Here is a 113737-nt window from a genome sequence, read left to right as displayed (position 1 = left end):
CCGGATCAGTGAAGCCACTGACCTTGACCGTGATGACGTCGACCGTAACAACGGTCTGCTCCGTGTCCGGGGAAAGGGCGGCAAGGAACGTATCCTGCCCGTCGGTGCCCCGGCGTTGGACGCGCTCGACGCCTACCTCACGAGGGCACGTCCGGCGCTGGCCCAGCGCAGTCGTCACGGGAGGGACGCCGCGGCCCTGCTGCTCACGTCGCGGGGAGGACGGCTGTCCCGGCAGGCCGGGTACAAGATCGTCTCGTCTGCCGCCGAGCGTGCCGGGATCGGGGATATCTCGCCCCACAGCCTGCGACACAGTTTCGCCACCCATCTGCTCACCGGTGGAGCGGATGTCCGTGTCGTCCAGGAACTGCTCGGGCACTCCAGTGTGTCCACAACGCAGATCTACACCAAAGTCACCCCCGCCCTGCTTCGGGAAACCTGGGCGGAGTCACATCCCCGTGCGTGATAATCTGAACCATGTGATTTGTTCATCGCAGTGGCGTCACGCACCGTCTCCGGAAAAGCCGGGGAAGAACGCCAATGAATCAAGGAAGGGAGCTTGACGGAGATGGCTCGTTCATCGGAAGGCCTGTTCGACAAGCCCCAGCTGGGCCTCACCGGTCGCCCGCTGCGTGAGATCCCCCGTCCCGCTGCCCTTGACCGGCATGGACCGGCGACGGTGATCGCGATGTGCAATCAGAAGGGCGGTGTCGGGAAGACGACCTCGACCATCAACATGGGGGCCGCCCTGGCCTCCTACGGCCGCAGGGTCCTCCTGGTGGACCTGGACCCCCAGGGCGCACTGTCCGCCGGGCTCGGGATCGACCACGAAGAACTCGACGTGACGGTCTACAACCTGCTCGTCGACAACTCGGCGACGATCCACGAGGCGCTCCACCACAGCCCGGTCGAGGGGCTCGACGTCGTCCCCGCCAACATCGACCTGTCCGCCGCCGAGATCCAGCTCGTCAACGAAGTCGGGCGGGAGCAGGCGCTGGCCCGTGCGCTCCACCCGGTGATGAACGACTACGACTACGTCATCGTCGACTGCCAGCCGTCCCTCGGCCTGCTCACCGTCAACGCGCTGAGCTGTGCTGACAGCGTGATTATCCCGATGGAGTGCGAGTACTTCTCCCTCCGGGGGCTGGCGCTGCTCACCGACACCGTCGAGAAGGTGCGCGACCGGCTGAATTTCCGGCTGGAGGTCACCGGCATCCTGGTGACGATGTTCGACAGGCGTACCAACCATTCCCGCGAGGTGATGGAGCGGGTGGTCGAGGTATTCGGTGACAAGGTCTTCGACACCGTGATCACCCGTACCGTCCGGTTCCCGGAGACCTCGGTGGCCGGTGAACCGATCACCTCGTGGGCTCCGAGCTCAGACGGCGCCAAGCAGTATCTTGACCTCGCGGCCGAGGTCGTCGAGAGGACCTGACGGTGACCGCTGCCGTGGACGAGGCCGCTCCGGTACCGGTCGAGCAACCCGAACTGACCGGGTTCCGGGTCGCCCTCGCCAACTTCGACGGCCCTTTCGACCTGCTGCTGCAGCTGATCCATTCGCACAAGATGGATGTCACCGACGTCGCACTGGCGACCGTGACTGATGAGTTCATCTTGTACACGCGCACTCTCACCGGCAGCGTCGATGACCTCGATGAGGTGACCGAGTTCCTCGTCGTCGCGGCGACGCTGCTGGATCTCAAGGCTGCACGTCTCGTCCCGCGGGGAGAGGTGGAGAACGAGGAGGACCTCGCCCTGCTGGAGTCACGTGACCTCCTGTTCGCCCGTCTGCTGCAGTACCGGGCCTACAAGTCCGTGGCGGGACTCTTCGCCGAATGGCAGAGGGACGCCGACCGCAGTTACCCGGTCCAACTGTCCCCGGAGGAACAGTTCACCGAACTGATGCCGCCGGTGGAACTGGGGATGACCGCCGAACAGTTCGCCGAACGCGCGGCTGCAGTCTTCCGTCCGGCACCCTCGGAGGTGTCGACGACACATCTGCACGCCCAACAGGTGTCCGTTCCGGAGCAGGCGGGGCACATCCTGTCGACGTTACGTGTCGCCGGTGCGGAGACCTGGGTCAGTTTCAGCACACTGATCTCCGACTGCGACGTGTCGATGAAAGTCGTGGGACGTTTCCTGGCATTGTTGGAGCTCTACAAGGCCCGCGCGGTAGGAATCGAACAACCTGTCCCTCTGGAGGAGATGACCGTGGCGTGGACCGGCCTCGACGTCGACCCGGCCGTGGTCGCCGCAAGTAACTGGGACTGAAGACAACGAAGACAACACTGAATACAACACAGGGAGGGTGAACGCCGTGGAACCGGTCAGTATCCTGCGGAGCCGACTGGAGTCACTCCTGCTGGTCGCCGACGAACCAACCGCGCCCGCGGATTTCGCCCGCGTCCTGGAGGCATCCGAAACGCATGTTGCTGAGGCACTCGTGGAGATCGCCACCGAGTTCTCGGACCGCGGCATGGGTTTCGAACTGCGCGAACGGGACGGATTGTGGCGTCTGTACACACGGCGTGAGAACTCCGCCACCGTGGAGGCGAAGATCCTCGACGGTGCTCAGCAGCGGTTGTCGCGCGCCGCCCTGGAGACCCTCGCGGTGGTTGCCTACCGGCAGCCGGTCACCCGGTCCCAGGTGGCGGGGGTGCGAGGAGTGAACTGTGACGGTGTCATGCGCACACTCACCTTGCGCGGGCTGATCGCCGAGGTCGGGGTGACCGGCGAGGTCGGTGGAGCGCACCTGTACGCGACCACGGATCTTTTCCTCGAACAGCTCGGCATCGACTCGCTGGAGGCGTTGCCGAACCTGGCGCCGCTGCTGCCGGACGTCGACAGTATCGACGCCGCGGACCAGACCGACTAACTGTTGTCCGGCAGAGGGGTTACACTGGTCAACTGACATAACTGAACACCCTCGACTGATTGATGAGGACCTTCGTGAACACCCCCGCTCGCCGAGACGGCACACCGGAACAGGATCCAGGCAAGACCCCTGCCGACCGGTACGTGTCCAATGCACGACCTGCACGCCGGCAACACGTCCCCGACCGTAAGCCGCCGGAGTCCGGCTCCTCCGGAAAAATCCCCACGGGCGGTAAGAAAGACGGCGGCCAGGGCGACAAGTCCGTGAGACTGCAGAAAGTCCTCGCCGCCGCAGGCGTGGCCTCCCGTCGGATGAGCGAGAAGCTTATCGAGGCGGGCCGCGTCGACGTCAACGGTCAGACCGTGACCCAGCAGGGGATCCGTGTCGACCCTGACCAGGACGTGATCCGTGTCGACGGCACCCGGGTCATCGTCGACGAGAACCTCGTCACCTACGCGCTGAACAAACCGCGTGGATTCCAGTCCACGATGAGCGACGACATGGGTCGACCGTGTATCGGCGACCTCGTCGGTGAGCGCGTCGCCGCAGGACAGCGGCTCTTCCACGTCGGACGGCTCGACGCCGCCACCGAAGGACTCCTCCTGGTCACCAATGACGGTGAACTCGCCAACCGCCTGATGCACCCGCGATACGAGGTGTCGAAGACCTACCTGGCCACTGTTCTCGGGGAAGCGGACCGACGCCTGATCCACCAGCTGAAGAACGGCATCGACCTGGACGACGGCATCGCCCGCGCCGACTACGTGCAGATCATCGACGTCTGGCAGGGGAAGTCCCTGATCAAGCTGGAGATCCATGAAGGGCGCAAGCACATCGTGCGCCGCATGCTCAAAGAAGCCGGCTTCCCTGTCCAGGCCCTGGTGCGGACGAAGGTCCACACAGTGCAGCTCGGGGAGCAGAAGCCCGGTACATTGCGCGCTTTGAATCGTTCCGAGCTGACCAGTCTCTACAACGCGGTGCAGCTCTGATGACCAACGAAAGGAACGACGTGACTGACGTGACCGACCTCAGCAGGGTCGACAACATCGCCGGCGGTGGCTTCATCGTCGCCGTGGACGGGCCGTCCGGCACCGGAAAATCCACGGTCAGCCGCCTGCTCGCCCGTGCTGCGGACGCGAAGTACCTCGATACCGGGGCAATGTACCGGGTCGCGACCCTGCACGTCCTGCGTGCCGGGATTGACCCGGACAACACGGAGGCCGTGGCGGCGGCCACCGCCGACCTTCCGTTGCTCGTCAACGAGGATCCTGCGTCGACGGAGGTCCTGCTCGACGGCGAGGACGTGTCCGCCGAGATCCGGGGTCCGGAGGTGACCGCCCACGTCTCCGCGGTGTCGGCGATTCCGGAGGTCCGGGAGAACCTGGTGGCCTTGCAGCGGTCGCTGGCCCTGCGTGCGGGCCGGTGCGTCGTCGAGGGGCGCGACATCGGTACCGCCGTATTCCCCGAGGTCCCCTGCAAGGTGTTCATGACCGCCAGCGCCGAGGTCCGCGCCCGCCGCCGCTACGTCCAGGATGTAGCTGCAGGACGGGATGCTGACTTCGACGCGGTGCTGGCTGATGTCGAGCGACGTGACGCCGCCGATTCGTCCCGCGCCGTGTCCCCGCTGCGTCCGGCAGAGGACGCCACGGTGCTCGACACCGGCGACCTGGACGTCGACGAGGTACTTGCCGAGCTGACCCGCCTGGCGGCGGAGTCCGCGGCCCGTCCGGCCCAGCTCGATGATGCCGGCAACAGTACAGCGGGCGGGGAGACGCTGGTCTTCCGGACGAATGAGGGCGAGGTGCTCGACGACTCCGCGATCGACGACGGTCCGGAGTCGGAGGAGGACTTCTTCGAGGAGTATGACGAGAGCGACTTCAGTGATGTGAGTGGCCCGGCCACCGACCCCGAGTTCGCCGACTTCGACCTGTTGAGCGCGGACGCGGACGACACCGACTGGGATGCGGTGGAGGAGGCCTTCGGGGTTCTCGGCGACGACCGTGCTGAACAGGAGGCCCTGTGCACCGTCGCAGTCGTGGGACGGCCGAATGTCGGGAAGTCGACGCTGGTCAACCGGTTCATCGGCCGTCGCGAGGCCGTCGTCGAGGATTTCCCCGGCGTCACCCGTGACCGCATCTCCTACCTCGGGGACTGGAACGGCCGTCGTTACTGGGTCCAGGACACCGGTGGCTGGGACCCGGACGCCAAGGGGATCCACGGTGCCATCGCCCGTCAGGCGGAGACCGCGATGGCCACCGCCGACGTCATCGTCTTCGTCGTCGACACCAAGGTCGGTATCACCTCCACGGACGAGCTCATCGCCCGCCGGCTGCAGCGTTCCGAGATCCCGGTGGTGCTCGTGTCGAACAAGTTCGACTCCGACTCCCAGTACGGTGACATGGCGGAATTTTGGTCGCTCGGCCTGGGCAACCCGTTCCCGGTGTCGGCCCAGCACGGCCGTGGCGCAGCTGACGTGCTCGACGAGGTGCTGGCACAGTTCCCGGACACCCCGCGACAGACGTCGGTGATCTCCGGACCACGCCGCGTGGCGCTGGTGGGGCGTCCCAACGTCGGCAAGTCCTCGCTGCTGAACAAGATCACCGGTGAAGAGCGTTCCGTGGTGGACAACGTCGCCGGAACGACCGTCGACCCCGTGGATTCCGTGGTCGAGCTCAATGAGCGCAGCTGGCGCTTTGTCGACACGGCCGGTATCCGGAAGAAGACCAAGACTGCACGGGGTCATGAGTTCTACGCCTCCCTGCGGACCCGCGCGGCGATCGACTCCTCGGAGGTGGCGATCTTCCTCGTCGACGCATCCGAGCCGATCGCGGAACAGGATCAGCGGGTGCTGCGCATGATCCTGGATTCAGGCAGGGCCCTGGTCATCGCCTACAACAAGTGGGACATGGTCGATGAAGAGCGCCGTGACGAGCTTGAGCGTGAGATCGACCAACAGCTGGCACACGTGCCGTGGGCACGCCGGGTGAACATCTCAGCCAAGACCGGCCGGGCACTGCAGAAGCTGGAGCCGGCGATGATCGAGGCACTGGAGAGCTGGGACCTGCGTATCCCGACCGGTCAGTTGAACACCTGGCTGCGGGCGGTGATCGCGCAGACGCCGCCGCCGATGCGGGGTGGGCGACTGCCACGGGTACTCTTCGCCACCCAGGCGTCGTCGGAGCCGCCGGTGATCGTGCTGTTCACCACCGGTTTCCTGGAACACGGCTACCGACGCTTCCTGGAACGCCGTCTCCGCGAATCCTTCGGCTTCGAGGGCTCGCCGGTCCGTATCGCAGTACGGGTGAGAGAGAAGCGGGGCCGCAAGAAGTAGGCCGAGCAGGGCGCATCTCCCCGGGATTTGTTGCAGGGGTGAGCGGAACCATGGTGTTCGGCGGGCCGCGGGAGTAGCTTCGTGGAGTCATGGGCGACGATGCAGCAGGTACACCACCGGACCGGTTCAGCGAGCAGATCGCGGAGCTGGGACGGGAGCGCCCGGCCTTTGTCGCAGGGAAAGTCAGGCCGGTGCGGTCGGAGGTCCCGCCAACCGGCCCCAGCACCCTGTGGTGGTTTCCGCCGGTGGTGAACGACCGTGCCGCACGGGCCACCGCGATGCTGGTGGTGGCCCTGACTGTGGTCACGGTGGCGCTCTCGCGATCGGGACTCACCGTTGCAGCGATGGTGGCGGGAACACTCCTGGTCGTCGGCTTCCTTTCACGGGTCCTCGCGGGCCCCCGTTTCGATCCGTTCGGACAGCTGTCGGTCAGGTGGCTGGCTCAGCGGATGTTCGGGCCGCCGGTGCTCGTCGCGGGGGCACCGAAGCGTTTCGCCCAGATGATAGGGCTGTTGTTCTCCGGGACGGCACTGGGACTGCGGGTCGCGGGGCTGACCGGGGCATCGGACATCGTCCTGCTTCTGCTCGTCGCGGCGGCGTCGCTGGAGGGGTTCATGGGTGTCTGCCTGGGGTGCCTGCTCTTCGCCCGTCTGCAGCAGTGGGGAGTAGTTCCCGGCGACATACGCGCGGATTGCGCGGTCCGGCCCGCAACCCCCACCTCTGCGCCCCGGTCTACTGCCACGTGAGCCGTGCATACCGGCACATTGTGCGGCGGAGATGTCGAGGGCAGCAGATCAGGGGTCAGGCGGCCTCGAAGACGCCGCAGGCCTGGCGACCGCCCGCATCACCGGTGGAGAGTGTGTCCTCGTCCAGGCCGTCGGGGGCGTACCGCTCGGGTATGTTGCCGTAGTTGTCGGGGTCCTCATGGACGATGAGCGCTGAACCGTCGTCGTCGAGGAGGTCAGAATCCTCGATCCGGTCGGTGGTGACGGTCATGCGACCTTCCCCGTTCTCATTGACGAGGAGTGCGGGGAGATCGCCTCCATGATCGGGGTGGTCATGCCCGTCTGCGCCCAGGTGGCCTCCGGCGGAGAGGAAGTCACCCGTTTCAGGATCGTCGGAATCATCGTCGGGGGCGGTGCTGTCAGGTTCACAGACTCCGACGGCATGCACGTGCATGCCGTACATCCCTGGTTCCAGCCCGGAGAATGAGACGGACAGTTCGGTGGTTCCGGCGTCGTCCCCGTCCGGTGCGGAGATCTCCGCGGTCCCCACCTCGTCGCCGTCAGCGTTCGCGACCGCGGCAGTAGCAATGGCATCGGAGCCGTTGGAGTCATCGGAGCCAGCTGTCTCCGATGTGTCGGTACCGGTTGCGGCGGCAGCATCTGTCGATGAGTCGTCGTTGCCGTCGGTGGAGCAGGCGGACAGGACGAGGAGACTCGCCGCGCCGAGGGCGATGACACTCCGGCGGTGTTTTCCTGCCCGTGTGGGGGTGGTGGCGTCTGCTGCAGGTGAATCGGAACTGATGGTGAACACGGCGTCCTCTCGAACAGATAGGGAACGGTTGTGGTGTTCTCCCCGAGGGTACCGAATCCCGCTGCGTCGGACAGTCGACCGCGGGAGATTCATCGCATCTACCGCGAGGGACTCGGCATCACTATCCAGGCGACGAAGTAGAATATCGCCTGCGGCCCAGGGAAGACGAAGGACAGGATGAACAGGAGTCGGACGGTGTTCGGGGACCAGCCGAGCCAGTCGGCGATACCGCCGCAGACCCCTGCGAAGACCCGGTGGTTGGGGGAGCGTTCAAGTCTGGACATGTACTCCAGGCTACCCCTCAGAGACGTTGTTGACGCCGGGCCCAACCGGAAATCGAGCCCCGTTAACCCCCATCGAGCGTGAATGCAGAAAACCCACCCCCGGAGGGGTGGGTTGAACGTCGGACTGACAGGATTTGAACCTGCGACCCCTACACCCCCAGTGTAGTGCGCTGCCAAACTGCGCCACAGTCCGTCGGCCCATCGCTGGACCTCGCATAGATTACAACACCGATATTCATGTTCGCCAATCGCCTGCTCGGCGGTGGTTTGCGAACGGAGAACATCGGCTCCGGGGCTACGGGGAGGGGGATACGGGTGTCTCGGTCACGACAATCCCGTCTGCGTCGGCGTAGGCGATGTGACCGGGCACAAAGTCGACACCGCCGAAGCTCACGGTAGTGTCCCGCTCGCCGACACCGTCCTTGGCAGACTTGCGGGGATTGGTACCGAGCGCCTTACAACCGAACTCCATGCCACCGACAGCGGCGGAATCCCGGATCGCGCCGTTGATGATCACTCCTGCCCAGCCGTGGTCGACTCCGAACTCTGCGATCATGTCGCCCATCAGGGCGGTGTGGACGGACGCGTCCCCGTCGACGACGAGGACTCCACCGGGGTTGTCCTCCTGGAGGATCTTCTTGACCAGACCGTTGTCCTGGAAGCAGCGCACCGTGGTGATCGGTCCACAGAAATCGGTGTGCCCGCCGAGGTCGCGGAACTGTGTGTCGCAGCTCCGGACGTCCTGGCCGATGACGTCGACAAGATCAGCGGTGGGGATGAAGGTGATGTCGTTGCTCATGGTGAGTCAGCCTAGCGTGGTGCACCGTCACGGGTGACGGATGTACCGTTCCGCCCACGTCGCGATCATCTGCCCCGCGCGTTGGGCGGAACCCCGCCAGGTGAGCAGATGGTCGGCGTCGTCGAGGCTTATGATGTTCTTCGGCCAGTGGGCGGCCTCGAAGATCCGGGTGGCCTCGGACACGGGGACCGTCTGGTCGGTCGGGGAGTGCAGTACCAGTAGGGGCGTCCTGACTGCTGCAATATCGTCGGCGATCCCGTCGGGCTCCGAGACGACGGCGAGGTCGCTGAGGAACGAATGCGAGATCGGTATGTCGCGTTCGGCGAGGTGGACAGTGCGGACCTCGCCGGGACGGATGTCGGCGCAGGAGGCCTGCAGTGAGCGGGCGGCGGACGCGGGGCGGAACGGTGCTCCGATGGTCGCGACGGCATCGAGAGACGTAATATGTCGCGCCGCACGGAGTGCTACGGCACCGCCGAGAGAGTGCCCGGCGAGGAGGGAGGGAGCTGCGAGCCGTTCCTCCAGCCAGGCTGCCGCTGCCCGAAGGTCGGCGACGTTGCTGGAGAAGGTGGTCTCTGCGAAGTCGCCCTGCGAGTCACCGAGGCCGGGGAAGTCGAAGCGTAGGCAGGCGATACCGGCCCGGGCAAGGGCCTTCGAGACGCGGAACGCTGCGGGGACCTTCCGGTTGCATGTAAAGCAATGCACAAAGACGGCGACGGGCACACCGGACGCGCGGAACTCCTCGGGGGAGAGCTCCCGGGCATCACCGGGAAGGTCAACTGTTCCGGTGATCACCGGCGCGGTCCGGCCATCCGTCTCGCCTCCGTGGAACTGGACGTCGACGGAGGTCACGCTTCGGGAAGTCACCCACACCAGAGTAGTCCAGGTTGGCTGTCGGCCACGGGGTCGGGCGTGGCGGTGTCCGCTCGGCGCGACGACGACTATCCTTGCAACCGAAGCGTGTGAAAACACGACCCCAATTCACGAAGTGTGCGGAGGCGAGGATGGCCGGATTCGGCTGGTTCTGGAAGGCCATGGGTTCGTCGGCGACGGCGAACCAGAAGAAGTCGAAGACCATCGTGTCTGAGGCTGCCAAAGCCGTCGACCGGCTCGCTCAGGCCTCGGACACGGAAGTGGTCGACATCGCCCGTTCCTGTGTGACCGCCGGTGAAGTCCCGTCGATCGACGATGCACCGTTGCTGTTGGCCGCGGTGCGGGAGGCGGCCGAGCGGACCATCGGCATGCGCCCGTTCGACGTGCAGTTGCAGGGGACGTTGCGCATGTTGGTCGGCGACGTCGTCGAGATGGCCACCGGCGAGGGCAAGACGTTGACCGGTGCGATGACGGCCGTCGGCTACGGGCTCCAGGGGCGCAAGGTGCACCTGATCACGGTCAACTCCTTCCTCGCCGGTCGTGACGACCAGTGGATGGGGCCGCTGCTCGACTTCTTCGGGCTGACCCACGGGGCCATCGCCGAGGAGTACGGGTCCGACGAACGGCGTGAGATCTACTCCCGCGACGTGGTTTTCGGCGCGGTCAACGAAATGGGCTTCGACGTCCTGCGTGACCAGTTGATCACCCGTCGTGTCGACGCTGTGCGTGCGGCAGCGGATGTGGCGATCATCGATGAGGCGGATTCGGTGATGGTCGACGAGGCCCTGGTTCCTCTGGTCCTGGCGGGTTCGGAGCCGGGCCCGGCGCCGACGGGCAGGATCACTGACCTGGTGCGCAGGATGGAGGAGAACCGGCACTTCACGGTCTCCGGGGACCGCCGCAACGTCTTCCTCACGGACTCGGGCGCCCGGTTCGTGGAGAGGGGGTTGGAGATCGACTCTCTCTACGGCTCCCTGGAGCCGTCCGGGCCGTCCGGGCCGTCCGGGGCCACAGCTTCTGCCGATGCCTCGGACATTGCGGACACGCCCGGTCCGGCAGAACCTGGAGACTCGGCAGCCCCCGTGGTGGAGGAGTCGGACGCACTCGTCTCCGAGGACCCGGGCACGCTGCTGTCCCAGGTGAACGTGGCGCTGCACGCGCAGCACCTGCTGACCCGCGACGTGCATTACATCGTGCGGGACGGGAAGGTTGCACTCATCGACGGTTCGAGGGGCAGGGTAGCCGAACTGCAACGGTGGCCGGACGGGCTGCAGGCTGCGGTGGAGGCTAAGGAAGGCCTCCAGGTGACGGACGGGGGTCGCATCCTCGACCAGATCACTGTACAGGCACTGCTGGGCCTGTATCCCCGCAAGTGCGGCATGACCGGTACCGCCGTCGCCGCCAGTGACCAGCTCCGTCAGTTCTACGACCTGTCGGTCAGCGTGATTGACCCGAATGTGCCGACCCGGCGGTTCGATGAGGCCGACCGCGTCTACACCACCGAGGAGCAGCGGGACGATGCCGCTGTGGACCACATCGTCGAGGTGCACGGTAGCGGCCAGCCCGTGCTGGTCGGAACCCAGGACATCGCGGAGTCGGAGCGGGTGGCGGAGGCACTGGCCGGTCGGGGCGTGGAGTGCTCCGTGCTCAACGCGAAGAACCATGAGGCGGAGGCCGGTATCGTCGCCGAGGCGGGTCGGGCGGGGCATGTCACCGTGTCGACCCAGATGGCCGGCCGCGGAACGGACATCCGGCTGGGTGGACGTGACGAGGAGGACCACGACCACGTGGTCGAGCTCGGTGGCCTGCATGTCGTCGGTGTCGGACGCTTCCGGTCCCAACGTCTGGACAACCAGTTGCGCGGTCGTGCGGGGCGTCAGGGTGATCCGGGATCCTCGGTGTTCTTCGTCTCGCTGGAGGACGACGTGGTCAATACCGGGGGCGCAGGTGAAGAGCTCCGGGCGGAGCCGGGGGAGGACGGACGCCTGGAGCAGCGCAAGGTTCTCCAGTTCATCGACCACTGCCAGCGGGTCGCTGAGGGACAGATGCTGGATATCCACGCCACCACCTGGAAATACAACAAGCTCATCAACGACCAGCGGGAGATCGTGAACGCCCGCAGGAGCAAGGTGCTCGACACGGACACCGCCTGGCAGGACCTCAGCTACCACGACGTGGAGAAAGCCGGGCGACTGCAGGCTGAAGGCATCCCCCAGGACGTCCTCGAGCAGGCGGCCCGCGAGATCATGCTGTACCACCTGGACCACGAGTGGAGCGAGCATCTGGCGTATCTCGACGACATCCGTGAGTCGATTCACCTGCGTGCCATCGCCAGGGAAAGTCCGATCGACGAATTCCACCGGATGTCCATCGCTGCGTTCGGTGAGCTCGCCGAGCGTGCCGTGGCACGGGCACGGGAGACCTTCAGTGAAGCCGAGATCACCTTCGACGGGGTGGATCTGGCTGGTCAGGGACTACACAAGCCCAGCGCAACCTGGACCTACATGGTCAACGACAACCCGCTGTCGAGCTCCGGCGGCAGCGTCGTCGGGTCGATCGCCGCGATGTTCCGCTGACGTTTCGGCGAGGCTTTCCACCGAGCCTCAGGGCCGCCGGGTAGTATGGTGGAAACGGCTTGCGGACCTCATGTCCGCTTTCCTCATCGGCTCCTGCCGCGACCTGCGGTCGGGGCCCATGGTCACAACGCAACAGATTCCAGGAGGAACTGAAACATGAGCGACAACACCGGGATCCCGGAAGCATCGGTCGAGACGACCTCGGTCTTCCGTGCTGACCTCCTCAAGGAGATGGAGACCGGTGCGCAGTCCGAGTCCGCACCTGCTGGTGTGGAGGGTCTCCCGTCGGGTTCTGCGCTCCTCGTGGTCAAGCGTGGTCCGAACGCCGGTTCACGGTTCCTGCTCGACCAGGACACGACTGCGGCCGGCCGCCACCCTGACAGCGACATCTTCCTCGACGACGTGACGGTCTCGCGTCGCCACGCCGAGTTCCGTCGCAACGGTGAGGAGTACGAGGTGGTGGACGTGGGAAGTCTCAACGGCACCTACGTCAACCGGGAGCCGAAGAACTCCGCAGTGCTCAGCAACGGGGACGAGATTCAGATCGGCAAGTTCCGTCTGGTCTTCCTCAACGGCACCAAGGACGCCTGAGGTTCGACCTCCTGTAGTATCGCCTCTGTCAAGACCATGTCACCGGACCCGCATCCGATGTGAGGAGTACCGTGTCAGCGAATGCCGCCGCAGCAGGGCAGCCCCAGCCTGAGTCCCGACCCGCGACAGGGCGGGTTCTGCCCACCTCGTCCATCGGGGACGTTCTCAAGCAGCTTCAGGCTGACTTCCCTGATGTGTCGGTGTCGAAGATTCGCTTCCTTGAGGCGGAGGGCCTTGTCACCCCGCAGCGCAGCAAGTCGGGGTACCGGCGTTTCTCTCCTGAGGACATCTCCCGGCTGCGCTATATCCTGGCCAATCAGCGCGACAGCTTCCTGCCGCTGAAGGTGATCAAGGAACAGCTCGAGGCCATGGACTCGGGCAAGGTGACCCCGGTCGACGCGCGACGGTCCGTTGCGGGCACCGTCACCCCCGAACAGTTCCGACAGGCCACCGTCCGACGTCTGACCCGTGCCGACGTGGCGTCCCGGGCGGGAGTCGAGGATTCATTCATCGCCGCACTGGTGAAGATCTCCCTGATCACACCGGATGCTGCCGGTTTCTTCTCCGTGGACGACGTCGACGTTGTCCGTATCGCGGCGAAGATGGGGGAGCACGGGATCGACAACCGTCACCTCAAGACGTTGGCGACGCAGGCCCAGCGACAGGCGGACCTGGTGAACCAGGTTGCCGGTCCTGTGGCCCACGGCCGCGACGAGAACGCCCGGGAGCGGTCCGCCGAGCTCAGCCGCGAGGTCAGTGCACTGGTTGTCTCGCTGCACGCTGCACTGATCAAGGGGAAGCTCCCGCGTTGACGCCCCGTACCCGGGCCTGCTGAACTGCCCGTGGCCCCGACCATCTGTGACCGGTCGGGGCCCTGTCTTTTCTGATTCCCTTCTGAACGACACGCGTGTTGTTACAGCCCTGTCGTCTCATCCGTCGTGTTAGCATTACCCTCGACCTCAAGTTGAGGGTCAGGGATGAGAGCGTGGCCCGTGTGACCGTTTGCGGTTGCAGGTTGACTCCACGGTCATCCCGTCTAGTCTTGAGAGCAGTGAATCACAGGTGTGCAAGCAGACACGCCGAACAGAGGAGAATCAGCATGGAGCGGAGCGACTCCCGGGATGTTCCCGGTAAAGACACGGGCATGACCCCTGATGCTGTCGACGCTGCCCAGTCGCCGCAGCAGGACACCTTGTTCGACGTCGACGGTCCTGACCAGGAGGTCGGTTACCGGGTGACGATCGCCTGCCAGGTCGCCGGGATCACCTACCGGCAGCTCGACTACTGGGCCCGCACCAAACTGGTCCAGCCCTCGATCCGGACCGCCCACGGCTCCGGATCACAGCGGCTCTACTCGTTCCGTGACATCCTCGTCCTGAAGATCGTCAAGGGGTTGCTCGACACCGGGATCTCCCTGCAGAACATCCGTCGGGCAGTGGACAAGCTGGGTAACCTCGGAGTCGATGATCTCGCGGGGATTACCCTGGTCTCCGACGGCAAGACCGTCTACGAATGCCGGTCTGCTGAGGAGGTCATCGACCTTCTCGCCGGCGGCCAAGGCGTGTTCGGCATCGCCGTCCCGGGGCTGATGAAGGAACTCAGCGGTACGATCACGGCATTCCCCTCCGAACCCGCGGAACCGGTCGTGCAGCCGGATACGGCGTTCAACCCGTCCGACGAGCTCGCCGCCCGTCGCCGCCGGAAGTCGTCTTAGCCGTTCTCTCCGTCCGGTCCGCCCAGCGGGAGCCCCGCTAATACCCCCGCGGTCCGGGCCAGCCACGGTGAGGCAGGTTGAGGGGTGACCGTCTCTGAGCCGTCTGCCCAGGCAGCGAAGTCCGCCGCTGCGCGGGCTGACTCCTCGTCGACGGCAGGGGAAGATCCGAAGGCGACGAGCGGGAACACGACCTCACCCACGGTGTGAACCTCGCCTGTGTCCGCTGCCGCTCCGTCCAGCAGGTCCGCAGAGGTCAACATCGGAAGATTCTGCTCGCGCGCGCTCTGCAGCGAGGGGCCTGCCCCCGCAGCGTTCGCGTCGACCTCTCGCCCGACTGCCTCAGCGGCGAGCGCAGACACCATCGACTCCGGGCCGGTCGGCGACACGGCCGCTGAAGGATCCGGGTCCCCGCCCACAGGGACGTAGTGCACGAGATCATCGGTGCCCACGATGCCGACCGTGTCCGGCGCACCCGACAGTCCGGGGACGAATCCGGTTCCAGCGGGGATCCACACGGGTGCGACGCCCGGGTCCACGCGGCGGTAGGCCTCAGTCGCCTCCGCAGTCGACGTGATCTCCACGACGGCAGTCACACACCGGTCACGGACCACCGGCTCCTCAGCGTTGTACCGTTCGGCGAGCGACTGTGCGATGTCTGCTGCGGCCGGGTCGGCCCACACGGTGAGACGTTGCTCGCCGTCAATACAGGATGCGGCTGAGTTGTCGTCACCCTGCCGTCCGGCGAGGACGAACCACCCCACCACGACGGCAATCACCAGTATCAGGGCGACAAGGGCTGCCCAGACCCACCCCGCCACCCTGAGCCGGGACTCACCCGCGCTGTGCCGTGCCATTGCCGTTCTCCAAGTCGTTGTCGGATCCGTCGGTCGCGTCGACCGGCGGTACAGAGCGGAAGAAGTCGTCGATCAGGTCGACCAGGGACCGACGCAGTACCTGCCCCCGCGCCGCAAAATCCCGCTGTCGTCGAACATACTCCGCACGGCCCTCCGCGGTCTCCACGGCGACTGGCGCGAAGCCCCAGGCACTCAGGTCGTACGGGCTGGCCTCCATGTCGGTACGGCGGACGTCACATGCCAACCGGAACGTGTCGAGCCAGAGCTCCCCGGGGACCAGCGGTCCGAGTTTCGTCGCCCACTTGTACAGGTCCATGGTGGCGTGCAGGCAGCCCGGCTGTTCCATCTCGGCCTGGGTCGCCCTGGTCGGGTGCAGGGTGTTCCGGGGGACCGCCTCATCGGTGAAGAAGCGGAACGCGTCGATGTGGGTGCACCGCAGTGTGTTGTTCTCGACGACCCTGTCGGTGCCGTCAGCACCGAGTCTGAGCGGCTCCGGGTGGCGTGGTGTGTCACGGTAGACCATCGCCCACTCGTGCATACCGAAACAGCTGAAGCGAGGGGTGTGCTCCAACGTGGCGGCGAGCAGGCGTCGGATATAGCGGAAGCTGTGGCCCCGCTTCGCCATGAGGGAGCGGGCGTCGAGTTCCCACAGGGGTGTGCCCCGGTCGCCCTGAAACTCCCGGAGACTACCGGTGGTCCCCGGTCGGTCGCCGGTGTCGGCGACGAGCGAGACGCCGAAGCCGGGGTTCCACCGGCCCAGCTTCCCCGGCGTGACCGGATAATACGAAAACATGAAGTCCCAGACGGGGTGACGTTCGCCCCGGGAGCGGCGCTCGCGGTGACCGGCAGTGAGCTGGTCGACGTAACTGCGGTGGGTCGCTTCCCGGTGCCGCCACTGCGCCGGGGAGAGGACCGTGCCAGACGTGATGCCAGACGTGGTGTCAGTCGTCATGGGTCCAGTCCCTCACGGTTCCGACGAGTTCCTCGATGACGTCTTCCAGGGTGATCACCCCGACCACGGTACCGCCGTCGGAGATCTGCGCCATGTGTGAGCTCGTCCTGCGCAGTTCCTTCATCGCGTGGTCGAAGTTCACTCCACCTTCGACGGTGATCAGCGTGCGGATGTCATGGGCGTCGACGAGCTGGTCCGGGCCGGTCGCCGGGTCCAGGAGATTGTCGAGGACGTCCTTGACGTGGATGTACCCGAGGTAGTTCCCGGACGGTCCGGCGACCGGGAAGCGCGAGTACCCGGTGCCGGAGACGGCTTCCTCGACCTGTCCCACCGTGATCCGCCCGGTGTCGGCGTCGACCGGGATGGTGTGGACCTCCGACCGGGGGATCATCACCTCACTGAGGGTGCGCTTCGAGGAGTTCAGGGCCTTCGACAGGCGGGTGGCCTCCGAGGGCCCGATCAGTCCCTCGGACCGGGATTCCGCGATCATCTGCGAGAGCTCGGAGGGGGAGACGGTCGAGTCCAGCTCATCCTTCTGCTCCACCCCGAACAGCTTCAGGGTGATCCTGGCGATCCAGTTGAGGAACACCATGACCGGGTGCACCAGGCGGCAGAACAGCAGGTGCGGGGCGACCAGGACCGTCGCGACCGTCTCCGGGCCGGCGAGCGCGATGTTCTTCGGGACCATCTCGCCGAGAATGATGTGCAGGATGGTGACGATCAGCAGGGAGATCGCGAACGAGACCGGGTGGAGAAGATTCTCCGGGAGCCCGGCCGCGTGGAACGGGGCTTCGATGAGGTGTGCGATCGCGGGCTCGCCGACTTTACCGAGGAGCACCGAGGCGACGGTGATCCCGAACTGGGCACCGGCGAGCATGATCGTGAGGTGCTCGATCGCGTAGAGAACCTTGCCTGCACGGCGGTTCCCGGCGGCGATCATGTTCTCCAGCCGGTCACGACGTGACGAGATCAGGGAGAACTCCACCCCCACGAAGTAGGCGTTGAGTCCCAGGAGGAGAACAGCGAGGGCGATAGCCCAGAGGTCATTCATCATGAGTCACCGTCCTCGGTCACGACGTGGGTGTCTGGGACCGGTCGGAGCTGGACCCGGTCGATCCGGCGGTTGTCCATGGACACCACGGTGGCTTCCCACCGGACGGGGTTCCCGTCGGTGACGCGCTCCACGAGGTCGCGCTCGCTCCGGGGGAGCAGGACACGGTCGCCCTCGGCGGGAATGCGGCCGAGTGTCGACATCACCAGGCCGCCCAGCGTCTCATAGGGGCCGTCCGGGGCTGCGTAACCGCAGGCGTCCTCCAGTTCGTCGCAGCGCACCAGGCCGGAGAGGTCCCAGAACTGCCCGCTGCGCTGGACCTCGGAGTCCGTCCGGTCGTCGTGTTCGTCCCAGACCTCGCCGAGAATCTCCTCGACGACATCCTCGATGGACACGATGCCGGCTGTTCCGCCGTACTCGTCGACCACGAGGACGAGCTGGGAGCCGGCGGACCGGACGAGGTTGAGCACGGCGTCGCCGCCGAGGCTCGTGGGCACGGTGGGAACGCGGCGTGCGAGGTCCCGGACCGGGGTCGACGCCCGCTCAGCCGCAGGAATGGTGAGTGCATCCTTGACGTGGACGACCCCGATCGTCTCATCGAGGTCGCCGTTGACCACCGGGAAGCGGGAATGCCCGGACTCGTGCGCCTCACGGATGAGGTCGAGCGCGGTATCCGTGGTCTCCAGGGTGTCCACGGTGGACCGTGGTGTCATGAAGTCCTCTGCGCTGGCGTCACCGAACTTGAGGGAGCGGTCGAGGATGCGCACCTTGGACTGGTCGAATCCCTCGGCACCGGAGGAGTGGCGGACCAGGGCGGAGAGTTCCTGCGGTGAGCGCGCCGAGGCCAGTTCGTCGGCAGGTTCGATGCCGAACCGCCGTACGATCACGTTGGCGGTGTTGTTCATCAGCTGGATGAAGCGGTGGAATACGGTGTTGAAGATCCACACCGGCCGCGTCAGGAGGCGCGCCACCTGCAGGGGATTGGCGATGGCGAGGTTCTTCGGGACCAGTTCGCCGAAGACCATGGACAGGATCGTGGCGATGATCAGGCTGAGGATCAGGGCGACAGACGTCGACGCGGACGCCCCCAGCCCGACGAGTTCGAGCGCCGGGGTGAAGAACCTGGCGAGAATGGGTTCAGCGAGGTAACCGGTTGCCAGAGTGGTGACGGTGATGCCCAGCTGTGACCCCGACAGCATGAAGCTGAGGTCGCTGTGGGCACGCTTGACCATCTTCGACGCGGCGTCACCGCGTGCGGCGATGTCATCCTCGATGGTCGAACGCTCCAGGCTGGTCGTGGAGAACTCGACGGCGACGAAGAGGCCGGTACCGGCGGTCAACAACACGAAGCCCGCCAGGCCCAGGATGCTGAGCAGGATGTCCATCCCAGTCCTACCTGTCCAGCCCCAGCTCGCCGAGGTAAGCGGTGACGCCGTGACGGTCCAGCACCCATTCAGTGGGGCTGACCCCTGCCTTCCGCATCATCTGCTCGGTGTCCCGGCGGGTGTCGGCGGTGGTGAGAGTCAGGACGGTGCCTGCCTCGCCGGCCCGTGCGGTGCGGCCCGCACGGTGGACATACGCCTTGTGCTCTGCCGGCGGGTCGATGTGCACGACCAGGTCGACACCCTTGATGTCGATCCCACGGGCCGCGATGTCCGTGGCGACGAGGACGGTGGCACGGCCGTCGGAGAACTCCTCGATGGCCCGGGTACGTGCGCCCTGCCCCTTGTTGCCGTGGATTCCTACTGCAGGAACACCATCACGGACAAGCTTCTTCACTTGACGGTCGACCGTGTGTTTGGTGCGCATGAACATGATCGTGCGCGTCGAGGCTCGGCCGAGCTGCAGGACGACGTCGTTCCGGGCGGGTTTGTCGTCCACGACCCCGAGGAAGTGCGACATGGTGTCGACCTTGGCCCGGACCTCCCCGGTGGAGTGGGTGATCGGGTCATTCATGTACCGCTGGACGAGCACCTTGATGTCTCCGTCCAGAGTGGCGGAGAAGAACAGGTGCTGGGCGTCGGCGGGGATGTGGTCGACGAGACGGCGGACCTGGGGCAGGAACCCCATGTCCGCCATCTGGTCGGCCTCGTCGAGGGCGACGATCTCGACCTGGGTCAGATCGAGTGCCTTCTGACGGATGAGATCTTCTGCCCGTCCCGGGGTGGCGACCAGAATATCGACCGGCCGGGCCAGGGCGGTGAGGTTGCGCTTGATGTTCACACCACCGACGACCTCGATGATGCGTTGTCCGACGGACTCGGCCAGGGGGCGGAGACGTCCGGCGACCTGCTGGGCCAGTTCGCGCGTCGGAACCAGGATCAGGGCCCGCGGCTTACCGGGTCGGGATGCCCCGCCGGTGAGCCGGGCGATGACCGGGAGACCGAAGGTGAAGGTCTTCCCGGAGCCGGTCGGGCCGCGTCCCAGGACGTCCTTGCCCGCCAGTCCGTCCGGGATGGCCGCGGCCTGGATAGGGAACGGGTGTTTCAGGCCCTGGGCTGCAAGCTCCTTGACGACGGGATCAGGTAGCCCCATGTCGGCGAAGAGCACCGACGTGTCCACACCGGCGGCGGGTTCGGTGGGGACGGCAACCTCGGTCACCCGGGGTTGGCGCTTCTCCTGCTGGATGTGAGGTTCCTGGGGTCGACGCTGTGGGCGCTGACGGTTGTTCTTGTGCTGCGGACGGTTGCCCTGTTTCTGGGGTGCACGGCGCCCCTGGTTCGAGCGCTGGCCGGTGTCGGACGAACCGTTGGCGGACGAGCCCGCCGTGGGTTTGCCTGCACGGTTTCCCGCACGGCTGCCTCGGACGACCTTGCGGCGCCGGTTCTGACCACCGGCGTTGGTGCTGCGCCGTCCTTCTTGTTGACCTGACACGGGTTACGCTTCCACCTCGCTGCGGTCTGCGGACCAGAGGGTGTGGAAGTGCCCGGCGCGGTCGGTGCGCTCGTAGGTGTGTGCACCGAAGAAGTCGCGCTGTCCCTGGATAAGCGCGGCGGGCAGTCGCTCAGAGCGCAGGGAGTCGTAGTAGGACAGTGAGGAGGCGAACACCGGGATGGGCAGTCCGAGCTGGGTGGAGGCGACGACAACGCGCCGCCAGGAGTCCACCAGGGTGCCGACCTCGTTGTTGAAGTACGGGTCGAGGAGCAGGGACTGGACGTTCGCGTCGGTGTTGTAGGCGTCCACGATGCGGTTGAGGAACTTTGCACGGATGATGCATCCGCCACGCCAGATGGTCGCGAGGTCGCGGGGGTCCACGTCCCAGCCGTGCTCGTCGGAGCCTGCCTTGATCTCGTCGAAGCCCTGGGCGTAGGCGACCAGCTTGGAGGCGTACAGGGCGCGTCGGACGTCCTCGACGAAGTCGTCCTTCGAGACATCGAGGGTCTCCAGCGTGGTGAGCTCACCGGCGGGGAGGTTGCCGGTGGTTGCCGCACGCTGTTCGCGCGCACCGGACAGTGCCCGGGCGAAGACGGCTTCACCGATGCCGGTGGTGGGGATGCCCAGGTCGAGGGCCGCCTTGACGGTCCAGCGGCCGGTACCCTTCTGGCCGGCGGCGTCGACAATGACGTCGATCAGTGGCTTCCCGGTCTCGGCGTCGGTCTGGGAGAGGACCTCCGCGGTGATCTCGATGAGGTAGGAGTCGAGGTCGCCGTCGTTCCACGTGCGGAAGATCTGCGCGATCTCGGCGGGCTCGATACCCGCGCCGTAGCGCAGCAGGTGGTAGGCCTCGCCGATGACCTGCATATCGGCGTACTCGATGCCGTTGTGGACCATCTTGACGAAGTGACCGGCTCCGTCGGGGCCGATGTGGGTGCAGCACGGTGTGCCGTCGACCTTGGCGGAGATGTCTTCGAGCAGGGGGCCGAGGGACTTGTAGGACTCGGCCGGCCCGCCGGGCATGATGGCCGGACCGTTGAGCGCGCCTTCCTCGCCGCCGGAGATCCCGGCACCGACGAAGTGCAGGCCCCGCTCGGACATCTCTGCTTCGCGGCGGATGGTGTCCGTGTAGAGGGCGTTTCCACCGTCGATGATGATGTCGCCGGGCTCCATGGCGTCGGCGAGCTGGGAGATCACGGTGTCGGTGGCGGGGCCGGCCTGCACCATGATCAGGGCGCGACGCGGGCGTTCCAGGGAGGCGACGAACTCGTCGATGGAGGTGGAGGGCACGAAGCTGCCGGTGGTTCCGAACTCGGCCATGAACGCGTCCGTTTTTGCGGCGGTGCGGTTGTAGACGGCAACGCTGTGGCCGTGGTCGGCGAAGTTCCGGGCGATGTTGGAGCCCATCACTGCGAGGCCGACAACGCCGATCTGTGCGGGGGATTCTGTCATGGTGCACCATGATAGCCCCCTCCGGACCAACTCCGCCCGCTGCGGGCCGCCTGTCGCTAGACTCGCCGGAATACGTGACATACGTGCATTTCGTGCATTACAGACATGACGGACATGAGGAGTAACAGGCGATGACGCAGACTGAGGGACGGACAGGTATGGAAGACGGCGCCCTGGACCGGATGCTGGAACTGATGACGTCCGCGAGTACGGGGGAGCTCACCGAGGCACAGACAGCGGAGCTCTCGGGTATCTTCGAGTCGTCGATCCCGTCCCTGGATCGTACGCTGGGGCTGCGGTACGTCGAATTCGTTCCCGAGGTGGTCGTGGAGCTGACCGTCACCACCGACCACGTGCAGCCCTGGGGAATCACCAACGGTGGTGTCTACGCGACGATGGGGGAGTCCGCGGGGTCTTTCGCCGGATTCATCGCCGGTGGCGGGGGCATGGTGATGGGGACCACCAATGCGACGAACTTTCTGCGCCCCTCCACGCCGGGCGACGTCATCCGGTCCACCGCCCACGCCGTACACACCGGTCGGACCAGTCAGCTCTGGCGCATCGACCATGTCAACGCCGCCTCGGGGAAGTTGTGCGCCACCACTGAACTGCGCACCGTGGTGGTGCCGCGCCAGTAAGGTCAGCGCCCGCTCAGCGTCGGTGTGCCTGGTCGAAGAATTCGACCTCCCACCGGGCGGCGTCGAGGAACGCCCGTGCTGCCTCGGCGCGCTGCCGGGGGCCGGCGGTCTCGAAGGCGTCTTCGACGAGGGCGACAGCCTGCCGGACGCTGCCGGTGAAGTCGTCGCCGGAGTAGGTGTCCAGCCAGGCGGCGTAGGGGTTGTCAGGGGTGGACTGAGCAGCGAGTTCCAGGCCGACTTCCGCGTAGAGCCAGTAGCACGGAAGTACGGCGGCGGCACCGACGACATGGTCGCGGGACTGCACACAGCGCATCAGGTGTGAGGTGTAGGACGACGTGACGTGGGACGGTGCTGCGGGGGTCGCGTCCCCCAGCCAGGTGCGGTGCAGTGACGCCTCTTCCTCGAGGCATTCGACGGCGCCGCGGACCCAGAAGAGGGCGGAGACGGGATCGGGGGCGGTGGCTCCCAGCGCGGCGAGGGCGGGGGAGTACTGCGACAGGTAGACCGCGTCCTGGGCGAGGTAGAAGTTGAAGTCGTCGGTGGCCAGGGTGCCGGTCCCCAGATCCGTGATGAACGGCAGTGTGGTGACGGTCCGGAGAAGGGGTGCCTGTGCCTGCCACAGGGCGGCCGTCCATGGCCCGGCGGCCGGGATCCGGGCGTCCACCTGGGTATCGTCTCCTACGGCGCCTACCGCGGCGAGGTCGGCCGGGGTAGCGAGGAGGTGGGGTACGGATGCGGTCAGGTGCCACGGCGTGGTGTCGGCGGCCTGGGACAGTCGCCGGGCACGGTGGGTGTGGTCCACCGGTCCGTTGCCGGTCCCGACATGCAGGTCGTCGGCGTGGCGGATGGCCTCGGACAGCCACCTGCTGGACCACCGGAGTGCGGCGGCGGGGTCGGCTCCACCGGCGATCCGCGTGGCCAGTGCCGAGGACAGGGAGCACCCGGTGCCGTGGGTGTTGTGGGTGACGACGCGGGGAACCGGGACTGTGGTGACCTGTCCGTCCGGTGAGACGACCGCATTGTCGGCGGTGGGGCCGGAGAGGTGACCGCCCTTGACGATGACGGTCGTCTGCAGGTCCGCGGCGAGCGTGCGCCCCTGCTCCAGTGCCTCGTCCAGCGTGGTGGCGGTCGCCGTGCCGCCGAGGACGGCGAGTTCGGCGAGGTTCGGTGTGATCACGTCCACCGTCCGGCACAGGTCGCGGAGGGCGGCTTCGGCGTCTTCCGTGAGGAGACGGTCGCCGCTGGTGGCCACCATCACCGGGTCGACGACGCTGACCGGCACCGGGTGGTCGGCGAGGTAGTCGGTGACGGTGCGGGTGATCTCCGCGGTGCCGAGCATCCCGATCTTGACGGCGTCGACCGTCACGTCGTCGAAGACGGCGTCGAGCTGGGCGACCAGGAAGTCGGTGTCGGGGGTGTGGACCTGCCGCACGCCGTGGGTGTTCTGGGCGACGAGGGCGGTGACAACGCTCATGGCGAAACCACCCGCAGCCCCGATGGACTTGATGTCGGCCTGAGCACCGGCGCCACCGGTGGGGTCGGTGCCGGCGATGCTGAGTACTCGGGGGATCATGCGGGGTCCTCTACAGCGGTGGGGGTGAGTGGTCGGGGGCACAGTGAGCGCAGTTCGCGGGCGGCTGCGGCGGGGTCGTCGGCAGTCATGACAGCCGAGACCACGCAGATGCCCGCCACGGCGGTGCGTCCCAGTGCTGCGGCATTACCGGCGTTGACATGTCCGATGGCGACGGAGGGGATGCCGAGCTCGAGGGCGTGTGCGGCGAGGTCGTCGACGCTGCCGGGCCCGGTGACACCGAGGGCACGCCCGGTGTCTGTCTTGGTGTCGGTGAGGTCCACCGGCCCGAGCCCCAGAATGTCCGGAGGTCGGACACCGTCACGCATGAGGTGCTCGATGTCCAGGATCTGGGCGTGGTCGTCGACGGACAGCCCGATCATCAGATCGTCGGGGAGCATTGAGCGGGCGGTGCGGAAGTCGACGTCGTCCTGGCCGATATGCAGGTGCAGTCCGAGGCTGCGGGCGGTGTCGATCCTGTCGTTGACGAACAGGGGGACGCCGGTGCCGGCGAGAGCGGCGGCCAGCTCTGCGGCACGGGCCGTGAAGGCGTCGTCGTCAAGGGCCTTGTCCCTGAGCTGGACGACGCTCACTCCTCCGCCGAGCGCCTTGCTGACGATGCCTGTCACGGCGTCGCGCCCGCCGCCGAGGACGGGATCAGTGACGAGGTAGAGCCCCCAGTCGACCTGGGTTACTGTGCGGCGGCTCAGCGTCATCCGGCCGTCTCCTCAGTGGTCTCCTCGACCGAGACCAACCCGGGAATCACCGAGGGGTCCTCCGCGACGGTGTCGAGGGCATCGAGCCAGGCGACGGCGAAACTGCCCGGGCCCCTCCGGTGGCCGTCATGGTCCCTCGCCGCGAGTGTGCCGGCCGCACCGACGTGGGCGTGCGCGGCGAGGACGGCATCGTGGTCGGTCAGGCCGCCCGACCCGGTGCGGGCGGCGCCGAGGTATGCGGCGGTGAGGGCCCCGAGAGAGCAGCCGGTGCCGATGACACGTTGCATCATCGGGTCGCCCGACGTCAGCCAGCTGGCACGGGTGGTGGACACGATGAGGTCCCGGGGGCCGGAGACGGCGATGACGCCGTCGGTGCGTTTCGCCAGTGACCGGGCGGCCTGCAGTGCGGTATCGACCTCGTCAGTGGAGTCCACGCCACGTCCACCGCCTCCTTCGACCCCACCGTCAAGGGCGATCACCTCGGAGGCGTTGCCGCGCACCGCGGCGGGGTGACGGGTGACGATGTCACGGCTGAACTCGGTGCGCGCGGCCGGTCCACCGCAGGCGACGGGGTCGAGGACCCAGGGGGTGTGCGCGGCGGTCGCGCCGCGCACGGCTTCACCCATGGCGGAGTACTGGGCCGCGGTGGGGCTGCCGGTATTGACCAGTAGCCCGGAGGCGATTGCCGCGAAGTCGGCGGCCTCTTCCGGAGTGTCGACCATGGCCGGGGCGGCACCTGCGGCGAGCAGGGCGTTGGCGGTGATCTGAGGGACGACCTGGTTGGTGATGCACTGCACCAGGGGAGCGTGCTGACGCAGGTCGTGGACGGCATGGACGATGGTGGTGAGCGTGTCTGACACGGACCATCCCTTCGCTAGTTCGAACTAGAGCAGGTTCAACGGGTGTGTTCTCAGCGCGTGTCTTCGCGCACCCCGTGTCTCGTGTGGTCCAGCCTACCGTGTGTGGCTGTGCAGAAAAGCCTGACCCCGGGCACATCCGTGGTGAGGGGGTGCCCGGGGTCTCCGGCGGGAAGCGGCGTCGTGACTAGTCGGACACGGCGCGGGTGTCGCGACCGTCGCCGAACTTCAGGTTGTCCCGGACCTCGATGGACCGGATGTTCTGCTCGTCCTCGAGGGTACGCAGCTTGCGCAGGGCGTTACGGGCGTGCAGCTGCTGACGGGTGGCCACCAGGTGCCACCGGTTGGCGGACAGCGTGTTCAGGCCCCAGCTGTAGGCGGCGACGAAGCGGTTGCGGAAGCCGACCATGAACATCAGGTGCACGGCGAGCCACATGAACCAGCCGATCGGGCCGGAGATCTCGGCCTTGTCGAGCTTGACCACGGCATTGAAACGGGACACGATCGCCATGGTCCCCTTGTCGAAGTACTTGAAGTCGGGGCGTTCGGTGCGGCCCTCCTCGACTTCGGCGCGGATGACCGAGGCCGCGTGCTCACCACCCTGAATGGCAACCTGGGCCAGGCCCGGGAGCTTGTCCAGGCTCATCATGTCGCCGATGACGAAGATCTCCTTGTGGTCCCCCACGGAGAGATCCTTGTTCACCGGGACACGGCCGGCGCGGTCAGCCTCGACACCGTCGATCTGGTCGGCGATGTGCTTACCCAGCGGGCTCGCCGCGACGCCGGCGGACCAGATCTTGCAGTACGCGGCGACGGTGGTCTCTTCGTCGGTCTTCATGTTCTTCCAGGTGACACCGTCGCGGTCGACGTTGGTCACCAGCGAGTCGGTGACGACCTCGACCCCGAGCTTCTCGAGCGTCTTCTGCGCCTTGCGACCGAGCTTCTTGCCGAAGGGGGGCAGCACCTGGGGGCCGCCGTCGACCAGCAGGATGCGGGTCTGCTCGGTGTCGGTGCGCCGGAACTCGTTGCGCAGGGTGCGGTGGGCCATCTCGGCCAGCTGGCCGGCGAGCTCCACACCGGTGGGGCCGGCACCCACGATGACGAAAGTAAGCTGACGGGCCTTCTCGGCGGGGTCGTCGGTGATCTCGGCGCGCTCGAAGGCGCCCGTGATGCGGGCGCGGAGCTCGAGGGCGTCGTCGATGCTCTTCATGCCCGGGGCGAACTCGGCGAAGTGGTCGTTGCCGAAGTAGGACTGGCTGGCGCCGGCGGCGACGATGAGGGAGTCGTACTGCAGGACGACGTCCTTACCACCCAGGTCAGCAGTGATGATCTTGTCGTCGACATCGACGTCACGGACTTCGGCCTTGATGACCCGTGCGTTGTTCTGCTTCCGCAGGATCTGGCGGATCGTCGGGGCGATCTCGCCGGAGGAGAGCACGCCGGTGGCCACCTGGTACAGCAACGGCTGGAAGAGGTGGTGGTTCGTGCGGTCGATGATGGTCACGTCGACGTCGGCGCCGGCGAACTTCTTGGCGGCGAACAGCCCGCCGAAGCCTGCGCCGATGATGACGACATGGTGACGGCCCGAAGGCCGGAAGGGGGTGACGGTTGTCATATCAGCGATACTCCTCGTTCTGCGGTGACTGGGAGGGCGCTCGTCGGTGTCGGCGCCGGTGGTCACCACGTGTTCTCTCTGCGTTGTGTCAGTTGTGTCGTTAGCACTGCTGCGTGTTCTACAGGGGGTCGGTGGACGCCGGTGTAGTGTCGTCAGCCGACGGACCTCCCGGTCGCGTCGGACCTGAGTGCCCATACTAGTGCCTGTCGTCGATCTCCTCATCACGCGGGCAGGATGCGGTCAGCTCTCGCCGAGCCCGTTTCTGTTTCGGGTGCAGCCGGGGGTGAATGGTAGTTTTTGTCGGAAACGCATGATACCAGCGAGGACGGAGGCAGAGGTGGCACCACCTGTCGACGACGGCCGTCGCCGTCGCGACCCGCGGGACGGTCGGGAGTCCTACGTCGACCCCGAGCGCTGGCCGGGGGTGGCACGTCTGCCCGAAGCACCGTTTCTCGGACGGCGGGCGGTCAACCTGCAACAACGTCTGGAGGACCTCACCCAGGAGCACGGGGTGGCACTGACGCCGGGGGCGACCCCCCGGTTCGTGGTGGATGACGGACTGGTCCTCGACCGTGTCGTCGACTCGGGGTGGCTCGGACTCGCCGAGGGGTACATGGCGGGGGAGTGGACCGCCGAGCCTCTGCCGGACGTTCTGGGGGTGCTGTTGACCCAGCCGTTGGAAGGCGGGTTCGGTCGGACGCTGTCCCGACGGCGCCGGCGGGTGTCCGGACATGTGCGTGCCGGTGATCTCCCCGACAGTCTGGTGGACATCTACGCCGGGCGCTACCGTGCCACCGGGTCAGCACTCTTCGCCTCCGGGACCCGGACATCCGAGGTGGAGAACCCGGAGCAGGACGGTCATCATCCCGCGGTGACGGTCCGCTACTTCGATGCCCCGACGGACCCGGAACTCGTCGACCGGGCCGACCTGGACTCGGCGCAACGCCACCGCATCAACGCCATGCTCGACGAAGCACAGGTCGGCCCGGGCCACCGGGTCCTGGAGCTGCCGTCCTCCGGTGGTGCACTCCCGGTCATGGCGGCCCAACGGGGCGCGCATGTCGACGTGTTGACCTCGGACGTCGAGCATGCGGAACGGGTCAGGGCCTATGCGCATGATGCCGGCGTCGGTGGTGCCGTGCGTGTGCAGACGATTCGCGGGCCGGTCCCCTCACCCCGGCAGTGGTCGGGTACCTACGACGCGATCTTCAGCGTGGAACGCATGGAGACCCTCGGCGACGACGGCACCATCCACTTCCTCCGGGCCGTCGAGCGCATGCTGGCGTCCGACGGGATCGCGGTGATCCAGTCGGTGGTGCGTGTGCCGGATTCCGGCCTGCCGGACGAGACTGTCGGTGAGAGTCTCGACGTGATGCGCGCCTATGTGTGGCCCGCCGTCGAGTACCCCACCGCCGAGCACGTGCTCTCGCGCGCGAACCGGGCGGGCCTCCGTCTCACGGCACGCAACCGGATGGGTTCGCACTACGCGACCACGCTGGCACTGTGGCGCTCGGCGTTCAACTCCCGGGAGCGTGCCGCAGCTGCGGCGGGCTTCGACGCCGTCTACCGACGGCTGTGGAACTACCAGTTCGCACTGCACGAGGCGCTCGCCCGCGCCGGAGCACTGGACTGCGAGCAGTTCGTGTTCCGTCGGTTCTGAGGTCTACACGGTGTAGAGGTCGGTGTCCCTGGTCTCCGGCATCAGACGGATGGCCACCAGGCTGATCAGCACGACGACGGCCAGGTAGACGCCGACTGCCCAGGGGCCGTAGGTGGTGGCCAGCGCCACGGCGATGAACGGCGCGACGGCCGCACCGAGGATGGACGAGACGTTGTAGGAGATTCCGGAGCCGGTGTAGCGCACATTGGTGGGGAACATCTCCGGGAGGACGGCGGACATGGAGCCGAAAATCAGGCCCATCAGAAACATGCCGATGCCGAGGAAGATGCCGGCCTTGACCTCACCGGAGGTCGCCGGGTCGAGGAACGCCTGGAAGGCACAGGAGTACGCCAGCACCAGGACGGAGACCACGGTGAGGTAGCGGCGGCGACCCACGGTGTCGGACAGGTAGCCGGCGAGGGGGATGCCGATGACGAAGAACAGCACGGTGATCAGCTGGATGACGAGGAAGTGGTTGTAGGGGATCCCCAGCCCTTCACCGGCGTCGCGGTCACCGATACCGAAGGAGAGGAACCAGGTCGTCACCAGGTAGAACAGGGTGTAGGTCGAGACCATCACGAAGGTGCCGAGCAGGACCGGGCGCCAGGCGGTGCGGAAGACCTCGAGGGTGGGGACCTTGACGTCCTCGCCCTTGTCCAGCGTGTCCTGGAAGACCGGGGTTTCCTCGAGCTTGAAGCGCACGTAGAGCCCGATGATCACCATCACCGAGGACAGCAGGAACGGCACCCGCCATCCCCAGGTCATGAACGCGCCGCCGGGCTCGCCGTGGGTGTGGTCCATCCCCAGGACGAGGATGAGGAACAGGCCGTTGGCCAGGATGAAGCCGAAGGGGGCGCCGAGCTGAGGCCACATCGCGGCACGGGCGCGCTTGCCTTCCTCGGCGTTTTCGGTGGCCAGGAGTGCGGCTCCGGACCATTCCCCGCCGAGTCCGAGTCCCTGGCAGAAGCGCATCAGCGCGAGGAGTGCCGGTGCCCACAGGCCGATCTGCTCGTAGGTCGGGAGCAGGCCGATGATGAAGGTGGCGATGCCCATGGTCAGCAGGGCGCCGATCAGCGTGGCTTTGCGTCCGACCCGGTCGCCGAAGTGCCCGAAGAGCACTGAGCCGACCGGGCGGGCGACGAAGGCCAGGCCGAAGGTGGCGAGGGAGGCGAGAAGGCCGACGGTGGAGTTCTCGTTCTCCGGGAAGAAGAGGTGCGGGAAGACGATGATCGCGGCCGTGGCGTAGGCGTAGAAGTCGTAGAACTCGATCGTCGTGCCGATCGTCGAAGCGAAGATCACCCGGCTCTTCTTGTTGCCGGTCGTCTGCGCGGTAGTGGTCTCCGGCGGTGGGCCGGAATGATCGGTGAGGGGTGTGGTCATGGCGTGGCTGCGAGTCTCTCTTCGGGAACGTGGATGTGTCTGCAGGACGGTGTGGAAAACTACCCTTCCCACACAACGAACGCAACTGTCCGCTGTGTGGGATATCTCGCTTGTGCGCCCGCCGGGTCTGTAGCACCTAGACTCCTTTTGTATGGGAGAGAGTCGAGGAAGTACAGACAGCACCGTGATCATCGTCGGGGCCGGCCTCGCCGGCCTCGTCGCAGCCTATGAGGCGGAGAAGGCAGGACGGGAGGTGCTCGTTCTCGACCAGGAGAACCGTGCCAATCTCGGAGGTCAGGCCTACTGGTCGCTCGGCGGGCTCTTCTACGTCGGCAGCCCGGAACAGAAGTTCATGGGGATCCACGATTCCGAGGATCTGGCCTGGCGCGACTGGCGGAACTCTGCAGGCTACGACGAGTCCGACAATGACCGTTGGCCACGGGAGTGGGGCCGGGCGTACGTCCACTTCGCAGCGACGGAGAAACGTGACTACCTGCGCGGCCTCGGGCTCAACGTCCTGCCGACGGTGGGGTGGGCGGAACGGGGCAGCGGGAACGCTTCCGGGCACGGGAATTCGGTGCCACGGTTCCACCTGACCTGGGGTACCGGGCCGGAGGTCGTCCGTGTCTTCCGGGAGCCACTGCTTGACGCGGAGCGGCGGGGCACGGTCCGCTTCGCGTTCCGCCACCGGGTCGACGAACTGATCGTCGACGACGGCGCAGTGGTCGGCGTACGGGGGAGCATTCTGGCCCCCTGCGATGACCTGGGGCGGGGTGTCGCCTCATCGCGCGATGTGGTGGACACCTTCGAGTACCGCGGCGCGGCGGTGGCTGTCACCTCGGGTGGTATCGGAGGCAACCTCGACCTGGTGCGTCGTTCGTGGCCGACAGAGCGGTGGGGGGAGTGTCCCACTGACCTGGTGGCAGGGGTGCCGGCGCACGTCGACGGACGGATGATCGGCATTTCGACCGCCGCCGGTGCGACGACGGTCAACACCGACCGGATGTGGCACTACACCGAGGGAATGGCCAACTGGGACCCGATCTGGCCCGATCACGGGATCCGCATCATCCCTGGCCCCAGCACCCTGTGGTTCGATGCGGCGGGGCAACGACTGCCCACCAACATCTTCCCCGGCTCCGACAACCTCGCCTCACTGGAGCACATCGGACGCACCGGACACGGCTACAGCTGGTTCGTCCTCGACCAGACCATCGCCGACAAGGAGTTCATCTTCTCCGGGTCCGAGCAGAACCCTGACCTCACCGACAAGTCCCTGCGCAAGCTGCTCGGCAAGGTCGGCCCAGGAACGCACGTCGCGGTACGTAACTTCATGGACCACGGCGAGGACTGGGTCATCGCCGACGACCTGGAGTCGCTCGTGGAGGGGATGAACAACCTGACGGACGACTCCGCACCGGTGATCGACGCAGCGGAACTCCGCGGGCAGATCGAGGACCGCGACAGTCAGCTCGACAACAAATTCTCGAAGGACGCCCAGGTCAACTATCTGGGGACGGCACGTCAGTTCCTCGGCGACAAGATCGTGCGGGCCGCGAAACCGCACAAGATCCTCGACCCGGCCCACGGTCCGCTGATCGCTGTGCGACTGCGGATGGTGACACGTAAGACCCTCGGAGGGATCCAGACTGACCTGTCAGGCAGGTGTCTGCGGTCGGACGGCACCGTCCTCCCGGGGCTGTACGCTGCCGGTGAGGTAGCCGGTTTCGGCGGTGGCGGCATGCACGGGAAGAACGCGCTGGAGGGCACGTTCCTCGGCGGCTGCATCCACAGCGGCAAGCGCGTCGGAGAGGCGCTGGGCAGAGCCGGAAACAGGACACCAGGCGGCAGCTAGGAGGCCTCGCCGCCGGTCGGGGCCCCGGTAGGCGTGATGACCGGGAAATCCGACCAGGGGAAGTCGATCCACTGGTCGGTCTTCTTCCACACGTAGTCCGGCTTGATGATCGAACGCGACTTCTCGTAGATCACCGCGGTGCGCGCTTCAGCGACGGTCTCGGCACAGTACTCCTGGACCAGCTCCAGGGTCTTGCCGGAATCGGCGACGTCGTCGGCGATGAGGACCTTCATGCCGGACAGGTCGACGGCCTCAGGGGTCGGGGGAAGCATCACCGGCTGGTCCAGGGTCTCACCGACGCCGGTGTAGAACTCCACGTTGATCACCGAGACGTTCTTGATACCCATCGCGTAGCCGAGGGCCCCACCGATGAGAAGCCCGCCACGGGCGATGGAGAGGATCAGGTCGGGCTTGTAGTCGTCCACGACCGTCTGTGCCAGCTCCTTGATGGCGGTGCCGAAGAGGTCGTAGGTGAGGATCTCGCGTTCAGTGCTCGTGGGGCTCATAGCTTCTCATCGTATCGTGTGCGGCACGCGGACCGGACAGGCTAGTCCCGGTTACGTTCCGGAGTCGCCGGATCGCCGTCCGCGTCCTCGTCGCCGACGTCATCGGCACGCCTGTCCGGCGTCCACCCGTCAGCCCATTCCCCGGAGCCGTAGTCGTAGCCGACGTCATTGCCGTCTTCGTCGGTGCGCCGGTACCAGTCGGTGACCTTCTCCGCGGTGGAATCGAAGTGGGCTCCCGCGCCTGCGCCTCCCTCGGTCCGGGAGACGGAGAGTTCGAAATCGTCGCCGTGTTCCTGCATCCCCTTGACCACGGCGTTCTGGATGGCGGAGCGTGCGTAGTCGCGCCGGATCGCCGCCGGGTCAGTGGAGAGGTCTTTCACGAATGCGACAGCAAGAACGATGAGCACCACAGAGAAAGGTATGGCGATGAGAATCGTGAGGTTCTGCAGTCCGGTCAGAGCGGTTTCACCGCCGGTGAGCAGCATGACCACCGCGACACCCATCATGCACAGGCCCCAGAAGACAACCACAAGCTTTCTCGGGGACGGGTTGCCCTTCTCGGACAGCGTCCCCATCACCAGGGACGCGGAGTCTGCCGAGGTGATGAAGAAAACGGCGAGGACGAACACGATGATGAACGGGGTGATCGAATTCAACGGCAGATTGTCGAACAGGGCGAACAACACCTGTTCGGGAGAGGAGTCGCCGTCAACACCTTCTCGACCGTCCCGGAAGAAACTGATCGCGGTACCGCCGAAGATCGTGAAGGCGAGGATCAGGATGAATGTCGGTGCCAGAGTCGTCACCAGTGCGAATTCACGGATCGTCCGACCACGGGAGATCCTGGCGATGAACAAGCCGACGAAGGGCGTCCAGGCGATCCACCAGGCCCAGTAGAACGCGGTCCACACCGACTGGAACTCCAGCGTGTCATCACCCCAGGACAGCGACCTGCTCATCATGTCGAGCATGTTGTCGGCGTAGGCCATGATGCCCGAGGGCACCAGGTTCAGCAGGAACAGTGTCGGCCCGAGGATGAAGGTGAACAACACCAGACCGAGCGTCAGGCTGATGTTGAGGTTGGACAGGTACCGGATACCGCGGGCGGCACCGGATACGGCACTGAGGATGAAGCAGAGGGTCAGTACGGCGATGATCATGATCAACACCGTGTTGGTGATGCGCGAGGCGCCCGAGACGATCTGGATGCCCTCGCTGATCTGCAGTGCAGAAAGCCCCAGGGTCGCAGCGGTGCCGAAGAGGGTGGCGATGATCGCCATCATGTCCACGAGCCTGCCCGCGATGCCGGAGCTCTGTCGCTCTCCGAACAGTGAGCGGAACGCCGAGCTGAACAGTGACACCCGTCCGCGGCGGTAGGAGCTGTAGGCCAGGGCACCACCGACCATGGCGTAGAGGCCCCAGATGGCCAGACCCCAGTGGAAGTGGGCCTGTGCCAGGCCACGGTGCAGAGCTTCGGGGGTCTCCGGGTCGGTGGTGTGCGGCGGCGGGTCCATGTAGTAGGTCAACGGTTCGGATGGCCCGAAGAAGAAGATGCCCACACCGAGACCGGCACCGAACATCATGGCGATCCAGGCGAACCGTGAGAACTCGGGCTTCTCGTCGTCGGTGCCCAGTTTGATCCGCCCGAACCGCGAGAACGCGAGATAGAGCATGAGGACGACGGCGGAGACCATCACCGCGTTGAGAAGCCAGCCGACGTTCTTGATCGCCCAGGCGAACATCGTCGAGGACACGTCGGACACCGATGAAGGACTGGTGACGCCCCAGGCGATGAAAGAGAGGATGAGCACCGCGGTGATGAAGAACACCACCTTGTCCAGACCGAAGCGGTTACGCTGGTCGTCGACACTGATGCCCGGTACAAGTCCCGGGTGCATGTCGTCCGGGTAACGCCCTGGCTCTGACGCAGGGGATGGGGTGGGAGAGTCGACGACGGGCGTGTGCCCGTCGGGCGACGTGGGTTCCGGGGATTCCGGCACGGAGTCTTTCCGTTCTCCGACCGGGGTTGCTGGGCAGTGGTGCCGGACGGGGTAGGTGTCAGTTCGCCGGGTCATGTTACGGGACGTGTTCCGGAAAAGTGGAAGAGTCCGTTCAGCGGGTCCGTCGTGCGATCGCCACGGAGGACAGGACCACGGCGATACCGACCACCGATCCGATCACCGTTTCGGCGATACGGGCCCCCAGCAGCGTCCCGACAGGTTGCGGATGAGCGAGGAAGACCATGAGCAGTGCCAGGGGCGTGATGAACACCAGCGCCAGGGAGTAGTTCCGCAGGACGAAAAGCTCGGCGAGGAATTGCATCACCACGACCCAGACGATGATCTGCCACGGTTGGCTGGGAAACGACAACAGGAACGCCGCCACACCCACTCCCAGGACCGTGCCGACGATGCGGTGCAGCCCACGCTCCACCTGCTGGCGGTGCCGGGGCGCAGAAAGGGGCACGACGGCGGCAACCTGGGCCCAGTACGGCGAGGCGATGCCGGTGAATGAAGCGATGGCACCGCCGAGCAGCGCGGCGACACCGTAGCGGCTGAACTGCCGGACTTTCTCGGCCCGCGGGAACGTCGGGGGAGAAGGGACGTGGGCCCGGGTGTTGGCTTCACCGGTCCACCGCGACAGATAGCTCAGCAGAATGCACCAGGACGCCGACGCCGCGGCGATGGCCAGAGCGACCCACGGGGACGCGGTGACCGGCGCGGAGGCGACGGCGGTGCTGGCGAAAACAGTGAACACCGCGCCGGAGGGCTTCAGGTCCCGCACCATGATCACCGTCGCTGTCACGGCGGCGACGAAGGCACCGGCCACGACGGTGACGACGGCATGGGTCGCGTCAGCCCAGTTCACTGCCAGCCGGGCGATCAGTGCCCCAAGCCCCACACACGCGGTGAGCATGGCGCCGACGAGGACCTGCTGACGCACCCGGGTGCGGGTCGGGGTGTACCGGCCGTAGATTGAGGTGAACGCTCCGAATGAGGCGAACAACGACCATTCGATCCGGTCGGTGAGCAGCAGGACGACGACCGGCACGGCCAACGACAGCGCCACACGGACCGCCGGCACCAGATCGGCCTGCGCAGGCCCGAGCGTGAGCATGCTGCGGGCTGTCGCCCTGACTGAGGCGCGTGACGGCCGTAGCGGGTGGCTCAAGCCCCCTGCCACACGGTGTCGAAGGGGGTGTTGGCGGTGACCCGGTGCTCGATACCGCGGGTGACCAGGTCCTTGGCACGCTGAACGGCTTCGACGATATCCGTCCCCTTGGCCAGCTCGGCGGTCAGCGCAGCGGCTACGGTGCAGCCGGCACCGGAGACCCGTTGCTCACCGATCTTCGGGGCGCTGAAGCGGGTGATCTTCTCGCCGTCCCACAGCACGTCCACGGCGTCGTCGCCGGGAAGTTCGACTCCGCCCTTGGCCAGGACGTAAGGGACATGTTCACCGATACGCCGGGCAGCTTCCTCGAGGTCCTCGACGGTCTCGATGTTCGCCATGCCTGACAGGGTCTGGGATTCGAAGACGTTCGGCGTCACTACCGTCGCCAGCGGCAGGATCTTCTCCCGCAGGGCGTTGTCGGTGTCCAACGCCGCGCCGGGCTCCTGGCCCTTGCAGATCAGGACGGGGTCGACGACGAGGTTCTTCCAGCTGCGCTCGGCGAGCTTCTCGGCGACGACGTCGATGGTCTGGGGGGTTCCCAGCATCCCGACCTTCGCCGTATCCATCGCCTCGACCGGGTGGGTGGCCAGAGCCGCCTCGAACTGCTCGGCGATGATGTCGGGGTCCACCGGGTGGAAGCGGTGACCCCAGTTGTTGTTCGGGTCGAAGGCGACGATGCAGCTCAGTGCACCGACACCGTAGGTACCCAGTTGCTGGAAGGTCTTCAGGTCGACCTGGATGCCGGCGCCGCCGGTGGCTTCGGAGCCCGCGATGACGAATGCGATGGGAGGTGTGTTCATGGAGACCATGGTAAGGGAGGGTTCCTGGTCTATGGCAGCGTGGGTTTCGTAGTACGAAGGACGATCAGTCAGTGGGCGACTTCTCGACGGGGAACGTAAGCCTCAGGGCGTACTCGGATATCGCACCCCATAATTTGCTAATGTTCATAAAAGGCCTGGTCGATTTTACATACGCTGCTTAAGTAGTGCGATATCTGACCGGACGAACTGGAGAAAAGGGACTGAGCGAGGTCGGCGCGGCTCGTCAGACCGCACCGTGCACGGCGGCGAACGGGTCCCAGGTGGGATCCCGGTGAACCTCTAACTCGATATTGTCTGCGATCTCCTCGGCTATAGATGCACCTGCCAGCGCAGTGACCAGTGCGTGTGCCATGTCCATTCCCGCAGCGACCCCAGATGACGTCCATACCGGTATTTCGGCATCGTCGTCGACGACCCATCGTGCCTGCGGAACCCAGTCGACCTGTTCTCTCTGGGATGTGATCCAGGCCCACGCTTTCTTGTTCGATGTCGCCCGACGCCCGTCCAGTACGCCAGCGGCGGTGAGCACTGCGGAGCCGGTGCACACCGAGGTGACCACCGAGGCGCATTGGCAGATCGCCGCGATGTCGCCGAGAAAAACCGAGTCATGGATCAACGTGCGGTTACCGAAACCTCCAGGGATCATCACAACGTCGATGCCACCCTGCCTGTCCCGTAGATCGGTGAAGCTCACATCCGTCTGCACTTGCGCGCCCTGTGCACTGCGGACCAGGCGCTTTGCGGATACTCCGGCGAACTCCACCGTCCACCCCGGGACATGGCCGAACAGTTCGACCGGACCGAAGGCGTCGAGGATCTCGAACCCCTCGTAGAGGATCACCGTCACTGTCCTTCGCGGTGCGGTTTTGACCGGATTTACCATGGCGGGATCACCCCTTTTCCTGGTGTGACGCGCAGGTCAGATTCGACGACGGCGAGATCGTTAATGCTGGCCTCGCGGCGCCGCATCAGGCCGTGGGCGTCGAACTCCCACAACTCGTTGCCGTAGGACCGCCACCACTGACCGTTGCCGTCGTGCCACTCGTACTGGAATCGTACGGCGATTCTGTCACCGTCGAACGCCCATAGATTCTTGCGGAGCCGGTAGTCCAGTTCCCGGTTCCATTTTTCGGTGAGAAAGTGGACGACCGCGTCACGGCCGACGATGTATTCACTGCGGTTCCGCCAGCTGGTATCAGGTGTGTAGGCCAGTGCCACACGCTCCGGGTCACGGGTATTCCATGCGTCTTCAGCTGCCTGCACCTTGGCGACTGCATTTTCTCTCGTGAATGGAGGGGCTGGCGGTCTCACCAGGTCTTTTGTCTCGGACGTCATAAGATTCACGCTACGGTGTGGACTTCGTCGCGGTCGAGTGGCATAAATGACCTGTGTCGAACAATTCACGCCAGCACTCTCGTGCCCATCAGGTGGTGATCCTGGCCTTTCCCGAGGTAGTAGCTTTCGATCTGTCGACTGCGGCGCAAATCTTCGGGTTCCGGGATGAAGATGAATACCAGGCCACGGTCGTCGGAGCTGCGCCGGGCGAGGTATCGACCTCCACCGGCTTCAGTATCGGGGGTGTAGCGGGCCCGGAGGAGATCCTGCATGCGGACACCGTGATCGTCCCGGGGTTCAACAGTCGTCTTGATGTTGCTGATCCGGCGACGACGCGAGTGCTCGACCTGCTGCGACACGCTTCCGAGCACGGGATCCGGGTTGTGTCGATCTGCACTGGGGCGTTTGCGCTTGCTGCTGCGGGCCTGCTCGACGGTCGGTCTGCGACCACACACTGGTGCCGTACCGGGGAACTGCAGAAAAGCTACCCTGCGCTCACGGTCGATCCTGGAGTCCTGTACATCGACCACGGCGACATCGCCACCAGCGCCGGTGTCGCTGCCGGAATCGATCTCTGTCTGCACCTGGTGCGCCGTGACATGGGAGAAGACGTTGGTGCGCGTATCGCGCGGAGGATGGTGGTGGCACCGCACCGGACCGGCGGTCAGGCCCAGTTCATCGAGCATCCGACCCCGAAACCGGGTGTCGGTATGTCACCGGTGGTCCAGTGGATGACCGAGCATCTGGCCGAACCGCTGACGGTCGCCGACTGCGCCAACGAGGCAGGGATGTCCTTGCGGCATTTCCAGCGACGGTTCACGGTCGAATTCGGGGAGCCGCCCGCTGCGTGGCTTAACCGCCAACGCGTGACGGAGGCTCGGCGGCTCCTTGAGGTCAGCGATCTCACCGTCGATGCGATCGCCCGGCGAACCGGGCTCGGTTCGGCTACGAACATGCGTCGACACGTGTTGGCTCAGGTAGGAGTCACCCCGACGGCATACCGACGTAATTTCCGGAGGATGTCCTGAGGACTGACACTGACCGTCCGCACCTACTGCCGGTAACCCGCCAGGAAGTTCCCCATCCTCTCCATCGCTGTGGCGAGCACCTTCTCCTCCGGTAGCAGGACGATGCGCAGATGGTCCGGGGTCGGCCAGTTGAAGCCGGTGCCGTGGACCAGCAGGATGTGCTCGCGTTCCAGCAGGTCCATGACCAGTCTCTCGTCGTCGCGGATGTCGTGGACGCTCGGGTCCAGGCTGGGGAAGGCGTACAGTGCGCCACGCGGTGTCACACAGCTCACGCCGTCCATGCAGTTCAGCGACTTGTCCACGACGTCCCGCTGCCGGGTGAGCCGCCCTTCGGGCCCGGTGAGTTCGGCGATGGAGTGGTCGGCGTTCAGGCCCCCGCCACCCAGTGCCGCGACCACCGCGTGTTGGCCGGGAACATTAGGGCACAGGCGTGTTGATGCCATCAGTTCCAGTCCGTGCAGGAAGTCCGTGGCATGGTCCTTCGGCCCTGTCACCACCATCCACCCGGCGCGGTAGCCGGCCAGACGGCTGCTCTTCGACAGGCCGGAGTACGACAATGTCAGTACGTCCGGTGCGACGGCGGCGAGGTGGGTGTGGGCGGTCCCGTCGTAGGTGATCTCGTCGTAGATCTCGTCGACCAGCAGTGTGAGGCTGTACCGCCGGGCGATGTCGGCGATGCCCTCCAGGATGCGCCGTGGGTAGACCGCACCGGTGGGGTTGTTCGGGTTGATCACCACGATCGCCGTGGTGCGCCCGGTGATGCGGGACTCCATGTCACTCAGGTCCGGGTTCCAGCCGTCATGCTCATCACAGGTGTAGTGCACGGGGGCGCCGCCGGCGAGAGTGACCATCGCAGTCCACAACGGGTAGTCGGGTGCGGGGATGAGGATCTCGTCACCGTTGTCGACGAGGGCCTGGCAGGTCATGGTGATCAGTTCACTGACACCGTTGCCGAGGTAGACGTCGTCCCGTCGTAGCTCGGGGAAATCCGGGACCGCGCCGTAGCGTGCGGCCACCGCATCCAGCGCGGCGGGGATACCGTGGGAGTCCGAGTACCCGTGGGAGTTGGACAGTCTCCGTGACATCTCTGCGGTGATCAGCGGGGGAGCGGTGAAGCCGAAGGGCTGCGGGTTGCCGATGTTGAGCTTCAGGACGTCTATCCCGGAGCGTTCCATCTCTGCGGCACGGGCAGCGACGGGGCCGCGGATCTCGTAGAGAACGTTGCGGAGTTTTGAGGACTGACGGACGGTCTTTCTGGTGTGGTTCACGGTGTTTCCTCCAAGTCGGGGTGAAATCGGGACGGTGTTGTCCGTGCGCGTACGGCCGCTGTCGCGCAGACGATGACGAGTAGTCCACTGAGCAGGGTGGGAAGGGTGACGTTTTCCCTCAGCAGTAGCGCGGCCCAGGCGATGCTCAACAGTGGTTGAATCAACTGGACCTGACTGACCTGGAGCATGGGGCCGAGTGCGAGGCCGCGGTACCAGGCGAAGAATCCAAGGAACATGCTCACTATGCTGAGGTAACTGAACGAAGCCCAGGCGTCGGTGTCGATCGCCAGCCATGTGCCCCAGGAGTCAGGTGCACTCGTCACGGCGAGGACTGTCATCACCGGTAGCCCGAGTACCAGGGCCCAGCAGATGGTCTGCCAGGAGCCGAGGCCCCGCGAGAGCAGTCCTCCTTCTGCGTAGCCGACAGCGCCGGTGGCGACGGCGGCGAGCAGAAGAAGGTCTGCAGCGTGGGGGCCTCCTCCAATTCCGCCGCCGTGCAGGACACCGGCGGCGGCGGTCGCGACCGCTCCCAGCGCAGCGGCGCACCAGAACCGGGCTCCGGCACGTTCACGTGTACGTAGGACGGTGACGGTAGCGGTGGCTGCGGGCAGTGCCGCGATGACCACGGCGCCGTGGGCTGCCGGGACGTCCTGCAATGCCAGGGAGGTGCATACGGGGAATCCGACCACCACACCGCCGGTGACCAGGCTGAGTCGCAGCCACTGCCGGGCGCGGGGGAGTCGGCGGAACTGGTCGGTCACCAGGAGGAGGGCACCTGCCAGAACTCCGGCGACGACAGCCCGTCCGGTGCCCGTGAACACCGGGGAAAGTCCTCCGGTGACGGCGATTCGGGTGAGCGGGACAGTCAAGGAGAAGGCGAGGACGCCGAGTGCTCCCCACCACAGGCCCGACGGCAGTATCGGTGGACCGCTATCAGCAGTAGCGCTACTATTATCTTTCATGTCTCAGAGTAGCAGTGCCCGGCTGGTGGCGGAACTCCGGCAGTGGATCGAGGGCCGCACGGCCGGAACGAAACTGCCCGCCACCCGAGTGCTCGTCCGCGACCACGGGGTCGGGCCCGGTACAGTCCAGACAGCACTGCGTGTCCTCACCGCCGAAGGCCTGGTGGAGACCCGACCCGGTGTCGGCACCTTCGTCGCCGCAGGGCCGTCCGGACGTCGACTCCACCCCGCCGACTACTCCTGGCAGGCCGGTGCGCTCGGTGCCGCCACCTCTGTCGGAGCGACGACAGCCGCCTCCGGCGGCAGTGAGGACGGACCACTGCGTCCCACCCCCGAAGATGCCGTCAGTCTGCACAACGGTTACCCCGACCGCAGGCTGTTACCGGAGAAACTCGTACGTCAGTCCCTGGCCCGCGCCGCACGGAGCGACGCCGCGGTCACGGCGGCCCCGCGCGCAGGGGTCCCCGAACTCCGCCAATGGTTCGCCCACGAACTCGGTCAGTACACCCCCGCCGGGACTCCACCGGCCGCAGCTGCCGATGTCACCGTCCTTCCCGGTACCCAGTCCGGCCTCGCGGCGATCTTCCGCGCGGTTGCCGCACCCGGAGACCCGGTGGTCATCGAGTCACCCACCTACTGGGGCGCAATCCTCGCCGCCGGTGAATCCGGGGTCCGGCTGGTTCCGGCGGTGGGCGGTGACGACGGTCCGGACCCCGTCGAACTCGACAGGACACTCGCCCGCACCGGCGCCCGCGCCTTCTACGCCCAACCGCGTTACGCCAACCCCACCGGAGTCACCTGGTCACCGAGCCGGCGCCGCGAGATCAGCGACGTTCTCGCACGCCACGGTGCCTTCCTCATCGAAGACGACTGGGCGCACGATTTTGGTATGACCGACCACCCCGAGCTGGCACCACTGGCCGCCCAGGATGACGCGGGGAGGGTGATCTACCTACGCTCCCTGACCAAGAGCGTCTCCCCGGCGTTACGGGTGGGCGCCGTCATCGCCCGGGGCCCTGTGGGCGAACGGATCCGTGCCAACGTCACGGCATCGGCAATGTACGTCAGCCCACTGCTCCAGGCGGCGGCCCTGGACGTCGTCAGCCAACCGGCCTGGCGGACACACCGGGCGTCACTACGGGGCCAGCTGCGCTCCCGACGAGACCTCCTGGTCGACGCGGTCCACACCCACCTTCCGGAAGCGGCGCTCTCCGGGGTGCCCGGCGGGGGACTGAACCTGTGGGTGCGACTGCCCGCCACGACCGACCTGCACCGGCTGGTCATCGAGTGCGAACGCGCCGGGGTGATGATCGCCTCCGGCGACGGCCTGTTCCCTGCGGAACCCACGGGAAAATTCATCCGACTCAACTTCGCCGGACCCGACCCCGGTCGGTTCGACCCGGCGGTCAGGACAGTCGCCGAGGTCCTGTCACGCTGTTGTTGAGGTGTCTGCTGAGATGGCCGCTGATCTGCTCGAGTACCTCCGCGACCCCGTCATCGTCCGCACCCGCGGTGATCTCGTCGGCGATGGCCAGGACTGCAGGATCTGCATTGGCGACCGCCACACCCCGACCTGCCCACTGCAGCATGTCGATGTCATTCAAACCGTCGCCGAGGGCCAGCACCTCCTGCGGGGCGATCCCCAGATGGGAGCACAACCGCGCCAGTCCGGCGGCCTTGGAGACTCCGGCAGCCATCACCTCCACGAACGGGGCACCAGACAGTGTGACCTCTACCCCTCCGAGTCGGATCACCTCGTCGGACACGGCGGCGAACAGGTCCTCAGCGGGGATCGACGGGTGACGGAACACCAGTTTTCCCGCCGGCACCGCGACGAGTTCCCCGGCATCAACCCGTTCCATGGACGCCGGGTCACGGCTGTGGTCCGAGGTGGACGCCAGGTCGGCGTACCCGCTTTCGGCGACGAAGCGCGCGCCGAGATCCCGGACGGCGGCGAAACGGGTGCCGGGGACGCGGTCACGCACAGTCTCGACCACCTGCGCAAGGGACACCGGGGCGGCCTCGACGGAGAAAAGCACCTCGCCGCTGCCCAGGTGGACGCCACAGGCACCGTTGCCGCAGACGGCCCAGTCCGAGAAACCCGTGCGCCCGTTGACCGCCACGACCCCACGGACATTGCGGGCGGTGGCGGGGATGATCCGGACACCGGCCGTACGCGCCGTCTCGAGAGCGGCGACGGTGCGGGCGCTGACGGTCTTGTCACTCCGCAGCAGCGTGTTGTCCAGGTCGGTGGCGATCAGCCGGACGGGGGTCATGCCGGTGTCATTCCGGCTTGTCGCCGGGCTCGCTACCGGGGACGAGGGTGCCGAGTTCTTCACCGTCACGTCCGAGTACTGTGAGCGCTCCGTCGCCCAGCTCCACGGTGCTCACCCCGAGCAGCCACTGCGACCAGCCGTCCCCGCAGGCCATCATCGTGGTGGGGAACGGCTCCACCGTCGCGGTAGTGCCGTCGACAGAATAGGTCGTGGTGATGCCGTTGCAGGCGTCACTGCCGGTGATGCCGCCGTCGCCGTCGAAGCTCAGGTAGCCTTTCCCGTCGGGATCCACCCAGGTGCCGGTGAAGTCGGTCGGTGAGTCGGGCGATGTGTCAGGAACGGTGCTGGCCTCCGTTGTCTGGGGTCGGTCGGGATCATCGGAACCGCCGCATGCCGTCAGCCCCACGGCGAGCAGGACCGCGGCAAGCGCCGTGGCCGGGCGTCCTGCCCGCATCAGAAGGCCGGACGCAGGACGCCGAGGACGCCACCGTCGTCACCGTGGACCACCAGTACCGCACCGTAGTGGTGGATGGTGGACACCCCCTGCAGCCACTGGCTCCACGGTCCGGTGCACGCCATCATCGTGGAGATGAAGGGATCGACCTCGGCGACATTGCCGTTGACCGTGTACGACGAACCGACGCCGTTGCAGCCGTCCGTGCCGGAGATCCGCCCCTGGTCGAACGTGACCTTCGCGCCGCCGGCCGGGTTCGCGTCGACCCAGGTGCCCGTGAACGGAACTGCAGGCAGGGAGGGCAGGGAGGGCAGGGACGACCCAGGGAGCTCCGGTTGGGCGGCAGCGGCCGGGGTGCCGGCCAGACCGACGACGGCCAGCGCGGCGACTGCTCCGGTGAGAACTTTGCGTGTGAGGGTCATGACGTTCCACTCCTTGGTGGGGTCGGTGAGGCTCGCTTCTGTTATCTGTCCCATCGCCCCGGGCTATCGGGGTGTTAACCGGTGATCTCGTCCAGGGCATCGTCACGCAGGAAGTCGCCCGCCATCTCGACAGCCGGTCCAGAGGAGTCTGCCCCCTCGATGAACACGCAGAATGCGAGGTCACCGACACTGCCGACGAACCACCCGTGGGCGTCGCCGTCGCCGACTTCGGCGGTACCGGTCTTCCCGCCCAACCCGTCGATGTCGCTGAGTGACGAGGCTGTACCGGAGGTCACTGCTTCGCGCATCATCGACCGCAGGGCCCCGACCACGTCAGGATCGAGGGGATCGGGGGAGGTGTCCTCCAGGTCGCTGGTCGTCTCTTCACCCTGGATCACCGACGGGGTGACCATCCTGCCGTCATGGGCGACCGATGCCTCCATGAGTGCCAGGCCGAACGGAGAGGCCAGTACCTCGCCCTGGCCGATCGCCGACTCGACCCGCGCGGCACCGGGCTCGGTGACAGGGACGGAGCCGGTCATGCTCGTCATCCCGGGCGCATTGAAGTCGACGCCCAGTCCCAGCCGGGCCGCGGTGTCCTTGAGGTCCGACGGTTCGAGGCCGCGGGAGATCAACGCCTGGGTGGTGTTGCAGGACTCGGCGAACGCGGTGTGCATCGGCACGGTCCCCAGGTCGAAGTCATTGTCATTGGGAATGACCCTGCCGTCGACGTCGACACTGGCGGGGCACTCGACCTCCTCGTCCGGACTGACCGTCCCCCGGGCGAGCGCTGCGGCGGTGGTCACGGTCTTGAACGTGGAGCCGGGAGGGAACTGGCCGGTCATTGCAGGGGTGCCCTGACTGTCCGCTGCGGCGTTCTGGGCGGAGGCGACGAGGCCCCCGGTGGAGGGATTGAGCGCCACGATGGACGCCGCGCGGTCTTCTGAGTCCAGGACCCGTTGTGCGGCGGCCTGGACCCCCATGTCCATCGTCGTCCGGATCGGGTCGGAGCTTTCAGGCTTCTCCTGTCCCAGAATCTCACCCTCGAGGCCCTGCTCCTCGTCACCGGTGGTGGTCAGCGTCCACCCGGCCGTGTCATCGAGACGTTCCTCCCAGTACGCACGCACATCACCGTCCACCGGGGACGACGTCCCGTCGGAGGACAGCAGTCGTCCCTCCTCCCGTGAGCTCACTCCGGCGACGTCGTCGAGGGCACCTGTGACCTTCTCGGCGTCCTCAGGCCGGAGTGAGAACAACGTGGTCGCGTCCTCGCCGTTCTCGTCGGCGTCGGCGATCTGCGCGGCAATCTCGCCGGCGTCAATGTCGTCGATCGCCGGACGGGCCGCGTCGGCGATGGCAGAGGCCTGCTGCTCCGGTGCCATCTCCTCGGTGGTGCTCGCCGAGAAAACGGTCACCGTGGTCCAGGACATCTGTGTGTCGTTACGGGCGTCGAGGACGGGAAGGTCGTAGGTGCGGTCATCGGAGTAGGACACCGTGGTTTCGGGGGTCAGCGCCGAGGCGAAGATCCGCGGGTCCCAGGTGACCGGGTCGCCGTCACCGTCCGTCGTCGACAGTGCTCCCTCGGAGGTGACCTCGTCGCCCGACGGGACGGTCCAGGTCGTTGTCGTCGTACCGTCCTCGATGTCCAGGTGCACGGAGGTGTCACCGGTGGAGTCGTCCAGCTCGGTGAGATAGCGCTCCGCGGTGTCGGGGTCGTCGGTGTGCGCGGCGGCGCCGGCCCAGTCACCCTCGTTGACCAGGTTGATGAACTCGTCGGTGGGGGAGTCGCTCCACGGCGCCGAACACCCGCCGAGCAGGACAGCGGTGGACAGGAGAGCCCCTGTCACGGGCAGACAGGTACGACGGGTGAGAGTTCTCATGGGTCCAAGTTCACCGTTCCGGGCCCACGGATGCAAGGTGCGAGGGAAAACAGGGTAGTTTTGCAGGAGAATGGGAATGCCGGGAATCCGGTCCTGTCTCGCCCCTTTGTTCCGCCTTATTCCGCACTGTTCCAGGAGGTAACCGGACATGATCGAGAACAACTTCTACACCGCAGAAACCCAGGGTCCCTACGAGACCGCCTCCATCGGTCGGCTCGAACTCGAGGACGGGGGAGTGATCGACGACTGCTGGCTGGCCTACGCCACCGCCGGCACCCTCAATGCTGACAGAACGAACGCGATCCTCATCCCGACCTGGTATTCCGGCACCCACGGGACATGGTTCCAGGAGTACATCGGCACGGGCCATGCACTGGACCCGTCGAAGTACTTCATCATCTGCGTCAACCAGATCGGTAACGGAATGTCCGTGTCCCCGAGGAACACCGACGACGACTCCATCGCGATGTCGGCATTCCCGAAGGTGAGGATCGGCGACGACGTCGTGGCTCAGCAGCGGCTGCTCCATCAGGAATTCGGCATCGAGGAACTCTTCGCGGTCGTGGGCGGGTCAATGGGCGCCCAACAGACCTATGAGTGGATCGTGCGTTTCCCGGACAGGGTCCACCGTGCCGCGGCCATCGCCGGAACCGCACAGAACACCCCGCACGACTTCCTGTTCACCCAGACTCTCAACGAAACCATCGAATCCGATCCCGGGTTCGCCGGGGGCGAGTACACCTCCCACACCGATGTTGCCGACGGCCTGCGACGCCAGTCCCACCTGTGGGCCGTCATGGGGTTCTCGACGACCTGGTGGAAGAAGGAGGCCTGGCGCGGTCTCGGCTTCGACGCTCCTGAGGCGGTTCTGTCTGACTTCCTGGATCCGTTGTTCATGTCGATGGACCCGAACACACTGCTGAACAATGCATGGAAATGGCAGAGAGGCGACGTGGCCCGGCACACCGGCGGCGACCTTACCGCAGCACTTGCCCGGATACGGGCCACGACGTTCGTGATGCCGATCAGCGAAGACATGTTCTTCCCGGTCCGTGACTGCGCTGCAGAACAGGAGTTGATTCCCGGCAGCGAACTGCGGGTCATCACTGATGACGCGGGACACCTCGGGCTGTTCAACATCAGCCCGGGCTACATGAGTCAGATCGACGCGAACCTCACAGACCTGTTTTCCCGCTGAACAGCCCCCGCACACGCCCCGGCCCCGGGGAGACTCACTCGAGAGGTAGGAATGGCCCCACGGTGAAAACCCACCTGGGTAACCTGTTCGCCAAAATCGGTGCGGTCTCGCGGCTCCAAGCCGCCCTGTGGCACCGGGAACACCGGGTACAATGATCCGGGTGAGCGAATACGCAGACGTCAGTGCCGTCACACCGAGCGGCGACCACCTCTGGAGCGCAGAGATCGACCCGGGATGGACCATCCTGGGCAACCCGAACGGCGGCTACCTGCAGACGGTCATGGCACGGGCGGCAGTGGCCGAGGCCGAACAGTCCACCGACGCCAACGTCCACCCCCATACCGTCGCCGCCTCCACCCATTTCCTACGGTCACCACGCCCGGGAGCAGTGGATCTGAGCTCTGAACTCCTGCGCAGCGGGAGGACCACCACACAGGTCCGCGTCCGGATGAGCCAGCAGGGGAAGATCACCGGCGAATCACTGTTCACCCTCGGAGCACTCGGTGACGCCGACGTCGACTGGTCCACGGCGGACCTCCCCGCGCCGGGAGCTCCCTTCGCCGAGTGCGTCCGGTTCACGCCGCCGCCCGAGCAGTTTCCCGTGGAGATCCTCCACCACGCCGGGCTGTACCTGCACCCCGGGCAGACCGCCTTCACCGCCGGTGAACCCCGCGGATACGGCGAGGTACGGGCATGGGTCGAGCTGCCGGACGGGGAGAACTTCACCCCGGAGTCCCTGCTGCTTGCCGCCGACGTGCTCCCGCCGGCGACGTTCGACGTCCAGCCCGGCGGGTGGGTACCGACCATCGAGCTGTCGACATATGTCCGGGCGGTGCCCGCGCCCGGACCGGTGAACGTCCTGTTGAAGGCCAATCTCATCCAGGGCGACCGGGTCGACGAGTCTGCGACCGTGTGGGATGCGGCAGGAACACTCGTCGCCCAGTCCCATCAGTTCGCCGGGATCCGGTTCTCCTGACCATGAAGTACACCCACGGACACGGTCCGGCGGTCCTCGCCAACCACGTGACGCGCACCGCACAGGACTCCATGGCGTTCGTCCTCCCGTACCTGCACCGCGACTCGCGGGTCCTCGATGTGGGGTGTGGTCCCGGATCGATCACCCTGGACCTGGCAGCTGCCATCGCTGGTGAGGGTGGGGCGGCGTCCCAGGTCATCGGTGTGGAGAACACCCCGGCACCTGTGGCCGCCGCCGGGGAGTTGGCTCGTCGCCGCGGTATCGGTGCGGTGTTCATGACCGGTGACGCACAGGCACTGCCGTTCCAGGACGGGACCTTCGACGTCGTCGTCGCGCACCAGGTGCTCCAGCACCTGGGTGACCCGGTCGGCGCTCTACGCGAATGCGCACGTGTCGCCGCCCCCGGCGGCGTCGTCGCGGTACGGGACGCCGACTACGACGGCATGTTCTTCCATCCGCAGCCGGAGGGAATGCTGGAATGGCAGCGCGACTACCGGCGTCGGGCACGGGCCAACGGCGGAGAACCCGATGCCGGACGCCGCCTGCCGGAGTGGGCCCGGGCCGCCGGATTCGGCCCCGGGCAGCTCACCTTCAGCACGACGACATGGCAGTACAGTGCCGGGGCGGGGGCCTCGTGGTTGGCGGACAACTGGACCCGCCGCACCCGTGAGTCCGGTGCCGTCCCTGCAGATGCCACCGACCGAATCTGTGCCGGATGGCGGACCTGGAGCGAGGATGAGGCAGCGGTCTTCGTGATGCCGCACGGTGAGTTGTTGATCCGGGTGTGACCGGATGGAAGACTGGTCACATGAGTAACCAGCAGCCCTACCGTCAGGATCCGAACCGTGGCTACGGCCAGCAGTACGAGCCGACGCGGCAGTATGCGCCGCAACAGCCGCGGCAGAACCAGGGCTACCAGCAGCAGTCTCAGTCGCCCCAGTCGCCTAGGCCCGAGAACCTGCTGGCAGGGCGGTTCGACACCAAGAAGGTCATCATCAACCTGGTGATCCTCGGTGTGCTCTGCGCGGTGATCTCCTTCGCCGTCCTGCTGGTGATCGACCTCATCGTCTCCGCCGTGACCGGCTGGGCCGCGCAGGGGCCGGGTGCCGCGGTCGTCTACGGGGCGATCGCCGGCATTGTCGGTGTCCTCGCCGGTCTGCTGTACATCCCGGTGGTCGGCACCGGGAACGAGAACCTCTTCGGCGCCGCGATCCTCGCCCTGGCCATTGCCGCAGGTGTGGTGTACGTCCTGCTCGGCGGGTTGCTGGACGGGGACTGGAATACACTGCTGACCCTCGGTGCGATCCTGTGCACGGCAGGTACGGCCTATGTGGCGCCGACACGTATCGAGTCCGCCCGCGTGAGGTAGGGGGAGCCGGGACAGGAGGGGACAATGCCGCGGACGTCAGCTGTAGACGGTGAGATCACCCGGGTGGTACAGGCCACCGGAGTGGACTGGGACAGCATGGTCCGCGCATTTGAGGCTGCCGGTGGTGCGGAGTCACCCCACGCAGACCTGGCGGCTGCGGTGCATCCCCTGATGGTCGCTTCCGGGGTCGACAACCCGGGGTGGTGGGGGCAGGGGGCCACAGTGGCCTACGAGAAGCAGATCGGTCGTCGCGTCACCGGGCAGTCGAGCGCGGGGGATTTCCAGGTGGCGGCGTCACGCACCGTGGATGCAGGGCCCGAGGGACCGGAAGGGGACGACGGTCCGGCGACAGTCCGCGACAGGGTGGGCGCGAGGATCGTCGCCGACGAGCCTGTCCGGCTGCGCGGCGAACCGCGTGTCTCTGACACCCCGAAACGGTCCTACTGGCGGTGCTCGCTCGAGGACGGAACCTCACTCGAGGTCGCGGTGGCACCGAAGAATCAGACGCGGGTGACAGTGACGCTCACCGTCTCCGGCATGGTGTCTGCCGAACAACGCGAGACGATGCGTGCAGTGCTGAAGGAGATCCTGGCGGCAGTGTGACGGGCGTGTACGATATTGCCCACACCGCAGGATGAAGAAAGGCAAACCTTTGACGGGCACGATGCTGGATATCCCTCTGATCGATGTCGCGGAATGGCGCACCGCACCGGTGGAACGACGTGGAGAACTCGCCGACCGTCTGGACCGCGCCATGCAGGACTCCGGGTTCTTCATGGTCAGTGGGCACGGTATCGATGACACATGGTCGGCCGAACTCCGTACCGCGGCGGCGGAGTTCTTCCACCTGCCGGACGCCACCAAGGAGAAGTATCGGACCGTCGTCGGAGGTCGCGGTTGGATACGCACCGGCGACGAAGCCAACGCCTACTACGGTGAGGAGGTCGACCCGGACACGGCCGACCTCAAGGAGACCCTGACGTTCGGCCGTGAGCACCGCACCGGCGACCAGGACATCGACGTGGTGTACTTCCGTCCCAACGTGTACCCCGACGAGGTTCCGTCGCTGGAGGCGCTGGTCAGCCGCTGGGCAGGAGCAGCCCGTGATCTCTACCGCGACCTGCTGGAAATGCTCGCCACCGCACTGGGGCTGGACGAGCGCTTCTTCGTCGACCGCGCGGAAAACTCGCCGCACACCTTCAACATCAACCGGTACCCGGCGCTCTCCGTGGTGGGGCGTGCCAAGCAGGGCCAGTACCGGATAGCTCCGCACACGGACTGGGGACTGGTGACGATCCTCGACCGTGAACCCGGTTACGGCGGACTGCAGGTCCAGACCGCCGACGGAGAGTGGCAGGATGCGCCTTATGTCGAGGGGGCGTTGACGATCAACATCGCCGACCTGCTGGCGCGCTGGACCGGGGACCGGTGGCGTTCCACCCGTCACCGCGTTCTGGCGCCCAGTGAGGATGCGCCGTCTGAGGAGCTGTACAGCATCATCGCGTTCATGGAGCCTGACATGACACAGGTGGTTGAACCCCTCGCCCCGCCGGTTGGAGGGGGAGCGGACTACACGCCGGTGCGCGCTGCGGAGTACTTCAGCGAACGCAACGCGGCCGCGACCGTGGGAGGCCTTCCGTGACTTCCCTGACCGTGCCACACTGGCGGCATGAGTACTGCCGAGACAGTTGAGGTCGACGGACGTTCTGTGCGGGTCACGCACCCGGACAAGGTGATGTACCCGTCAACCGGGACCACCAAACGGGACGTCATCGACTATCTGCGCACAGTCGCCCCATGGCTGGTGGGCCATGCGCATGACCGACCAGCCACCCGTAAGCGGTGGGTCGACGGGGTGGGGACCGCCGAACACCCTGGGCAGTTCTTCTTTGAACGGAATCTGCGTCCGGGCAGTGCGCCGGACTGGGTGACGACGCGGCGGTTCGAGCACCAGACCCGGCTGACCCGCTATCCGTTGGTCAACGATGCGGCCACGCTGGTCTGGTTGGCCCAGTTGGACGCGCTCGAGATCCACACGCCCCAGTGGCGTTACGGGCCGCGCGGCGGGATTCACGGACCTGACCGGATGGTCTTCGACCTTGACCCTGGTGAGGGGGCAAGCCTGGCGCAGTGCGCGGACGTTGCACACCTCGTCCGGGAAGAACTCGATGCGCGCGACCTCCTGTCAGTACCCGTGACTACCGGCAGCAGCGGGATCCATGTCTACGCGGAGGTGGCCTCAGGCCACCGTCCGTCCGTCGTCCGGGATACCGTCCATCGCATTGCCGATGATATCGCCGAGAAACACCCGGATCTCGTGGTGTCCACGATGGCCAGGGAAGAGCGTCGAGGAAAAGTCCTGATTGACTGGAGCCAGAACGACGGGGTGAAGACCACGTGCGTACCCTATTCACTGCGCGGACGGGCGCGGCCGACGGTCGCAGGGCCCGTACCTGGGACGAAATCGACAGTGACGTCCGCCAGCTCGGCTTCCGGCAGGTCGCCGACCGGCTGCTCAGCCGCGGTGATCCGTTGGATGTCCTGCTGGGGCCCGGTGACGGCGGACCGTCCTTCGTCATCCAGGAACATGATGCATCGCACCTGCACTGGGACTTCCGCCTGGAGCATGACGGTGTGCTGGTGTCCTGGGCACTGCCGAAAGGGGTGCCACGGGACTCCGGAATCAACCGGCTGGCGGTGCAGACGGAGGATCATCCGCTCAGTTACGGTGGATTCGAGGGCAGGATCGACGCGGGCAGCCCCGGCGCCGGCACCGTGGATATCTGGGACGCGGGGTTCTACAGCCTCAAGAAATGGCAGGACGACGAGATCGTCGTGACGCTGTACGGGCGACAGAACGGAGGACTCGGCGGGGAACCTCAGAAGTTCTCCCTGATCCGGGCACGGATGAATGACGACAGCCGAAACTGGCTGCTGCATCTGATGTCCACCGAGTAATCAGTCCGGTGCTCCCGCCGGCCCCGTTACTGCTCGCCGAGGTGCGCGTCCAGCCGTTCGACCTTTCCACTGATTTCCCCGGTGCGCCCGGGGCGCAGGTCCGCCTTCAGGACGAGTGAGACGCGAGGGGAATACTCACCGACCGCCTCGCAGGCACGCTTGACGACCGGCATCACCTCGTCCCACTCGCCCTCGATGGTGGTGAACATCGACGTTGTCTCGTGGGGGAGACCGGACTCCCGGATGACGTCGACTGCCTTGGCCACGATGTGGGCCATGGAGCCGTCGGGCTCGGGGGTCGTCGCCGGGGCTATGGAGAACGCGAACAACATACCGGCCAGCCTACATTCCCAGCTTCTCCAGGGCCGTCCGCAGACGCTCAACGGTGCCGTCGACGTCGGCCAGCTTGTCGAGACCGAACAGGCCCAGACGGAACGTGGAGAAGTCCTCCGGCTCACCGCACTGCAGGGGGACACCACCTGCGACCTGCACACCGGCCTCCTTGAACTTCGCGCCGGACTTCACGGCCGGGTCATCGGTGTAGGCCACGACGACGCTGGGGGCGGCGAACTCTCCGCTGGAGATCGTGGTGATGCCGTGCTCGGCGAGCAGAGCACGGACCTTGGTGCCGAGGTCGATCTGTGCCGCGCGCAGGTTCTCCAACCCGCGGTCGCGTGCCTCGGCCATCAGCTCAGCGTTGTGCGCCAGCCCGTCGGTCGGCAGTGTGGCGTGGTAGGGGGTACGACCCTCGCCGTATTCGTCGGTGATGAACAGCCACTTCTTGAGGTCGACGGCGAAGCTGGTCGAGGTGGAGTCGTTCACGGCGTCGCGTCCTGCTTCGCTGAGCATGACGTAGCCGGCACAGGGGGTGCCGCTCCATCCCTTCTGTGGGGCGCTGACCAGTACGTCGACGCCGGTGTCCGTCATGGAGACCCAGGAGGCACCGGAGGCGACGCAGTCGAGGACGACCAGTGCGTCGACCTCGTGGGCTGCCTTGGCCATGGCGGTGATGTAGCTGTCGGTCAGCTGGATACCTGCGGCGGTTTCCACATGCGGGGCGATGACCACCTCAGGGCGTTCGCGACGGATCGCGGCGGTGACGTCCTTGATCGGGGCGGGGACCCAGGTGGAGGTCGGCTCGTCGCCGGTCTGCCGGGCCTTGAGGACGGTCACATCGTCGGTGATCCTGCCTGCGTCGATGATCTGTGACCAGCGGAAGGAGAATAGACCGTTGCGGACGATCAGTGCGCGTTTCCCCGTGACGAGCTGGCGCGCGACAGCCTCCATGGCGTAGCTGCCGCCGCCGGGCACGACGGCGACGGTGGCGGCGTCGTAGGTTGTTGTCAGAATGTCGCGGATATCCTGCATGACCTTCGTGAACCGGGCCGACATGTGGTTGAGGGACCGGTCCGTGAAGACGACGGAGTATTCGAGCAGTCCATCGGGGTCGATATCATTGTGTGGGAGGTTCATGCTCTTATTCTCCCACAGAGTGATCTGTCTCTCAGCATGAGGGGTGACAACTGTCCCGGGCGATTCGACGTGGTCAGGCGCTGTCGTCGGTCGCGATGATGGCCTCGATCTGGACGGATGCGCCGAGGGGGAGTGCAGCGACCTGAATGGTTGTCCGTGCCGGATACGGCTCTGTGAGCCACCGGGCGTACTCCTCGTTGACGGCATTGAAGTCGTCGTAGGAGGTCAGGTAGACCGTCGTTCTCATGACCTGGGACCAGGTGAGTTCATTCTCGGAGAGGAGCACGCCGAGGTTCTCCATCATCAGTTCGCACTGCTCACTCACATTGTTCGATGTGAGCTCGCCGGTCGAACGGTCCTGACCGATGATCCCGGCGGTGTATGCGACCCCGTTGTGCGTGGTCAGGTGAGAGAACGGTGCCGAGGACTGATGGAGCGTGGCGCTGAAGAAGTGGTCCATGGCGATTCAGCTTAAACCGACGGGACATGCCACGCAGCGGTTCGGTCTACGGCAGAGTGGAGGAATGCCGATCTACCACATCGCCCGCGTTCCCGACTGGACCAATGCACAGAGGGAAGGGGAGTACCGCGTCTCGACATCAGGTATGTCCTTGGATGAGGTCGGGTACGTTCATGCTTCTACGGCAGCGCAGGTCGTGCCAACCGCGGAACGTTTCTATCAGGATGAGACCGTCCCGCTGTGTGTCCTGGCCATTGATGAGTCAGCCGTCCAACATTCGGGAACTGAGATCCGCGAGGAAAGCGGAGACAACGGGCAGTGGTACCCGCACATTTACGGAGCATTGGATCCGGAGTGGGTCATCACGGTGCACCCGGGGGAGTTCGGAACAGACGGTCGCTTCGTCTGGTGAGTCCGCTGCGCGTACGGTGGACGGGTATGAAGGCGACAGATATTCTGAAGGATCTTGCCGGTCGCGTGCGCGATGCCGCGGGAGAGATTCCGCGGGACCTACCTGCAGAGATAGTCAATGCGCATCCGGCGGGCCACCCGAATTCACTGGTCTGGCTGTTGTGGCACACCGGACGGGAACTCGATGTCCAGTTGTCCGGGCTGACGTCCGACGAGCAGGTCTGGACGTCCGAGGAATACGACAGTTCCTCAGGCGTTCGGGGTGCAGGTGAGTCGATGGGGTTTGGACAGTCACCTGTTCAGGCGCAAGAAGTGACTGCCGCTGAGGTGGGCCCTGTCATCGACTACGTGACTGCCGTCTGTGACGCAGTGGACGCCTATCTCTCGACGCTGGGTGAAGCGGACCTCGACAAGGTCATCGACGATGCCTGGGATCCGCCCGTCACCAGAGGTGTCCGTCTCATCAGTATCCTGCATGACGCGGTGATACACCTTGGCCAGGCGGCATACGTGCTGGGGACTGAGACGGGAAGCGGCGGCAGACGGTAGCGAGGCCGACGGCACCTGACCGTTCTCATTTGATCTGTCGGTTCCGCAACTGTCAGTTGTGTCCATTTCGGTGCCGCCGAGCCGGTCTCAGGAGTATGCCGGAGATGATGTCAGGATGGTGAGGTCCTCGGAAGCCGTACGCCCTAACCGACTCGAGCATTAACGTATCGACTCTCCGTCTATTGAATTAACGTGGAAGTACTCATCGAAATCATCTTGATTGTCATCTCCAGTTGAAGGATTGTGGTACCCGCCTCCGAGGGATACATCTTCGTCGATTGGTATTTCAACCTTGTTGGGGGACTCCAGAACGTCACCATCTGCTGAGTATGTTGTTCCCTCGGGAAGGACGATGCCAAACTGCGTTCCCTCGTGCCTCTCGCCGTAAACCTTCCCGCCACCATCAGGATAGTGAAGTTTCCCTTCGAACAATGCTTCCTCTTCGCCCGTTTCGTCGTCATAGGAATATGTACTGAAGGTAACTTCCGCTCCGTCGTGTGGGGCTGCTGGATCGCTTTCTTCGGCGCTACATGCGGAACAAAGGGAGAGGGCGGTGAAAGTGGCAAAGAGTGATTTAGATGCAATTTTCATGGTAATGATCCCTCATCCTGTTAGTTCTGTGGGCTGGCTGTGGTCGTAAGGGCATGTGCCTGCCTCCTGAATGTGTCGTCTGCTAGTGACGCTATCTCAGGGCGACTGCGAGGGGAAGGGGATTCCGCAATGTCTCATGATGGCTGAGAAAGATCACCCGACGTCGCTCGCGCGGGGTTGCGAATCTCCGAAGTGTCATAATGTATATTATCGGCGAAAGAGGAGCTGAGGTCGACGGAGCGGGAATGCGGCGCGCACCGTCGGTCACCCTCGAACGTTGACGCGTCGACGTTCCGCTGTGTGCCCTGGACTTCGGTTCATGACTCCCGGTTGTCCGGATGGCTGTGTCAGCGTGGCTGCGCCTGGCCCCTGGATGTCGTTGGGCTTGCGACCAACTGTCGTGACGCCGTGACATTATGGGCCGGCGGCCGTCCGGGGTTTGGTGTGTCGGTCCGCTTGGCGGATGGTGCCGTACGGAGATACTGTTCCCCGTGTCGCGCACCTACGGACGGCAACCATCATTACGTCACAGTGACGTAATGATGGCGACCTTCCCCTTGTGCCAGTCGCGCTCAGAGCATGCTCGACAGGATAATCTGGGCGATGCTGAAGTAGATGACCAGACCGGTCGCATCCACCAGCGTTGAAACCACCGGAGTCGAGAACACCGCCGGATCGACGCCGATTTTTCGGGCGACGAGCGGGAGCACTCCGCCGACGATGCATGCCCAGGTGCAGATGCCCACAATCGTCAGTGCCATCACCGCACCGATGCGCCATTCGTAGAACAGCGTGATGAACGGGAAGATCAATGCACCGAGGAAGACTCCCAGCATGAATCCGACGCGGACCTCTCGCCAGATGACCCGCCAGATGTCTCGTGGCCGGACCTCGTCAACGGCGAGCGCACGAACCACGGACGACGCGGCCTGTGAACCTGCGTTACCGCCCGTGCCGGTGATCATCGGCACGAAGGTCGCCAGCACAACCACTTTCGACAATGTGTCCTCGAAGAAAGACATGACGTTGACTGTCAGCACAGCCGTCAGAATCAGCACCAGGAGCCAGACGCCGCGTTTGCGGGCCAGGTGGAAGACCGTAGCCGTCAGGTACGGCTGCTTCAGTGGCTCGGAGCCACCGGAGCGATAGACGTCCTCGGTCACCTCCAGCTCGAGGATCTCCATGGCGTCATCGACGGTGATCATGCCGAGGAAACGCCCTTCATCATCGACGACCGGCAGTGCGAGCAGGTCGGCTTCCTGGACGAGGCGTGCGGCGACCTCCTGGTCCTCGGTGGCGTTGACAGCATGGGTCTCGACGTTCATCAGCTCGGATACCGGAGTGCCGTCGGCGGCAGTGACCAACGATGCGAGGTTCACGACGCCGACAAGCTGCCGCGTGGAATCCGTGACAGCGAGAACCGCGATATCCCGGTTCCTCAACTCACGGCCCCGGAGCTTCTTCAGAGCCTGTTCCCTGCTGTTACCGACGTCAATCACCGTCGGTACCGGCGTCATGACGCGGCCCGCTGACTCATCCGGGTATCCCAGCAGTTCTGCTGTGATCTTGCGGCGGTCCGCAGGAAGCCCGGTCATCATGCGGGCAGCGACAGCGGCGGGCATCTCGCCGAGCAGTTGGGCGCGGTCGTCATCCGGCAGAGTGAGAAGAAGGTCTGCGAAGCGTGCCTCTCTCAGTCCGGTCATGAGGTCGGCCTGGTGGACGACGTCCAGGTACTCGAACACCTGGATCGCCCGGTCTTTGTCGAGGAGTCGGAAAATGACCGCCTGCTCGTCGGTGCTTCGCCGAGACATCTCGTCGGCGATGGCGACGGTCGTCATTCCGCTGAGCTCAACCTGTAGTGCAGCCACATCCTGCCGCTCCAGAAGGCTCGTGATGTCCTGTCCCATGGGGCCTCCTGAAGGCTTGTCTCCTGTTACGTACGGTACCTGTCATCCCTGTACAGCTTGAGTAACTGCCATATGGTGAGTCCGAGGAACGCCGCACAGACGGCGGCGAAGATATATCCGAGTGTTCCGCCGGTAAACACCATGAACCCCGTGGCCACGACAAGGGCGACGAGCCGGATCCACCGGGTGAAGACCATGACGTCTCTGTCCATGGTGATGTCCTCTCAGGGTCAGCTCTGGAGCCCGAAGACCAGCAGCAGGTCCACGGTGCCTTCTTCGGCGATCTGTGACGCGACGAACTCCGGCGAGACAATCCCGAAGGCTTCCCGTTCCACCGGCACCTGGCCTTCCACGATCACATTCTCCCCTGTCCTGAGCACTGTCAGTTCAGCGGTGACGTCATTGGTCTTGCCGTGCATGGTGAGCTCGCCGTCGACGGTTACCGTGTCAACACTACCGTCCTCAGGGAGAGACGACAGATCCACAGGGTCGGAGATGGTGAACGTCGCTTCAGGGTACTGGTCGGTGTGCAGGATGTTGTCGCGGACGTGGATGTCGCGCTTCTCTATGTCGGACTCGATGCTGTCGACGTCGACAGTCACCCTGCCCTCCTCCAGGATGCCGTCGGTCACCACGAGCGAACCGCTCACGGACGACGTCCTGCCGGAGGTGGACTTCTCCTGGCCCGGAAGGACCTCATCGAAGGTGTATCCGGCTTCGCTGGAGTTCTCCCCCGCTCCGCTGACGACGTCCCAGTGGCCGTCCACGCCCACCGTGGCCGGCTCGCCGCTTCCGTCGGCGATGGATGCGGTCTGCAGTCCCTCACTGGTGAGAAGTCTGTACACCGGCGGGCCGACAATGGCGATGGCCAGTGCGACGACGGTGACAACGACCAGCGTGACGATACCTTTCCGCATGTCTGTCCATGCTAGCCGCCGCTGCCCGTGAACCCTATTCGCTTCTCCCCCGGACCCCCTCTGCGTCCCTGGCGAGGGTGACCAGTTCCTGACAGAGTTCCAGGACGCTGTCGGACGGTTCGCCGTCGGCGACGGCTTCACGGATGTCTTCTGCTGCACAACGGACCTCGAAAAGACGGTCAGTGAGTTCTTCTGCAGCTGCTTTCGAGAGGATGACAGAGTCCGCGGGAATCGTCGTGTCCTTGAGGGACTGACGTTGTTCGTAGGCGCGCTGACGGCAGGACTGGCTGCAGTAGCGGCGCCGTCGTCCGGGCCCTTCCTGGGCGATCTCGCGGTTGCACCATGCGCACCGGTGAGGTGTCGTCCGCTGTGCATCGGTGGCGTGGTCGGTCATGTCGTCCATCATTGCACTTCTGCGGTAGAGTGTTGTGGTTGAGCTTTGTGGTGTCGCCCGGGAATTATCCGGGCGTCTCGTCCGTTGTACCGGAGGAATGATCCACCACGTCCGCATGATGAGAAGGGTGATGCACCGATGGCAGATCGTGTACTGCGTGGCAGCCGAATGGGAGCGGTGTCCTACGAGACCGACCGCGACCACGACCTGGCCCCCCGCCAGATGACCAAATACCAGACCGAGTCCGGTGAGATCTTCGAGGTCGCTTTCGCCAACGACGCGGAGATCCCCAGCGAGTGGATGTGCAAGAACGGTCAGCTCGGCCAGCTCATCGAGGGTGTCGGTCAGGACGCGAAGCCGCAGAAGCCGGCCCGCACCCACTGGGACATGCTCCGTGAGCGCCGGTCGCTCGAAGAGCTCGATGTCCTGCTTGAGGAGCGCATCGAACTGTTGCGCAAGCGCCGTCGTACGGCGATGAAGCTCATGAAAGAGCAGGCCGCGAACTCCTGAGTCTTTCGATGACGGCCTGATAGAAGCCCTCCGGTACCACCGGAGGGCTTTTGCTTTCCTTTCTTTCATTTCGATCATATGTTCGATCTTCCTTCGATTGTGTAATTCTGTGTCCGCATGGTTCGGTAGTGTGTTCGACATGGATGACACATCGTCACAGCCTGCTCCCCCACCTCCCGAGCACGATCCTCCACAGGACGGGCCGGGGTACCCTGATCTCGTGTTCGTTTCCGGAATTCTCATCGACTGGGGTGAACTGTATGAACCCTCGTTTACGTTCCGACGGTGGTCGATCGAGACATCGACGGACACTGCTGCTGTCGCAGTCAGAAAGATGAACCGCGCAATGATCGAGATCGCTGTCCAGTGCGTTCCTCACGACACTGCCGATGTTGTGGCTCATCATGCGCGCCTTCAGGCCAGGCTGTCGCTGACGCGGTGCAGGGCTGAAACCTACACGGATATCGGGCTGCTGTGTGCCCGCATGCCCCGGCTCAAAGCCCACCTGCTCCGGGGGATGCTGAGCTTCGACCATCTCCGGTTACTCGCCCGTAGCGCGGACGGCATCCGGCCTGACGACACTGACACAGCGGAGAAAGCCCTGATCGCCGTTCTCACTCCCCGACGGGACAAGCAGGTGATGCCCGGGCCGCGTGCCATGGTGAAGAAGATCCTCAAGGCAGTGCACAGGATCGATGAACTTGCGCGTCCCGTCGACCACACGGATCCTGAACCACCACCCGTCAGTTGTGCGGAGGTGATCGGGGCGGCGGAGTCGGCCGTGACCGCAGACACCGTCGAGCCACCCGCCGGTATTGATCCTCGCGACTGTGGTACACCCACGCGACGCGTCAGCGTCGACACCTATGATCCCTGCGCCACCGTCATCACCGCAACACTCCCGCCCGCAGAAGCTGAGGAGGTGGTTGCCGTTCTTGATACGGTCTGCCGTGACATGTCCTGTTCACGTGCGGACGGTCTGCTTCACCTGGTCAGGGGTACCGCAGATGTCAGCGTGACCCTGAACATCTACCGCGAGATCAACAGCGAGGTCGCTGCGACATCAGGTGGGCACTGGCTCGACGCGGTAGCGACCGACGCATTCATGGAGCGCGTCACCCACCTCCGGATTCCTGGCCACGAAGCCACGGACGCCTATACACCCACCAGGAGGATGGTGGAGTTCCTGGAAGGCGTGTACACCAGCTGTACCTTCCCCGGGTGCGAGGTCCCGGCGGCGAAGTGCGACATCGACCATGTGCGCCGTTACTACCACGGCGATCCGGACTCCGGTGGGCCGACCGACACCGGGAACCTCCACCCCCTGTGCCGTTCGCACCATCTCCTCAAGACACTCGGCTGGGTCGATGCCACCAAGGCCAGCGACGGCGCGGTGATGTGGTCGAGCGTCGACGACGGGCACACCTATGTCACTGAACCGACGGGGCCCCTCGCCGGATTCGCGAGAACCAGCTTTGCCAGCCGTGCGACCAGGCGCTACCGGACAGTACGAGAGCACAATGAGCGACGGAAGGCAGTACGTGCAACCCAGCAAGCGGTACTTGCCGCAGCGCGCAGAGCGAGCACGGAAGAGGTGCCGTTCTAGCGACTGATCTTCTGCCTGACCGAATCCCTGCCCAACCGCCAGAACGCCCCGGCAAGAGTGCTGACCTGGGCGGCACGGTGGCGGATCCCCCATGTCGTCACCACCATCAGGCTGTCCTTGATGAAACTACCGGCCAACTTGGACTCGCCGATCTCACGCTCGGTGAAGGTGATCGGCACCTCGTCCACGGCGAACCCGCCCTCGACCGCGCGGAATGCGAGGTCCACCTGGAAGATGTACCCCGCGTTCGAGAGCTCGTCGAGGTCCAGGGACTCCACCAGGGACCGACGGTACGCACGGTAGCCGGCGGTCATGTCGGAAAGGCCACCGCCCAAGGCGATGGAGATGTAGATGTTCCCCGCCTTCGACAGGAACCACCGGTTCCACGGCCAGTTGACGACCTTGCCGCCGGGCACATAGCGCGAGCCGATGACCAGGTCCGAGCCGGCGTCGACCTGGGCCAGGAGCCGGTCGAGCTGCTCGGGAGCATGGGAACCGTCCGCGTCCATCTCACACAGCACCTGGTAGTCGCGCTCGAGCCCCCACCGGAACCCCGCGACATAGGCGCCGCACAGACCGCCCTTGCCCTCACGGTGCAGCACATTGATGTGCCCGTCAGCGGCAGCCAGTTGATCGGCGAGTTCCCCGGTGCCGTCCGGGCTGTTGTCGTCGACGATGAGGATGTCCACGCGGTCGGGCTCAGCCGCGCGGAGGCGACCCACGATGAGCGGGAGATTCTCCAACTCCTCGTAGGTCGGGATGATGACCAGGGTGCGGTCACTGGGGTGTGTCGAATGTCCCGTAGCCAACCTCTGCCTACCTCTTCTTCTGCCGGAAACCTGCATAGAGCACGAATACGGCGCCGACGGCGGCGAGGATCCACTCGCCGACGGGGCCGATGCGTGCTGACAACGTCTCAGTATCGCGCACCGGAACGTCCTCCTGCAAAAGACCCGCGCGGAAGATCTCTGTCCGGTCCGTCACAGCTCCGTCCGGCGACACGATCGCCGAGACCCCTGAGGTGGCCGCGACGACGACGGACCGGTCGTATTCGATCGCACGCATCCGGCTGATCGCCAACTGCTGGAACGTCATGTCGGTGAAACCGAACGTCGCGTTGTTCGTCGGGCTCGCGAACAACGTGGCGCCTGCATTCACGGCGTCGCGGAAGGCACCGTCGAAACTCACCTCGTAACAGGTCGCCACGCCGACGGGAACGCCGTCCATGTCGACCACACCGTCCCCGTCGCCGGCCTTGAAGTTCCCGGCCATGTCCACATACGGGCTGACGTGGCGCAGTAGATCACGGTAGGGCATGTACTCGCCGAAGGGCTGGAGGAACTTCTTCACGTGCTGGTCACCCGGCCCCGTCTCCGGGTCCCACACCACGGCCGTGTTCCGGGAACCCTCCTCATCCCGGGTGAGTGTCCCCACCAGCAACGGGGCTCCGACTGCTTGGGCTGCGGCGCTGATCTGCTCGGCGGCACCCTCATTGACGAAGGGGTTGATGTCCGAGGCGTTCTCCGGCCAGATCACCAGGTCCGGGCGCGGTCGTTCACCGCTGTCGATCTCTTCGGCCAGCTTGAATGTCTGCGTGAGGTGGTTGTTCAGGACGGCGCTGCGTTGGGAGTTGAAGTCCAGGCCGAGCCGCGGCACGTTGCCCTGCACCGTGACGACGTTGAGCGTCTCATCGACCTCGCCACCCCACGACGTGGGTACGGCGCCCAGGACAAGACCTCCGCCGACCGTCACCGCCACGGTGGAGGCAGCCGTAATGTAGCTGCGGCGGACCAGCAGTGCCAGGGCCACACCGGTGAGTACCACCGCGAAGGTGACCAGAGCGGGACCGGCCACCGTCGACCACTCCGCCAGCGGGCCGGTGATCTGGCCCCACGCGACCCGGGCCCATCCGAATCCACCGAAGGGCCACGAGGCGCGGAGCCACTCCGTGGCCACGAACCAGGCAGGCACCATCACGAGCAGCAGAGCGGAACGGCCGCTGCTGCCCCACGTCCGCGCCATGACACAGATCAACCCCAGGCCCAGTCCGAAGAGCAGGCTGTAGAGCGATTCGAGGAGGGACAGCCCGATCCACGCGATGGCACCGACGTACTCACCGACCCAGGGCAACAGGAACAGGAAGCACACCAGGCCCTGGACCCAGCTGAGCCACATCACCCACCGTCGGATGCTGCGGGGCCCGGTCGCGTCCGTGGGGGCGCCCGACACCGCGCGGTCCACCGCGATGAAGAAGAGCGCGAAGCCCAGCGGGGCCGCCCACCACAGGCCGGTGGGCTGGTATGAGGCGAACTGGGCCACCCCGGCGGCCGCTGCAGCAGCCGTCAGCAGGAGAAAACGGATCACGCCCTGTCGTCCCTGTCGTCCCGGTCGTCGAATTCATCGGCCCGGTGGTCGATGACCTCACCCCACCCGTCGACGTCCTTCGTCTGCGGCATGCTCACACCGGAGACCGTCGTGAAGGATGCACCGCCGAAGCTGGTGATCCTGCGACGCAGTGCACCGCCCAGGCCACGACGTACCAGGGAGCGGGTCGGCGGCAGGAGCAGGACGATGCCGAGCACTGCTGTGACGAGGCCAGGCAGGGCGACGAGGACGGCGCCGACCGCGCTCAGAGCGGCGTCGGCGGTGAGCTGCCCCGGGTGCGCGCGGTCGGTCATGGACCGGCGGACCAGCTCACGGAACTGCCACCCGGCGAGTATCATGCCGCCGATGAAGGTCGCCAGAACCAGCAGGATCGTCCAACCGAAGCCGATCCAGCTTCCCAGCAGGAAGAACACGAGGATTTCGGCGACGATGTACAGCAGGGGCAGCAGTCGGGACATGCTCCCCACCCTACCGTGGTGCCCGCCGCCACAGGGCTCTCGGGACCAGGGGCATGATCCTGGCGAGGAGCGCGAGCTTGCGGGGCACCCACACATCCGACCGCCGTGAGGTCAGCGCCTGCACGGTGGCCTCGGCGACGACGTCCGGCGTCACCGACATAGGTGCCGGGTCCATCCCCTCCGTCATGCGTCCGATGACGAAACCGGGACGGACCACCGTCAGCCGTACCCCGGTGCCGCGCAACGCGTCCTGCATGCCCTGGCAGAACCCGTCGAGTCCGGCCTTCGCTGAACCGTAGACGTAGTTCGGCCGGCGGACACGTGCACCGGCGATCGACGAGAAGGCGACCAGGTCGCCGCGACCGCGGGCCGTCATACGGGCGGACAGTTCGGTGAGCAGGACGGCCTGGGCCGTGAAGTCGGTGTGCAGGATGCGCTCCACCTCCGCACCGTCCTGCTCCGCGAGATCCTGGTCACCGAGCACACCGAAGGCGGCGATTGCGGTGTCGATCGGGCCGGCCCCCTCGATGGTGTCGATGACGCCTGCCTGACCGGCACAGTCGGACGCGTCGAAGTAGACGGTCTCCACCCGCGTCGCCCCGGCCTCCTCACAGGCCGTCACCAGGTCTGTCAGGGCATCAGGACGTCGGGCGGCCAGGACGAGGTCATTGCCGGCGGCGAGCCGGGTGATGATCTGCTCCCCGATCTCGCTGGTGGCGCCGAACAGGACGATCCGTGCCGGGGATCCCGGAGTACTCATGCGGGCACCTCCACGGTGGTGAGGTCGTGTGTGGTGGTGTTGAGCGGCTCGCAGCCGTCGGCGGTGAGGACCACGATGTCCTCGATCCGGGCACCCCACTCTCCGGGCACGTAGATCCCCGGTTCGATGGAGAAGGCCATCCCCTCGGTCAGTACGGTGTCATTTCCGGCGATGATGAACGGTTCCTCGTGGCCGGAGACGCCGATGCCGTGTCCGGTGCGGTGGGTGAAGTAGTTGCCGTAGCCGGCGTCCTCGATGATGTCGCGGACCACGGCGTCGAGCTCGGCGGCGGTGACGCCGGGGCGCGCGGCGGCACGACCGGCGTCCTGCGCCTGCTGCAGGACGAGATAGGCGTCCCGCTGTGTCTCTGACGCGGCACCGAGCACGTAGGTACGGGTGCAGTCGGAATGGTAACCGGAGTCGAGGGTGCCGCCGATGTCGACGACGACCACGTCGCCCTCGGCCAGCACGCGGTCGGAGTAGCTGTGGTGCGGGTCGGCTCCGTGCGGGCCGGAACCGACGATGACGAAGTCCACGGCGACGTGTTCGGCGAGGATCATCGTGGTGAGGTCGGCGGCGACGTCGCGCTCGGTACGTCCCGCGCGCAGCAGGCCAGGAACCTGCCGGTGCACGGCGTCGATGGCGTGACCCGCACGGGTGAGCTCGGCGATCTCGACGTCGTCCTTGACCATGAACACGTCCCGGAGCACCGTGGTGGCGTTGACAGTCTGCACTCCCCTGCCCTGGATGGTGAGCAGGTGGTCGGCGGTCATGGTACCGGAGACCGCGACGGTGGCGCCGTCGGGCAGGTCGAGCAACTCCACCGGGTCCTCCCCGTCGTTCCAGGGGACCACCTCGACTCCGGCCTCCCCCGCCACGCCACTGCGTAGCGCGGCAGCATCCACGCCGGGGACGACGATCCGGCGTGCCGACGGCGTGATCACCAGGGCGGCGAAACGCTCGTGGGTCTCGATGTCGGTGTCGAGGAGGAACCGCAGGTCCGGACCCGGGGTGAGGACAGCCGCGGTGATGCCCTGTTCGTCGAGGAGGTTCCCGACGGCGTCGAGACGGGCGGTGTAGATGGAGACAGGAAAGCTCATGGGAAGCCAGTGTAGGCCAGAGCCGGTCCCCTACGCGCCCAGTTCAACCACGCCCCGCCGGATCGCCGGTACAGCCTTCCTGGCGGAGGCCTTCACCGACGACGAGTACCCGGTGTGGCGGATCTGCTCCAGCAGGTCGATGACGCGGTTGCACCAGCGCACGAAATCGCCGGCGCTCAGTGTGGCACCGGACGCCTCCGCAGCACGCAGGCAGTAGTCCAGGGGCGCGCCCGCGGCCCACTGGTGCACAGCCGTGGCGAATCCCATGTCCGGTTCGCGGGTCACCGGCAGGCGGTGCCGTGCCTCGTCGGAGACGAGTTCGCCGTGGATACGGAACACCGCGGTGACCGCGTCGGCCAGCGGCTCGGTCGGGACACCGTCCTCGTGCCGCCCCTCGCTCTCCCGCCGGTTCTCGAAGACGCACGTCGACACCACGGCGGCGAGCTCAGCGGGATCGAGCTCATCCCACACACCGCGCCGCAGACACTGGGCGACGAGAAGATCCGACTCGTGGTGGACCTGGGCCAGTCGTCGGCCCTCGGCCGTGATGTGGGTCGTGGCCCGGTCGGAGGACGGGACAGCGTCGTCAGCATTGTCAGCGTCGTCAGTACCGTCCTGCTCCACGTAATCGAGCTCGCCGAGGAGGTCGAGGATCCGGTCGAAGGTCCGGGACAGTGACTCGGTCTCCGGTGCAGCGATCTCCATCTCGCGGTCGAGGGTACGTCGGGCCGCGACGACCCGCTCCGCCGGGCGGACCAGATCCTCGCGCTCCGCCAGAAGATGAACGGGATGGACGTGCACCTTGTCCCGGAGCTCGGCGGCTTTACGCGAGCCGCTCTTCGCCTTCGGTTTGAGGACACGGGGGCGGTCGACCTTCTGTCGCCGAAGGTTGGAGGCCACAGCGCGGGAGTTACGCTTCGGGCTGCGCTGCACCCCCTTGTGCAGCGACATATGGCCCAGCGGCACGGGGACGTTGCCGAATGTCTCGGCGGTCACGGGGCCGCACCACCCGTCCTCGGTGATGATCCACGGCCGGGGGTGACGGTGGTCGGAGTCGCTGCGGGCGACCGTGGCAAGCTGCGGATGACGGCCCGTCGGCAGGGCGATGATGTCACCGACGGACAGGCTGGACAGCAACCGGGCGGTCTCGACCTGACGGTCCGCGGCCGAGTCCTTCTTCGCCCGTCGCTCCTCCAGAGTGAGATCGCGGCGCAGCCCCGCGTACTCGATGACGTCGTCTGCGCTGACCTGCGCCCCTTTCAGGGACGACAGGGTCTTCGACAGGTCCCGTTCGAGGCTGGCCAGGTCACGGCGTCGGCGACTGGCACGCTCCGCCTGCTCCACCACGGTGGATGCCGCCTGGTACTGGGCGAAGGACCGGTCCAGCAGACGGTGGGACTCGGCGTAGCCCTTCGTGGAGATCAGGTTGACCGCCATGTTGTATCCGGGACGGAACGTCGAGTCCAGGGGGTAGGTGCGGGTCTGGGCGAGGTTCGCCACCGCATACGGGTCGATGCCTTTGGACCACAGCACCAGGGCGTGGCCTTCGGTGTCGATGCCACGACGCCCGGCACGTCCGGTGAGCTGGGTGTACTGGCCCGGTGTGAGGTCCACGTGGGCCTCACCGTTGAATTTGACGAGTTTCTCGAGCACCACGGTGCGCGCCGGCATGTTGATGCCCAGGGCCAGCGTCTCGGTGGCGAAGCAGACCTTCATCAGCCCGCGGGAGAACAGCTCTTCGACGATGTGCCGGAAGGCGGGCAGCATACCGGCATGGTGCGCCCCGTAGCCGTTGCCCAGCGCCCGTCGCCACTGGCGGAATCCGAGGACGCCGAGGTCCTCGGTGGCGATACCCTCCACTCCCCTGTCGACGGTCGCGAGGATCTCGTCGCGTTCGGCGTCGGTGGTCAGGCGGACCCGGTCGACGAGGAGCTGACGGACCGCCCCGTCGCAACCGGCGCGGGAGAAGATGAAGTAGATGGCGGGGAGCATCGATGCACCGCGCATCTGGGCGACGACGTCGGAGCGTTTCGGCCCCTGCCGCCGTCCCGACTCCTCCGCACGGCTGGCTGCGGCGACGACCGCGCGGTTGACGTCGGCGTCCCTCCCGTTCCCGTACAGCGGCAGGATCTGGGAGCCGACCATCATCGACTGGTGCAGCGGGACCGGACGGTGGGTGGTGACGACGAGATCGGTCTGACCCCGCACCGTGGAGAGCCAGGCGCCGAACTCCTCGGCGTTGCTCACCGTCGCTGAGAGGCTGACCAGGATCACCGACGGGTCGAGGTTGAGGATGGTCTCCTCCCACACCGGCCCGCGGGACGGGTCGGCGAGGAAGTGGACCTCGTCCATCACCACGTGGGTGAGGGCGTCGAGACGGTCTGACCCGGCGTAGATCATGTTGCGCAGCACCTCGGTGGTCATGACCACCACCGGGGCGTCACCGTTGACGCTGACATCGCCGGTGAGCAGTCCGACGCGGTCCTCACCGTAGCGGGCGACGAGGTCGTGGTACTTCTGGTTGCTCAGCGCCTTGATCGGGGTGGTGTAGAAGCAGGTGCCGTCACGCCGGAACGCTTCGTGTACGGCGAATTCCCCCACCACCGTCTTTCCAGCGCCGGTGGGTGCACAGACCAGGACGCCGCGCCCCTCCGCGATGGAGGCGGACGCGGTGAGCTGGAATTCATCCAGCGGGAAAGGGTATGCGGCAGCGAATGCCGCGACCGGTGCCGGGAGGATGTCCGGGTCAGAGGAGGTCATCGAGATTGTTGTGGTCCATCCTGGGTGTTGTCGGGGTGGGGTTCGGTGAGGTGCGGGGGGTGTTCATCGGCGTGGCGGGAGCGATGGAGGATGCTGTCTCATCATCGAGGTCATCGGCGACGGCGTCGAGACCGTCGGCGCCGGCCTTCTTCGCACGCCGCTTGTCGTTGATCCGGGCGATCTGGATCGCGATCTCCATCATGAGGCACATCGAGAGCGCCAGGATCAGCATGGACACCGGGTCTCCGCCGGGGGTGGCGAAAGCGGCGAGCACGAAGAGAATGAGGATAATGTAGCGGCGCTTGTCCTTCAAGGTCCTGTAGCTGAGCACCCCTACCAGGTTGAGCATCACGGTGATCAGCGGCACTTCGAAACTCACCCCGAAGACGAGGAGGAGCGTCAGGAGGAAGCTGAAGTACGCCGTACCGTTGAGCGCTGCGATCTGGGTCTCGTCACCGATGGTGAGCAGGAACTCCAGGCCGAAGTAGAGCACGAAGTACGCGAGGACGGCACCGAGGACGAACAGCAGGGTCGCCGCAGTCACGAAGGTGCGTGTCCACATCTTCTCGTTCTTCTTCAACCCCGGTGTGATGAAACCCCACAACTGCATCAGCCACACCGGGGCGGACAACACCAGGCCGGCAAGGAAGCCGATCTTCAGTCGCAGCATGAACATCTCGAACGGACTGGTGGCCAACAGGCGGCACTCATTGGCGATGTCTCCGCCGAACCGCAACTCCGGCGGCAGTTCGCAGTACGGGTCTTTGAGCAGGTCACCAAGGCTGGGAGTGCCGAAGATGCCATTTCCGTACCACATGTACCCGAGAATCGTGCCGACACCGATCGCCGCGAGAGCGATGAGGATCCTGCGACGGAGCTCCTTGAGATGCTCGACGAGAGACATCTCCGCTTCCGTGGGACGACGTCCTCGTTTCAGCGAGCGTCGTGCACGCGGCACACGGACTCGCCGAGGAGCGTCGGGGGAACTGTCAGTCATTGCTGGGCGGGGTGACCTTCGGTTCAGTTGCGGGGGCAGCTGACGGTACGACAGGTGTGCCGTCGTTCTTCATCTCGGTCATCTCGGACTTGAAGATACGCATCGAACGACCGAGTGACCGGGCCATGGTCGGCAGTTTCGGCGCGCTGAACAAGAGCACGACGACCAGCGCGATGATGAGCCATTCAGTGGCGCCGGGCATCTGTCATCGCTCCTGTGACTGGTTGTCGTTCGGACGGAACTCCGGTTCGGCACTGATGTCGTCGGAGATACCGTCCGTGCCGGTGGTCGGCTTCGCGCTCTCGACGGACGGCTGGCCGTCGTTCTTCATCTCGGTCATCTCGGACTTGAAGATGCGCATGGAGCGACCAGCGGAGCGTGCCAGAGTCGGCAGCTTCGACGCTCCGAAGAGGAGCAGGATAATCAGGACGATGATCAGGATTTGCCAGGGGCCTATGCCACCCATTAGTACCGGCCTTTCCGTCGGTCATACAGCGTGTGTTCCACGGTGTGGATCAGATACCGGTAACCCTACGCCAGAGAACGGTAGGCATCCAGCGCAGCGCTGGCGCGGCGGGCCACGCGGTGGGCGAGATCACACTGTGCGTCCTCCGTGGACTGCGGTACCACCGCGCGGATGCTCGGGGCATACGCCAGCAGGAACCGTTCCAGCCAGTCGCCGGTGTCCGGTATCGCCGCCCGCAGCGTCCCGGGGATATCGACCTGCCAGACGGGCAGGTACTCGAACATCCACGCCGCGCCGTCCTCCAGGTCGATCTCGGCCCAGCGCTGTCCGTCACGGTCGAACCCGAACGGGTCGTCGGCGTCGATCGTGCGCTCACGGATCTCCGGCGCACCGCGTTCCGTGACGGTGACCTGCGACATCCGGGACACGTTGAAACACCGTTGCACATCGGCGTCGTCCCGGGCCCACAGGTACGCCTGGCCGTCGATGAACTCCAGCTGGTCCGGAACCACTGTGCGCGTGCCCACCGAATCCGAGGAGGCCGACCGGTAGGTCAGTTCCACCCACCTCCGGGCGGTGAGCGCCTCACGCAGTGGCGGCAGGTTCTCCGCCAGTACACCGGACGTCCCGTCCTGACCGGCACCGGAACTGGTGCCGGTGCCTGCGCGGGAGGGGGTGGTGAACTCGTCGGGGGTGAACCGGTCACGCCGGTCCCGCACGTCCTGCTGTAGGTCGCGGATCATCCCCGCGGCCGATTCGACGTCAGCCCGGCCCGGTCCCGTCACGACACTCGCCAGACGCTCCAGGCTGAGCAGCAGGGCCCCGGACTCTGCTGCGGTCAGCGACGGCGCCCGGTCGAGCCCGAGTGAGGCCACGACATCGACATGCATCCCCGAGGTCGTGAACTCCAGCAGTGACCCCGGCAGGTACGGCGGCACCCCGCAGGTGGCCGCCTGCGTCAGTTCGTGGCGCAGCTGGGGCACGGTCACGCCGAACTGGGCGGCCGCACGCATCAACGAGCCGTCCGGATGGTGCCGGAACCAGGCGATGACCGCCAGGACGCGGCGGACCTGCCAGGTGGTGTAGCCGACGCTCCGTCGACGGGGAACAGGCTCGGTCACCTCTGGTCCTCCTCTCCCCCGAAGGTGCGCACGGCGTCCTCCAGGTGCGTGATGATGTCGGCGATGACGTCCGGCGGATCAACCACGAGGACGTCGGTGGCGTAGGACGCGGCCGTGCGGACCAGCCACTGCCGGTCGACCGGTCCGAGCGGGCGACCACCGTCACTGTCGGCCGGCCCGGCGAGTACCCGTAGCTCCTGCGCACCGTCGCCGAGGAACCGGACACGGGCCGTGACCATGGATGAGGCGGCCCGGAGGCCCTCGGTCACGAGTTCGGCGACGGGCCGGCCCGGCGCGCGGTGACGGATCAGGGTCGCGGTGGCTTCCAGCCCGGCGATACGGGACAGGCGGAAGGTGCGTTGCTGGTCCCGGTCGAGGTCGTACCCGGTGAGGTAGAGCCGACCGTCGACGGCGGCGACTCCCCACGGGTCCAGGTGGCGTAGCCGGGGTTGTTCCGTCAGGGCCGGCCAGTAGTGGAACCGCAGGCTCAGGTTGCGGTCCAGGGCGATGTTCAGGGCCTCGATGTCGGCGTCCGTGAGATCGACGGCGTCGGGCACCGGGGCGGAGAAGCCCGGACCCCCGTCGGCGTCGGAGGCCGGTGCCACGGTCGACAGTTTCTGCAGTGCGTGACGTACGGGTGCGGCCAGGGACTGGTTCGGGACCCACTGTGCGGCCGGGCGGAGCGCCTGCCACTGGGCGTCGGTGACCGTGAGGTCCGGCAGGAAGCTGGGCGTCGGGTCGATGCCGTACTGCAGCTCGGGGTGTCCGTCAGCGTCGGTGCCGGTTGTTTCGGTGACGACCAGGCCGAGATCGTCGATCAGGGTGAGGTCCCGGTCGAAGCGTTTACGTACGGTCTCGGCGTCGCCGGAGTAGCCGTCGACGTGGGTGCGGATCCATCCGACGGAGCGGGGCCGGTCCGTCAGCGCCAGGACGAGGTTGAGCAGGCGGGAGGAGGCCGGGTCCCAGTGGACCTCCGCGGGACGGTTCCGGGTGCTCACCGCGGGTCCTCCCCCAGGATCTCGAGGAGCTGGTCAAGTCCGTCGGCGTCGGGGGCGAACGGGTCGGGCAGGACGATCTCGGCACCGCCGTCGCCGTTGACCTTCAGGCGCGTCCAGTCCACCGTGGTCTGGCGGGTGCTGGCCTCGGCGGCGGTGAGGAACCGGCCGCGTGCTGCGGCACGGGTGGTCGGCGGGGCTGTCTGTGCGGCGGTGTCGATGTCCGCGGGGTCGACGAGGGTGGCGACCTGCCCGCGGCGCGCCAGCATGTGGAACAGGCCGCGGTGCGGGTTGATGTCGTGGTAGGTCAGGTCGACCTGGGCCAGCCGGGGGTCGGTGATGTCGAGGCCGCCGCGGTCGGCGACCCGGTCGATGAGCTTCTTCTTGATGACCCAGTCGATCTCGGTGTCCACCGCGGAGAAGTCACCGGACTCCGCGCCGTCGAGGACGCGTCCCCACAGGTCGACCACCGGGAGAAGCTGGTGGCGGGGGGTTCCGGTGTCACCGTCGGCGGGCTCCGGGCGGTCGTCGAGCCACTGCGTCGCCGCGGCGTGGAAGGCGCGCTGAATGCCCAGCGGTGTTGCGGTGTCGCCGTTGCGCAGCGCCAGCGGTGTGGTGCCGGTGAGGTCGCGGGCGATCTCGCGGATCGAGCGGATCTCGTTGGACAGCTCGCAGTCCGGCAGCGCGATCCCGGCCTCGATCATCTCCAGGACGAGCAGGGTGGAGCCGACCTTCAGCGCGGTGGTGGTCTCGGACATGTTCGAGTCGCCGACGATGATGTGGAGCCGACGGAACCGGGAGGAGTCCGCGTGTGGTTCGTCCCGGGTGTTGATGATCGGGCGCGAGCGGGTGGTGGCCGAGGAGACCCCCTCCCACACATGGTCGGCGCGCTGGGAGAGGCAGTAGCCGGGGCCGAAGTTCTCGTTCGGGGCGCCGGCGGTGGGCACGCTGATCTTCCCTGCCCCGCAGATCAGCTGGCGGGTCACCAGGAAGGGCAGTAGCTGGGCGGACAGGCTCTTCAGCGGCATGTCGCGGCCCACCAGGTAGTTCTCGTGGCAGCCGTAGGAGTTGCCGACCGAGTCGGTGTTGTTCTTCAGCAGGTAGACCTTGCCGCCGATCCCCCGCTCATTCAGTGATGCCTCGCACCGGGAGGCCAGTCCGTGGAAGATGTGCTCCCCCGCCCGGTCGTAGGTCACCAGCTGGTGCAGTGAGTCGCACTCGGCGGTGGCGAACTCCGGGTGTGCGCCGACGTCGAGATACACCCGTGAGGCGTTGGGCCAGTAGACGTTGCTGCTGCGGTACTTCTCCACGACCGGGGCGAAGAGGTGCCGGGCGACCTCGTCCGGGCCGAGTCGGCGGTGGCTGTCGAGGACGCTGGTGATGCCGAACTCGGTCTCCAGGCCCATGATCCGCCGCGTGAACACGGTCGCCGTGACTACTGCCCGCCCTTCTGGACGTACGACTTCACGAACTCCTCGGCGTTGGACTCCAGCAGGCCGTCGATCTCGTCGAGCAGGTCGTCGGTACCGCTGACCTTGAGCTGCTCCTGGCCGGAGGCGGTGGGGTCAGTGGTGCCCGGGGCGTCCTCGTCGGCGGGCCCACGGCCCCCGTGTACCTGGCCCTGGCCAGAGCCACCCGTCGAGCCTGATCCGGCTGTCATGTGGAACCACTTCCTTCACGAATGGGGGTTCGGTGAAAATACGTTCTGATGCCTACAGGCTAGCAGTCGACACCGTCGAGGGACCCGGGAATGAGCTCGCCCAGCACCCGGACGAGGCCGGCGGCGTCATCGACGTCGGCCAGCGCCTCCTGCAGTTGCCCTGCGGTCCCCTGCAACGGGTCGGCGAGCAGGACCCGGGTCGTCGACGACGCCCCGTAGGGGGTGTCGAGCACCAGGGTGTCCCAGTTCGCCGCCAGCAGTTCACCGGAGAACCGTCGGGCGACCTCACCGCGCAACCAGGCGCGGGTGTCGGTGGGTGCCTGCGCCGCTGCGGCGGCGACATCCCCGGCGGGGACCAGTGTGCGCATCCGGCCCTTCCGGACCAGGGCGTTGTACAGCCCCTTCGCCGGGTCGATGTCGTGGTACTGGATGTCGACCACCGACATCGTCGGATGGTCCCAGTCCAGGCCACGGGCACGGTAGGCGGTGAGCAGACTGAGTTTGGCCGTCCAGTCGAGCCGGTCGGCGGTGCTCATCGGGTCCCGGTCGAGGTCGTCGAGGACCTGCCCCCACAGCTCGAGCACCAGGTCGTCCTTGTCGTGCCGGTGCTCGGCGGGCACGGCGTCGGCGACCCGACGGCGGATCTCGCGCTGGATGTCGACCGCCGTCCGCTCCACGTTGCCGTAGAGCCGCACCGGTGCCGAGCACTCCAGATCGCGGGAGATCCGGTGGACGGCGTCGACCGGCTCGTACAGGGCCAGGTCGGAGAAGTCCGCACCCGCCCCGACGGCGTCGAGCACCAGGGCGGTGGTGCCGAGCTTGAGGAAGGTCGCGTACTCCGAGAGGTTCGCGTCGCCGATGATGACGTGCATCCGGGCCCAGTCATCACCGACGTGTGACTCGTCCCGGGTGTTGATGATGCCGCGGTTCAGCGTCGTCTCCAGGGAGACGGTCGTCTCGATGTAGTCGGCGCGCTGGCTGATCTGGAATCCCGGTGCCTGGCTCTCCGCCCCGAGGCCGAGACGTCCGGCGCCGGTGTAGATCTGACGGGTCACGAAGTGAGGGATCAGGGCGGCCTGCACGGCCTCGGTGTCGTAGGACCGTGGGTAGAGGTAGTTCTCGTGGGATCCGTAGGAGGCGCCCTTGCCGTCCACGTTGTTCTTGTGGATCTTCAGTGTGGGCTGGTCCTCGATCTCCCCGGCGGCCTGGGCGGCGGTGTGCATCACCAGCTCGCCGGCCTTGTCCCAGATCACCGCGTCCCAGGCGTTGGTGGTCTCCGGCGAGGAGTATTCGGGGTGTGCGTGGTCGACGTAGAACCGGGCGCCGGAGGTGGTGACCACATTGGCCGATCCCAGGGCGTTGGGGTCGATGACCGGGGCGGTGCGGTAGCGGCGCAGGTCGAAGCCACGCACGTCACGCAGCGGCGACTCGGCGTTGTAGTCCCACCTGGTCCGCCGGTTCACACCGAGCCCCGTCGCCCCCGCGTAGGCGACGACTGCCTGGGTGGAGGTCTCGATCGGGCTGGCGTGGGGGTCGTCGGGGGCGATGATGCCGAACTCTGTTTCGGTGCCGATCAGTCGACGTGGTGCGTCGTTCACTGGTCGCCCTCCTGGCCGGCGATCCGGCCAGCCCCACGGTCTGCCATGGTGATCTCCACGACCCGGCGCGACGAGTGCCCGGAGATCCGGGCCCATTCGGCGGGGTTGGTGGTGTCGGGCAGGTCGTCGTTGTCGCGGCACTCCTCGTCCACCGCGGTGTCCACGTGGGCTTCGGTGACACCGTCGCCGTCGCCGCGCAGCACGTCCTTGATGGCGAGCTTCTTGACCCGGTCGACGATATTGGCCAGCATCGCGCCCGAGGCGAAGTCCCGGAAGAACAGGTCGGTGTGGGTGCCGTCGGCGTAGTGCAGCGTGAGGTAGGGGCGGTCATCGGAGTAGAGGTTGTCGATCACCCGGGCCCGCAGCCGGGCGGCAGCGGCGTCTGGTCCCCCGGCGGCGGCACTGAGCGCACCCGACATCGGGACGTCCGCGGTGAGGTACTTCTCCAGGATGTCGGCGGCGGCGGCACGGTCGGGGCGTTCCACCCGGATCTTCACGTCGAGACGCCCCGGGCGCAGGATCGCCGGGTCGATCAGCTCCTCGCGGTTCGAGGCACCGATGACGATGACGTTGCGCAGACCCTCCACACCGTCGATCTCCGCCAGCAGCTGCGGCACCACGGTGGACTCCACGTCCGAGGAGACGCCGGTGCCGCGGGTGCGGAAGATGGCTTCCATCTCGTCGAAGAAGATGATCACCGGCTGGCCGGCGGAGGCGATCTTGCGGGCACGTTCGAAGATCAGCCGGATCTGCCGCTCGGTCTCGCCGACGAACTTGTTGAGCAGTTCCGGGCCCTTGATGTTCAGGAAGTAGGATTTCGCGTCCGGGGTACCCGCGTCGGAGTTGATCTTGCGGGACAACGAGGACGCCACCGCCTTGGCGATCAACGTCTTGCCGCACCCGGGCGGCCCGTAGAGCAGCACACCCTTCGGGGGCAGCAGGCCGTAGTCACGGTAGAGCTCCGGGTGCAGGAAGGGTAGTTCGACGGCGTCATGCAGCTGTTCGATCTGGCTCTCCAGACCGCCGATGTCGGTGTAGGAGACGTCCGGGACCTCCTCGAGCACCAGGTCCTCGACCTCGGCGCGGGAGATCACCTCGAAGGCGTACCCGGCACGCCGGTCGACGATGACACTGTCACCGGGACCCACCTGCTTCGCCGCCAGTTCCGAGGTGAGGGCCCCGGCACACTTCATCAACGCCTCCTCACCGAGCTTGTCGGCGACGACGATGCGGTCGGAGTCCACTACCTCGACGACGGTGCCGATGTCGCCGGCGTCGGCGTAGCCGCAGACCTCGACGACCTGCTGGCCCTCCCCCAGACGCACCAGCGCGCCGGGGTGGAGTTCGCCCGGGGAGACGCGGGGGCTGACAGCCAGCCGCATCCGCCGTCCGGCGGTGTAGACCTCGGCGGTCAGGCCACCGTCCCCGGTGTCCAGCAGGGTGCCGTAGGTGCTCGGAGGTTCGGCGAGGGCGTCCAGCCGGGAGTTCAGTTCGTCCAGCTTGTCGCGGCTGGACTTGAGCATCTCGGTGAGTTTCGCGTTGCGTGTGCCCAGGGTCCGGTTGGCCAGTTGCAGCTGGCGGTAGGACTCAGGGCCGGAGTCGACCCGGGCGGTCGGTCCGTCGTGGAGATTCTGGTCCGTGGTGTGCTGCGTCATAGGGGGCCAGTCTACATGCGGAGGAAAGGTAGCCTATCCAGTACCGCGGAAAACGGCTACTTACGCGCCCGGCGCTGCGGCTTCGGCGCGACGGTGCCGTCGGCCAGTCGGCGTGCCCAGACCAGGAACGCGGTGTGGGCGTTCATCCGGTGCTCGGGGCGGGTGGCCAGGCCCTCGACCTTCCATTCGCGGACCAGGGACTCCCACGCCTTCGGTTCGGTGAAGCACCCCAGTTCGCGGATGCCCTCCATGACCTTCATCAGCTGCGGCACGGTGGCGACGTAGGTCATGAACACCCCGCCCGGGATCAGCAGGTCGCGGACGGTCTCCAGGCACTCCCACGGGGCGAGCATGTCCAGGATGACCCGGTCGACCGGGCCGTCGGTGTCGTCCACGGTGACGTCGTTGAGGTCGCCGAGACGCAGGTCCCAGTTCGCCGGGTGCTCCCCCATGTACTCGGCGACGTTGTTCTCCGCGTACTCCAGGTGGTCGTCACGGATCTCGTAGGAGATGAGCCGACCGTGCTCGCCGACGGCGCGCAGCAGGGTCATGGACAGTGCGCCGGAACCGGCACCGGCCTCGAGCACCGTGGCGCCGGGGAAGATGTCACCCTCCACCAGGATCTGTGCGGCGTCCTTGGGGTAGATCACCGCGGCCCCACGGGGCATGGACAGCACGTGGTCGACCAGCAGGTGGCGGAAGCACAGGTACTCGCCACCGACGTGGGAGACGACCACGGTGCCCTCGTCACTGCCGATGATGTCGTCATGCCTGATCTCACCCTTGTGGGTGAAGTAGCTGCCACCGCTCTCCAGGGTGATGGTGTAGTGACGGCGTTTGGCGTCGGTGAGCTGGACCCGGTCACCGGGCTGGAACGGGCCGGAGTAGGCCACGGTGTTCCCCTTTACGTTGGTGTGGCGGTTGGACCCGATCAGTGTAACGGCCGGTCGACGCACACGGGCTCAGAGGGCGGTGGGGACCCCGCAGACCCCCGCGCGGCACACCTGGACCACCGCTGCCCCGGTCGGGCCGTCGCCGCCCAGCAGTCGGGCACCCTCTTCCACGGACAGGACGAGACAGGACGTCCCCAGCTCAGCCCGCAGCGCCGACACCTGTTCCGGTGTCGCGGCGGCGACCGTGGCCTCGACCGGTCCGGCGAGGTGGCACTCCAGTGCGCACAGCCACCCGCCGGCCTGGGCCAGATGCCGGTCGACGACACCGGCGTGGGCGTCGAGGATCCGGCGTGCCTCGGCCGACCACCGGGTCCCGACGGTGCGGACATCCGCGTCGTCGAGGGAGGTCGCCACCGTACCGGCCATGCTCAGGGCCTCCGCCAGAACCGCCACCGCCGCGGGTGTCGCCCCGTCGTAGGGGTCGCGCGGGCGCACCCCGGTGCCGGCGACCGGAGCCGCTGCGTCGTACCAGGTGCCGGGACCACGGTGGAAGGTGACCTGTATGTGGCGCACCAGTTCCGAGACCGCCGCGGGGATCTCCAGCGTGCCGTAGGCGGACCCCTGGTGTTCCCAGAGGCGGACGAGGGCGAGCAACAGCCAGGCACAGTCCTCGAGAGTGCCCGGGGCCTGCGGCGACCCGGTGCACCGCACCACCTCGACGATGCCGCCGTCGGCGTCGGTGGTCACGGCGTGGTCCCACAGCGCGGCGGTGATAGCAGCCCCCGACTCCGGGTCGCCGGCTTCGGTGAGGGCGACCGCGGCCATCGCGTTCCACGCCGTGACCACCTTGTCGTCGACCGCGGGACGTGGCCGGGACGAACGTGCCTGCCGCAGGACCCCGCGCAGCTCGGGCGACAGCGGCAGCCCCTCGCGCCGGGTGAGTACGACGCGTCCGTCCACGTCCCCTTCGTCTGAGAGCCCCAGACTCTCCAGCTCACCGGGGGCCCAGGTGTAGGTGTAGCCCTCCACCCGGGTGCCGTCGACGACGGTGTCGGCGTCGAGCCCGCTGGCCAGCAGTCCCGGTTCACCGGTGCCCAACCCGTGGGTCAGGAAAGACCGCGTCAGCTCGACGGCCTCGGCGACGAGCGCGTCGTCGGGTCGTCGTGCGCTGTAGGCGGCCAGGGCGCGGAGCAGCAGCGCATTGTCGTACAAGGTCTTCTCGAAATGAGGTACCGTCCAGTTCTCGTCCACGCAGTAGCGGTGGAATCCGCCGTCGACCGGGTCGACCAACCCGCCCTGCAACAGTGCCGCCGTCGTGCGGCCGACGATGTCGAGCACCTGGGTCCTCGCCGTATCGGACCCGGTGCGCTCCGCCCACCGCACCAGACCCAGCACCGCCGCGGACGGCGGGAACTTCGGTGCACCACCGAACCCGCCGGTGGGGTCCTCCGACGCCCGCATCTTCTGCACGATCCGCGTCGGCAGTTCCGCGGTGACGTCCTGGGCGGCCCAGGACGCCTCGGCCCCGTCCTCTTCCCCACTGTTCTCGATCGCCTCGTTGAGCCGGGCGGTCAGCTCGTCCACCCTGGCACGTTCCTCCGACCATGTCCGCGAGACCGCCTCGAGAACCTGCCGGAACGAGGGGCGCCCCTGCTTCGGTACCGGCGGGAAATAGGTGTCGGCGAAGAACGGCCGGCCGTCGGCGTCCGTGAAGACGGTCATCGGCCAGCCGCCCTGCCCGCTCAGGGCCACGGCAGCCTGCAGGTAGTATGCGTCCACGTCCGGGTGCTGCTCCCGGTCCACCTTCACCGCCACCATGGTGTCGTTGATCAGTGCCGCGGTGTCCGGGTCCGCGAACGACTCCGCGGCCATCACATGGCACCAGTGGCAGGTCGCGTAACCGACGGACACCAGCACAGGCACACCACGCTCCCGTGCCTCGGCGAAAGGCTCCGGGCCCCACGGCTGCCAGTGCACCGGGTTGTCGGCGTGGGCCTGCAGGTACGGGGACGTCGATCCGGCGAGACGGTTGGAGTTCATGCCCACCACGGTAGCCGGAGGAGCCCGGCGGCCACAGGGGACGGTGCGGAGCGGGAAGGGGGACGGCAACGACTAGAGTGGCGTCAATGACGTCTCCGACCACCCCCGCTGTCACCGGAATCACCACACAACTGGGTCCGCGGTTGTCCGGCTCGCTGACCACCGACCCGGACGTCCTCGCCTCCCATGCCACCGACGAATCGCTCTACAGTCCCGTGGGGGCGCCCGCTGCGTTGATCCGCGCCACCACCGTGGACGACGTCGTCGCCACCGTGCGCTTCGCCCATGCCCACGGGATCCCGGTGGTCCCCCAGGGCGCCCGGTCGGGTATCTCCGGGGGCGCGAACGCCGTGGACGGCTGTCTGCTGCTCTCCGTGGCGTCGATGAACCGCGTCCTCGAGGTCGACGAGGCCAATATGACGGTCACCGTGGAGCCGGGGATCATCAACAAGGACCTCAAGGACGCGCTGCGACCTCACGGACTGGCGTACCCGCCGGACCCCGGCAGCGTCGCCATGTGCTCCATCGGCGGCAATATCGCCACCAACGCCGGTGGTATGTGCTGCGTGAAGTACGGGGTCACCCGCGAGTATGTCCGCGAGCTCACCGTTGTGCTGGCCGACGGAACCGTCACCCGACTGGGGCATCGCACGGTCAAGGGCGTCGCCGGGCTCGACCTCGCGGGACTGTTCACCGGTTCCGAAGGCACCCTGGGGATCATCGTCGAGGCCACGTTGAAAGTCGTGCCCCTGGGGCCGGACCCGCTGAGCGCGTTGGCGACCTTCCCCACGGTCCGGTCTGCCGCCGAAGCAGTCTCGGCCTACATGGCTACCGGGGCCACCCCTTCCCTGCTGGAGATGATGGATGCCGCCACCGTCGCCATGGTCAACGAGCTCGGTGACTTCGGTCTCGACGCCGAGGTCGGTGCCGTGCTGATCATGCAGTCCGACTCCGTCACCGCGGCACAGGACACCGAAGCCTTCGCCCGCGTCGCCGAAACGCACGGCGCGGCCGACGTCGCCTTCGCCGACAACCCCACAGACTCCGAACTCCTCGTCGCCGCCCGGCGCTCCGCACAGCCCGCCTGGGAGCACTACGCCCGGGCACACGGCGGAGGTCAACTACTCGACGACGTGTGCGTCCCCCGCTCCCGCATCGCCGAGTTCTGCGACCGGGTCGAGGACATCCGGGACGACACCGGTGTCCTGGTCACCGTCATCGGTCACGCCGGCGACGGCAACATGCACCCCTCGGTCTTCTTCGACACCGCCGACCACGACTCCGTGACAGCAGCCCAGGACGCCTTCGACCGCATCATGGCCCTCGGGCTGGAACTCGGGGGCACGATCACCGGCGAGCACGGCGTCGGCAACCTGAAGAACCGCTGGCTGGCCACCGAACTCGACGACGGCAACCGGCGTCTGCACCGCGAGATCAAGAATGCCGTCGACCCCACCGGAGTCCTCAACCCCGGAAAGATGCTGGAGCACCTGTGAACACCGTCCCGGATTCCCTGACCGCGCTGGCCGCCCTGCTCCAGGGCACGCTGAGTACCGACCCGGACATCATCGCCGCCTTCTCCACCGATGAATCCGTCCACCCCGGCACGGGTGACGCCCTCGCCGTGGTACGCGCCGGGTGCGTGGAGGACGTCGCCGTGACCATGCGGTTCGCCCACTCCCGTGGGATCCCGGTGGTCCCCCAGGGTGCGCGCTCGGGACTGTCGGGCGGAGCCTGTGCCGAGCACGGCTGCATCCTGCTCTCGGTGGCGCCGATGAACCGGGTCCTGGACATCGACGAGGCGAACATGACGGTCACCGTGGAGCCGGGGATCATCAACAAGGACCTCAAGGACGCGCTGCGACCTCACGGACTGGCGTACCCGCCGGACCCCGGTTCCGTCGCGATCTCCTCCATCGGAGGGAACATCGCCACCAACGCCGGTGGTATGTGCTGTGTGAAGTACGGGGTCACCCGCGAGTACGTTCGCGAGCTCACCGTCGTGCTGGCCGACGGCGAAGTGACCCGGTTGGGGCACCGCACCGTCAAAGGGGTGGCCGGGCTGGATCTGGTCTCCCTGTTCACCGGCTCGGAGGGCACCCTGGGGATCATCGTCGAGGCCACGTTGGAAGTCGTGCCCCTGGGGCCGGACCCGCTGAGCGCGTTGGCGACCTTCCCCACGGTGGGACGTGCGGTGGACACCGTCGCGTCCTACATGGCCACGGGGGCACGTCCGTCGATGCTGGAGATGATGGACGGGATGACCATCGGTCTGCTCTCCGAGGTCGGGGACTTCGGCCTCGATGCCGAGGTCGGCGCCGTGCTGATCATGCAGTCCGACTCCGTTACCGCGGAGGACGACACCCGGGCGTTCGCGGCGGTCGCCGAGGAACACGGTGCCGTGGACGTCGCCTTCGCCGACAACCCGGCGGACTCCGAGCTTCTGGTGGCCGCCCGACGCTCGGTGCAGATCGCCAATGAACGCTATGCTGTCGCTCACGGCGGCGGTCAGATGATCGACGACGTGTGCGTACCGCGGAGTCGGCTGGCCGGCTTCTGCGCCGGCGTCGAGGAGATCAGGGACGACACCGGCACCACCGTCGCTCTCGTCGCCCATGCCGGCGACGGCAACGTCCACCCGTCGGTCTTCTACGATCTCGCCGACGAGGACTCCGTGGCCGCAGGAACCGAGGCCTTCGACCGCATCATGCGCCTCGGACTTGAGCTCGGGGGTACGATCACCGGCGAACACGGTGTCGGAGCCCTGAAGTCGGCATGGCTTCCGCAGGAACTCGATGAAGCGAACCGCCGCCTGCACCGCAGGATCAAGGACGCCGTCGACCCGACCGCCGTCCTCAACCCCGGAAAGATGTTGGAGGCCCTGTGACCCGCCGTCCCCTCGCCCTGTCACCGTCGCGCGTCGGTGACTACCGGCAGTGCCCGCTGCTCTACCGCCTGCGGGCGATTGACCGGCTGCCGGAACCCAGTACCGTCGCCCAGGTCAAGGGCACGCTGGTGCACGCGGTCCTGGAGGACCTGCACGGCCTGCCGCGGGAGGAGCGCACCTACCCCGCCGCGGTGAAGATGCTCACCCCGCACTGGACGGCGATGAAGGAGTCCGACGCGCAGCTTGAGGAGCTGGTGCCCGAGGAATCCACGACGGACTTCCTCGTCGAGGCCCGGTCGCTGGTCAAAGGCTACTTCCAGATGGAGAACCCGTCCGGCTTCGACGCCGAGTCGGTGGAGAAGTTCGTGGACACCACTCTGCCGAACGGGGTTCCGGTCCGTGGCTTCATCGACCGGGTCGACGTCGCGCCCACCGGTCAGGTGCGGGTGGTCGACTACAAGACGGGCAAGAAACCGATCCCGCGGTTCTCTGCGCAGGCGGTGTTCCAGATGCGGTTCTACGCCCTGGTGTGGTGGCGGATGTTCGACCACATTCCCGAGCAGCTGCGGCTGATGTACCTGAAGGTCCGGGACGACATGGTGCTCTCCCCCACCCCCACAGAGCTCAACTACGTGGAGCGTGATCTCGGGGACATCTGGACGAAGATCGGTCGGGACGCCCGCAGCGGAGACTTCGCACCGAAGACCTCGAAACTCTGCGGCTGGTGCTCCTTCCAGGCTGTATGCCCCGCCTTCAACGGCACTCCGCCCGAGTACCCGGGCGTGCCGGAGGAATTCGCCTGACCGGTGGCCGTGCCTCAGGAGATACCCAGGGTGTCGACGAGGTCGAGGAACGCCGGGGCGACCGGTGTCCGCCAGACGACATCGGCCTTGGGGTCGGCGCGTCCCGGACCGCCGTTGATGACGGAGACGGTCTTGCCCTGTCTCCGTGCGTCCAGGACGAGACGGTAGCCGCTCATCACCGCCAGCGACGATCCGACGACCAGCAGGCTGGAGGCCTCGGCCAGCATCCGGGACGCCCGCTGTTTGCGTTCCTGCGGCACCGGTTCCCCGAAGTAGACCACGTCCGGTTTGAGCAGTACGGACCCGCACCGCCGGCACCCCACCATGGAGAACTCACGGACGTGGGCCTCGTCGAGTGTGACGTCGCCGTCCGGATTGACCAGGGACGGGTCCAGGTCGATGCTCTCGAGGTAGCCGGGGTTATGCTCCACCAGCCGGGCGTCGAGCGACCGGCGGTCCTCGAGGTGGCCGCACCGTAGGCAGATCACCCGTGAGAGGTCGCCGTGCAGGGTGAGCAGGTTCCGGGTGCCGGCGTCGGCGTGGAGGCCGTCGACGTTCTGGGTGACGACCCCGGTGACCAGCCCCGCCTGCTCGAGTTCGGTGAGAATGAAGTGCGTGAGGTTCGGGCGTGCCGCCGCCATTCGGCGCCACCCGACGAAGGACCGCGCCCAGTAGCGGTGCGAGGCGTCCGGATCATGGCGGAACTCCTGGAACGTCATCGGCCGGTGCCGCGTCAGTGACCCCGACGGGCCACGGTAGTCGGGGACGCCGGAGTCCGTGGACACCCCGGCACCGGTGACCACCAGGGCGGGTGACTGACGGAGCTGGTCGGCGACCGACGACAGCGCGACCTCCGGCGACGTCGGCGTCGTGGTCTCGGAGACCACGCGGGCGATGGACCGCAGGGCCGAGCGGTGGGCCGGAGCCACGAGATCAGGGAGCATCCCCTCAGGTTACGCCCGCAAGGGCAGCCGGAACCACGGGGAGTCGGGGTGGTTCAGCACCACGGCGATGTCCTGGACGAAGCGGATGCAGGAGTCGTCCAGACGCCCGTCAGCGACCGCGCGGCCCACCACGACACCGTCGGCGAAATCCTCCCACGTGGGGCAGGAGGCCTGGGCGAGGTCGAGGGCGCGGGCCAGTATCCCGGAGCACTGGTCTTCGGTGACGAGGCCGCCGCCGTGAGCTAACCACAGCAGGTGCGCCGCAACCGAGATGTCCCAGGCGGTCGTGTCCTGCGGCGGCGTCTCCGGGAGTGCCGTGGAGGCACCGTCCTGGAGGAACGGGATGACCAGGTGGTGATGCGCGGGGTCGACAGGGCCGAGCACGGTGTGGGCTGCGGGACGCTCCGGGCCCGTGGTGCTGCACAGTGTTTCCAGGAGGGGCCGGTGCTCCCGGTAGTCCGCGTCGCCGGCGTCCATGAGACGGGCGGACGCGGTGTCGAGGACGTCCTGGGCGGTACGGATACCGAACACCCGCGCCAGGTGGTGGCGGTGAGCTTCTCCCGGGTCCACGACGAAGAGTTTCTGGAACCCCGCATTCGGGGGGTGTGCTTCCGCCGGGCCGTTGGCGACCCGGCCGTCCGACAGTCCGTGTGGCAGGCTCAGTCCCCAGGAACGGGATGAGTCATCGCTGCGGCCGCTCTCCCAGGTCAGTCGGAGACCACGTCCGGACGAGGGGATGTCCCGCAGAATGGAGCGGTAGGTGGGGGCAGTCATGGCGGCGGTGTCGGCAGGATATGTCACACCGACAATGTTAGCTGCATGAACTAACTGGTGGCGGGAGGGCGGGCGACGCCACCCTCGTCCGGGGACCCCTGGGGATCACCCCCGATGTCCGTTCAGGACTCGACGTACAGCTTTCCGCGCCATACCGGGTGCAGCAGGTTCTCCTTGCTGAGTACCTGGTCGACCGTCTCCGCATCGAGCAGTCCGCGCTCCAGCACGACCTCCCGGACCGACTTGCCGGTACGGGCGCACTCCTTGCCCACCAGGTCGCCGTTGTGGTGCCCGATCAGCGGGTTGAGGTAGGTCACGATACCGATGGAGTGCTCCACGTAGGACCGGCACACCTCCTCGTTGGCGGTGATTCCCACGACACACAACGTCCGCAACGTGGTGCACGCACGGGCGAGCAGACGGATCGACTCGAACAGTGACTGGGCGATGACCGGCTCCATCACGTTGAGCTGGAGCTGGCCCGCCTCGGCAGCCATCGAGATCGTCACGTCATTGCCGAAGACCTTGAAGCAGATCTGGTTGACGACCTCCGGAATCACCGGATTCACCTTCGCCGGCATGATCGACGACCCCGCCTGACGTTCCGGCAGGTTGATCTCGTTCAGTCCGGCGCGGGGGCCGGACGAGAGAAGCCGCAGGTCGTTGCAGATCTTCGACAGCTTCATCGCCACGCGCTTGACCACCGAGCTGGCGTTGACGTATGCACCGGTGTCGCTGGTGGCCTCCAACAGGTCACTGGCCGCAAGCACCTTGAGCTCGGTGACCTCGCGCAGCGCTGCGACGACCTGCTGCTGGTACCCGGAAGGGGCGTTCACTCCGGTGCCGATCGCCGTACCGCCGAGATTGACCTCCAGCATGAAGTCCGCGGCCCGGTTGAGCTGTGACTGCTCCTCGGAGAGGTTCTGGGCGAAGGCCGTGAGCTCGTCACCGAGACTCACCGGCACCGCGTCCTGCAGCTGTGTGCGTCCCATGGTGATCACGTCGCGGAACTCGTCGCCCTTGTTGGAGAACGCCCGCTCCAGTGCGCTGAGGTGGCGGATCAAATCCTGGAAGGCGGTGTGGATGCCCAGACGGAAACCGGTCGGGTACGCGTCATTGGTGGACTGGCTCATGTTGACGTCGTCATTGGGGTTGATGATGTCGTAGCGGCCCTTGTCCTCCCCCAGGTACTCCAGGGCGAGATTCGCGACGACCTCGTTGACGTTCATGTTCGTCGAGGTGCCCGCACCGCCCTGGTAGACGTCGATCGGGAACTGGTCCATGCACCGGTGCTCCACGAGGATCTGGTCACAGGCCCAGACGATGGCTTCCGCCTTCTCCCGCGGCAGGGCGTGCAACCGCTGGTTGGCGATCGCCGCAGCCTTCTTCACCTGCACCATCCCACGGATGAACTCGGGCAGCTGGTTGAGGGTCGTCCGGGAGATCTGGAAGTTGTCCACGGCGCGCAACGCGTGGATCCCGTAGTAGGCGTGCTCAGGGACCTGCATCGTGCCCAGCAGGTCCTCCTCCGTACGGAAGCTGTCGGAGGCGTGGGCGCTGAGCGAATGGGTCTCGGCCGCCGTGATCAACTGCGTCGAGGAGGTGACAGGCGTGGACTCGGGGTGGTACTCGGGAACAGTCATGGTGGTCCGAACCTTTCGTGGTGTGGTCGACTCGTGGTGTGGTCTCAGATACGCGCGATGCGGATGTCGCTGGCGAGGATGGCTTCGGCACCCAGTGCCGAGAGATTGTCCATCAGTGTGTTGGCGTCCCGGCGGGGAACCATCGCCCGCACAGCCACCCAGTTGTCCTGGGCCAGGGGCGAGACTGTCGGTGCCGAGAGGCCGGGGGTGATCGCCGCGACGCTGTCGAGGATGTCACGCGAGCAGTTGTAGTCGAGCATCACGTAGTTGCGTGCGTGCAGGATGCCCTCGATCCGCTTGAGCAGCACCTGCTGGCGTTCATCGACGGAAGCCCCCCGGCGGCCCACCACCACTGCGGTGGAGCTGATCACCGGATCACCGAACGGCCGCAGGCCCTGCTGCCGGAGAGTGCGTCCCGTCGACACCACGTCGGCGATGGCGTCCGCCACGCCCAGACGGATGGAGATCTCCACGGCACCGTCCAACCGCACGACGGTGGCGTCGATACCGCGTGCCGCCAGGTCACGGCGCACCAGGTTCGGGTAGGACGTGGCGATGCGGCGTCCCTCCAGGGCCTCCACGGTCCAGTCCTCGTCGGCGGGGGCGGCATAACGGAACGTGGAGTCGCCGAAGCCGAGTTCGAGCAGTTCCTCGGTCTCCTCGCGGGTGTCGGCGGCGAGGTCGCGGCCGGTGATGCCCATGTCCAGGTGGCCGCTGGCCACGTAGATCGCGATGTCCTTCGGGCGCAGGAAATAGAACTCGACACCGTTGTCGGCGTCGACGACGGTGAGCGACTTCGAGTCGCCACGGCCCGGGTATCCGGCCTCGGAGAGGATCTCCGTGGCGGTCTCGGACAGTGAGCCCTTGTTCGGGACGGCGACACGCAGCAGGTCGGGCTGGTTTCCGGCAGCAGACGACGAAGATTCAGACACAGTCACAGCAGGACCCCTCAGAGGAACTTGTAGATGTCGGACGGATTCAGCCCGCGGCCGACCATGACGACCTGAAGCCAGTAGATCAGCTGCGAGATCTCCTCGGAGAGCTCCTCGTCGGACTGGTACTCCGCTGCCAGCCAGACCTCGCCGGCCTCTTCGACGATCTTCTTGCCCTGGAAATGCACCCCGGCATCGAGTGCCTCCACGGTGCCGGAGCCGGCGGGACGTTCCGCGGCACGCTGGGACAGTTCCTCAAACAGGGAGTCGAAGTTCTTCACGGCACTCATTCTGTCACATCCTGCACCGACGCGGTGATGCGGTCACCCTACGCGGCTACGCCCCAGGTGTTCCCAGAACCCCTGCAGGTCAGCGATGCCCAGACCGTCCAGGCCCGTGGATCCCCCACGCAGTGCGGTCACCGGCACCGCACCTGCCGGAACCTCGGTGTCGGCGGCGGGGAGCCCGACGACCCGGCACCCGGCCCGTACCGCTGCCGTCATGCCGTTGGTGGAGTCCTCGAGCACCAGGCAGTCGTCAGGTGCGACGCCCAGCCGGTCAGCGGCGGTGAGATAACAGGTGGGGTCGGGTTTACCCGCGGAGACCTCGTCACCGCAGATCGAACCGACGAACGCGTCCGCACCGATGGTCTCGAGAGCCTGGTCGGTCAGGGACCGGAAGGTGTTGGTCACGACCATCATCCGAACGCCGGAGGCACTGCCCTCCGCCAGCAGGCCCGGGACGCCGGGCAACAGTTCGAGCCCCTGTGCGAACAGGACCGAGACCCGGTCGTAGAGCCACCTGATCCAGCCCTCGACCTCGTCATCGGTGGGATCGAGCCCCGCCCACTCCGCGCACAGGCGCACCGTCCCGTCGGCGGTGCCCCCGACCGTCGCCGCCCGTACCTCGGGGGTCAGCTCGCGTCCCATGGCCGCAGCCATCGCGTATGTCGCCTCGCCCCACCGTGGTTCGGTGTCGACGAGTGTGCCGTCCATGTCCCAGAGTATCGCCCTCATCCCTGCCATCATGCCCGGCTCGATAAGATCGCACACCATGAGCTTCATCACCAGCGACTCCGACGCCTACTTCCTGCAGGGCGTATCCTCCACCGACGACTCCGGGACCGTGTGGACCGAATACACGGCCACAGAACACACGGTGAGCCCGTGGGGACCGGACCTGCAGCACGGCGCTCCCCCGTCGGCACTGGTCACCCACGCCATCGAACGCATCGCCCCGGAGGGCGGTCGTCTGGTCCGGGTGACCACCGAGCTGTTCGGTGCGGTGCCGGTGGCACGGCTCCACGCCACCGCCCGGATCGTGCGGCCCGGACGCCGCATCTGCTACCTCGAAGCTGTCGTCAGGGACGACGCCGGACGTGAAGTCGTCCGTGGCAGCGCCTGGTGGGTGCGTACCCACGACACCACGGAACTGGAGAACCCCGACGTGCCCAGTGCGGCCGACCTGGTGCCGCTGAGCGACTCCAGTGCCCCGGACCCGGACACACCGTTCCTCACGGCATGGCCCGGACCGTACACCGCGTCACTCGACATCCGTCCGGCCCCGGGGCAGTTGTGGGTACGCAGCAGGATGTCGGTGGTGGCCGGTGTCGACGACACGCCGTGGAGCCGGCTGATGTCCGTGGCGGACGTCGCCAACGGGACGGACCGTGTCCTGGACCCGAAGGAGTGGCTGTTCATGAACACCGACCTCACGGTGTCCCTCCACCGCCTTCCTGTCAGTGAGTGGATCGGCGTGCGGGCCGAGGCGAACTTCGGTCCCGACGGCGCCGGGCTCACGATCGGGCGGCTGTGCGACGAGCGCGGCCCCATCGGTTCGACGAACCAGTCGCTCCTGCTCCAGAAGTTCGGTTAGCGGCCGGAGCAGGTCATTCCTGTTCGATGATGCGGTCGAGGTCGTCCAGCACCTGCCGGGCGTCCGCACCGACCTCCTCGCACAGGACGGTGACCAGGCTGCGGAAGTCCCCGACCTCCTCGTCCTCGTAGACGGCGCCGGCATGCCGGTCGCTCAGGGCCCGTAGTGCGTCGTGTGCGGAGATCACCTGCAGGACGACCTCACCGGACGGGTCGGCGCGCACGCCGGACACCAGCCGGTGGAGGATCTCGGCGGCCTCGTCCACCGCAGAGGTGGGGAAAGGAGCCTCCCAGAACTCCCTGTCCTCGTCCCGCAGGTAGCTCCCCGTGGCCATCGAGGACAGATTCTCGATGAACTCATGCCGGGCGGCGTCGGTGGCCGCCGCGAAGCTGTTGTCGTCGGAGGCGCTCACAGTGCCACCCCCAGCAGGGAGGCGCACAGGGTGCGCAGCGTGGCACCGGCAGAACCGTCGGCCGGCGCGGTGTCTGCGCCCCCTCGGGAGGTGGCGGTACCGTCCCCGGCCGTGACGCTGTCACTCCAGGCGTCGATCAACGCCACGGCACGCGGGGTGTCCAGGTCGTCCGCCAGAGCCGACCGGACGTCGGCGACAAGGTGCTCGACACGGGACTGCGGAAGCTGCCCGGCCGCCACGGCCGCCCGACGCCACCGGTCCAGTCGCTGTTCAGCCCGTTCCAGGACGTCTGCGGACCAGTCGCGGTCGTGCCGGTAGTGCTCCTCGTACAGCCCCAGCCGCACCGCGGAGGGGTCGTGGCCGTCGGCGGTCAACCGCGACACGAACACCAGATTGCCCAGCGACTTGCTCATCTTCGTGCCGTCCAGACCGATCATGCCGGTGTGCACGTAGTGACCGGCCATCCGGTCGACACCGTGGGCGGCCTCGGCGTGCGCGGCGGAGAACTCGTGGTGCGGGAACCGCAGGTCGCTGCCACCGCCCTGGATCGCGAAGGACGTCCCCAGCCGGTTGGTGGCGATCGCGGAGCACTCGACGTGCCATCCGGGGCGCCCGGGGCCGAACGGTGAATCCCAGGCGGGTTCACCGTCCCGGTGGGCACGCCACACCAGCGCGTCCATCGGGTGGCGTTTTCCGGGACGCTCCGGGTCCCCGCCACGCTCGGCGAAGAAGCGGCTCATCGTCTCCTCGTCGTAGCGGGACTCGTACCCGAACTGCTCGGTGAAGGTGTAGTCGACGTAGATGTCCGGGAACTCGTCGTCCATCCGGTAGGCGGCGCCGGCGGTGAGTAGCCGGTCCACCATGTCGATGACCTCGTCCACGGACTCCATCGCGCCGACGTAGTCGCGGGGTGGGAGGACGGAGAGTGCCTCCATGTCGGAGCGGAATAGGTCGATCTGACCCGCCCCGAGGTCACGCCAGTCGACTCCGTCGCGTTCGGCACGTTCGAACAGCGGATCGTCGACGTCGGTGATGTTCTGGACGTAGTGCACGCCGTGCCCGTTGTCGAGCAACTGACGGATCACCAGGTCGAAGGTGACGTAGGTCGCGGCGTGACCGAGATGGGTGGAGTCGTAGGGGGTGATGCCGCAGACATAGACCCCCACCTCCCCCGTACCGGTCAGAAGGCCGGTGTCGACCGGTAGCACGCGGTCGGCGGCAGTGTCGTGGAGTGTGAGGGGAACACCGTCACCCGCCAGTGCGGGGACGTCGGGGGTGGACCATGAACGCATGGGGCCTGATTCTAGTCACCGGAACGGTGGCGCCTGCCCACCGGTCCGTCCGTCAGGCGTTGATGGTTCCGGTCGCCAGGAGAATCAGCACGGCGACACCCACCGGGATCCGCCAGAGGGCGAACCACGCGAAGGAGTGGTTGGCGACGAACTTCAGCAGCCAGGCGATCGAGATGTAGCCCAGGATGAACGCGATCGAGGTGCCGACGACCAGTTGGACTCCGCTGGCCGCCTGGCCCGCTGCAGGGTCGAAGGCATCGGGCAGGCTGAACAGACCGGACGCCAGGACGGCGGGAATGGCCAGCAGGAAGGAGAACCGTGTGGCTACCTCGCGGTCCAGGTTCAGGAAAAGACCCGCAGACACCGTCGCACCCGACCGGGACACGCCCGGAACCAGGGCAAGGCACTGGGCGAAACCCATGATCAGCGCGTCCTTCATCGTCAGCTTCTCGTAGGTGCGCCGGTGGGTCCCGACCTTCTCCGCCCAGATGAAGACGAAGGAGAACAGGATCAGCACGATCGCCGTGATCCACAGGTTGCGCAGATTGTCGCGGATCAGGTCCTTGGCCAGGAAACCGATCAGCCCGACGGGGATCGTCGCGGCGATGACCATCCACCCCATGCGGTAGTTCAGGTTGTCCCGCTTCGTGCGGTCGAAGACCCCGGCGAACCAGGCAGACAGGATGATCCAGATGTCTTTGGCGAAGAACACCAGGACGGCCAGTTCGGTGCCCAGCTGGACGACCGCGGTGAAGGACGCTCCGGCGTCCTCCCCCCAGATGAGCTGGGAGACGATACGCATATGCCCGGACGATGAGACGGGCAGGAACTCGGTGAGTCCCTGGACGATCGACAGGATGACGGTCTGCACCCACCCCATGTCGGTGGTGGTGACGGCGTCGCCGGCCTCGGCGGCGAGATGTGAGGAGAGCTCCATGGCAGAGAAGCGTACCTTGCCGGGCGCGTGCCCTCACCTCGGGCGGGGACGGCGTACCGCACCGGGTGTAGTAGCGTGATTGGCGTGAGAAGCCTGGTGAACCGGCCCTGGACGTGGCCGCAGAAGAGTATGGCGGCGGTCGTGGCCCTCCCGGCGGTCGCGGCCCTGACGCTGACCGGATGTGCCGAGCAGATGTTCGGTACCGACGGTGAGGACGGTCCCGACGGCGAGGGCGAGACCGTGGTGGGCGTCGCCGCAGAGCCGTCGGACTCCCCCGGTACGTCCGGGGCCTCCGACGCGACGGGGACACTCGACGACGGGGACGAGGTCCTCGGCCTGGTCCGTGCGGGTCTCGGCGACACGGTCTCGGCGGGCTCCCCCGCCCCGGTCGCCGCCCTGGAGCAGGGCCGGCTGAGCATCGGGTCGCTCGAGGACGTCGCCGCCGGACGGGCGGACACGGTCGAGGTCGACGACAGCTGCACCACCGTCACCGGAGCTGTGGACGGTGTCGTCCTCGGATGTGGGACGTCGGTGCGCATCCTCGACGCGGAGGGCGAGGAACAACGCCGCGTCGACGCCCCGGGTGAGGTGACCTCGGCGGCAGTCCACCCCGACGGCACGGTGGCACTGACCGTGGACTCGGACAGCGACGTGTACTGGTTCACCCCCGAGGGTGAGGAGGCCCGGTCCGAGGACATGACCGCCACCGCCAGCGAGATGCAGCTGGTCGGGAACACCCGTGACGAGGAGGACGACCCGCAGTGGCGGGCCGCGCTGATCGACGCGGCACAGACCAGTGTCACCGATATCGACATCGCCGACCACAGCCGGGTCGCGGCACTGCGCATCGGGCAGGGCGTGGGTACCGTCTCGGCGGGGACCGCGGCGGACGGTGTCCTGGTGGCGTCCGATGCACGCCGCAACCAGGCACTGGTCTACACACTCACCGACGTCATCCGGCACACCCAGTCCGTCCCCACCGGTGAGGGGGCCTGGGCAGTGCTGTGGGATTCGGAGCGCGAGGTGATGTGGGTGTCCACCACCGGGGACAACATGTTGACCGGCTACGAGCTGTCCACCGGGACCCCGGTGGAGGTCGGGCAGGTGCCCACCGCGCCCGACGTCCGCCACATCATCGATGACGGCAGCGGGGATCTGCTCCTGGTGACCGCAGACGGCACACGTGAACTGATCTCCTCTGACGACCTCCCCCGAAAGGACTGACCCCGTGTCCCCCGTGCCCCCTGTGACCTCGATGACCGGTTTCCGCAAGTTTCGGGGGACGGTGTACGGCACCTCCCTCAAACAGCTCTTCCGTCTCCGCGCCGAACGGATTCACGGGCTGATGTCGGGCGTCCTTGCCGCCGGTGCGCGGTCGGCGTCGGTGCGTGCGGCTCTGCGACGGAGCCTCGTCGTCACCGATCCGGTGCTCGCCCAGACGGTGGCGGGCATCCGTTTCCCACGCCCGCTGGGTCTGGCCGCCGGATTCGACAAGAATGCGACGGAGGCCGACGTCTGGGGGCCGTTGGGGTTCGGATCCGCCGAGGTCGGCACCGTCACCGCGGTACGTCAGCCAGGCAACCCCACTCCCCGACTGTTCAGGTTGTCCGAGGACCGTGCCCTGCTCAACCGGATGGGTTTCAACAATGACGGGGCACAGGCCGCCGCGAACCGTCTACGGACCCGTGTCGAGTCCGAGCCCGTGGGTGTGAACCTCGGGAAGACGAAAGCGACTCCGGCGGACCGGGCTCCGGCGGACTACTTCGAGTCGGCCAGGGCTGTCGACGAGGTCGCCGACTACCTGGTGATCAACGTGTCGTCGCCGAACACACCGGGTCTGCGGGACCTGCAGGCAGTGGAGAGCCTCCGGCCGATCGTGGACGCCGTCCGCCGGGCCAGCGACCGTCCCCTGTTCGTGAAGATCGCGCCTGACCTGAGCGACGCGGACGTGGACGCGGTGACCGACCTGGCCCTGGAACTCGGGCTCACCGGGCTCATCGCCACCAACACGACCATCAGCCGGGAGAACCTCCGCACGCCGTCGTCCGACGTGGCCGCGCTCGGCGCCGGTGGCATCTCGGGAGCCCCTGTGGCCGCCCGGTCCCTGGAGGTTCTGCGCAGGATCCGGTCACGCGCTGGAGACAAGCTCATCCTCATCGGCGTCGGTGGCATCGAGACTCCGGGACAGGCCTGGGAGCGCATCGGGGCCGGTGCCACACTTCTCCAGGGGTACACCGGTTTCATCTACGGTGGACCGGACTGGATCCGCGACATTCACCTGGGGCTGGCAGAGCAGGTCCGCCGACACGGACTGTCGAATCTCTCGGAAGCCGTGGGCGCAGACCTCCCCTGGATCGACTGACGCCGTTCAGCCGGTCAGTTCTCCGCCCAGCCCCACAGCAGGCCACGGGCGGTGGCGGTGAAGTTCAGGTTGAAACCGAGGATCGTCGGCGTGGACCTGTCGTCGATCTCCAGGAACTGCGGGAGCGCGTGGACGGCGAAGATGTAGCGGTGGGGCCCGTGGCCGGCAGGGGGTTCGGCACCGTAGTACCCACGACTGCCTGAATCTCCCCGGAGAGCGACAGCACCGTCCGGGAGCCCCGCCAGTTCCGCGTCGCCGGTTCCCGCGTCCAGCGACGTGACTGATGCCGGGATGTTGAACACGGCCCAGTGCCAGAAACCCGACGTCGTCGGCGCGTCCGGGTCGTAGCAGGAGACGGCGTAGGACACGGTGCCCTCAGGGGCGCCGGACCAGGACAGCTGCGGGGAGACGTCACTGCCACCGAGCTGGGCGGCGGGCAGCCGGTCGCCGTCGTTGAAGTCCGCGCTGGTGACGGTGAGCCCGGGGAGGTCCGTGAGTGGGGCGTACGGGTCTGCCGCAGGGAAGCGGTCGTCGAGGTACGTGGGCTGGTGGTTACGGGGTGAGTCGCTCATGTCCCCCAGTATGCCGCAGGAGTACCTGCCCTGCAGAAACTGATTCTGTCCGTATATTCAGGTGCCGTGACGCCCGGAGGCCTGTGGCAGTGTCTGTCGCCCGGACTCCCCGAACAGTCGGCTGACCTGTGTTTCCTGTTGGGACGGGACGATGATTTGTCACCGTCCTGCCGACTCGTTATAGTTACCGGAGTGCGACGGACACAGGGTTGATCTTCAGCCGTTACCGTGTTCGGCGTCCGCATCCATGTCCGGGTGGCGGAATGGCAGACGCGCTAGCTTGAGGTGCTAGTGTCCTATTAACGGACGTGGGGGTTCAAGTCCCCCTCCGGACACCACGGAAGAGACCCACTACAGTGGGTCTCTTTTTTCGTTCACCCCGCGTGCGGGAGGCACCGTCGTGGAAAAGAGGCAGGACATGACCAGGAGCCAGCGGTGGTCGTTCATCGGACTCGCTTTTCTTGCACTGGTCGTCGTCGCGGCGATGATCCTGCTCCCCACCCCGGGGGTCGACACGGTCCGCAACAGTGTCCGGGGCACCGGGGTCCTCGCCTGGGGCGCCTTTCTGCTGCTGATGGTCGGGGCGACGCAGCTGCCCGTTCCCCGCACCGTGTGGACCGTGTCTGCAGGCGTGCTTTTCGGCCCGGTCGTGGGCAGCCTTCTCGCACTCACAGGCATGGCGGTGTCGGTGACCTTGTCGCTGGTCCTCCTCCGGTGGATCGGCGGCCCGGCGGTACGACGGGCCGAACGCAGCCCGCGCTTCAGGTCTCTCCAGGCGGCGTTGGAGGACCGCGGATGGGTCGCGGTCCTCGGCCTGCGGATGATCCCCGTGGTCCCTTTCAGTCTGCTCAACTACGCCTGCGGGCTCAGTCGAATCCCGTTGCTCCCCTGCGTGCTGGCCACCGTTGTCGGATCGACGCCACTGACGGTGGCCGTCGTCGCCTCCTCCGACGTGCTCGTCAACGGCGGCGAACCCTGGTTCCTTGCGGTGAGTGCGGTCCTCGCGACGACCGGTGTCCTTCTGACGGCAGGTGAATGGCGGCGGGTACGTGCCCGGGTGTCCGTGGAACCCACTACGGTCAAGCCCTCACCGTAGACAGACACTGTATGATGGCGGGCATGTACTCCGTCCACGCCACCTACCGGGGCACCTCGCTCCGACGCGCCGAATATGTCCGACAGGTCGCTGACGCACTGGGGAACGCCCACAATGTCGTCGGGGTCCGGGTTCACGGTCCCGAGGAGTTCACGGTTCTCGCCGATGACGCGGACAGTGCGGCCGGCGTGGTCATGAACCTCATACAGGCCGGTGATTTCGCGGTCGGAATCGGTGCAGTCCTCGGCGACGGTGGGGACACCACGGATGACACGGCCGACGCGGCCGATGCGGCCCTGCAGGACCATCTCGTCGCCGCCGCGGCACGTGCGGTCCGCGGTGCGCGTCGTCCCGGCATCATCCAGGCGAGAGTCGAGACGCCCGGCCCGGGAGGTGTGCAGGCCTCCGGGCTCGGGGCTGACATCGCCGGAGACATCGCCGCGGCATTCACTCTCGTCTCCCACGTGCTGAGCCGCCGCACCTCCGAGGGGAGGGAAGCGACGGCACTGGTGAGACAGGGGCATCTGCAGAGCGAGGCCGCTGAGATGGTGGGGATCTCGAAGCAGGCTATGTCTCAGCGTCTGGCTGCTGCGGGGTGGCAGGCTGAGCAGGCGGGGTGGCTTCTTGCTGTCCATATGTTGGCCAGGACGGAGACTCTTCACCCGACGTGACCGCGGACTGTGCTGTCTGGTCGGTCCCCGACGGCGCCGGAGGGTTCTCCGGGTCATCGACCGACCGGTTGGCCACGGCGTTCGCCTCAGCCACCGCCTTGGCGATCTCCGGGGCGGACTCGGTGCTGAACCAGTCATCGGACGTCGTTTCATTGGCGACGTCCCGCAGTGACTCGTCCACGGGGGCCGGCTCATAGCGGAAGGTACCGTCGTCGTCCTTGTTCGCGAACGCCTTGGCGAACTGCTCGAGGGAGTCCCCGAACTGCATCGGCAGCATCCAGACCTTGTTCGCGTCGCCCTGGGCCATCTCGGGAAGCTTCTCCAGGTACTGGTAGGACAGCACCTCCGGGGTGACCTGGGACGACTTGATGGCCGCGGTGACTTTCTGGATGGCCTTCGCCTGTCCCTGTGCCTCGAGGTACTTCGCGGCACGTTCACCTTCGGCCAGCAACATCCGGGCCTGTCGTTCGGCCTCCGCGGAGAGGATCTGTGCGTGCTTGTCGCCCTCCGCCCCGAGGATCCGGGCCTGCTTCTTGCCCTCGGCGGTCTTGATGTCGGATTCACGCTGACCTTCCGCGGTGAGGATCATCGCCCGCTTCTCACGGTCGGCCTTCATCTGCATCTCCATCGACTGCTGGATCGACGGTGGCGGATCGATCGCCTTGAGTTCCACGCGGCTGATCCGCAGGCCCCACCGGGTGGTGGCGGCGTCCAGCTCCCCACGCAGCCGACGGTTGATGACGTCGCGCGAGGTGAGGGTCTCCTCGAGCGTCATGCCACCGACCACGTCACGCAGCGTGGCGACGGAGATCTGCTCGACACCGATGATGTAGTCGTTGACCCCGTAGATGGCGCGTGCGGCGTCGTTGATCTGGAACGTCACCACGATGTCGATGGCGACGGTCAGGTTGTCCTGGGTGATCACGGCCTGTGGAGGAAACGAGACCACCTGTTCACGGGTGTCCACCCGGTCGCGTACCCGGTCGATGAACGGGACCAGGATGGTCAGACCACCCGACACCGTCCTGGTGTAGCGTCCGAGGCGCTCGATGACGGCCGCCTCCCCCTGGGGGATCAGCGCCACGGACTTGAACAGCGCGACCGCCACCAGGATGACGAGGATGATGAGCAGGATGCTCAACTGACCCATGGTTCACACTCCCTTCCACACCACAGCGGTGGTGCCTTCGATGGAGACGACCTGCACACGGTCCCCTTCAGCGAATGATGTGCCGGGGTGTGCCGCCCGGGCTGACCAGATGTCGCCGGCGATACTCACCTGTCCGGCGGAATTGTCGGAGGTGACCTCGCTGAGCACCTCAGCGGACTGTCCTTCGAGCTCCTTGGAGGTGAACTCGCGCACCTCCCCCTGGGCGATGTAGCGGCGGCGTAGCACCGGCCGCAACAGCAGCAGGGATGCGGCGGAGGTGACGCCGAACACCCCGACCTCGGCCCAGACCGGTATGTCGATCGCCGAGACACCGGCGGTGGTGAGGGCGGCGACCGCGAGCATCAGCAGCGTGAAGTCCATGATGAGGAACTCGCCGACCGCGAGGACGGCTGCTGCAATCAACCAGATAATCGGGCCCATGGCCGCAGAATATCAGTTCACGGGAGGTTAGGCTCCGTGACGAAGTCAACCAGGCGCTCAACTGCGCCGATCAGGGTGGCGTCCAGGTCGCGGAATGTCTTCACCTTCGAGTAGACGTGCCGCCAGCCGTCCGTGGGTGTGCCCCATCCCAGGCGTCGGCACACCCCGGTCTTCCAGTCCTCACCGTAGGGAACCGTCGGCCAGGCCCGGATACCGACCGTCTCGGGCTTCACGGCCTCCCAGATGTCGATGTACGGGTGCCCGGTCACCATGACGTCCGGCCCGAGTCCCCGGGTGAGACGGGACTCCTTCGAACCCTCGACCAGGTGGTCGGCGAGGACACCGACCCGGCGACCGGGGCCGGGACGGAACTCCTCGAGCATGGCCGGGAGGTTGTCGAGCCCCTCGATGAACTCCACCACCACTCCTTCGACACGCAGGTCATGCCCCCAGACCTGCTCGACGATGGCGGCGTCGTGCAGACCTTCGACCCAGATCCTGGACGGTGCGGCGACCTTGGCACGGACGTCCCTGACCCGTCGGGAACCGGAGTTCGACCGCTGCGGATCCTGCGGGGTCTCCGACGCCGCCACATGGCGGGTCAAAGTCACCGGTCGTCCGTCGATGAGGAACCCGCCCGGGCGCATCTTGAACAGTCGGTCGCGCCCGTGCCGGTCCTCCAGACGCACGAATTCCCCGTCATAGGTCTTCTCGAAGCCGACCACCGCACCGACCCAGCCGCCGTCGGCGACCTCCACGACGGTGCCGGGCGCTGCCGGTACCTCAGGTAGGTCGGGGCGCCGGGCGTGCCCGGAGGAGACAGAAGATCGGGAGGATGAGGACCCTCCGAGAATGTCACGGCCGTACCTGTCGTTGAAGCTCATGGACACCGACTCTAGGCTAGGTGCAATGTCGTCCAGTAACCCCGCCGGTGACACCACCGGCATGATGAGGGGTACCCCTTTGCGTGAGCAACTGTGGTCCCCGGTGCAGAACACCACCGTATGGCTGGGATGGTGGCTCCACGGAGTGGTGTCCGCCGATGACGTCATCGACGCATTCCAGGACGTCCAGGGCCCGGCGCACGCCCTGCTCATTGATCCCGGTGGTGACGATCCCTTCGATGGCCGGTTCAGCGACCGGCCGACGGGACTCGTCGACCTGCTGCACGCGGTGCGCGAGGTGACCAGGGATCTGACCGTCGAGATTTCCTCCCGCCCCCTGGTCAGCCTCGTCCTCGCCGGGCCCGGTGACCCACCGGCGCTCCCCGCGGGATCACGTGGGGCGACCGCTGTCTCACGGGTAGGAGCAGGAATAGCTGTCGCGGACATAGATCCCCTGGTCACCCATGTCGTGGTGCCGGAGGTCGTGGACACGTCCCTGGTGCAGTGGGTGTGGTACCGCTGTGTCGGACGAGTCCGGGCCGGCGAGTTCTACGGTCCCGGTGAGGCAGACGCGAAGCTCAGGGAAGCCACCGACACTGCGGCGTCCCTGGTCGAACAGTCGGGGAACACGAAGATCCGGCACCGCTCCCCCCGTCTCGCCGTCGGTGCACTGACGGACTTCTTCGGACTTCCCGGCCTGCCCGCCGGGGTGTCGCCGCGCGCCGAGAAGCTCATGGCGCGGGCCGACGTCGTCGCCTCGGTCATCGAGGTCACCCGCTCAACGGATCAGGGTGCGACGCTCGACCCCCATCTGCTCCCCCTGGCGGGCGCGGTACGCACAGCGAGAATCACCGCAGTCGATCACGCGATGCGTGAACTCCTGCGGTGATTCTGCCGTCGGTACGTCGGTACCGGCTATTCGATCATGCGCACGGCCATGGGCTCGATACCGTCCCACCTGACCGGAGAGACCTTGACGACGTCGCCGGACTGGGGTGCCTCGAGCATCGTCCCGTCGCCGAGGTAGAGCGCCACGTGTGAGCTTCCGCCCGCTCCCCAGAAGAGCATGTCGCCGCGTTGGGCGTCGCCGACGGGAACCTGTGTGCCTGAGGTGTACTGGTAGCCGGAGTACTTCTCGAGCTGGATCCCGACCGCCGCGAACGAGTAGACCATGAGACCGGAGCAGTCGAAGCCGACCTTCGAGTAGTCCCCGTGGGAGTCAGCTACTCCGCCGTCCCGCACACCGAGGGTGGGACCGTCCTGGTTGCCGCCACCCCAGGCGTACGTCACACCGAGCTGGCCCATGCCACGGTCAATGACCCGTTCGATCTGTTCCTCGCGGGTACCGGAGGCGTCGGGTTCGGCGGGCTGTTCCCCACCGGGGTTCGACGGCGGCAGGCCGGGGTCGACACCCTCCTGCCCCTGCGGGAGATTCGCGTACGCTTCCGCCGCTGCGTCCCGCCCTGCGGTGGCCGCGGCCTCGAACGCTCCGTCAGGGTTGCCTTCGAGGTGGGAGTTGATCCCCGCGAACGCCGCCTGGCCGGCAGCATTGACGAGCCCGTCGATCGCCGCCTGTCGGAGTTCATCGCCTTCGGAGCTGCCCTCGAAACTCCCGGGGATCGCGTCGACCCCGGGGACCTCCGCAGAGCCTGCGGCAGGATCTTCGGCGGGGGCGCCCTCGACGTCGGGGACTTCTTCACCCTCAGGATCCACCTCGGCCCCGTCACTGCCGACGCTGCCGGCGGTGGCCTCGTCCGGGACCTCGGGGACCGTCTGATCATCGTCGGGGACAGCGGAGCCGTCGACGGAGCCGGAGGAGGGGTCGGGGGTCTCGGGCCCGACGGCCTCGTCCTTCATGCCGACTGCGCCGGGGGTACCTGAGTTACCCGAGGTGCCGGAGGCGTCGGTGGTCCCGGCGGACCCGGTGTCTGCAGAGTTGGAGGTGTCGTCGCTCGCCTCGACGCGGTCGGCGGCGGCTTCAGCCGCCCGGCGTTTGTCGAAGGAACTGGCCGCAGCGTTCGCGGATACCTTGTCCACCGCCTTCTTCGCCGCCGCCAGCCGGTCCTTCGCTTCGGAGAGCGAGTTCTTGACCCGGGTGAGCTCCTTGGTCTTCTCCGCGATCGACGACTGTGCGTCGGTGAACGCCTGCTCGGCCGCGCTGTGTGCCTTCAGCGCGGCCTGGACGAGACCGTCGGCGTCGTCACGGGACACGCGGAGCGACGATTCCTCGTTGGCTGCCTGAGTCCGCGCGAGGTCGAGGCGGTCGATGTCCGCCTGCTGCTTCTCTGCGGCGAGTCGCATGTAGGTTGCGCGGTCGATGTTGTCGGCCGCCGCGTCCGATCCGGAGGCGAGCACGACGGGGGCCGCGTCTCCGCCCTGGGTGTAGGCGGAGCGAGCGATGTCGTCCAGGGTGGACTGCGCGTCCTGGACGTCAGAGTCCGAGTCATCGAGACGTCCGCGGGCCTCAGTGACGTTGTCCTGGGCTTCCTGGGCTGCGCGCTGGCTCCGGTCGACATCGACGCGGGCCTTGTTCACGGATTCGCGGAGGCCGCCGAGTTCCAGCTCCAGGGAGGAGACTTCGCCCTCTGTCGTGGACACTGCACCGACCAGGTCAGCGAGGTAGGCCTCGGCGGTCTGGTCTGAGGAGCTCGAGGAGTTGTCGGAGGGGGCCGCGACGGCGGTCGCCGCGGGGACGGTGAGTCCTGCGGCCACCGCGAAAGACAGCAGTGCCCGAGTGGACCGGACGGTCGACCTGCGGGCTGTGCCGCGGGCGTTCAGTCGAAGTGCCACGGTGAGTCTCTCCTTGGGGTGGCGTACCGGGTCAACTAGGTCAAGCCGTCGTCCTTGACATTATCCCGGTACGGCCACCTGTCCACCGCGCTTCCCCGCGAGGTGGTCCAGGGCCCGATACCCAGGTTCCGGAGGGCCGGTTGTTCACCGCCGGAATTGTCACGAACAGGTCTCGTTCCGATATCGGATCGTTACCAATTGACGACAACTGAACCGTAAGACACTCAAGACACATGCGAAACCCGAACCTCACTAATCACATAAGAATCACGAGAAACATTTGTCACGCTGTGTGCCTTGACCTGCGTAGGAGATCGCATACAGTCATAATGTGATCTTTGTCACATTGATGGTGCTGCCGGCGTGTCTGATTGCGAGAATGCAACCCATCATACTCAAACTCTGAACCTTGACTTGAGCATCGACAAGGCACCGACCTTGACCTGGTGGCAACGTGGTTCACTGCCCCGACCCCGGGGTCGGTCGGGGTCGGTCGGGGTTGGTGCGGAAGTGGTCCGTACCGCGTGGTCAGCGGCGGTAGCTCAGGGTCGCGAAGGCGGCGGACACTGCCACGGTGAGGAGGAGGCCGACGATGACGGCCACGACGACGGCGGTGAAGTCCGGCTCGGATGCGTCAGCATCGGCGAGGAAGTCCACGACGTCCTGCGGGGCCGTCGAGCCATGGAGCATCCCCTGGTTGGACTCGATCTGGAAGCGGGACATGTCGTCGCTGACGACCTGCGTGTTGTGCGGGGCGCGCACGACGACCGTCTGTGCCCCGCCGGAATCGTCGGAACCCGTGGAGTCCTTGACGGTCTGCGCGAGATTCCGCAGCCCCGTCCCTTCTGCGGAAGTGCTGTCGAGGATCACGACGTCTATCCCCTTGTCCGCGAGATCCCGGTAACCGGAGACCTCTGACGGGGTGAGGTCGTCGCCTGCCTGTGAGTCCGAGAACCCGGACTCGGCGATGTCGTCGAGCACCGCCTGAAGGTCGACATTCTCGAAATCCACGGTTGACTCATTTCCTGGCGGGGCGGGAGTTGTTATCTGGCTGTATAGATTTTTAGCATCCTCGCGGGGCGTTCGGGGGTGCCGACACGCGGTCATGTGGGGGCCGGAATCACTCCGTCCTGCGGTTATGAAGCATTACGTTCGTACTGTTATAGTGGTGCTGACGGAATCCGCGATGACTGCTGACACAATGGTGGCAGTCCGCGTCGGCGCCACTCTTCCCGGTGCCGGGACAAGGTCCAGACGAGGTCCGCAGGTCCACGCGGCGGGATGACGTCAGACGAACGTCACACAACTGACGACGATAACGAGAAGAGATTCAGGAGCACTGTCGTGACTGAAAGCAAGAATTCCTTTGGAGCAGAGGGGACTCTCGAGGTCGGTGACCGGTCCTACAAGATGTACCGTCTCAGCGCGGTCCCGGGCATGGAGAAGCTTCCCTACTCGCTGAAGGTCCTCGGTGAGAACCTCCTCCGTAACGAGGACGGTGCGAATGTCGCCCGCGAGCACATCGAGGCCATCGCCAACTGGGATCCGTCCGCGGACCCCAGCATCGAGATCCAGTTCACCCCCGCCCGTGTCGTCATGCAGGACTTCACCGGTGTGGCCTGCGTGGTCGACCTGGCGACGATCCGTGACGCGGTGGTCGCCCTCGGTGGCGACGCCGACCAGGTCAACCCGTTGAACCCGGCCGAGATGGTCATCGACCACTCCGTCATCATCGAGGCGTTCGGTGACGAGAACGCCCTCGAGCGCAACGTGGAGATCGAGTACCAGCGCAACGAGGAGCGCTACAAGCTCCTGCGGTGGGCCACCGGTGCCTTCGACAACTTCCGCGTCGTCCCGCCCGGAACCGGCATCGTCCACCAGGTCAACATCGAGTACCTGGCACGGTCGATCTTCGACAAGGACGGCATGGCCTACCCCGACACCTGTGTCGGTACCGACTCCCACACCACGATGGAGAACGGCCTGGGCATCCTGGGGTGGGGCGTCGGCGGCATCGAGGCCGAGGCCGCGATGCTCGGCCAGCCGATCTCCATGCTCATCCCGCGCGTCGTCGGCTTCAAGCTCTCCGGCGAGATCCCCGTGGGCGTCACCGCCACCGACGTGGTGCTGACCATCACCGACATGCTGCGTCAGCACGGCGTGGTCGGTAAGTTCGTCGAGTTCTACGGCAAGGGTGTCGCGGAGCTGCCCCTGGCCAACCGCGCCACCATCGGCAACATGTCCCCGGAGTTCGGCTCCACCGCCGCGATGTTCCCGATCGACCAGGAGACCATCGACTACCTGGCACTGACCGGTCGCGACCAGGAGACCCTGGACCGCGTCGAGGCCTACGCCAAGGAACAGGGCATGTGGCTCGACCCGGAGAACGACGCCGTGTACTCCGAGTACCTCGAGCTCGACCTCTCCACCGTCGTGCCCTCCATCGCCGGCCCGAAGCGCCCCCAGGACCGCATCGAGCTCTCCGACTCCAAGGCACAGTTCCGCAAGGACCTGCACAACTACGCCGACAGCAACTCCGGCAACCCGGACGCGCAGGACTTCGTCGCCGAGGGCGGCAATGTCGGTGGACACACCGGCACCCCGGCCACCGCCGCCGACGCCAAGGGCAACCTCCCGTCCGCGGCCGCCGGAAACCAGGGTCGTCCGACCAACCCGATCGAGGTCAACTACAACGGCAAGGACATGGTCCTCGACCACGGCATGGTGGGCATCGCCTCCATCACCTCCTGCACCAACACCTCGAACCCCTCCGTCATGGTCGGCGCCGGCCTGCTGGCCCGCAAGGCCGCGGAGAAGGGTCTGCAGTCCGCACCGTGGGTCAAGACCTCCATCGCCCCCGGTTCCCAGGTCGTCACCGGCTACTTCGAGAAGGCGGACCTGTGGAAGGACCTCGAGGCCATGGGCTTCTACCTCGTGGGTTACGGCTGCACCACCTGCATCGGTAACTCCGGCCCGCTCCCCGAGCCGATCTCCGAGGGCATCAACGAAGCCGACCTGGCAGCCACCGCCGTGCTGTCCGGTAACCGTAACTTCGAGGGACGCATCTCCCCCGACATCAAGATGAACTACCTGGCGTCCCCGATCCTCGTGATCGCCTACGCCATCGCCGGCACCATGGACTTCGACTTCGAGACCCAGCCGCTCGGCCAGGACAACGACGGCAACGACGTCTTCCTCAAGGACATCTGGCCGTCCACCGAGGAGATCGAGTCGGTCATCAAGTCCTCCATCACCAAGGAGCTATACTCCGAGGACTACGCCGACGTCTTCAAGGGCGACGAGCGCTGGCAGTCCCTGCCCGTGCCGGAGGGCAAGACCTTCGCCTGGGACGACGACTCGTCCTACATCCGCAAGGCCCCCTACTTCGACGGCATGGAGCCCACACCGGGCCCGGTGACCGACGTCGAGGGCGCCCGTGTCCTGGCACTGCTGGGAGACTCGGTCACCACCGACCACATCTCCCCCGCATCGTCGATCAAGCCGGGCACCCCCGCCGCCCAGTACCTCGACTCCAAGGGCGTCGAGCGCAAGGACTACAACTCCCTGGGTGCCCGTCGTGGTAACCACGAGGTCATGGTCCGCGGTACCTTCGCCAACATCCGCCTGCAGAACCAGCTTCTCGACGGCGTGACCGGCGGCTACACCCGCGACTTCACCCAGGAGGGTGGACCGCAGTCCTTCATCTACGACGCCTCCGTCAACTACCGCGAGCAGGGCACTCCCCTCGTCGTGCTCGGCGGTAAGGAGTACGGCACCGGTTCCTCCCGCGACTGGGCAGCCAAGGGCACCCTACTGCTCGGGGTGAAGGCCGTCATCGCCGAGAGCTTCGAGCGTATCCACCGCTCGAACCTCGTCGGCATGGGCGTCATCCCGCTGCAGTTCCCCGAGGGTGAGTCCTGGAAGTCCCTGGGCCTGGACGGCACGGAGACCTTCGACCTGGCCGGTATCGAGGCGCTGAACGAGGGATCCACCCCGGACACCGTCCACGTCACCGCGACCAAGGAAGACGGCACCGTCATCGAGTTCGACGCGGTCACCCGTATCGACACCCCCGGTGAGGCCGATTACTACCGCAACGGCGGCATCCTGCAGTACGTCCTGCGCAACATGATGAACAACAAGTAAGACCCGTGTTCATCACCCGCCCGCCCCGCGGCTTCCGTGAGGCGGGCGGACGTGTACCGGAAAGGGGCACTGTCCATGCCTAAGGTCAGTGAAACCGACCTTTCCGAGCGGCGCACCGACATCCTGCGCGCGGCCAGGACCTGCTTCGTCACCTACGGGTACGACGGCGCCACGGTCTCGCGACTGGAGAAGGAGACCGGCAAGTCGCGGGGGGCGATCTTCCACCACTTCCGGAACAAGGAGACCCTGTTCCGGGAAGTGGCCCACCGCGACATGGTCCGCATGACCGACCTCGCCGGGAACCGGGGCATGATCGGCCTGATCCGGTACCTCCTCGAGGACCCCGAACTCGCCGAATGGTGGGGCCTGAGGGTGGAGATCACCCGCAGGATCCGCCTCGACGACCAGTTGCGGGACGTCTGGGAACAGGACCAGAACGCCCTGCGCACGGCGGTCACCGAGCGACTCGAGGAACAACGCGAGTCCGGCAGGCTCCGTACCGACATCTCCACCGCCACCACGCTCCAGTTACTGGAGCTGGTGCTGGAGGGGGTCATGGCGCACCTGGTGTCGGACCGTGAGAGCGGCCTGCTCCCCGAGGCGCTCGACATCGTCGAGCAGTCCCTGCGTTCCTCGGAGAACCGGGCCTGACCACCACGCCCTCGCACCGCTCGGCACACGGCACCCACCGATCAGAGCCCTACCGGCCCGGTGGGTGCCATCCTTTACCAGACAAGTAGCATGGTGTCCCATGATCGCGATCATGACCGTTACCGGACGAGACCACACCGGAATCATCGCAGCCGTGTCGACCGCATGTGCTGAGCTGGAGATCAACATCCGTAACGTCTCCCAGACCATCATGGACGACTGGTTCACGATGATCCTGCACGTCGAGCTTCCCGACGCGCTGTCGGTCACCGATGTCAACGGGCGGATGTCCGAGGTGGAGCAGAGGGAGAAGCTGGTCATCACGATCCAGTCGCAGGCGATTTTCGACGCGATGCACGAGATCTGAGGTACGCCGACCAATGACTGCATTCCTGCCTTCGTCCTCGATCCTCGAGACCATCGAGATGATCCAGCGTTACCGCCTGGACATCCGCACGGTGACCATGGGGATCAACCTCCTGCCCGCGGTCCGTGCCACCCCGGAAGCCACCTGCGAGGCCGTCTACGACCTGGTGACCTCCCGTGCCGAGAGCCTCGTGCCCGTCTGCAGCGGCATCGAGGAGGAACTGGGGGTCCCGATCGTCAACAAGCGCATCTCCGTCACCCCGGTGGCCCTGGTGTCCTCGGCGGTCCCGGGCTGCGACCCCGTCGACATCGCCCGCGCCCTCGACCGCGCGGCCGTGGCCGCCGGGGTGAATTTCATCGGCGGATACTCCGCGCTCGTCGAGAAGGGCGGTTCTGCCGGGGACAAGCGTCTGATCCGGTCGATTCCGGAGGCGCTCAGTGAGACAGACGTGGTCTGTTCCTCGGTGAACATCGCGTCCTCCCGTGCCGGCATCAACATGAACGCCGTGCGCGAGATGGGCCAGGTCGTCAAGGACTGCGCCGAGGCGACCTCGGACCGCAGCTCCATCGCCTGCGCGAAACTGGTGGTCTTCGCCAACTCCGTCGGGGACAACCCGTTCATGGCCGGGGCGTTCCACGGGATCGAGGAGCCCGACTGCGTGATCAGTGTCGGTGTCTCGGGGCCCGGGGTCGTCGACCGCGCTGTCGCCGCCCTGGGGCCGGAGGCCTCCCTCAACGAGATCGCCGAGGAGATCAAGAAGGCGGCGTTCAAGGTGACCCGCACCGGGCAGCTCGTCGGCACGATGGCCGCCGACCGTCTCGGCGTCCCCTTCGGGATCGTGGATCTGTCCCTCGCACCGACCGCCGACATCGGTGACTCGGTCGCCCACATTCTGGAGCACATGGGGCTCGGGCAGGTCGGCGGACACGGCACCACCGCCGCCCTGGCACTGCTCAACGACGCAGTGAAGAAGGGCGGCATGATGGCCTGCTCACGCGTCGGAGGGCTCTCGGGTTCCTTCATCCCGGTGTCGGAGGACGCCGGGATGATCGAGGCGGTCCGGGCCGGAAATCTGACCATCGAGAAGCTCGAGGCGATGACCGCGATCTGTTCGGTCGGCCTGGACATGATCGCGATTCCCGGTGACACCCCGGCGTCCTCCATCGCGGGCATGATCGCCGACGAGGCGGCCATCGGCGTGATGAACCACAAGACCACCGCCGTGCGGGTGGTCCCCGCCGTCGGCACTGTCCCCGGCGACGACGTCGACTTCGGCGGCCTGCTCGGCCATGCACCGGTCATGCCGGTCAGTACCGTCAGCAGCGCGGAGTTCATCGCACGCGGCGGCTACATCCCCGCACCGGTCCACGGGTTCCGTAACTGAGGGGACCGACGGACGTGCCCAGGATATTCACCCACGCCCGAAGCGCCACCGTCATCGCCGATCCGGGTGACCTGATTTCGACGGCATATGCGGAGGGGAGGTTCAGCGCCCCCTGTCCCCTGCCCCCGGACGATGCCGCGGTGACGGAGGCGCTGCGCGACAACGGGACGATGCCCGTCGCCGGTGCCCGGCTCTTCGGGCTGGCGACCGCGCAACTCGTGCTCGTCGTGTCCGCCTGCGCCGTCGCCCTCGTCGGCCTGCTCCTGCTCGGTGCGGGCTCAGTGTCCGGCGTGGGCGTGGGCAGCGTCCTGCTCGTGCTGGGGGCCGGGATACTGGCGTTCACGGTGTTGTCCGCGCGGAGTCGCCGGAGAAGACTAGTGGCGCTGGCGACGGCATGGCAGAACGGTTGGCTCCGCTTCGCGCCTGCCCGGGTGGGGGCGGTGTGGGTCGACCGCCGCGTGACACACGGCAGGGCCAACAGTCAGGGGGCCAACCAGGACAACAGGTACTGGTTCCGGGCCGTGGTGGAGGTGCACCCCACTGACGGAAGCCCGACGTTCACCGTGGTCACGGATCCCTTCCAGGCACTGGCCAATCATGACGGCGCCCCGCACGACCTGGTCAGTGCCCCGAACCCGGTGGACGCGTTCGAGCCGGAGTACACCAACGGCTGGACTGTCGCACGGTATGTGGCGGGTTCGACGGAGACCATGGCAGCATCCGCGACCGTCACCACGAACCTGTCGTTGACGCAGATCGGTGCCGCTCTCAGAGCTGCCGGCGTGCGGTGACCCGGGACGGGGCCGGGACTGAGCGCCGCAGCTCCATCTCCCGGAGTCCGGCGACGTCCGGGGCACCGACCAGTGCCATGGTCAGGTCCAGGTCGGCCAGGACATTCTCCACGACCTCGCGGACGCCCTGCTCGCCGGCCACGGCGAGTCCGTACATGTGGGGCCTCCCCAGCAGGACGGCGTCCGCACCGAGAGCCAGCGCGACAGCGACGTCCCGTCCGGTCCGGACACCGGAGTCCAGCAGGACGGTCGGACCGTCGCCGATGCGTTCCCTGACCTCGACCAGGGCATCGAGCGAGGCCACGGCACCGTCCACCTGACGTCCCCCGTGGTTGGACACGATGATCGCGTCCGCCCCGACCTCGAAGGCGCGCTCCGCGTCATCGGCGTGCAGGATCCCCTTGAACACGACCGGTAGCGATGTACGCTGCTTCAGCGTCGCCAGCAGGTCCCAGTCCAGGCCGGGGTTCGAGTAGATGTCCAGGAACGTCTCCACGGACGCCCGGGGCTCCGGGGCCAGAAGATTGCGTAGCGTGGGGCCCGGATGGCGGCGGGCGATGGAGAGCAGGGACGCCACCGCCGCCGGCGTGACACGTACCCCGGCGGTGCCGCCGGAGTCCTTGTCGCGGAGACGCTGCCGGACGATCCGCAGGAACCGGTTGTCGGAGGTGTACTGGGCGATGCCCTGTCCCCGGGAGAACGGCAGGGACCCCAGGTTCAGGTCCTGCGGGCGCCAGCCCAGCACAGTGGTATCGAGCGTGACCACCAGTGCCCCGGCACCGCTGTCTTCCGCACGGGCGATGAGGCTGTCGACCAACTGTTCATCCGTCGACCAGTACAACTGGAACCAGTGTCCAGCATTTTCCCTTGACTTTTCGGGGGTCCGTGCGCCCTGGCATGCCGCGGCGATGTCCTCCAGTGCGGAGCTGCCCTGGTTGCTCACCACGTACGGGACGTCAGTGCGTCCTGCCGCCCGGGCGATCATGAGGTCACTGTCCGGATGGACGAGTGCGCCGGCGCCGACCGGGGCGAGAAGGAGTGGCGACGACAGCTCCTGACCTAATACCGTCGTCGACAAGTTTCTTTCCTTGACGCCGTGTGCCATACGGGGCACGACGCGGTAACTGTCGAAAGCCGCCCGGTTGCTGTCGTGCGTCCGCCCCTCGCCGGCGCTGCCGTTGATGTAGGCCCACGCCTTCCGGGACATCGCCCGACGGGCCGCACGTTCCAGGCCGGCAGCGTCGGTGGGGACGGCCGGACGGATGCCGGACACTCCGGAGCGGTAGATGGTGTCCTGCCGTGCACGGCCGGCGCCGGGTCGGGTGGTGTCGGGGGTGTGGTTTGTTTCCATCCCCCGACAGTATCCTCCGGGATACCCCGGTCAGGCGAGTTCCACGATATCCATGTAGGCGTCCGACCACAGGTCCTCGTCGCCGTCCGGTAGGACGATCACACGTTCCGGTTCCAGTGCCCTCACCGCTCCCGGGTCATGGGTGACCAGGATGACGGCACCGGTGTAGGTGCGCAGCGCATTGAGGACCTGCTCGCGCGACTGCGGGTCGAGGTTGTTGGTCGGCTCGTCCAGCAGCAGGACGTTCGCCCGCGAACTCACCAGCGTCGCCAGGGCGAGCCGGGTCTTCTCACCGCCCGAGAGCGTCCCGGCCGGCTGGTTGAGCTGCTCCCCGGAGAACATGAATGCACCGAGGAGACCACGGAGGTCCTGCTCACCGGCCTCAGGGCATGCCTGGATCGCGTTGTCCCAGACGCTGGCGTCCGGGTCGATCGTGTCGTGCTCCTGGGCGAAGTAGCCCACCTTGAGGCCGTACCCGCTGACGATGCCACCTTCTCCGTCGGTCCGCTCCACACCGGCGAGGAGCTTCAGCAGGGTCGTCTTACCGGCACCGTTGAAGCCCAGGACGACGACACGCGAACCACGGTCGACGGCGAGGTCGACGCCGGCGAAGACCTCCAGGGAGCCGTACATCTTCGTCAGACCCGTGGCGTTCATCGGTGTCTTCCCGCAGGGCGCAGGCTCGGGGAAGGAGATGTTGGCGTACTTGTCGTCCTGGCGGACCTCGTCGAGATCGTCGATCATGCGGTCCGCCCGGGCGATCATCTGCTTGGCTGCGGCCGCCTTGGTGGCCTTCGCCCCGAGCTTCGCCGCCTGCTGGCGAAGGGCCCCCGCCTTCTTCTCCGCATTGGCTTTCTCGCGACGCCGACGGGCCTCATCGGTGGCGCGGGCGTCCAGGTACTTCTTCCAGGTCATGTTGTAGACGTCGGCCTCGCCACGCACGGCGTCGAGGAACCAGACCTTGTTGACGACGGCCTCAAGGAGCTCGACGTCGTGGGAGATCATGACCAGACCCCCCTCGTGGCGCTGCAGGAAGTCACGGAGCCAGGAGATCGAATCCGCGTCGAGGTGGTTGGTGGGTTCGTCGAGCAGCAGCGTCGTCTCCGAGCGCCCTGACCCGGACGTCGCGGCGAAGAGGATCTGGGCGAGCTCCACGCGGCGACGCTGGCCACCTGAGAGCGTCTTGAGCTGCTGGTCGAGGATGCGCTGCGGCAGGCCGAGACCGTCACAGATGCGGGCAGCCTCGGAGTCGGCCTCATAACCGCCGAGAGAGGCGTACCGCTCCTCGAGACGGCTGTACTTGATGATGGCGGCATCGCGTTGGGAGTCGGTGCCGGACTCCATGAGCTCCTGCTGGCGGTCCATCGAGGACCGCAGCTGGTCCAGACCCCGGGCCGAGAGCACACGGTCGCGGGCGGTCTGTTCGATGTCGCCCTCCTTGGAGTCCTGCGGGAGGTAGCCGATCTCACCGGCGCGGGTCACGGTGCCGCCGTAGGGCTCTCCCTCGCCTGCGAGGATGCGCATGGAGGTCGTCTTCCCGGCACCATTACGGCCGACGAGGCCGATACGGTCCCCCGGTTGGACGCGGAGCTGCTGGCCGGGCGCGTTGAGGAGGGTGCGAGCCCCCACCCGCACCTCGAGGTCCTGAGTAACAATCACAACGGTCCATCGTATCACCGAGGCCCTGCAGTCGTGGAGGTGGGCGCCGCGCTCTCCTTCTCCCCCCTAGGGAGAGAGCCGCGTCGATCCTCTGGTCGAGGTTCGCGGGCGACCCACCCACCACTTCCGCTGAGTTCCGGAACAGCAGGGCCCCCCGGGCCTCCGGACATCTGGTCCTTCCGGCCTCGGCCTGTTGGACAGATATCAATATAAACTTTTTACGCTCATTTGGATAGTGTTTCGTGAACGATACTTACTCCGCGCATCAGGCTCGGGGGTAGAGTCATGTACGAGGATGGGACAAGACACGGCGACGATGTCCTGCATTCATGCTTATGAGCCTACCTTTTGCTGATGATAAGGAAGCCTACAGCAAAGCCACGGGTGCGGGGGTGCTGTTTCAACCCCGTCGACCCGGGCACCCCGTCGCCCACTGCCGAACGATCGATCCAGGAGCCCGCCAGCATGCACATCGCCGTCATCGGCCTCGGCCCGGCCGGAGCGCTGCTCGCCCACAGAGCCGCGACGACCGGCTGGACGGTG

General features: G+C 66.6%; 111 protein-coding genes, 2 tRNA genes, 1 pseudogene and 1 riboswitch (2 of these 115 running past the window's edge). Of the genes and pseudogenes, 44 read left to right on the top strand and 70 right to left on the bottom strand.

Going from position 1 to position 113737, the window contains the following annotated elements:
- The 7 genes from FS507_RS01915 to FS507_RS01885 all read left to right on the top strand — a co-directional run.
- Nucleotides 1-463, top strand: the end of a protein-coding gene (locus FS507_RS01915) for a site-specific tyrosine recombinase XerD (RefSeq protein WP_145941115.1). 494 nt of this gene lie to the left of the window's left edge; only the last 463 of its 957 coding nucleotides appear in the window; its start codon lies off the left edge, out of view; it ends in the stop codon at nt 461-463.
- 102 nt (nt 464-565) lie between these two features.
- The gene (locus FS507_RS01910; protein WP_145941179.1) at nt 566-1432 is read left to right on the top strand and encodes a ParA family protein; all 867 of its coding nucleotides are present in this window, start codon (nt 566-568) and stop codon (nt 1430-1432) included.
- A 2-nt stretch (nt 1433-1434) separates the two neighbouring features.
- Complete coding sequence (locus tag FS507_RS01905; RefSeq protein WP_260853105.1) at nt 1435-2268, top strand: segregation and condensation protein A; 834 nt, start codon at nt 1435-1437, stop codon at nt 2266-2268.
- A gap of 46 nt (nt 2269-2314) precedes the next feature.
- The gene (gene scpB, locus FS507_RS01900; protein ID WP_145941114.1) at nt 2315-2872 is read left to right on the top strand and encodes an SMC-Scp complex subunit ScpB; all 558 of its coding nucleotides are present in this window, start codon (nt 2315-2317) and stop codon (nt 2870-2872) included.
- Between the two features lie 74 nt (nt 2873-2946).
- Nucleotides 2947-3861: a pseudouridine synthase gene (locus FS507_RS01895; protein WP_145941113.1), complete on the top strand. Its 915-nt coding sequence runs from the start codon at nt 2947-2949 to the stop codon at nt 3859-3861.
- Nucleotides 3861-6203 (top strand): bifunctional cytidylate kinase/GTPase Der, encoded by a 2343-nt coding sequence (gene der, locus FS507_RS01890; protein WP_145941112.1) that lies wholly within the window; start codon nt 3861-3863, stop codon nt 6201-6203. The genes FS507_RS01895 and der overlap by 1 nt, the downstream gene beginning before the upstream one ends.
- An 89-nt stretch (nt 6204-6292) precedes the next feature.
- Nucleotides 6293-6949 carry a DUF4395 domain-containing protein gene (locus FS507_RS01885; protein ID WP_145941111.1) on the top strand — a complete coding sequence of 219 codons (657 nt, stop codon included), beginning with the start codon at nt 6293-6295 and terminating at the stop codon, nt 6947-6949.
- A 55-nt stretch (nt 6950-7004) separates the two neighbouring features.
- Here the strand turns inward: FS507_RS01885 and FS507_RS01880 are convergent, their stop codons facing one another.
- The 5 genes from FS507_RS01880 to FS507_RS01860 all read right to left on the bottom strand — a co-directional run bounded on the left by FS507_RS01880 (nt 7005) and on the right by FS507_RS01860 (nt 9689).
- Nucleotides 7005-7739 carry a superoxide dismutase family protein gene (locus tag FS507_RS01880; RefSeq protein WP_260853104.1) on the bottom strand — a complete coding sequence of 245 codons (735 nt, stop codon included), beginning with the start codon at nt 7737-7739 and terminating at the stop codon, nt 7005-7007.
- Between the two features lie 98 nt (nt 7740-7837).
- Complete coding sequence (locus tag FS507_RS01875) at nt 7838-8023, bottom strand: PspC domain-containing protein (protein WP_145941109.1); 186 nt, start codon at nt 8021-8023, stop codon at nt 7838-7840.
- A 119-nt stretch (nt 8024-8142) separates the two neighbouring features.
- A tRNA-Pro gene (locus FS507_RS01870) sits at nt 8143-8216 on the bottom strand.
- Between the two features lie 102 nt (nt 8217-8318).
- Entirely contained in the window at nt 8319-8822 is a 504-nt protein-coding gene (gene rraA / locus FS507_RS01865; protein ID WP_145941108.1) for a ribonuclease E activity regulator RraA, read from the bottom strand.
- 27 nt (nt 8823-8849) lie between these two features.
- Nucleotides 8850-9689, bottom strand: coding sequence for an alpha/beta hydrolase family protein (locus FS507_RS01860; RefSeq protein WP_260853103.1), 840 nt, complete (start codon nt 9687-9689; stop codon nt 8850-8852).
- Between the two features lie 137 nt (nt 9690-9826).
- Here FS507_RS01860 and secA2 point away from each other — a divergent pair, with 137 nt between their 5' ends.
- The 4 genes from secA2 to FS507_RS01840 all read left to right on the top strand — a co-directional run bounded on the left by secA2 (nt 9827) and on the right by FS507_RS01840 (nt 14576).
- Entirely contained in the window at nt 9827-12271 is a 2445-nt protein-coding gene (secA2, locus tag FS507_RS01855; protein ID WP_145941107.1) for an accessory Sec system translocase SecA2, read from the top strand.
- A gap of 156 nt (nt 12272-12427) precedes the next feature.
- On the top strand, nt 12428-12862 hold the full coding sequence (gene odhI, locus FS507_RS01850) for an oxoglutarate dehydrogenase inhibitor Odhl (protein WP_075816070.1): 435 nt from the start codon (nt 12428-12430) through the stop codon (nt 12860-12862).
- Between the two features lie 71 nt (nt 12863-12933).
- Nucleotides 12934-13674 (top strand): transcriptional regulator FtsR, encoded by a 741-nt coding sequence (gene ftsR / locus FS507_RS01845; protein ID WP_075816069.1) that lies wholly within the window; start codon nt 12934-12936, stop codon nt 13672-13674.
- A 332-nt stretch (nt 13675-14006) separates the two neighbouring features.
- On the top strand, nt 14007-14576 hold the full coding sequence (locus tag FS507_RS01840) for a MerR family transcriptional regulator (protein ID WP_145941176.1): 570 nt from the start codon (nt 14007-14009) through the stop codon (nt 14574-14576).
- On the opposite strand, the gene FS507_RS01835 is transcribed toward FS507_RS01840, so the two are convergent.
- The 6 genes from FS507_RS01835 to gndA all read right to left on the bottom strand — a co-directional run bounded on the left by FS507_RS01835 (nt 14573) and on the right by gndA (nt 21759).
- Complete coding sequence (locus tag FS507_RS01835) at nt 14573-15430, bottom strand: hypothetical protein (RefSeq protein ID WP_145941106.1); 858 nt, start codon at nt 15428-15430, stop codon at nt 14573-14575. The genes FS507_RS01840 and FS507_RS01835 overlap by 4 nt on opposite strands.
- A complete protein-coding gene (locus FS507_RS01830) occupies nt 15408-16382 on the bottom strand; it encodes a 3-methyladenine DNA glycosylase (RefSeq protein ID WP_260853102.1) in 975 nt (324 codons plus the stop codon). Before FS507_RS01830 ends, FS507_RS01835 begins: the two co-directional genes overlap by 23 nt.
- On the bottom strand, nt 16372-17433 hold the full coding sequence (locus tag FS507_RS01825) for a hemolysin family protein (protein WP_145941175.1): 1062 nt from the start codon (nt 17431-17433) through the stop codon (nt 16372-16374). The genes FS507_RS01830 and FS507_RS01825 overlap by 11 nt, the downstream gene beginning before the upstream one ends.
- Nucleotides 17433-18818: a hemolysin family protein gene (locus FS507_RS01820; protein WP_145941105.1), complete on the bottom strand. Its 1386-nt coding sequence runs from the start codon at nt 18816-18818 to the stop codon at nt 17433-17435. Before FS507_RS01820 ends, FS507_RS01825 begins: the two co-directional genes overlap by 1 nt.
- A gap of 7 nt (nt 18819-18825) precedes the next feature.
- Nucleotides 18826-19968: a DEAD/DEAH box helicase gene (locus FS507_RS01815; protein WP_145941174.1), complete on the bottom strand. Its 1143-nt coding sequence runs from the start codon at nt 19966-19968 to the stop codon at nt 18826-18828.
- 342 nt (nt 19969-20310) lie between these two features.
- Nucleotides 20311-21759 carry an NADP-dependent phosphogluconate dehydrogenase gene (gene gndA, locus FS507_RS01810; protein WP_145941104.1) on the bottom strand — a complete coding sequence of 483 codons (1449 nt, stop codon included), beginning with the start codon at nt 21757-21759 and terminating at the stop codon, nt 20311-20313.
- Between the two features lie 131 nt (nt 21760-21890).
- Here gndA and FS507_RS01805 point away from each other — a divergent pair, with 131 nt between their 5' ends.
- Nucleotides 21891-22397, top strand: coding sequence for a PaaI family thioesterase (locus tag FS507_RS01805; protein WP_186314508.1), 507 nt, complete (start codon nt 21891-21893; stop codon nt 22395-22397).
- Nucleotides 22398-22410: 13 nt separating this feature from the next.
- Here the strand turns inward: FS507_RS01805 and FS507_RS01800 are convergent, their stop codons facing one another.
- The 4 genes from FS507_RS01800 to FS507_RS01785 all read right to left on the bottom strand — a co-directional run bounded on the left by FS507_RS01800 (nt 22411) and on the right by FS507_RS01785 (nt 27155).
- Nucleotides 22411-23970: a bifunctional hydroxymethylpyrimidine kinase/phosphomethylpyrimidine kinase gene (locus tag FS507_RS01800; protein WP_145941103.1), complete on the bottom strand. Its 1560-nt coding sequence runs from the start codon at nt 23968-23970 to the stop codon at nt 22411-22413.
- Complete coding sequence (gene thiE, locus FS507_RS01795) at nt 23967-24683, bottom strand: thiamine phosphate synthase (protein WP_145941102.1); 717 nt, start codon at nt 24681-24683, stop codon at nt 23967-23969. Before thiE ends, FS507_RS01800 begins: the two co-directional genes overlap by 4 nt.
- On the bottom strand, nt 24680-25522 hold the full coding sequence (gene thiM / locus FS507_RS01790) for a hydroxyethylthiazole kinase (RefSeq protein ID WP_145941172.1): 843 nt from the start codon (nt 25520-25522) through the stop codon (nt 24680-24682). Before thiM ends, thiE begins: the two co-directional genes overlap by 4 nt.
- 10 nt (nt 25523-25532) lie before the next feature.
- Nucleotides 25533-25628, bottom strand: a riboswitch (TPP riboswitch).
- 99 nt (nt 25629-25727) lie between these two features.
- Nucleotides 25728-27155 (bottom strand): NAD(P)/FAD-dependent oxidoreductase, encoded by a 1428-nt coding sequence (locus FS507_RS01785; protein ID WP_145941101.1) that lies wholly within the window; start codon nt 27153-27155, stop codon nt 25728-25730.
- 337 nt (nt 27156-27492) lie between these two features.
- Here FS507_RS01785 and FS507_RS01780 point away from each other — a divergent pair, with 337 nt between their 5' ends.
- Nucleotides 27493-28815 (top strand): class I SAM-dependent methyltransferase, encoded by a 1323-nt coding sequence (locus FS507_RS01780; protein ID WP_260853101.1) that lies wholly within the window; start codon nt 27493-27495, stop codon nt 28813-28815.
- A 3-nt stretch (nt 28816-28818) separates the two neighbouring features.
- Here FS507_RS01780 and FS507_RS01775 read toward each other — a convergent pair whose 3' ends face one another.
- Complete coding sequence (locus FS507_RS01775; RefSeq protein ID WP_145941099.1) at nt 28819-30195, bottom strand: MFS transporter; 1377 nt, start codon at nt 30193-30195, stop codon at nt 28819-28821.
- Nucleotides 30196-30346: 151 nt separating this feature from the next.
- On the opposite strand from FS507_RS01775, the gene FS507_RS01770 reads away from it, so the two are divergent.
- On the top strand, nt 30347-32050 hold the full coding sequence (locus FS507_RS01770; protein WP_145941098.1) for an FAD-binding dehydrogenase: 1704 nt from the start codon (nt 30347-30349) through the stop codon (nt 32048-32050).
- Here the strand turns inward: FS507_RS01770 and FS507_RS01765 are convergent.
- The 6 genes from FS507_RS01765 to FS507_RS01740 form a co-directional block, all read right to left on the bottom strand.
- Nucleotides 32047-32556 carry a phosphoribosyltransferase gene (locus FS507_RS01765; protein ID WP_145941097.1) on the bottom strand — a complete coding sequence of 170 codons (510 nt, stop codon included), beginning with the start codon at nt 32554-32556 and terminating at the stop codon, nt 32047-32049. The genes FS507_RS01770 and FS507_RS01765 overlap by 4 nt on opposite strands.
- Nucleotides 32557-32597: 41 nt before the next feature.
- Nucleotides 32598-34454, bottom strand: coding sequence for a BCCT family transporter (locus tag FS507_RS01760; protein WP_260853100.1), 1857 nt, complete (start codon nt 34452-34454; stop codon nt 32598-32600).
- A 214-nt stretch (nt 34455-34668) separates the two neighbouring features.
- Nucleotides 34669-35727, bottom strand: coding sequence for an FUSC family protein (locus FS507_RS01755; RefSeq protein WP_222121373.1), 1059 nt, complete (start codon nt 35725-35727; stop codon nt 34669-34671).
- A complete protein-coding gene (gene thiD, locus FS507_RS01750; RefSeq protein WP_145941095.1) occupies nt 35724-36527 on the bottom strand; it encodes a bifunctional hydroxymethylpyrimidine kinase/phosphomethylpyrimidine kinase in 804 nt (267 codons plus the stop codon). Before thiD ends, FS507_RS01755 begins: the two co-directional genes overlap by 4 nt.
- Before the next feature lie 244 nt (nt 36528-36771).
- Complete coding sequence (locus FS507_RS01745; protein WP_145941094.1) at nt 36772-37431, bottom strand: DJ-1/PfpI family protein; 660 nt, start codon at nt 37429-37431, stop codon at nt 36772-36774.
- Nucleotides 37425-37883: a nuclear transport factor 2 family protein gene (locus FS507_RS01740; RefSeq protein WP_145941093.1), complete on the bottom strand. Its 459-nt coding sequence runs from the start codon at nt 37881-37883 to the stop codon at nt 37425-37427. Before FS507_RS01740 ends, FS507_RS01745 begins: the two co-directional genes overlap by 7 nt.
- Before the next feature lie 53 nt (nt 37884-37936).
- Here FS507_RS01740 and FS507_RS01735 point away from each other — a divergent pair, with 53 nt between their 5' ends.
- A complete protein-coding gene (locus tag FS507_RS01735) occupies nt 37937-38911 on the top strand; it encodes a GlxA family transcriptional regulator (protein WP_145941092.1) in 975 nt (324 codons plus the stop codon).
- A gap of 23 nt (nt 38912-38934) precedes the next feature.
- Here FS507_RS01735 and FS507_RS01730 read toward each other — a convergent pair whose 3' ends face one another.
- On the bottom strand, nt 38935-40206 hold the full coding sequence (locus tag FS507_RS01730; RefSeq protein WP_145941170.1) for a pyridoxal phosphate-dependent aminotransferase: 1272 nt from the start codon (nt 40204-40206) through the stop codon (nt 38935-38937).
- Entirely contained in the window at nt 40176-41141 is a 966-nt protein-coding gene (locus FS507_RS01725) for a DMT family transporter (protein ID WP_145941091.1), read from the bottom strand. Before FS507_RS01725 ends, FS507_RS01730 begins: the two co-directional genes overlap by 31 nt.
- On the opposite strand from FS507_RS01725, the gene FS507_RS01720 reads away from it, so the two are divergent.
- Nucleotides 41140-42585 (top strand): aminotransferase-like domain-containing protein, encoded by a 1446-nt coding sequence (locus FS507_RS01720; protein ID WP_145941090.1) that lies wholly within the window; start codon nt 41140-41142, stop codon nt 42583-42585. The genes FS507_RS01725 and FS507_RS01720 overlap by 2 nt on opposite strands.
- On the opposite strand, the gene FS507_RS01715 is transcribed toward FS507_RS01720, so the two are convergent.
- The 4 genes from FS507_RS01715 to FS507_RS01700 form a co-directional block, all read right to left on the bottom strand.
- Nucleotides 42548-43486: an HAD family hydrolase gene (locus tag FS507_RS01715; RefSeq protein WP_260853099.1), complete on the bottom strand. Its 939-nt coding sequence runs from the start codon at nt 43484-43486 to the stop codon at nt 42548-42550. The two genes, FS507_RS01720 and FS507_RS01715, sit on opposite strands and share 38 nt — an antisense overlap.
- On the bottom strand, nt 43425-43871 hold the full coding sequence (locus FS507_RS01710) for an META domain-containing protein (RefSeq protein ID WP_145941089.1): 447 nt from the start codon (nt 43869-43871) through the stop codon (nt 43425-43427). Before FS507_RS01710 ends, FS507_RS01715 begins: the two co-directional genes overlap by 62 nt.
- Complete coding sequence (locus FS507_RS01705) at nt 43871-44293, bottom strand: META domain-containing protein (protein ID WP_145941088.1); 423 nt, start codon at nt 44291-44293, stop codon at nt 43871-43873. The genes FS507_RS01710 and FS507_RS01705 overlap by 1 nt, the downstream gene beginning before the upstream one ends.
- A gap of 74 nt (nt 44294-44367) precedes the next feature.
- Nucleotides 44368-46173, bottom strand: coding sequence for a penicillin-binding transpeptidase domain-containing protein (locus FS507_RS01700; RefSeq protein ID WP_145941087.1), 1806 nt, complete (start codon nt 46171-46173; stop codon nt 44368-44370).
- A 148-nt stretch (nt 46174-46321) separates the two neighbouring features.
- Between FS507_RS01700 and FS507_RS01695 the strand changes: the two genes are divergently transcribed.
- The 8 genes and pseudogenes from FS507_RS01695 (at nt 46322) to FS507_RS17495 (ending at nt 52674) form a co-directional block, all read left to right on the top strand.
- Nucleotides 46322-47371 carry an alpha/beta fold hydrolase gene (locus FS507_RS01695; RefSeq protein WP_145941086.1) on the top strand — a complete coding sequence of 350 codons (1050 nt, stop codon included), beginning with the start codon at nt 46322-46324 and terminating at the stop codon, nt 47369-47371.
- 160 nt (nt 47372-47531) lie between these two features.
- On the top strand, nt 47532-48347 hold the full coding sequence (locus FS507_RS01690) for a thioesterase family protein (RefSeq protein WP_222121372.1): 816 nt from the start codon (nt 47532-47534) through the stop codon (nt 48345-48347).
- A gap of 2 nt (nt 48348-48349) precedes the next feature.
- Nucleotides 48350-49135 carry a class I SAM-dependent methyltransferase gene (locus FS507_RS01685; protein ID WP_145941085.1) on the top strand — a complete coding sequence of 262 codons (786 nt, stop codon included), beginning with the start codon at nt 48350-48352 and terminating at the stop codon, nt 49133-49135.
- A gap of 20 nt (nt 49136-49155) precedes the next feature.
- A complete protein-coding gene (locus tag FS507_RS01680) occupies nt 49156-49716 on the top strand; it encodes a hypothetical protein (RefSeq protein WP_260853098.1) in 561 nt (186 codons plus the stop codon).
- 24 nt (nt 49717-49740) lie between these two features.
- Nucleotides 49741-50319, top strand: coding sequence for a hypothetical protein (locus FS507_RS01675; protein ID WP_145941083.1), 579 nt, complete (start codon nt 49741-49743; stop codon nt 50317-50319).
- Between the two features lie 61 nt (nt 50320-50380).
- Nucleotides 50381-51358: an isopenicillin N synthase family dioxygenase gene (locus tag FS507_RS01670; protein WP_145941082.1), complete on the top strand. Its 978-nt coding sequence runs from the start codon at nt 50381-50383 to the stop codon at nt 51356-51358.
- Nucleotides 51359-51385: 27 nt separating this feature from the next.
- Nucleotides 51386-52108 (top strand): annotated as a pseudogene (gene ligD / locus FS507_RS18400) (non-homologous end-joining DNA ligase LigD); the annotation flags it as partial.
- Nucleotides 52109-52113: 5 nt separating this feature from the next.
- Complete coding sequence (locus tag FS507_RS17495; RefSeq protein ID WP_260853097.1) at nt 52114-52674, top strand: DNA polymerase ligase N-terminal domain-containing protein; 561 nt, start codon at nt 52114-52116, stop codon at nt 52672-52674.
- A gap of 26 nt (nt 52675-52700) precedes the next feature.
- Here the strand turns inward: FS507_RS17495 and FS507_RS01660 are convergent, their stop codons facing one another.
- The 3 genes from FS507_RS01660 to FS507_RS01650 form a co-directional block, all read right to left on the bottom strand.
- Nucleotides 52701-53006: a thiamine-binding protein gene (locus tag FS507_RS01660; protein ID WP_145941080.1), complete on the bottom strand. Its 306-nt coding sequence runs from the start codon at nt 53004-53006 to the stop codon at nt 52701-52703.
- 10 nt (nt 53007-53016) lie between these two features.
- Entirely contained in the window at nt 53017-54147 is a 1131-nt protein-coding gene (locus FS507_RS01655; RefSeq protein WP_145941079.1) for an aminotransferase class V-fold PLP-dependent enzyme, read from the bottom strand.
- Nucleotides 54148-54220: 73 nt separating this feature from the next.
- Nucleotides 54221-54607 carry a RidA family protein gene (locus tag FS507_RS01650; protein ID WP_145941078.1) on the bottom strand — a complete coding sequence of 129 codons (387 nt, stop codon included), beginning with the start codon at nt 54605-54607 and terminating at the stop codon, nt 54221-54223.
- Between FS507_RS01650 and FS507_RS01645 the strand changes: the two genes are divergently transcribed.
- Together FS507_RS01645 and FS507_RS01640 are read left to right on the top strand one after the other, a co-directional pair.
- Entirely contained in the window at nt 54606-55019 is a 414-nt protein-coding gene (locus FS507_RS01645; RefSeq protein WP_260853096.1) for a DUF952 domain-containing protein, read from the top strand. The two genes, FS507_RS01650 and FS507_RS01645, sit on opposite strands and share 2 nt — an antisense overlap.
- A 26-nt stretch (nt 55020-55045) precedes the next feature.
- The gene (locus FS507_RS01640; protein ID WP_145941077.1) at nt 55046-55567 is read left to right on the top strand and encodes a DinB family protein; all 522 of its coding nucleotides are present in this window, start codon (nt 55046-55048) and stop codon (nt 55565-55567) included.
- Between the two features lie 159 nt (nt 55568-55726).
- Here FS507_RS01640 and FS507_RS01635 read toward each other — a convergent pair whose 3' ends face one another.
- From FS507_RS01635 to FS507_RS01615, 5 genes are all read right to left on the bottom strand, one after another.
- Nucleotides 55727-56158, bottom strand: a complete 432-nt coding sequence (locus FS507_RS01635; protein ID WP_145941076.1) for a hypothetical protein — start codon at nt 56156-56158, stop codon at nt 55727-55729.
- A gap of 572 nt (nt 56159-56730) precedes the next feature.
- Nucleotides 56731-58065, bottom strand: a complete 1335-nt coding sequence (gene mgtE, locus FS507_RS01630) for a magnesium transporter (RefSeq protein ID WP_145941075.1) — start codon at nt 58063-58065, stop codon at nt 56731-56733.
- A gap of 26 nt (nt 58066-58091) precedes the next feature.
- Entirely contained in the window at nt 58092-58277 is a 186-nt protein-coding gene (locus tag FS507_RS01625) for a hypothetical protein (RefSeq protein ID WP_145941074.1), read from the bottom strand.
- An 18-nt stretch (nt 58278-58295) separates the two neighbouring features.
- Nucleotides 58296-58982 carry a YceI family protein gene (locus FS507_RS01620; protein WP_145941073.1) on the bottom strand — a complete coding sequence of 229 codons (687 nt, stop codon included), beginning with the start codon at nt 58980-58982 and terminating at the stop codon, nt 58296-58298.
- Between the two features lie 34 nt (nt 58983-59016).
- The gene (locus FS507_RS01615) at nt 59017-59376 is read right to left on the bottom strand and encodes a hypothetical protein (RefSeq protein WP_145941072.1); all 360 of its coding nucleotides are present in this window, start codon (nt 59374-59376) and stop codon (nt 59017-59019) included.
- Nucleotides 59377-59514: 138 nt separating this feature from the next.
- On the opposite strand from FS507_RS01615, the gene FS507_RS01610 reads away from it, so the two are divergent.
- Nucleotides 59515-59886 (top strand): RNA polymerase-binding protein RbpA, encoded by a 372-nt coding sequence (locus FS507_RS01610; RefSeq protein WP_038548667.1) that lies wholly within the window; start codon nt 59515-59517, stop codon nt 59884-59886.
- Nucleotides 59887-60106: 220 nt separating this feature from the next.
- Nucleotides 60107-61492 (top strand): HNH endonuclease signature motif containing protein, encoded by a 1386-nt coding sequence (locus FS507_RS01605; RefSeq protein ID WP_260853095.1) that lies wholly within the window; start codon nt 60107-60109, stop codon nt 61490-61492.
- On the opposite strand, the gene FS507_RS01600 is transcribed toward FS507_RS01605, so the two are convergent.
- The 17 genes from FS507_RS01600 to FS507_RS01520 form a co-directional block, all read right to left on the bottom strand.
- The gene (locus FS507_RS01600) at nt 61489-62301 is read right to left on the bottom strand and encodes a polyprenol monophosphomannose synthase (RefSeq protein WP_260853094.1); all 813 of its coding nucleotides are present in this window, start codon (nt 62299-62301) and stop codon (nt 61489-61491) included. The two genes, FS507_RS01605 and FS507_RS01600, sit on opposite strands and share 4 nt — an antisense overlap.
- A gap of 7 nt (nt 62302-62308) precedes the next feature.
- Nucleotides 62309-63856 (bottom strand): apolipoprotein N-acyltransferase, encoded by a 1548-nt coding sequence (lnt, locus tag FS507_RS01595; RefSeq protein ID WP_145941070.1) that lies wholly within the window; start codon nt 63854-63856, stop codon nt 62309-62311.
- Nucleotides 63853-64335: an FxsA family protein gene (locus tag FS507_RS01590; protein WP_145941069.1), complete on the bottom strand. Its 483-nt coding sequence runs from the start codon at nt 64333-64335 to the stop codon at nt 63853-63855. The genes lnt and FS507_RS01590 overlap by 4 nt, the downstream gene beginning before the upstream one ends.
- 10 nt (nt 64336-64345) lie before the next feature.
- The gene (locus FS507_RS01585) at nt 64346-65095 is read right to left on the bottom strand and encodes an SDR family NAD(P)-dependent oxidoreductase (protein WP_145941068.1); all 750 of its coding nucleotides are present in this window, start codon (nt 65093-65095) and stop codon (nt 64346-64348) included.
- Nucleotides 65092-66195: a M24 family metallopeptidase gene (locus FS507_RS01580; protein ID WP_145941067.1), complete on the bottom strand. Its 1104-nt coding sequence runs from the start codon at nt 66193-66195 to the stop codon at nt 65092-65094. Before FS507_RS01580 ends, FS507_RS01585 begins: the two co-directional genes overlap by 4 nt.
- A 30-nt stretch (nt 66196-66225) precedes the next feature.
- Nucleotides 66226-68955 carry a DEAD/DEAH box helicase gene (locus tag FS507_RS01575; RefSeq protein WP_145941066.1) on the bottom strand — a complete coding sequence of 910 codons (2730 nt, stop codon included), beginning with the start codon at nt 68953-68955 and terminating at the stop codon, nt 66226-66228.
- The gene (tatC, locus tag FS507_RS01570) at nt 68942-69859 is read right to left on the bottom strand and encodes a twin-arginine translocase subunit TatC (protein WP_145941165.1); all 918 of its coding nucleotides are present in this window, start codon (nt 69857-69859) and stop codon (nt 68942-68944) included. The genes FS507_RS01575 and tatC overlap by 14 nt, the downstream gene beginning before the upstream one ends.
- Nucleotides 69860-69944: 85 nt before the next feature.
- Nucleotides 69945-70154, bottom strand: a complete 210-nt coding sequence (gene tatA, locus FS507_RS01565; protein ID WP_145941065.1) for a Sec-independent protein translocase subunit TatA — start codon at nt 70152-70154, stop codon at nt 69945-69947.
- A gap of 3 nt (nt 70155-70157) precedes the next feature.
- Nucleotides 70158-70418, bottom strand: coding sequence for a Sec-independent protein translocase subunit TatA (gene tatA / locus FS507_RS01560; protein ID WP_145941064.1), 261 nt, complete (start codon nt 70416-70418; stop codon nt 70158-70160).
- Nucleotides 70419-70483: 65 nt separating this feature from the next.
- Complete coding sequence (locus tag FS507_RS01555) at nt 70484-71539, bottom strand: WYL domain-containing protein (protein ID WP_145941063.1); 1056 nt, start codon at nt 71537-71539, stop codon at nt 70484-70486.
- Nucleotides 71536-72537, bottom strand: coding sequence for a helix-turn-helix transcriptional regulator (locus tag FS507_RS01550; protein ID WP_145941062.1), 1002 nt, complete (start codon nt 72535-72537; stop codon nt 71536-71538). Before FS507_RS01550 ends, FS507_RS01555 begins: the two co-directional genes overlap by 4 nt.
- Entirely contained in the window at nt 72534-73940 is a 1407-nt protein-coding gene (gene pafA, locus FS507_RS01545) for a Pup--protein ligase (RefSeq protein WP_145941164.1), read from the bottom strand. The genes FS507_RS01550 and pafA overlap by 4 nt, the downstream gene beginning before the upstream one ends.
- A 29-nt stretch (nt 73941-73969) precedes the next feature.
- Entirely contained in the window at nt 73970-74194 is a 225-nt protein-coding gene (locus tag FS507_RS01540) for a ubiquitin-like protein Pup (protein WP_075816020.1), read from the bottom strand.
- A gap of 59 nt (nt 74195-74253) precedes the next feature.
- Entirely contained in the window at nt 74254-75792 is a 1539-nt protein-coding gene (gene dop, locus FS507_RS01535) for a depupylase/deamidase Dop (RefSeq protein ID WP_260853093.1), read from the bottom strand.
- The gene (gene arc, locus FS507_RS01530) at nt 75789-77447 is read right to left on the bottom strand and encodes a proteasome ATPase (RefSeq protein WP_145941060.1); all 1659 of its coding nucleotides are present in this window, start codon (nt 77445-77447) and stop codon (nt 75789-75791) included. The genes dop and arc overlap by 4 nt, the downstream gene beginning before the upstream one ends.
- A 56-nt stretch (nt 77448-77503) precedes the next feature.
- Nucleotides 77504-78340, bottom strand: coding sequence for a tRNA (adenine-N1)-methyltransferase (locus FS507_RS01525; RefSeq protein ID WP_075816115.1), 837 nt, complete (start codon nt 78338-78340; stop codon nt 77504-77506).
- Nucleotides 78341-78409: 69 nt separating this feature from the next.
- Entirely contained in the window at nt 78410-80380 is a 1971-nt protein-coding gene (locus tag FS507_RS01520; RefSeq protein ID WP_145941059.1) for a thioredoxin domain-containing protein, read from the bottom strand.
- Nucleotides 80381-80466: 86 nt separating this feature from the next.
- Here FS507_RS01520 and FS507_RS01515 point away from each other — a divergent pair, with 86 nt between their 5' ends.
- The 3 genes from FS507_RS01515 to FS507_RS01505 are packed head-to-tail and all read left to right on the top strand — an operon-like array spanning nt 80467 to nt 84070.
- The gene (locus FS507_RS01515; protein WP_145941058.1) at nt 80467-81876 is read left to right on the top strand and encodes an FAD-binding oxidoreductase; all 1410 of its coding nucleotides are present in this window, start codon (nt 80467-80469) and stop codon (nt 81874-81876) included.
- Complete coding sequence (locus FS507_RS01510) at nt 81873-83267, top strand: FAD-binding oxidoreductase (protein ID WP_145941057.1); 1395 nt, start codon at nt 81873-81875, stop codon at nt 83265-83267. Before FS507_RS01515 ends, FS507_RS01510 begins: the two co-directional genes overlap by 4 nt.
- Nucleotides 83264-84070 carry a RecB family exonuclease gene (locus FS507_RS01505; protein WP_145941056.1) on the top strand — a complete coding sequence of 269 codons (807 nt, stop codon included), beginning with the start codon at nt 83264-83266 and terminating at the stop codon, nt 84068-84070. The genes FS507_RS01510 and FS507_RS01505 overlap by 4 nt, the downstream gene beginning before the upstream one ends.
- 14 nt (nt 84071-84084) lie before the next feature.
- Here the strand turns inward: FS507_RS01505 and FS507_RS01500 are convergent, their stop codons facing one another.
- The 6 genes from FS507_RS01500 to FS507_RS01475 all read right to left on the bottom strand — a co-directional run bounded on the left by FS507_RS01500 (nt 84085) and on the right by FS507_RS01475 (nt 89379).
- A complete protein-coding gene (locus FS507_RS01500; RefSeq protein WP_145941055.1) occupies nt 84085-85014 on the bottom strand; it encodes a Sir2 family NAD-dependent protein deacetylase in 930 nt (309 codons plus the stop codon).
- A gap of 9 nt (nt 85015-85023) precedes the next feature.
- Complete coding sequence (locus FS507_RS01495; protein WP_145941054.1) at nt 85024-85815, bottom strand: DUF1266 domain-containing protein; 792 nt, start codon at nt 85813-85815, stop codon at nt 85024-85026.
- A gap of 95 nt (nt 85816-85910) precedes the next feature.
- The gene (gene aspA / locus FS507_RS01490; protein ID WP_145941053.1) at nt 85911-87431 is read right to left on the bottom strand and encodes an aspartate ammonia-lyase; all 1521 of its coding nucleotides are present in this window, start codon (nt 87429-87431) and stop codon (nt 85911-85913) included.
- A 44-nt stretch (nt 87432-87475) separates the two neighbouring features.
- Nucleotides 87476-88321: an ATP phosphoribosyltransferase gene (hisG, locus tag FS507_RS01485; RefSeq protein ID WP_145941163.1), complete on the bottom strand. Its 846-nt coding sequence runs from the start codon at nt 88319-88321 to the stop codon at nt 87476-87478.
- A 59-nt stretch (nt 88322-88380) separates the two neighbouring features.
- A complete protein-coding gene (locus FS507_RS01480; protein WP_075816112.1) occupies nt 88381-88644 on the bottom strand; it encodes a phosphoribosyl-ATP diphosphatase in 264 nt (87 codons plus the stop codon).
- Nucleotides 88645-88686: 42 nt separating this feature from the next.
- The gene (locus FS507_RS01475) at nt 88687-89379 is read right to left on the bottom strand and encodes an HAD family hydrolase (protein WP_145941162.1); all 693 of its coding nucleotides are present in this window, start codon (nt 89377-89379) and stop codon (nt 88687-88689) included.
- Between the two features lie 37 nt (nt 89380-89416).
- On the opposite strand from FS507_RS01475, the gene FS507_RS01470 reads away from it, so the two are divergent.
- Nucleotides 89417-90238: a thioesterase family protein gene (locus FS507_RS01470; protein ID WP_260853092.1), complete on the top strand. Its 822-nt coding sequence runs from the start codon at nt 89417-89419 to the stop codon at nt 90236-90238.
- A gap of 13 nt (nt 90239-90251) precedes the next feature.
- Here the strand turns inward: FS507_RS01470 and FS507_RS01465 are convergent, their stop codons facing one another.
- The 3 genes from FS507_RS01465 to FS507_RS01455 are packed head-to-tail and all read right to left on the bottom strand — an operon-like array spanning nt 90252 to nt 92879.
- On the bottom strand, nt 90252-90650 hold the full coding sequence (locus tag FS507_RS01465; RefSeq protein ID WP_145941052.1) for a hypothetical protein: 399 nt from the start codon (nt 90648-90650) through the stop codon (nt 90252-90254).
- Complete coding sequence (gene mshC, locus FS507_RS01460) at nt 90647-91942, bottom strand: cysteine--1-D-myo-inosityl 2-amino-2-deoxy-alpha-D-glucopyranoside ligase (protein ID WP_145941051.1); 1296 nt, start codon at nt 91940-91942, stop codon at nt 90647-90649. Before mshC ends, FS507_RS01465 begins: the two co-directional genes overlap by 4 nt.
- A gap of 52 nt (nt 91943-91994) precedes the next feature.
- The gene (locus FS507_RS01455) at nt 91995-92879 is read right to left on the bottom strand and encodes an undecaprenyl-diphosphate phosphatase (RefSeq protein ID WP_260853091.1); all 885 of its coding nucleotides are present in this window, start codon (nt 92877-92879) and stop codon (nt 91995-91997) included.
- Nucleotides 92880-92963: 84 nt separating this feature from the next.
- Between FS507_RS01455 and FS507_RS01450 the strand changes: the two genes are divergently transcribed.
- Both FS507_RS01450 and FS507_RS01445 read left to right on the top strand, forming a co-directional pair.
- A complete protein-coding gene (locus FS507_RS01450) occupies nt 92964-94103 on the top strand; it encodes a hypothetical protein (protein WP_260853090.1) in 1140 nt (379 codons plus the stop codon).
- Nucleotides 94104-94134: 31 nt separating this feature from the next.
- Nucleotides 94135-95241, top strand: a complete 1107-nt coding sequence (locus FS507_RS01445; RefSeq protein WP_145941158.1) for a quinone-dependent dihydroorotate dehydrogenase — start codon at nt 94135-94137, stop codon at nt 95239-95241.
- Between the two features lie 14 nt (nt 95242-95255).
- On the opposite strand, the gene FS507_RS01440 is transcribed toward FS507_RS01445, so the two are convergent.
- A complete protein-coding gene (locus tag FS507_RS01440) occupies nt 95256-95813 on the bottom strand; it encodes a YbhB/YbcL family Raf kinase inhibitor-like protein (protein WP_145941050.1) in 558 nt (185 codons plus the stop codon).
- A 249-nt stretch (nt 95814-96062) separates the two neighbouring features.
- Here FS507_RS01440 and FS507_RS01435 point away from each other — a divergent pair.
- From FS507_RS01435 to FS507_RS01425, 3 genes are all read left to right on the top strand, one after another.
- Nucleotides 96063-96151, top strand: a tRNA-Leu gene (locus tag FS507_RS01435).
- Nucleotides 96152-96231: 80 nt separating this feature from the next.
- Nucleotides 96232-96909 carry a TVP38/TMEM64 family protein gene (locus FS507_RS01430; RefSeq protein ID WP_145941049.1) on the top strand — a complete coding sequence of 226 codons (678 nt, stop codon included), beginning with the start codon at nt 96232-96234 and terminating at the stop codon, nt 96907-96909.
- A gap of 23 nt (nt 96910-96932) precedes the next feature.
- A complete protein-coding gene (locus tag FS507_RS01425) occupies nt 96933-97580 on the top strand; it encodes a DNA-binding protein (RefSeq protein ID WP_145941048.1) in 648 nt (215 codons plus the stop codon).
- On the opposite strand, the gene FS507_RS01420 is transcribed toward FS507_RS01425, so the two are convergent.
- Genes FS507_RS01420 through FS507_RS01410 form a run of 3 tightly spaced genes read right to left on the bottom strand, consistent with a single transcriptional unit; the run spans nt 97477 to nt 100055 of the window.
- Nucleotides 97477-98730: an SPFH domain-containing protein gene (locus FS507_RS01420; RefSeq protein WP_145941047.1), complete on the bottom strand. Its 1254-nt coding sequence runs from the start codon at nt 98728-98730 to the stop codon at nt 97477-97479. The genes FS507_RS01425 and FS507_RS01420 overlap by 104 nt on opposite strands.
- Nucleotides 98731-98733: 3 nt before the next feature.
- Nucleotides 98734-99171, bottom strand: coding sequence for an NfeD family protein (locus tag FS507_RS01415; RefSeq protein ID WP_145941046.1), 438 nt, complete (start codon nt 99169-99171; stop codon nt 98734-98736).
- Between the two features lie 17 nt (nt 99172-99188).
- Nucleotides 99189-100055 carry a DUF3097 domain-containing protein gene (locus FS507_RS01410; RefSeq protein ID WP_186314507.1) on the bottom strand — a complete coding sequence of 289 codons (867 nt, stop codon included), beginning with the start codon at nt 100053-100055 and terminating at the stop codon, nt 99189-99191.
- A 25-nt stretch (nt 100056-100080) separates the two neighbouring features.
- Here FS507_RS01410 and FS507_RS17490 point away from each other — a divergent pair, with 25 nt between their 5' ends.
- Nucleotides 100081-100944, top strand: coding sequence for a hypothetical protein (locus FS507_RS17490; protein WP_186314506.1), 864 nt, complete (start codon nt 100081-100083; stop codon nt 100942-100944).
- Between the two features lie 26 nt (nt 100945-100970).
- Here FS507_RS17490 and FS507_RS01400 read toward each other — a convergent pair whose 3' ends face one another.
- Both FS507_RS01400 and FS507_RS01395 read right to left on the bottom strand, forming a co-directional pair.
- Nucleotides 100971-102845 (bottom strand): DIP1281 family NlpC/P60 protein, encoded by a 1875-nt coding sequence (locus FS507_RS01400; RefSeq protein WP_260853089.1) that lies wholly within the window; start codon nt 102843-102845, stop codon nt 100971-100973.
- Nucleotides 102846-103373: 528 nt separating this feature from the next.
- Complete coding sequence (locus FS507_RS01395) at nt 103374-103856, bottom strand: Rv1476 family membrane protein (RefSeq protein WP_145941043.1); 483 nt, start codon at nt 103854-103856, stop codon at nt 103374-103376.
- Between the two features lie 333 nt (nt 103857-104189).
- Between FS507_RS01395 and FS507_RS01390 the strand changes: the two genes are divergently transcribed.
- The 5 genes from FS507_RS01390 to FS507_RS01370 all read left to right on the top strand — a co-directional run bounded on the left by FS507_RS01390 (nt 104190) and on the right by FS507_RS01370 (nt 110184).
- Nucleotides 104190-106991, top strand: a complete 2802-nt coding sequence (locus FS507_RS01390) for an aconitate hydratase (RefSeq protein WP_145941042.1) — start codon at nt 104190-104192, stop codon at nt 106989-106991.
- Between the two features lie 75 nt (nt 106992-107066).
- Nucleotides 107067-107642: a TetR/AcrR family transcriptional regulator gene (locus tag FS507_RS01385; protein ID WP_145941041.1), complete on the top strand. Its 576-nt coding sequence runs from the start codon at nt 107067-107069 to the stop codon at nt 107640-107642.
- 100 nt (nt 107643-107742) lie between these two features.
- Nucleotides 107743-108009 (top strand): ACT domain-containing protein, encoded by a 267-nt coding sequence (locus FS507_RS01380; protein WP_145941040.1) that lies wholly within the window; start codon nt 107743-107745, stop codon nt 108007-108009.
- A gap of 13 nt (nt 108010-108022) precedes the next feature.
- On the top strand, nt 108023-109393 hold the full coding sequence (locus tag FS507_RS01375) for a PFL family protein (protein ID WP_145941039.1): 1371 nt from the start codon (nt 108023-108025) through the stop codon (nt 109391-109393).
- 14 nt (nt 109394-109407) lie between these two features.
- Nucleotides 109408-110184: a hypothetical protein gene (locus FS507_RS01370; protein ID WP_145941038.1), complete on the top strand. Its 777-nt coding sequence runs from the start codon at nt 109408-109410 to the stop codon at nt 110182-110184.
- Here the strand turns inward: FS507_RS01370 and FS507_RS01365 are convergent.
- Together FS507_RS01365 and FS507_RS01360 are read right to left on the bottom strand one after the other, a co-directional pair.
- Nucleotides 110162-111535: an alpha-hydroxy-acid oxidizing protein gene (locus FS507_RS01365; RefSeq protein ID WP_145941037.1), complete on the bottom strand. Its 1374-nt coding sequence runs from the start codon at nt 111533-111535 to the stop codon at nt 110162-110164. The two genes, FS507_RS01370 and FS507_RS01365, sit on opposite strands and share 23 nt — an antisense overlap.
- Before the next feature lie 30 nt (nt 111536-111565).
- A complete protein-coding gene (locus FS507_RS01360; RefSeq protein ID WP_145941036.1) occupies nt 111566-113194 on the bottom strand; it encodes an ABC-F family ATP-binding cassette domain-containing protein in 1629 nt (542 codons plus the stop codon).
- A 354-nt stretch (nt 113195-113548) separates the two neighbouring features.
- On the opposite strand from FS507_RS01360, the gene FS507_RS01355 reads away from it, so the two are divergent.
- Nucleotides 113549-113737, top strand: the start of a protein-coding gene (locus FS507_RS01355; protein WP_260853088.1) for a lycopene cyclase family protein. Its footprint extends 1083 nt past the window's final position; the window shows 189 of its 1272 coding nt (coding positions 1-189); it begins with the start codon at nt 113549-113551; its stop codon lies beyond the right edge, outside the window.

Origin of the sequence: Corynebacterium glyciniphilum AJ 3170 (genome assembly GCF_007673095.1) — a bacterium.
Taxonomy (GTDB): domain Bacteria; phylum Actinomycetota; class Actinomycetes; order Mycobacteriales; family Mycobacteriaceae; genus Corynebacterium.
This window is presented reverse-complemented; position numbering and strand designations above follow the sequence as displayed.

Excerpts from the sequence above, each read along its gene's own strand:
- FS507_RS01385 (WP_145941041.1), top strand. The coding sequence starts at position 107,067 with ATGCCTAAGGTCAGTGAAACCGACCTTTCCGAGCGGCGCACCGACATC.
- FS507_RS01425 (WP_145941048.1), top strand. The coding sequence starts at position 96,933 with ATGTACTCCGTCCACGCCACCTACCGGGGCACCTCGCTCCGACGCGCC.
- FS507_RS01675 (WP_145941083.1), top strand. The coding sequence starts at position 49,741 with ATGCCGCGGACGTCAGCTGTAGACGGTGAGATCACCCGGGTGGTACAG.
- odhI (WP_075816070.1), top strand. The coding sequence starts at position 12,428 with ATGAGCGACAACACCGGGATCCCGGAAGCATCGGTCGAGACGACCTCG.
- FS507_RS01455 (WP_260853091.1), bottom strand. The coding sequence starts at position 92,879 with ATGGAGCTCTCCTCACATCTCGCCGCCGAGGCCGGCGACGCCGTCACC.
- FS507_RS01375 (WP_145941039.1), top strand. The coding sequence starts at position 108,023 with ATGACTGCATTCCTGCCTTCGTCCTCGATCCTCGAGACCATCGAGATG.
- arc (WP_145941060.1), bottom strand. The coding sequence starts at position 77,447 with ATGACGCAGCACACCACGGACCAGAATCTCCACGACGGACCGACCGCC.
- der (WP_145941112.1), top strand. The coding sequence starts at position 3,861 with ATGACCAACGAAAGGAACGACGTGACTGACGTGACCGACCTCAGCAGG.
- aspA (WP_145941053.1), bottom strand. The coding sequence starts at position 87,431 with ATGACTGTTCCCGAGTACCACCCCGAGTCCACGCCTGTCACCTCCTCG.
- FS507_RS01660 (WP_145941080.1), bottom strand. The coding sequence starts at position 53,006 with ATGTTGTTCGCGTTCTCCATAGCCCCGGCGACGACCCCCGAGCCCGAC.
- FS507_RS01805 (WP_186314508.1), top strand. The coding sequence starts at position 21,891 with ATGACGCAGACTGAGGGACGGACAGGTATGGAAGACGGCGCCCTGGAC.
- FS507_RS01645 (WP_260853096.1), top strand. The coding sequence starts at position 54,606 with ATGGCGATTCAGCTTAAACCGACGGGACATGCCACGCAGCGGTTCGGT.
- FS507_RS01800 (WP_145941103.1), bottom strand. The coding sequence starts at position 23,970 with ATGATCCCCCGAGTACTCAGCATCGCCGGCACCGACCCCACCGGTGGC.
- gndA (WP_145941104.1), bottom strand. The coding sequence starts at position 21,759 with ATGACAGAATCCCCCGCACAGATCGGCGTTGTCGGCCTCGCAGTGATG.
- tatA (WP_145941064.1), bottom strand. The coding sequence starts at position 70,418 with ATGGGTGGCATAGGCCCCTGGCAAATCCTGATCATCGTCCTGATTATC.
- FS507_RS01775 (WP_145941099.1), bottom strand. The coding sequence starts at position 30,195 with ATGACCACACCCCTCACCGATCATTCCGGCCCACCGCCGGAGACCACT.
- secA2 (WP_145941107.1), top strand. The coding sequence starts at position 9,827 with ATGGCCGGATTCGGCTGGTTCTGGAAGGCCATGGGTTCGTCGGCGACG.
- mgtE (WP_145941075.1), bottom strand. The coding sequence starts at position 58,065 with ATGGGACAGGACATCACGAGCCTTCTGGAGCGGCAGGATGTGGCTGCA.
- FS507_RS01770 (WP_145941098.1), top strand. The coding sequence starts at position 30,347 with ATGGGAGAGAGTCGAGGAAGTACAGACAGCACCGTGATCATCGTCGGG.
- FS507_RS01625 (WP_145941074.1), bottom strand. The coding sequence starts at position 58,277 with ATGGACAGAGACGTCATGGTCTTCACCCGGTGGATCCGGCTCGTCGCC.
- pafA (WP_145941164.1), bottom strand. The coding sequence starts at position 73,940 with ATGGGCCTGGAGACCGAGTTCGGCATCACCAGCGTCCTCGACAGCCAC.
- FS507_RS01725 (WP_145941091.1), bottom strand. The coding sequence starts at position 41,141 with ATGAAAGATAATAGTAGCGCTACTGCTGATAGCGGTCCACCGATACTG.
- FS507_RS17490 (WP_186314506.1), top strand. The coding sequence starts at position 100,081 with ATGTCGTCCAGTAACCCCGCCGGTGACACCACCGGCATGATGAGGGGT.
- FS507_RS01445 (WP_145941158.1), top strand. The coding sequence starts at position 94,135 with ATGACCGGTTTCCGCAAGTTTCGGGGGACGGTGTACGGCACCTCCCTC.
- FS507_RS01515 (WP_145941058.1), top strand. The coding sequence starts at position 80,467 with ATGACGTCTCCGACCACCCCCGCTGTCACCGGAATCACCACACAACTG.
- FS507_RS01720 (WP_145941090.1), top strand. The coding sequence starts at position 41,140 with ATGTCTCAGAGTAGCAGTGCCCGGCTGGTGGCGGAACTCCGGCAGTGG.
- FS507_RS01815 (WP_145941174.1), bottom strand. The coding sequence starts at position 19,968 with ATGGGGCTACCTGATCCCGTCGTCAAGGAGCTTGCAGCCCAGGGCCTG.
- FS507_RS01830 (WP_260853102.1), bottom strand. The coding sequence starts at position 16,382 with ATGACGACTGACACCACGTCTGGCATCACGTCTGGCACGGTCCTCTCC.
- FS507_RS01760 (WP_260853100.1), bottom strand. The coding sequence starts at position 34,454 with ATGCACCCGGGACTTGTACCGGGCATCAGTGTCGACGACCAGCGTAAC.
- FS507_RS01610 (WP_038548667.1), top strand. The coding sequence starts at position 59,515 with ATGGCAGATCGTGTACTGCGTGGCAGCCGAATGGGAGCGGTGTCCTAC.
- FS507_RS01415 (WP_145941046.1), bottom strand. The coding sequence starts at position 99,171 with ATGGGCCCGATTATCTGGTTGATTGCAGCAGCCGTCCTCGCGGTCGGC.
- FS507_RS01620 (WP_145941073.1), bottom strand. The coding sequence starts at position 58,982 with ATGCGGAAAGGTATCGTCACGCTGGTCGTTGTCACCGTCGTCGCACTG.
- FS507_RS01470 (WP_260853092.1), top strand. The coding sequence starts at position 89,417 with ATGAGCTTCATCACCAGCGACTCCGACGCCTACTTCCTGCAGGGCGTA.
- FS507_RS01365 (WP_145941037.1), bottom strand. The coding sequence starts at position 111,535 with ATGGAAACAAACCACACCCCCGACACCACCCGACCCGGCGCCGGCCGT.
- FS507_RS01885 (WP_145941111.1), top strand. The coding sequence starts at position 6,293 with ATGGGCGACGATGCAGCAGGTACACCACCGGACCGGTTCAGCGAGCAG.
- FS507_RS01380 (WP_145941040.1), top strand. The coding sequence starts at position 107,743 with ATGATCGCGATCATGACCGTTACCGGACGAGACCACACCGGAATCATC.
- tatC (WP_145941165.1), bottom strand. The coding sequence starts at position 69,859 with ATGTCTCTCGTCGAGCATCTCAAGGAGCTCCGTCGCAGGATCCTCATC.
- FS507_RS01910 (WP_145941179.1), top strand. The coding sequence starts at position 566 with ATGGCTCGTTCATCGGAAGGCCTGTTCGACAAGCCCCAGCTGGGCCTC.
- FS507_RS01835 (WP_145941106.1), bottom strand. The coding sequence starts at position 15,430 with ATGGCACGGCACAGCGCGGGTGAGTCCCGGCTCAGGGTGGCGGGGTGG.
- FS507_RS01580 (WP_145941067.1), bottom strand. The coding sequence starts at position 66,195 with ATGAGCTTTCCTGTCTCCATCTACACCGCCCGTCTCGACGCCGTCGGG.
- FS507_RS01820 (WP_145941105.1), bottom strand. The coding sequence starts at position 18,818 with ATGGACATCCTGCTCAGCATCCTGGGCCTGGCGGGCTTCGTGTTGTTG.
- FS507_RS01585 (WP_145941068.1), bottom strand. The coding sequence starts at position 65,095 with ATGAGTACTCCGGGATCCCCGGCACGGATCGTCCTGTTCGGCGCCACC.
- FS507_RS01615 (WP_145941072.1), bottom strand. The coding sequence starts at position 59,376 with ATGACCGACCACGCCACCGATGCACAGCGGACGACACCTCACCGGTGC.
- FS507_RS01410 (WP_186314507.1), bottom strand. The coding sequence starts at position 100,055 with ATGAGCTTCAACGACAGGTACGGCCGTGACATTCTCGGAGGGTCCTCA.
- FS507_RS01500 (WP_145941055.1), bottom strand. The coding sequence starts at position 85,014 with ATGCTCCCTGATCTCGTGGCTCCGGCCCACCGCTCGGCCCTGCGGTCC.
- FS507_RS01825 (WP_145941175.1), bottom strand. The coding sequence starts at position 17,433 with ATGAATGACCTCTGGGCTATCGCCCTCGCTGTTCTCCTCCTGGGACTC.
- FS507_RS01640 (WP_145941077.1), top strand. The coding sequence starts at position 55,046 with ATGAAGGCGACAGATATTCTGAAGGATCTTGCCGGTCGCGTGCGCGAT.
- FS507_RS01705 (WP_145941088.1), bottom strand. The coding sequence starts at position 44,293 with ATGACCCTCACACGCAAAGTTCTCACCGGAGCAGTCGCCGCGCTGGCC.
- FS507_RS01765 (WP_145941097.1), bottom strand. The coding sequence starts at position 32,556 with ATGAGCCCCACGAGCACTGAACGCGAGATCCTCACCTACGACCTCTTC.
- FS507_RS01420 (WP_145941047.1), bottom strand. The coding sequence starts at position 98,730 with ATGGGTCAGTTGAGCATCCTGCTCATCATCCTCGTCATCCTGGTGGCG.
- FS507_RS01785 (WP_145941101.1), bottom strand. The coding sequence starts at position 27,155 with ATGACAACCGTCACCCCCTTCCGGCCTTCGGGCCGTCACCATGTCGTC.
- rraA (WP_145941108.1), bottom strand. The coding sequence starts at position 8,822 with ATGAGCAACGACATCACCTTCATCCCCACCGCTGATCTTGTCGACGTC.
- FS507_RS01745 (WP_145941094.1), bottom strand. The coding sequence starts at position 37,431 with ATGGTAAATCCGGTCAAAACCGCACCGCGAAGGACAGTGACGGTGATC.
- FS507_RS01635 (WP_145941076.1), bottom strand. The coding sequence starts at position 56,158 with ATGAAAATTGCATCTAAATCACTCTTTGCCACTTTCACCGCCCTCTCC.
- thiD (WP_145941095.1), bottom strand. The coding sequence starts at position 36,527 with ATGAACACACCTCCCATCGCATTCGTCATCGCGGGCTCCGAAGCCACC.
- FS507_RS01475 (WP_145941162.1), bottom strand. The coding sequence starts at position 89,379 with ATGAGGGCGATACTCTGGGACATGGACGGCACACTCGTCGACACCGAA.
- FS507_RS01670 (WP_145941082.1), top strand. The coding sequence starts at position 50,381 with ATGCTGGATATCCCTCTGATCGATGTCGCGGAATGGCGCACCGCACCG.
- FS507_RS01430 (WP_145941049.1), top strand. The coding sequence starts at position 96,232 with ATGACCAGGAGCCAGCGGTGGTCGTTCATCGGACTCGCTTTTCTTGCA.
- FS507_RS01440 (WP_145941050.1), bottom strand. The coding sequence starts at position 95,813 with ATGAGCGACTCACCCCGTAACCACCAGCCCACGTACCTCGACGACCGC.
- FS507_RS01840 (WP_145941176.1), top strand. The coding sequence starts at position 14,007 with ATGACCCCTGATGCTGTCGACGCTGCCCAGTCGCCGCAGCAGGACACC.
- FS507_RS01695 (WP_145941086.1), top strand. The coding sequence starts at position 46,322 with ATGATCGAGAACAACTTCTACACCGCAGAAACCCAGGGTCCCTACGAG.
- FS507_RS01700 (WP_145941087.1), bottom strand. The coding sequence starts at position 46,173 with ATGAGAACTCTCACCCGTCGTACCTGTCTGCCCGTGACAGGGGCTCTC.
- FS507_RS01575 (WP_145941066.1), bottom strand. The coding sequence starts at position 68,955 with ATGACCTCCTCTGACCCGGACATCCTCCCGGCACCGGTCGCGGCATTC.
- mshC (WP_145941051.1), bottom strand. The coding sequence starts at position 91,942 with ATGCGTTCATGGTCCACCCCCGACGTCCCCGCACTGGCGGGTGACGGT.
- FS507_RS01875 (WP_145941109.1), bottom strand. The coding sequence starts at position 8,023 with ATGTCCAGACTTGAACGCTCCCCCAACCACCGGGTCTTCGCAGGGGTC.
- FS507_RS01590 (WP_145941069.1), bottom strand. The coding sequence starts at position 64,335 with ATGTCCCGACTGCTGCCCCTGCTGTACATCGTCGCCGAAATCCTCGTG.
- FS507_RS01540 (WP_075816020.1), bottom strand. The coding sequence starts at position 74,194 with ATGACAGCCGGATCAGGCTCGACGGGTGGCTCTGGCCAGGGCCAGGTA.
- FS507_RS01520 (WP_145941059.1), bottom strand. The coding sequence starts at position 80,380 with ATGAACTCCAACCGTCTCGCCGGATCGACGTCCCCGTACCTGCAGGCC.
- FS507_RS01685 (WP_145941085.1), top strand. The coding sequence starts at position 48,350 with ATGAAGTACACCCACGGACACGGTCCGGCGGTCCTCGCCAACCACGTG.
- thiE (WP_145941102.1), bottom strand. The coding sequence starts at position 24,683 with ATGACGCTGAGCCGCCGCACAGTAACCCAGGTCGACTGGGGGCTCTAC.
- FS507_RS01680 (WP_260853098.1), top strand. The coding sequence starts at position 49,156 with ATGAGTAACCAGCAGCCCTACCGTCAGGATCCGAACCGTGGCTACGGC.
- FS507_RS01655 (WP_145941079.1), bottom strand. The coding sequence starts at position 54,147 with ATGAACCTCCCACACAATGATATCGACCCCGATGGACTGCTCGAATAC.
- FS507_RS01740 (WP_145941093.1), bottom strand. The coding sequence starts at position 37,883 with ATGACGTCCGAGACAAAAGACCTGGTGAGACCGCCAGCCCCTCCATTC.
- FS507_RS01650 (WP_145941078.1), bottom strand. The coding sequence starts at position 54,607 with ATGGACCACTTCTTCAGCGCCACGCTCCATCAGTCCTCGGCACCGTTC.
- tatA (WP_145941065.1), bottom strand. The coding sequence starts at position 70,154 with ATGCCCGGCGCCACTGAATGGCTCATCATCGCGCTGGTCGTCGTGCTC.
- FS507_RS01710 (WP_145941089.1), bottom strand. The coding sequence starts at position 43,871 with ATGCGGGCAGGACGCCCGGCCACGGCGCTTGCCGCGGTCCTGCTCGCC.